At 51.8% G+C, this 115,343-nt stretch carries 112 protein-coding genes, 1 tRNA gene and 1 other annotated feature (2 of these 114 running past the window's edge); of the genes, 47 read left to right on the forward strand and 66 right to left on the reverse strand.

Features of this window, described 5'->3' with window-relative positions; genetic code table 11:
• From OGV93_RS08765 to rfaQ, 6 genes are all read right to left on the reverse strand, one after another.
• Nucleotides 1–933, reverse strand: partial view of a lipopolysaccharide N-acetylglucosaminyltransferase gene (locus tag OGV93_RS08765; RefSeq protein WP_210404996.1) — the 5' portion only. It extends 210 nt beyond the left edge of the window; only the first 933 of its 1,143 coding nucleotides appear in the window; the start codon lies at nt 931–933; its stop codon lies off the left edge, out of view.
• A gap of 11 nt (nt 934–944) precedes the next feature.
• Nucleotides 945–1,958: a glycosyltransferase family 8 protein gene (locus OGV93_RS08770; protein WP_101700439.1), complete on the reverse strand. Its 1,014-nt coding sequence runs from the start codon at nt 1,956–1,958 to the stop codon at nt 945–947.
• Between the two features lie 90 nt (nt 1,959–2,048).
• Nucleotides 2,049–3,059, reverse strand: coding sequence for a lipopolysaccharide 3-alpha-galactosyltransferase (gene waaO, locus OGV93_RS08775; protein ID WP_032932027.1), 1,011 nt, complete (start codon nt 3,057–3,059; stop codon nt 2,049–2,051).
• A gap of 74 nt (nt 3,060–3,133) precedes the next feature.
• The gene (gene rfaP / locus OGV93_RS08780) at nt 3,134–3,931 is read right to left on the reverse strand and encodes a lipopolysaccharide core heptose(I) kinase RfaP (protein ID WP_101700440.1); all 798 of its coding nucleotides are present in this window, start codon (nt 3,929–3,931) and stop codon (nt 3,134–3,136) included.
• Entirely contained in the window at nt 3,924–5,048 is a 1,125-nt protein-coding gene (locus tag OGV93_RS08785; protein WP_131380320.1) for a glycosyltransferase family 4 protein, read from the reverse strand. The genes rfaP and OGV93_RS08785 overlap by 8 nt, the downstream gene beginning before the upstream one ends.
• Nucleotides 5,045–6,115, reverse strand: a complete 1,071-nt coding sequence (rfaQ, locus tag OGV93_RS08790) for a lipopolysaccharide core heptosyltransferase RfaQ (protein WP_072034359.1) — start codon at nt 6,113–6,115, stop codon at nt 5,045–5,047. The genes OGV93_RS08785 and rfaQ overlap by 4 nt, the downstream gene beginning before the upstream one ends.
• Before the next feature lie 397 nt (nt 6,116–6,512).
• Between rfaQ and waaA the strand changes: the two genes are divergently transcribed.
• Entirely contained in the window at nt 6,513–7,790 is a 1,278-nt protein-coding gene (gene waaA / locus OGV93_RS08795) for a lipid IV(A) 3-deoxy-D-manno-octulosonic acid transferase (RefSeq protein WP_284201357.1), read from the forward strand.
• A gap of 8 nt (nt 7,791–7,798) precedes the next feature.
• Nucleotides 7,799–8,278, forward strand: a complete 480-nt coding sequence (gene coaD / locus OGV93_RS08800; RefSeq protein ID WP_016154984.1) for a pantetheine-phosphate adenylyltransferase — start codon at nt 7,799–7,801, stop codon at nt 8,276–8,278.
• A 47-nt stretch (nt 8,279–8,325) separates the two neighbouring features.
• Here coaD and mutM read toward each other — a convergent pair whose 3' ends face one another.
• The 4 genes from mutM to radC all read right to left on the reverse strand — a co-directional run bounded on the left by mutM (nt 8,326) and on the right by radC (nt 10,600).
• Nucleotides 8,326–9,135 carry a bifunctional DNA-formamidopyrimidine glycosylase/DNA-(apurinic or apyrimidinic site) lyase gene (gene mutM, locus OGV93_RS08805; RefSeq protein WP_019078041.1) on the reverse strand — a complete coding sequence of 270 codons (810 nt, stop codon included), beginning with the start codon at nt 9,133–9,135 and terminating at the stop codon, nt 8,326–8,328.
• A gap of 98 nt (nt 9,136–9,233) precedes the next feature.
• Nucleotides 9,234–9,401: a 50S ribosomal protein L33 gene (gene rpmG, locus OGV93_RS08810; RefSeq protein WP_003024094.1), complete on the reverse strand. Its 168-nt coding sequence runs from the start codon at nt 9,399–9,401 to the stop codon at nt 9,234–9,236.
• A 20-nt stretch (nt 9,402–9,421) separates the two neighbouring features.
• Nucleotides 9,422–9,658 (reverse strand): 50S ribosomal protein L28, encoded by a 237-nt coding sequence (gene rpmB / locus OGV93_RS08815; protein ID WP_003024071.1) that lies wholly within the window; start codon nt 9,656–9,658, stop codon nt 9,422–9,424.
• A 276-nt stretch (nt 9,659–9,934) separates the two neighbouring features.
• Nucleotides 9,935–10,600 (reverse strand): RadC family protein, encoded by a 666-nt coding sequence (radC, locus tag OGV93_RS08820; protein ID WP_016154986.1) that lies wholly within the window; start codon nt 10,598–10,600, stop codon nt 9,935–9,937.
• 172 nt (nt 10,601–10,772) lie between these two features.
• Between radC and coaBC the strand changes: the two genes are divergently transcribed.
• The 3 genes from coaBC (at nt 10,773) to slmA (ending at nt 13,143) form a co-directional block, all read left to right on the forward strand.
• Nucleotides 10,773–11,993 carry a bifunctional phosphopantothenoylcysteine decarboxylase/phosphopantothenate--cysteine ligase CoaBC gene (gene coaBC, locus OGV93_RS08825; protein WP_088583168.1) on the forward strand — a complete coding sequence of 407 codons (1,221 nt, stop codon included), beginning with the start codon at nt 10,773–10,775 and terminating at the stop codon, nt 11,991–11,993.
• Nucleotides 11,971–12,429 (forward strand): dUTP diphosphatase, encoded by a 459-nt coding sequence (dut, locus tag OGV93_RS08830; protein ID WP_165500047.1) that lies wholly within the window; start codon nt 11,971–11,973, stop codon nt 12,427–12,429. The genes coaBC and dut overlap by 23 nt, the downstream gene beginning before the upstream one ends.
• A 117-nt stretch (nt 12,430–12,546) precedes the next feature.
• Nucleotides 12,547–13,143 (forward strand): nucleoid occlusion factor SlmA, encoded by a 597-nt coding sequence (slmA, locus tag OGV93_RS08835; RefSeq protein ID WP_016154989.1) that lies wholly within the window; start codon nt 12,547–12,549, stop codon nt 13,141–13,143.
• A gap of 87 nt (nt 13,144–13,230) precedes the next feature.
• Here slmA and pyrE read toward each other — a convergent pair whose 3' ends face one another.
• Complete coding sequence (pyrE, locus tag OGV93_RS08840; RefSeq protein WP_016157763.1) at nt 13,231–13,872, reverse strand: orotate phosphoribosyltransferase; 642 nt, start codon at nt 13,870–13,872, stop codon at nt 13,231–13,233.
• A 65-nt stretch (nt 13,873–13,937) separates the two neighbouring features.
• Nucleotides 13,938–14,654: a ribonuclease PH gene (rph, locus tag OGV93_RS08845; RefSeq protein ID WP_016154991.1), complete on the reverse strand. Its 717-nt coding sequence runs from the start codon at nt 14,652–14,654 to the stop codon at nt 13,938–13,940.
• 125 nt (nt 14,655–14,779) lie between these two features.
• Here rph and OGV93_RS08850 point away from each other — a divergent pair, with 125 nt between their 5' ends.
• Together OGV93_RS08850 and OGV93_RS08855 are read left to right on the forward strand one after the other, a co-directional pair.
• Entirely contained in the window at nt 14,780–15,643 is an 864-nt protein-coding gene (locus tag OGV93_RS08850; protein WP_080859272.1) for a YicC/YloC family endoribonuclease, read from the forward strand.
• Between the two features lie 256 nt (nt 15,644–15,899).
• Nucleotides 15,900–16,517, forward strand: coding sequence for a trimeric intracellular cation channel family protein (locus OGV93_RS08855; protein ID WP_003024049.1), 618 nt, complete (start codon nt 15,900–15,902; stop codon nt 16,515–16,517).
• On the opposite strand, the gene ligB is transcribed toward OGV93_RS08855, so the two are convergent.
• Nucleotides 16,514–18,193, reverse strand: coding sequence for an NAD-dependent DNA ligase LigB (gene ligB, locus OGV93_RS08860; protein ID WP_131380322.1), 1,680 nt, complete (start codon nt 18,191–18,193; stop codon nt 16,514–16,516). The genes OGV93_RS08855 and ligB overlap by 4 nt on opposite strands.
• Before the next feature lie 261 nt (nt 18,194–18,454).
• On the opposite strand from ligB, the gene gmk reads away from it, so the two are divergent.
• Genes gmk through recG form a run of 5 tightly spaced genes read left to right on the forward strand, consistent with a single transcriptional unit; the run spans nt 18,455 to nt 24,328 of the window.
• Nucleotides 18,455–19,078 (forward strand): guanylate kinase, encoded by a 624-nt coding sequence (gene gmk, locus OGV93_RS08865; RefSeq protein WP_019078035.1) that lies wholly within the window; start codon nt 18,455–18,457, stop codon nt 19,076–19,078.
• Between the two features lie 54 nt (nt 19,079–19,132).
• The gene (rpoZ, locus tag OGV93_RS08870; RefSeq protein ID WP_000135058.1) at nt 19,133–19,408 is read left to right on the forward strand and encodes a DNA-directed RNA polymerase subunit omega; all 276 of its coding nucleotides are present in this window, start codon (nt 19,133–19,135) and stop codon (nt 19,406–19,408) included.
• An 18-nt stretch (nt 19,409–19,426) separates the two neighbouring features.
• Complete coding sequence (spoT, locus tag OGV93_RS08875) at nt 19,427–21,541, forward strand: bifunctional GTP diphosphokinase/guanosine-3',5'-bis pyrophosphate 3'-pyrophosphohydrolase (RefSeq protein WP_003024038.1); 2,115 nt, start codon at nt 19,427–19,429, stop codon at nt 21,539–21,541.
• A 10-nt stretch (nt 21,542–21,551) separates the two neighbouring features.
• The gene (gene trmH / locus OGV93_RS08880; RefSeq protein WP_047415767.1) at nt 21,552–22,241 is read left to right on the forward strand and encodes a tRNA (guanosine(18)-2'-O)-methyltransferase TrmH; all 690 of its coding nucleotides are present in this window, start codon (nt 21,552–21,554) and stop codon (nt 22,239–22,241) included.
• A gap of 5 nt (nt 22,242–22,246) precedes the next feature.
• Nucleotides 22,247–24,328 (forward strand): ATP-dependent DNA helicase RecG, encoded by a 2,082-nt coding sequence (gene recG, locus OGV93_RS08885; RefSeq protein WP_220221834.1) that lies wholly within the window; start codon nt 22,247–22,249, stop codon nt 24,326–24,328.
• 42 nt (nt 24,329–24,370) lie between these two features.
• On the opposite strand, the gene gltS is transcribed toward recG, so the two are convergent.
• Nucleotides 24,371–25,576 carry a sodium/glutamate symporter gene (gene gltS, locus OGV93_RS08890; protein WP_016155009.1) on the reverse strand — a complete coding sequence of 402 codons (1,206 nt, stop codon included), beginning with the start codon at nt 25,574–25,576 and terminating at the stop codon, nt 24,371–24,373.
• Nucleotides 25,577–25,801: 225 nt separating this feature from the next.
• Here gltS and xanP point away from each other — a divergent pair, with 225 nt between their 5' ends.
• Both xanP and OGV93_RS08900 read left to right on the forward strand, forming a co-directional pair.
• A complete protein-coding gene (gene xanP, locus OGV93_RS08895) occupies nt 25,802–27,193 on the forward strand; it encodes a xanthine/proton symporter XanP (protein ID WP_003024026.1) in 1,392 nt (463 codons plus the stop codon).
• A 121-nt stretch (nt 27,194–27,314) separates the two neighbouring features.
• On the forward strand, nt 27,315–29,024 hold the full coding sequence (locus OGV93_RS08900) for an AsmA family protein (RefSeq protein WP_016155010.1): 1,710 nt from the start codon (nt 27,315–27,317) through the stop codon (nt 29,022–29,024).
• A gap of 41 nt (nt 29,025–29,065) precedes the next feature.
• Here OGV93_RS08900 and OGV93_RS08905 read toward each other — a convergent pair whose 3' ends face one another.
• The 9 genes from OGV93_RS08905 to OGV93_RS08945 form a co-directional block, all read right to left on the reverse strand.
• A complete protein-coding gene (locus OGV93_RS08905; protein ID WP_016155011.1) occupies nt 29,066–29,749 on the reverse strand; it encodes a D-lyxose/D-mannose family sugar isomerase in 684 nt (227 codons plus the stop codon).
• Nucleotides 29,750–29,798: 49 nt separating this feature from the next.
• On the reverse strand, nt 29,799–30,659 hold the full coding sequence (locus OGV93_RS08910) for a ketose-bisphosphate aldolase (RefSeq protein ID WP_016155012.1): 861 nt from the start codon (nt 30,657–30,659) through the stop codon (nt 29,799–29,801).
• A gap of 80 nt (nt 30,660–30,739) precedes the next feature.
• Nucleotides 30,740–31,591 carry a class II fructose-bisphosphate aldolase gene (locus OGV93_RS08915; RefSeq protein WP_053388722.1) on the reverse strand — a complete coding sequence of 284 codons (852 nt, stop codon included), beginning with the start codon at nt 31,589–31,591 and terminating at the stop codon, nt 30,740–30,742.
• Nucleotides 31,592–31,602: 11 nt separating this feature from the next.
• Nucleotides 31,603–32,694 carry a PTS fructose transporter subunit IIC gene (locus tag OGV93_RS08920; RefSeq protein WP_016157774.1) on the reverse strand — a complete coding sequence of 364 codons (1,092 nt, stop codon included), beginning with the start codon at nt 32,692–32,694 and terminating at the stop codon, nt 31,603–31,605.
• Nucleotides 32,695–32,720: 26 nt separating this feature from the next.
• Nucleotides 32,721–33,041, reverse strand: a complete 321-nt coding sequence (locus OGV93_RS08925) for a PTS fructose transporter subunit IIB (RefSeq protein WP_016155014.1) — start codon at nt 33,039–33,041, stop codon at nt 32,721–32,723.
• A gap of 19 nt (nt 33,042–33,060) precedes the next feature.
• The gene (locus OGV93_RS08930) at nt 33,061–33,531 is read right to left on the reverse strand and encodes a PTS sugar transporter subunit IIA (protein WP_003842172.1); all 471 of its coding nucleotides are present in this window, start codon (nt 33,529–33,531) and stop codon (nt 33,061–33,063) included.
• Nucleotides 33,532–33,557: 26 nt separating this feature from the next.
• A complete protein-coding gene (locus tag OGV93_RS08935) occupies nt 33,558–35,111 on the reverse strand; it encodes a BglG family transcription antiterminator (RefSeq protein ID WP_101700449.1) in 1,554 nt (517 codons plus the stop codon).
• A gap of 446 nt (nt 35,112–35,557) precedes the next feature.
• A complete protein-coding gene (yicI, locus tag OGV93_RS08940) occupies nt 35,558–37,876 on the reverse strand; it encodes an alpha-xylosidase (RefSeq protein WP_155574565.1) in 2,319 nt (772 codons plus the stop codon).
• A 10-nt stretch (nt 37,877–37,886) separates the two neighbouring features.
• Nucleotides 37,887–39,269, reverse strand: coding sequence for a glycoside-pentoside-hexuronide family transporter (locus OGV93_RS08945; RefSeq protein WP_287109516.1), 1,383 nt, complete (start codon nt 39,267–39,269; stop codon nt 37,887–37,889).
• Nucleotides 39,270–39,559: 290 nt separating this feature from the next.
• Here OGV93_RS08945 and OGV93_RS08950 point away from each other — a divergent pair.
• The 3 genes from OGV93_RS08950 to OGV93_RS08960 all read left to right on the forward strand — a co-directional run bounded on the left by OGV93_RS08950 (nt 39,560) and on the right by OGV93_RS08960 (nt 41,590).
• A tRNA-Sec gene (locus OGV93_RS08950) sits at nt 39,560–39,654 on the forward strand.
• A gap of 68 nt (nt 39,655–39,722) precedes the next feature.
• The gene (locus tag OGV93_RS08955) at nt 39,723–40,901 is read left to right on the forward strand and encodes a pentapeptide repeat-containing protein (RefSeq protein WP_287109517.1); all 1,179 of its coding nucleotides are present in this window, start codon (nt 39,723–39,725) and stop codon (nt 40,899–40,901) included.
• Entirely contained in the window at nt 40,898–41,590 is a 693-nt protein-coding gene (locus OGV93_RS08960; protein WP_287109518.1) for a nucleotidyltransferase domain-containing protein, read from the forward strand. Before OGV93_RS08955 ends, OGV93_RS08960 begins: the two co-directional genes overlap by 4 nt.
• A 2-nt stretch (nt 41,591–41,592) precedes the next feature.
• Here the strand turns inward: OGV93_RS08960 and OGV93_RS08965 are convergent, their stop codons facing one another.
• The gene (locus tag OGV93_RS08965; protein ID WP_287109519.1) at nt 41,593–41,766 is read right to left on the reverse strand and encodes a YlcI/YnfO family protein; all 174 of its coding nucleotides are present in this window, start codon (nt 41,764–41,766) and stop codon (nt 41,593–41,595) included.
• Nucleotides 41,767–41,894: 128 nt separating this feature from the next.
• On the opposite strand from OGV93_RS08965, the gene OGV93_RS08970 reads away from it, so the two are divergent.
• On the forward strand, nt 41,895–42,185 hold the full coding sequence (locus tag OGV93_RS08970) for a SymE family type I addiction module toxin (protein WP_046276004.1): 291 nt from the start codon (nt 41,895–41,897) through the stop codon (nt 42,183–42,185).
• A gap of 136 nt (nt 42,186–42,321) precedes the next feature.
• Here OGV93_RS08970 and misL read toward each other — a convergent pair whose 3' ends face one another.
• Entirely contained in the window at nt 42,322–45,156 is a 2,835-nt protein-coding gene (misL, locus tag OGV93_RS08975) for an intestinal colonization autotransporter adhesin MisL (RefSeq protein ID WP_287109520.1), read from the reverse strand.
• A gap of 75 nt (nt 45,157–45,231) precedes the next feature.
• Nucleotides 45,232–45,849, reverse strand: a complete 618-nt coding sequence (locus OGV93_RS08980; RefSeq protein WP_287109521.1) for a helix-turn-helix transcriptional regulator — start codon at nt 45,847–45,849, stop codon at nt 45,232–45,234.
• Nucleotides 45,850–46,426: 577 nt separating this feature from the next.
• Between OGV93_RS08980 and OGV93_RS08985 the strand changes: the two genes are divergently transcribed.
• The 3 genes from OGV93_RS08985 to OGV93_RS08995 all read left to right on the forward strand — a co-directional run bounded on the left by OGV93_RS08985 (nt 46,427) and on the right by OGV93_RS08995 (nt 49,501).
• Nucleotides 46,427–47,200, forward strand: a complete 774-nt coding sequence (locus tag OGV93_RS08985; protein WP_103928764.1) for a winged helix-turn-helix domain-containing protein — start codon at nt 46,427–46,429, stop codon at nt 47,198–47,200.
• The gene (locus tag OGV93_RS08990; RefSeq protein ID WP_016155024.1) at nt 47,197–47,661 is read left to right on the forward strand and encodes a hypothetical protein; all 465 of its coding nucleotides are present in this window, start codon (nt 47,197–47,199) and stop codon (nt 47,659–47,661) included. The genes OGV93_RS08985 and OGV93_RS08990 overlap by 4 nt, the downstream gene beginning before the upstream one ends.
• A 343-nt stretch (nt 47,662–48,004) precedes the next feature.
• Entirely contained in the window at nt 48,005–49,501 is a 1,497-nt protein-coding gene (locus tag OGV93_RS08995) for a C69 family dipeptidase (RefSeq protein ID WP_047498724.1), read from the forward strand.
• A 36-nt stretch (nt 49,502–49,537) separates the two neighbouring features.
• Here OGV93_RS08995 and OGV93_RS09000 read toward each other — a convergent pair whose 3' ends face one another.
• On the reverse strand, nt 49,538–50,440 hold the full coding sequence (locus OGV93_RS09000) for a LysR family transcriptional regulator (protein WP_103928765.1): 903 nt from the start codon (nt 50,438–50,440) through the stop codon (nt 49,538–49,540).
• A 110-nt stretch (nt 50,441–50,550) separates the two neighbouring features.
• Here OGV93_RS09000 and OGV93_RS09005 point away from each other — a divergent pair, with 110 nt between their 5' ends.
• From OGV93_RS09005 to OGV93_RS09015, 3 genes are all read left to right on the forward strand, one after another.
• Nucleotides 50,551–51,558, forward strand: coding sequence for a zinc-binding alcohol dehydrogenase family protein (locus tag OGV93_RS09005; RefSeq protein WP_016155033.1), 1,008 nt, complete (start codon nt 50,551–50,553; stop codon nt 51,556–51,558).
• Nucleotide 51,559: 1 nt separating this feature from the next.
• Entirely contained in the window at nt 51,560–51,865 is a 306-nt protein-coding gene (locus OGV93_RS09010) for a putative quinol monooxygenase (protein ID WP_103928766.1), read from the forward strand.
• Between the two features lie 118 nt (nt 51,866–51,983).
• Entirely contained in the window at nt 51,984–52,886 is a 903-nt protein-coding gene (locus OGV93_RS09015) for a carboxylate/amino acid/amine transporter (protein ID WP_016157794.1), read from the forward strand.
• 28 nt (nt 52,887–52,914) lie between these two features.
• On the opposite strand, the gene nlpA is transcribed toward OGV93_RS09015, so the two are convergent.
• Both nlpA and OGV93_RS09025 read right to left on the reverse strand, forming a co-directional pair.
• Nucleotides 52,915–53,733: a lipoprotein NlpA gene (gene nlpA, locus OGV93_RS09020; RefSeq protein WP_016157795.1), complete on the reverse strand. Its 819-nt coding sequence runs from the start codon at nt 53,731–53,733 to the stop codon at nt 52,915–52,917.
• A 171-nt stretch (nt 53,734–53,904) separates the two neighbouring features.
• Entirely contained in the window at nt 53,905–54,321 is a 417-nt protein-coding gene (locus OGV93_RS09025) for a GNAT family N-acetyltransferase (protein WP_016155037.1), read from the reverse strand.
• A 130-nt stretch (nt 54,322–54,451) separates the two neighbouring features.
• Here OGV93_RS09025 and OGV93_RS09030 point away from each other — a divergent pair, with 130 nt between their 5' ends.
• The gene (locus OGV93_RS09030) at nt 54,452–54,745 is read left to right on the forward strand and encodes a YicS family protein (RefSeq protein WP_019078023.1); all 294 of its coding nucleotides are present in this window, start codon (nt 54,452–54,454) and stop codon (nt 54,743–54,745) included.
• Between the two features lie 92 nt (nt 54,746–54,837).
• Entirely contained in the window at nt 54,838–56,220 is a 1,383-nt protein-coding gene (gene gmuD / locus OGV93_RS09035) for a 6-phospho-beta-glucosidase GmuD (protein ID WP_287109522.1), read from the forward strand.
• A 55-nt stretch (nt 56,221–56,275) separates the two neighbouring features.
• Here the strand turns inward: gmuD and nepI are convergent, their stop codons facing one another.
• The 11 genes from nepI to rbsK all read right to left on the reverse strand — a co-directional run bounded on the left by nepI (nt 56,276) and on the right by rbsK (nt 67,379).
• Nucleotides 56,276–57,460 (reverse strand): purine ribonucleoside efflux pump NepI, encoded by a 1,185-nt coding sequence (gene nepI / locus OGV93_RS09040; protein ID WP_047358472.1) that lies wholly within the window; start codon nt 57,458–57,460, stop codon nt 56,276–56,278.
• A gap of 118 nt (nt 57,461–57,578) precedes the next feature.
• Complete coding sequence (locus OGV93_RS09045) at nt 57,579–57,878, reverse strand: helix-turn-helix domain-containing protein (RefSeq protein WP_016157799.1); 300 nt, start codon at nt 57,876–57,878, stop codon at nt 57,579–57,581.
• 8 nt (nt 57,879–57,886) lie between these two features.
• Nucleotides 57,887–58,228, reverse strand: a complete 342-nt coding sequence (locus OGV93_RS09050) for a type II toxin-antitoxin system RelE/ParE family toxin (protein WP_016157800.1) — start codon at nt 58,226–58,228, stop codon at nt 57,887–57,889.
• 100 nt (nt 58,229–58,328) lie between these two features.
• Entirely contained in the window at nt 58,329–58,781 is a 453-nt protein-coding gene (locus OGV93_RS09055) for a DUF1198 domain-containing protein (protein ID WP_181629548.1), read from the reverse strand.
• 148 nt (nt 58,782–58,929) lie between these two features.
• The gene (gene uhpT / locus OGV93_RS09060) at nt 58,930–60,321 is read right to left on the reverse strand and encodes a hexose-6-phosphate:phosphate antiporter UhpT (protein WP_287109523.1); all 1,392 of its coding nucleotides are present in this window, start codon (nt 60,319–60,321) and stop codon (nt 58,930–58,932) included.
• A gap of 142 nt (nt 60,322–60,463) precedes the next feature.
• The gene (locus OGV93_RS09065; RefSeq protein ID WP_046276191.1) at nt 60,464–61,792 is read right to left on the reverse strand and encodes an MFS transporter; all 1,329 of its coding nucleotides are present in this window, start codon (nt 61,790–61,792) and stop codon (nt 60,464–60,466) included.
• A gap of 9 nt (nt 61,793–61,801) precedes the next feature.
• Complete coding sequence (gene uhpB / locus OGV93_RS09070; RefSeq protein ID WP_016157802.1) at nt 61,802–63,304, reverse strand: signal transduction histidine-protein kinase/phosphatase UhpB; 1,503 nt, start codon at nt 63,302–63,304, stop codon at nt 61,802–61,804.
• A complete protein-coding gene (uhpA, locus tag OGV93_RS09075; protein ID WP_016155044.1) occupies nt 63,301–63,894 on the reverse strand; it encodes a response regulator transcription factor UhpA in 594 nt (197 codons plus the stop codon). Before uhpA ends, uhpB begins: the two co-directional genes overlap by 4 nt.
• 195 nt (nt 63,895–64,089) lie before the next feature.
• The gene (locus tag OGV93_RS09080) at nt 64,090–65,103 is read right to left on the reverse strand and encodes an aldose 1-epimerase family protein (RefSeq protein ID WP_210591279.1); all 1,014 of its coding nucleotides are present in this window, start codon (nt 65,101–65,103) and stop codon (nt 64,090–64,092) included.
• Nucleotides 65,104–65,114: 11 nt separating this feature from the next.
• The gene (gene fucP / locus OGV93_RS09085) at nt 65,115–66,431 is read right to left on the reverse strand and encodes an L-fucose:H+ symporter permease (RefSeq protein WP_003023919.1); all 1,317 of its coding nucleotides are present in this window, start codon (nt 66,429–66,431) and stop codon (nt 65,115–65,117) included.
• Nucleotides 66,432–66,458: 27 nt separating this feature from the next.
• Nucleotides 66,459–67,379: a ribokinase gene (rbsK, locus tag OGV93_RS09090; RefSeq protein WP_003827124.1), complete on the reverse strand. Its 921-nt coding sequence runs from the start codon at nt 67,377–67,379 to the stop codon at nt 66,459–66,461.
• A gap of 325 nt (nt 67,380–67,704) precedes the next feature.
• Between rbsK and OGV93_RS09095 the strand changes: the two genes are divergently transcribed.
• Entirely contained in the window at nt 67,705–68,490 is a 786-nt protein-coding gene (locus tag OGV93_RS09095; protein WP_047415709.1) for a DeoR family transcriptional regulator, read from the forward strand.
• 1 nt (nt 68,491) lies between these two features.
• Here OGV93_RS09095 and ilvN read toward each other — a convergent pair whose 3' ends face one another.
• The 3 genes from ilvN to ivbL form a co-directional block, all read right to left on the reverse strand.
• Complete coding sequence (gene ilvN / locus OGV93_RS09100; protein ID WP_003023914.1) at nt 68,492–68,782, reverse strand: acetolactate synthase small subunit; 291 nt, start codon at nt 68,780–68,782, stop codon at nt 68,492–68,494.
• A gap of 3 nt (nt 68,783–68,785) precedes the next feature.
• Nucleotides 68,786–70,474 carry an acetolactate synthase large subunit gene (gene ilvB, locus OGV93_RS09105; protein WP_016155049.1) on the reverse strand — a complete coding sequence of 563 codons (1,689 nt, stop codon included), beginning with the start codon at nt 70,472–70,474 and terminating at the stop codon, nt 68,786–68,788.
• A 107-nt stretch (nt 70,475–70,581) separates the two neighbouring features.
• A complete protein-coding gene (gene ivbL / locus OGV93_RS09110) occupies nt 70,582–70,680 on the reverse strand; it encodes an ilvB operon leader peptide IvbL (RefSeq protein WP_003827118.1) in 99 nt (32 codons plus the stop codon).
• A gap of 522 nt (nt 70,681–71,202) precedes the next feature.
• Here ivbL and tisB point away from each other — a divergent pair.
• From tisB to emrD, 3 genes are all read left to right on the forward strand, one after another.
• Nucleotides 71,203–71,292: a type I toxin-antitoxin system toxin TisB gene (gene tisB / locus OGV93_RS09115; RefSeq protein WP_003023909.1), complete on the forward strand. Its 90-nt coding sequence runs from the start codon at nt 71,203–71,205 to the stop codon at nt 71,290–71,292.
• 123 nt (nt 71,293–71,415) lie between these two features.
• The gene (locus OGV93_RS09120; RefSeq protein ID WP_049042671.1) at nt 71,416–72,249 is read left to right on the forward strand and encodes an EamA family transporter; all 834 of its coding nucleotides are present in this window, start codon (nt 71,416–71,418) and stop codon (nt 72,247–72,249) included.
• A gap of 193 nt (nt 72,250–72,442) precedes the next feature.
• Entirely contained in the window at nt 72,443–73,627 is a 1,185-nt protein-coding gene (gene emrD / locus OGV93_RS09125) for a multidrug efflux MFS transporter EmrD (RefSeq protein WP_047498775.1), read from the forward strand.
• Here the strand turns inward: emrD and OGV93_RS09130 are convergent.
• Both OGV93_RS09130 and dsdC read right to left on the reverse strand, forming a co-directional pair.
• On the reverse strand, nt 73,554–74,636 hold the full coding sequence (locus OGV93_RS09130; RefSeq protein ID WP_287109524.1) for a cellulase family glycosylhydrolase: 1,083 nt from the start codon (nt 74,634–74,636) through the stop codon (nt 73,554–73,556). The genes emrD and OGV93_RS09130 overlap by 74 nt on opposite strands.
• A 78-nt stretch (nt 74,637–74,714) precedes the next feature.
• On the reverse strand, nt 74,715–75,641 hold the full coding sequence (gene dsdC, locus OGV93_RS09135; protein ID WP_287109525.1) for a DNA-binding transcriptional regulator DsdC: 927 nt from the start codon (nt 75,639–75,641) through the stop codon (nt 74,715–74,717).
• 229 nt (nt 75,642–75,870) lie between these two features.
• Here dsdC and dsdX point away from each other — a divergent pair, with 229 nt between their 5' ends.
• Nucleotides 75,871–77,208: a D-serine transporter DsdX gene (dsdX, locus tag OGV93_RS09140; protein ID WP_016157809.1), complete on the forward strand. Its 1,338-nt coding sequence runs from the start codon at nt 75,871–75,873 to the stop codon at nt 77,206–77,208.
• Nucleotides 77,209–77,225: 17 nt separating this feature from the next.
• On the forward strand, nt 77,226–78,548 hold the full coding sequence (dsdA, locus tag OGV93_RS09145) for a D-serine ammonia-lyase (RefSeq protein ID WP_287109526.1): 1,323 nt from the start codon (nt 77,226–77,228) through the stop codon (nt 78,546–78,548).
• A 12-nt stretch (nt 78,549–78,560) separates the two neighbouring features.
• On the opposite strand, the gene OGV93_RS09150 is transcribed toward dsdA, so the two are convergent.
• The 5 genes from OGV93_RS09150 to OGV93_RS09170 form a co-directional block, all read right to left on the reverse strand.
• On the reverse strand, nt 78,561–79,673 hold the full coding sequence (locus tag OGV93_RS09150; protein WP_287109527.1) for an anaerobic sulfatase maturase: 1,113 nt from the start codon (nt 79,671–79,673) through the stop codon (nt 78,561–78,563).
• Nucleotides 79,670–80,032 (reverse strand): DUF202 domain-containing protein, encoded by a 363-nt coding sequence (locus OGV93_RS09155; RefSeq protein ID WP_019078012.1) that lies wholly within the window; start codon nt 80,030–80,032, stop codon nt 79,670–79,672. Before OGV93_RS09155 ends, OGV93_RS09150 begins: the two co-directional genes overlap by 4 nt.
• Nucleotides 80,022–80,369 carry a YidH family protein gene (locus OGV93_RS09160; protein ID WP_047415689.1) on the reverse strand — a complete coding sequence of 116 codons (348 nt, stop codon included), beginning with the start codon at nt 80,367–80,369 and terminating at the stop codon, nt 80,022–80,024. Before OGV93_RS09160 ends, OGV93_RS09155 begins: the two co-directional genes overlap by 11 nt.
• A gap of 98 nt (nt 80,370–80,467) precedes the next feature.
• Entirely contained in the window at nt 80,468–81,961 is a 1,494-nt protein-coding gene (locus OGV93_RS09165; protein WP_046276199.1) for a sulfatase-like hydrolase/transferase, read from the reverse strand.
• Nucleotides 81,958–83,673, reverse strand: a complete 1,716-nt coding sequence (locus OGV93_RS09170; protein ID WP_275262173.1) for a solute:sodium symporter family transporter — start codon at nt 83,671–83,673, stop codon at nt 81,958–81,960. The genes OGV93_RS09165 and OGV93_RS09170 overlap by 4 nt, the downstream gene beginning before the upstream one ends.
• A 167-nt stretch (nt 83,674–83,840) precedes the next feature.
• Here OGV93_RS09170 and OGV93_RS09175 point away from each other — a divergent pair, with 167 nt between their 5' ends.
• Nucleotides 83,841–84,734 carry an AraC family transcriptional regulator gene (locus OGV93_RS09175; RefSeq protein ID WP_200104098.1) on the forward strand — a complete coding sequence of 298 codons (894 nt, stop codon included), beginning with the start codon at nt 83,841–83,843 and terminating at the stop codon, nt 84,732–84,734.
• On the opposite strand, the gene OGV93_RS09180 is transcribed toward OGV93_RS09175, so the two are convergent.
• Both OGV93_RS09180 and OGV93_RS09185 read right to left on the reverse strand, forming a co-directional pair.
• Nucleotides 84,731–86,053 (reverse strand): 6-phospho-alpha-glucosidase, encoded by a 1,323-nt coding sequence (locus OGV93_RS09180; RefSeq protein ID WP_019078008.1) that lies wholly within the window; start codon nt 86,051–86,053, stop codon nt 84,731–84,733. The two genes, OGV93_RS09175 and OGV93_RS09180, sit on opposite strands and share 4 nt — an antisense overlap.
• On the reverse strand, nt 86,050–87,669 hold the full coding sequence (locus OGV93_RS09185; protein WP_094168868.1) for an alpha-glucoside-specific PTS transporter subunit IIBC: 1,620 nt from the start codon (nt 87,667–87,669) through the stop codon (nt 86,050–86,052). The genes OGV93_RS09180 and OGV93_RS09185 overlap by 4 nt, the downstream gene beginning before the upstream one ends.
• 223 nt (nt 87,670–87,892) lie before the next feature.
• Between OGV93_RS09185 and OGV93_RS09190 the strand changes: the two genes are divergently transcribed.
• Nucleotides 87,893–88,609, forward strand: a complete 717-nt coding sequence (locus OGV93_RS09190) for a GntR family transcriptional regulator (protein WP_046276201.1) — start codon at nt 87,893–87,895, stop codon at nt 88,607–88,609.
• Here OGV93_RS09190 and OGV93_RS09195 read toward each other — a convergent pair whose 3' ends face one another.
• The 3 genes from OGV93_RS09195 to ibpA form a co-directional block, all read right to left on the reverse strand.
• Entirely contained in the window at nt 88,610–90,271 is a 1,662-nt protein-coding gene (locus OGV93_RS09195) for a putative transporter (protein WP_103928773.1), read from the reverse strand.
• A gap of 281 nt (nt 90,272–90,552) precedes the next feature.
• Nucleotides 90,553–90,981 (reverse strand): small heat shock chaperone IbpB, encoded by a 429-nt coding sequence (ibpB, locus tag OGV93_RS09200; RefSeq protein WP_003827096.1) that lies wholly within the window; start codon nt 90,979–90,981, stop codon nt 90,553–90,555.
• A gap of 92 nt (nt 90,982–91,073) precedes the next feature.
• Nucleotides 91,074–91,487 carry a small heat shock chaperone IbpA gene (gene ibpA / locus OGV93_RS09205; protein ID WP_003023882.1) on the reverse strand — a complete coding sequence of 138 codons (414 nt, stop codon included), beginning with the start codon at nt 91,485–91,487 and terminating at the stop codon, nt 91,074–91,076.
• Nucleotides 91,481–91,553 (reverse strand) — a sequence feature (ROSE (Repression Of Heat Shock gene Expression) occurs in the 5'-region of heat shock genes and acts as an RNA thermometer to modulate expression.). Its footprint overlaps the gene before it by 7 nt.
• A gap of 236 nt (nt 91,554–91,789) precedes the next feature.
• Here ibpA and OGV93_RS09210 point away from each other — a divergent pair.
• The gene (locus OGV93_RS09210; RefSeq protein ID WP_016155062.1) at nt 91,790–92,125 is read left to right on the forward strand and encodes a YceK/YidQ family lipoprotein; all 336 of its coding nucleotides are present in this window, start codon (nt 91,790–91,792) and stop codon (nt 92,123–92,125) included.
• A gap of 1 nt (nt 92,126) precedes the next feature.
• Here the strand turns inward: OGV93_RS09210 and OGV93_RS09215 are convergent, their stop codons facing one another.
• Nucleotides 92,127–93,353 (reverse strand): YidR family protein, encoded by a 1,227-nt coding sequence (locus OGV93_RS09215; protein WP_287109528.1) that lies wholly within the window; start codon nt 93,351–93,353, stop codon nt 92,127–92,129.
• Nucleotides 93,354–93,452: 99 nt separating this feature from the next.
• Between OGV93_RS09215 and cbrA the strand changes: the two genes are divergently transcribed.
• Nucleotides 93,453–94,571: a colicin M resistance lipid reductase CbrA gene (cbrA, locus tag OGV93_RS09220; protein ID WP_279272582.1), complete on the forward strand. Its 1,119-nt coding sequence runs from the start codon at nt 93,453–93,455 to the stop codon at nt 94,569–94,571.
• 4 nt (nt 94,572–94,575) lie between these two features.
• On the opposite strand, the gene yidA is transcribed toward cbrA, so the two are convergent.
• The 5 genes from yidA to dnaA form a co-directional block, all read right to left on the reverse strand.
• Nucleotides 94,576–95,388: a sugar-phosphatase gene (gene yidA / locus OGV93_RS09225; RefSeq protein WP_016155065.1), complete on the reverse strand. Its 813-nt coding sequence runs from the start codon at nt 95,386–95,388 to the stop codon at nt 94,576–94,578.
• A gap of 130 nt (nt 95,389–95,518) precedes the next feature.
• Nucleotides 95,519–97,933: a DNA topoisomerase (ATP-hydrolyzing) subunit B gene (gene gyrB, locus OGV93_RS09230; RefSeq protein WP_016157816.1), complete on the reverse strand. Its 2,415-nt coding sequence runs from the start codon at nt 97,931–97,933 to the stop codon at nt 95,519–95,521.
• 28 nt (nt 97,934–97,961) lie between these two features.
• Nucleotides 97,962–99,035 (reverse strand): DNA replication/repair protein RecF, encoded by a 1,074-nt coding sequence (gene recF, locus OGV93_RS09235; protein WP_016155067.1) that lies wholly within the window; start codon nt 99,033–99,035, stop codon nt 97,962–97,964.
• Nucleotides 99,035–100,135, reverse strand: a complete 1,101-nt coding sequence (gene dnaN, locus OGV93_RS09240) for a DNA polymerase III subunit beta (protein ID WP_016155068.1) — start codon at nt 100,133–100,135, stop codon at nt 99,035–99,037. The genes recF and dnaN overlap by 1 nt, the downstream gene beginning before the upstream one ends.
• Before the next feature lie 4 nt (nt 100,136–100,139).
• Nucleotides 100,140–101,543, reverse strand: a complete 1,404-nt coding sequence (dnaA, locus tag OGV93_RS09245) for a chromosomal replication initiator protein DnaA (protein ID WP_016155069.1) — start codon at nt 101,541–101,543, stop codon at nt 100,140–100,142.
• A 297-nt stretch (nt 101,544–101,840) separates the two neighbouring features.
• Here dnaA and OGV93_RS23910 point away from each other — a divergent pair, with 297 nt between their 5' ends.
• The 10 genes from OGV93_RS23910 to OGV93_RS09290 all read left to right on the forward strand — a co-directional run bounded on the left by OGV93_RS23910 (nt 101,841) and on the right by OGV93_RS09290 (nt 109,838).
• A complete protein-coding gene (locus OGV93_RS23910) occupies nt 101,841–101,921 on the forward strand; it encodes a hypothetical protein (protein ID WP_420361643.1) in 81 nt (26 codons plus the stop codon).
• A gap of 228 nt (nt 101,922–102,149) precedes the next feature.
• Nucleotides 102,150–102,290 carry a 50S ribosomal protein L34 gene (gene rpmH, locus OGV93_RS09250; RefSeq protein WP_003023858.1) on the forward strand — a complete coding sequence of 47 codons (141 nt, stop codon included), beginning with the start codon at nt 102,150–102,152 and terminating at the stop codon, nt 102,288–102,290.
• Nucleotides 102,291–102,307: 17 nt separating this feature from the next.
• Entirely contained in the window at nt 102,308–102,667 is a 360-nt protein-coding gene (gene rnpA, locus OGV93_RS09255; protein WP_003844432.1) for a ribonuclease P protein component, read from the forward strand.
• Nucleotides 102,631–102,888, forward strand: a complete 258-nt coding sequence (yidD, locus tag OGV93_RS09260) for a membrane protein insertion efficiency factor YidD (RefSeq protein ID WP_003023846.1) — start codon at nt 102,631–102,633, stop codon at nt 102,886–102,888. Before rnpA ends, yidD begins: the two co-directional genes overlap by 37 nt.
• 2 nt (nt 102,889–102,890) lie before the next feature.
• Nucleotides 102,891–104,537, forward strand: a complete 1,647-nt coding sequence (gene yidC / locus OGV93_RS09265) for a membrane protein insertase YidC (RefSeq protein ID WP_003023844.1) — start codon at nt 102,891–102,893, stop codon at nt 104,535–104,537.
• A 136-nt stretch (nt 104,538–104,673) separates the two neighbouring features.
• Nucleotides 104,674–106,038 (forward strand): tRNA uridine-5-carboxymethylaminomethyl(34) synthesis GTPase MnmE, encoded by a 1,365-nt coding sequence (gene mnmE, locus OGV93_RS09270; RefSeq protein ID WP_287109529.1) that lies wholly within the window; start codon nt 104,674–104,676, stop codon nt 106,036–106,038.
• 180 nt (nt 106,039–106,218) lie between these two features.
• Nucleotides 106,219–107,400, forward strand: a complete 1,182-nt coding sequence (locus OGV93_RS09275) for an MFS transporter (RefSeq protein ID WP_019078000.1) — start codon at nt 106,219–106,221, stop codon at nt 107,398–107,400.
• Nucleotides 107,369–108,328, forward strand: coding sequence for an HTH-type transcriptional regulator YidZ (gene yidZ / locus OGV93_RS09280; protein ID WP_016155073.1), 960 nt, complete (start codon nt 107,369–107,371; stop codon nt 108,326–108,328). The genes OGV93_RS09275 and yidZ overlap by 32 nt, the downstream gene beginning before the upstream one ends.
• Nucleotides 108,329–108,494: 166 nt before the next feature.
• Nucleotides 108,495–109,241, forward strand: a complete 747-nt coding sequence (locus OGV93_RS09285) for a 4'-phosphopantetheinyl transferase family protein (protein ID WP_016155074.1) — start codon at nt 108,495–108,497, stop codon at nt 109,239–109,241.
• A 30-nt stretch (nt 109,242–109,271) separates the two neighbouring features.
• Nucleotides 109,272–109,838: an NADPH-dependent FMN reductase gene (locus OGV93_RS09290; RefSeq protein ID WP_003827046.1), complete on the forward strand. Its 567-nt coding sequence runs from the start codon at nt 109,272–109,274 to the stop codon at nt 109,836–109,838.
• Nucleotides 109,839–109,953: 115 nt separating this feature from the next.
• Here OGV93_RS09290 and adeP read toward each other — a convergent pair whose 3' ends face one another.
• Nucleotides 109,954–111,291: an adenine permease AdeP gene (gene adeP, locus OGV93_RS09295; RefSeq protein ID WP_016155075.1), complete on the reverse strand. Its 1,338-nt coding sequence runs from the start codon at nt 111,289–111,291 to the stop codon at nt 109,954–109,956.
• Nucleotides 111,292–111,458: 167 nt separating this feature from the next.
• On the opposite strand from adeP, the gene yieH reads away from it, so the two are divergent.
• Nucleotides 111,459–112,124: a 6-phosphogluconate phosphatase gene (yieH, locus tag OGV93_RS09300; protein WP_287109530.1), complete on the forward strand. Its 666-nt coding sequence runs from the start codon at nt 111,459–111,461 to the stop codon at nt 112,122–112,124.
• Nucleotides 112,125–112,207: 83 nt separating this feature from the next.
• Here yieH and phoU read toward each other — a convergent pair whose 3' ends face one another.
• The 4 genes from phoU to pstC all read right to left on the reverse strand — a co-directional run.
• Nucleotides 112,208–112,933: a phosphate signaling complex protein PhoU gene (gene phoU / locus OGV93_RS09305; RefSeq protein WP_003023824.1), complete on the reverse strand. Its 726-nt coding sequence runs from the start codon at nt 112,931–112,933 to the stop codon at nt 112,208–112,210.
• Between the two features lie 14 nt (nt 112,934–112,947).
• Nucleotides 112,948–113,721 carry a phosphate ABC transporter ATP-binding protein PstB gene (pstB, locus tag OGV93_RS09310; protein WP_003023821.1) on the reverse strand — a complete coding sequence of 258 codons (774 nt, stop codon included), beginning with the start codon at nt 113,719–113,721 and terminating at the stop codon, nt 112,948–112,950.
• Nucleotides 113,722–113,827: 106 nt separating this feature from the next.
• Nucleotides 113,828–114,718: a phosphate ABC transporter permease PstA gene (gene pstA / locus OGV93_RS09315; protein ID WP_016155077.1), complete on the reverse strand. Its 891-nt coding sequence runs from the start codon at nt 114,716–114,718 to the stop codon at nt 113,828–113,830.
• Nucleotides 114,718–115,343: the 3' portion of a phosphate ABC transporter permease PstC gene (pstC, locus tag OGV93_RS09320; RefSeq protein WP_016155078.1), read on the reverse strand. Its footprint extends 334 nt past the window's final position; only the last 626 of its 960 coding nucleotides appear in the window; its start codon lies off the right edge, out of view — the gene reads right to left on this strand; the stop codon is at nt 114,718–114,720. Before pstC ends, pstA begins: the two co-directional genes overlap by 1 nt.

The following is a 115,343-nucleotide window of genomic DNA, read 5'->3' on the forward strand; positions in this document are numbered from 1 at the left end:
GCCGCCTCGAGTACTGACTAATACAGGTCTTCCAGCGCCCATAGCCTCAATAGCCACCATACAAAATGGCTCCTGAAATTGAGAAGGAATCACAACTATATCTGCCAGTGGATAGTAATAGTGCATTTTCTCGGGTGAGATACTACCTAACATAATACAATGTGGTTTGAGGCGCTCAGCTATTTCCCGAACTTCACGCTGATAATCACCTTTATCGTTCTTACTTACTTCCATGTGATCACCAACAACCACAAGCTTCAGATTTTTGTTCTCATGCAGCAACTTTTCAAAAGCCTGCAGAAGTAAGAGAACGCCTTTATCAGGGACTATACGTCCAGCAAAAAATACCACCTTGCTTTCAGGGGGAATACTTAATTTATTTTTTGATATTGATTCATATGACGATTGATAGATATCCAGGTCAATACCATTAGGCACAATAACAATATCAGCTTCAGGAAGATAAGATTGATAATAGTTCTTCAAAAACAAACTTGGTACGATCATCTTAACTTTTTTATCAAGCAACTTAGGTTCAAACGCATTATGCATATGAATCACAACTTTAGCCTGAGGAGCTTGCGAACGAATTTGTCGATATAGCTTCATACTGTTATGGACAACAATCACACTTTGATCGGTTATCTCAAACTTTTCGGCAACTTTCAGTATGCGCTTTGAATAAGGTAACGGATCCAGCCGAGTCCACTTTTGGAAAATACGCTTATATACCGAGCTAAATCCAATACGATGAATACTACATCTTTCGTTTACGTAAGAATAATCAGAATATCCTTCATTCTTTATACAGACAATACAATTAGGGAATTTGGTTCTTTGGGCAACCTGATACATCCAGGTCTCAACTGCTGCGGCACCACGTGGTGGAATAGAATAAATAGGTGTTACAGTAAATATGATTTTATCAATCATAAAGATCACCATTACATTGTTTTATATTTAATTGCTGCGATCAGGCCTGGAATTATTTTATTTTGATAAAGAAGGTGTTTATATTCTTCTCTATATTCGTGCTTTTGTTTTGCAACTTGATAAGGCTGATTCTTCCATGGTGACTTCTCATATACTGTGCGGAAAAATTGTGCTGAGGAATAGTTAGCCCACTCGTGCCATGGTTTTGTTACACCAGTATAATGAATAAATACTGTCTCTTCATTAATCACTGATTTATAGTGATTTTTATTTTTAATCTCAAACTCAGACTTCAATGAATAAATTGAGTTATATTTCCTCGGTAGTAATACCGCATGATGCAAAAACATGATATTTAAAATATCCTGGTCAGGATATTTTACTCTGGAAACTATACTTTCATCTGACAATAGTTCGAAGAATTTCTTCGTTAAATTAGAGTTAAGCCATTGCTGCAAGTTTATATACATGACACCCGAGTTAAAGTAGTTGCCTTTAAACTCAGGATTATGTAGACGCTCTGCACTTTTATCCTGCATTGAATCAACATCTACTACAACCGCACCATATTCCCCATCAAATTTCAGTGCGGCAAGATCCTCTAAAGAGCCTTTACACGTAATATCAGCATCAAGATATAGCAGTCGATCTAATCTTTCAGAAAAATAATCAAATGAAAGCAAGCGATAGTATATTGACACTGGCCATATATTTGTTTTAGGTAGTGACACCAACGGTTCAGAATCAATATGATATAGCTTAATAACTGTTTTATACTGTTCTGCTAATTGTGTCAAAAGTACAATATATTCTTGATCTAAATAATCCGCAATAATATGAAAAGTAAAATTAATATTACTCTCTTTATTATTTTCAAGGATTGAGGCAATAGAAATTGCCGCACCAGTTTGGTAATTTTTATCGATTCCCCATGAGATATTAAAAGTGTCACGATCATCACATGGTGTAACACGTCTGTCTAACTCAATAATATCTTTGAAGTTAGTTAATCTTTTGAAGTCCAAGTTAATTACCTTTAATTATTTCAGCTATATTTTCCAGCGGCTAAGATATGCATTGCTGTTGATTATTTTAACAATGTACTTAGCCAGCAGTTAACCTTTCAACTTGGTCAGATAATAATTAAAGTAGTTACACAGTCCCTGAACGTATAACCCTTGTTTAAATTTATGCTTTGCACAATATCTGAATTGATTGCTATTGGTCGGTTTGAGAAGCGCTACTGAATGCCAGGGCGAGGCCTCTTTCGCAACTAAAAAACTCTTCGATACCGGATAGTTGGACCACTCATGCCAGGGTTTTGTCGGTCCCACATAATGAATGAAGACAGTTTCATTATTCACAGGATTGACTACTTTATCTTTCAGTTCATAATTAATGCTAAAGCGTGTATTGTATTTACCATTGATAAAAGTTACTTTTCCGGCTAACAACACATTAAGGACATCTTGATCAAGATGAGTTATTCTTTCCACCCATTCTGGAACTCGCAACATTTCGATGGCTCGGGAAGAGATATTATTACTGTGCCATGCATTGATGTTGATAAGTAAGAATCCAGCATTAAAGTATCCGGTGATTAATTCTGGAGTGGCCAGCGTTACAGAACGATTATGCCACCATTCGGAATCTCTTTCCGTTACAACGACAGCGATCTCATCTGCGGAAAACTTATAATCGACCAGTTCTCGTACACTACCCTGGCAAGCAATATCAGCATCCAGGTATAATAATTTATCTATTTTATTATAGAAATAATCTGCAATAACAAAACGGAAGTATGTTGCATAAGTCCAGTTTTTTGTACTAGGTAAGTCTTTTAATTTATTGCAATCAATTAGGTAAACTTTGATACAGGATTGATATTGTTTAGCAAGATCGGCGAATCTGGCTTTATCACTCTCATCGAAATAATCAGTAAATATATGAAATGTGAAATCGATTTTTTTATTCGACAATAATACAGAGGCTATTGATACACCGCAGCCAAATAAAAAATTCCTGTCAATACCATAACCGATATTAAAACAGTCTGCAGAAGCATTTTCCCGAAAATCGTACTCAAAAACAGAAAGGATAACTTCTTTATCGCTAAATTGAGACATTTGACTCTTACCAATTTTTGAGAAATAGACCATGTTCTCACATGATGCATTTCAAATAGTTCAGGATAAATTAATCACAGAGATTTACGGATTGTTCTTTCGCGTATTTTATTAGCTTTAACCTGAGCTTCCTTGAACAAATCAGCCTCCTGACTTAGGATGCTTTTCAACGGCAACTCGCAATAGATGCGTAGAAATCTATAAATATCACGCTGGGTTAATCCAATGTTCATGGACGAAAAATAGAGACCGATTAAGTCCTTATCGCGCCAGCGTTGGGGAACAGTCGACCGAATCTGAGCACGGTGCAAATCAATCACTGAAATCTTGAGATCGTCCTCATGCCCTGAAAAAGGCAGATGTAATAAAAAGTGGCAAATATAGCAATCGCGATGATTGATACCACCAGCATGCATCTTACGCACCATGGTGGCAACACGATCAATAATTATACGCTTCACTTTCACATCGGGAGAATTTGTGGCCCAATCAGCACAGTAATCTTCTAAGCTGATAGTTGGTGTAAGATCCTCAGTAATAATAAACGAGGTTTTAGTCAGTGGATTCACCCCTTTCTCACCAAATCCCACACCTGTCATTGTATCCACACCTAACTGACTCAGGCGATGAATGGCATTCCATTCTCTATCAGCACCTAATACTGGCATGCGTAATGAAAGTAGGTTTTTAACAATCTCTTTCAGAGAAGTGCCTCTGTGCCATTTTAAAAAATAGCTTTTACCCGTTAGTTCAAATCGTAGAGTACGGCGAGTCTCCAGTTCTCTGAATACTTCACCTTGTAAATTTTTAACTTCTTCAAATGCATCTTTCCCGCGCCATAGTGTGGCTAACGGTTCTTTTAATTCAACCATCTAAACCACCCGTAATCATATCCGCAGCTTTCTCCGGTAGGCTGTATAAATCTTGCGTATCCGCATAGTGTCGTGCATTTGCCCTCCATTCCAAACACAATGAAGGCTCTACTAGCGCTTTACGTAAGGCTTCATTCAGCGTTTCTTGCCGGAATGGTTCTGTAATTGCCATACCACAATTAGCATCAACAATATAATGCGCGTAACCGCATACGGCTGTGGTCAACACCGGCAGCCCGGCAGTGATTGCTTCTAGTAAAACAATACCTGCCGCCTCCTGATAAGCTGGATGCATCAATATATCAGCCGCTGCCATTAATTCTGCAACATCATTACGGCCAGAGTAGAAATGGACATTACTGCGTACGCCAAGTTTTTCCGCCAGCGCCTCAAATTTTCTCGGTCTGTCTTGTCCAACAACATACAGTAGCGTATTAGTTCGAAGCGTTTCTGGTAACGAGGCCAGTGCACGTATTGAACGATCCACACCTTTACGAGTGAAATCAGAGCCTACCTGCAATAATAGATTTTGATGCTCTGTTATACCGTTTTTCTGGCGATAAATTTCACGGCTATTCGGAATCTGCTGGCTATACTTCCTGTCCGGATAAATCCCTGGAGGAAGAATATGAAATCGTTGAGCTTCTGTCTGATAGTGTTTCTGAAAGTCAGCAATCTGCTTATCAGTTAGCATTAATAGCTGCGTCGGTTTACCCTGCTCAAACGTCGCGCGTTCAAACGCTGCATAGTGCCGATATCGTGAAGTTAACCGATAGAGGAAACCTTTTTCTTGTGCCACTTTCTCGGCATAGCAAACGTCAGCAGCATAGTAGAGATCCAGCCCTGGCATTTTATTAAAACCAACAACCCGATCGACAGGGTGCTGAAGTAAATGTGCCTGGACCCAGGAATAATACTCCGCATTGCGACCATGGTTTGTCCGGGACTTGACCGGTACAAGAACCAATTCAAAAACGTCAGGACACTCACCTTCCCAGGACTGCGTATAGACACGAACATGGTGACCACGTGCCGCTACAGTTTGCGCAATGCGCATAAAATCACGCTGTAACCCACCGAATGGGAAGTATTTAAACAAACAGAAAGCAACAATCATACGGGACTCCCCGCTTGTGGCGGCACAAGTCTACCCGGTAATAATTTATCGATAGCAGCAATAACATCGTCAGCGGGTATCACCGAAAGATACATTTCATTGCGATCGCGCTGTTCGCGTGGAGGCATTGGACGGTAATCACCAGCCCAAAATTGAATCATCTGCTTTGACCATGGTCGCCAAAAATTATGATCCGTTGCGCCAAACAGGCATATCAATGGTGTATCAACCGCAGCAGCAATGTGTCCCGGAGCAGAGTCCACCCCAATAAACAACTGCGCATGATCGATGACCGCTCCTAGCTCGGGGAAGCTCATCTTTCCCGCCAGCGCAGTAACGGGCCTTTCTTTGCAACCTTGTGCAATTTCATTCACGCAAGCCAGATCGTCTTCGCCTGGGCCTGAGGTCATAACTACCTCCAAACCACGCTGGTGTAAGGCGTCAATTACCTGTGAAAACTTTTCGTTATTCCAGCACTTGAAGCGTTGGCGTGCCGTTGGTTGAATTACAACGTATTCATCACCAACTCCAGCCCGATTTAATTCTGTGCGCATACGTTCCCAGCTATCCGGAGGATAGCTCATTGTTGTATGCGTAACAGTCGATTTAAGTTTCAACGGGGCCAGCACAGACAGATTGCTTTCCACCACATTTTCACCGCTAAGCGGAGCCAGACATGTAAAACTATTTTTCCAAAAAGAAGATTGCCGATGTGCATAATCTTGAGAGATTTTGATTGGCGCGTTCAGTAACCGCATCAGTATCGCAACCATCCACTGATCGGTAAGGTTTACAACTAAATCATACCCATTCGCGCGCAACGTTCCGATCAGGTGCAGAAAATTAGTAATTTTATCAGTTACTTTTGTCTTTTTATTTTTAATACCATAAAGGGCATTAATTTCTGGGTTTTCCGACAAAATTGGGATGGTATCCTGATAGAGAAGCACGTCGATTTTCGCATCAGGATAGTTCTGCTTTAGCGTACTAATGACCGGAGTTGTTAACAACATATCTCCGTGAAAACGCATTTTTATGACCAGAATTCTATTAATTGGCTTATCCACAAGCGGCTCTTTTATCGTGTGTGTCCGGTAAAGTTAAGCAGAAAAAAGCACGCTACCGCCCCAGGCTCAACAGCTACCTGATTACTGATATCGCACTGATTTTTTACGCGCTAGTGTATCACTTCTTTCGCCATGTTCCGACTCGAATAATTCTTGCACAGCCAATGATTTTAAAACATATAAATCAATGAATTAAGATGTTCAGACCTTTTGATTTTTAGCCCTCTATCTCGACTAAACCGGAAAATATCAACAGAAAACGTAAAGATGCAAAAGATGCTGGTACCCTGGACATCCCCCGCGAGGGACGCTATTTAATTTAAAAATAGGAAAAGTATTGGTAAAGCCACAGCTAAATACATAGAATCCCCAGCACATTCATAAGTCAGCTACCATTATGCTCGAATTGCTTTACACCGCCCTTTTCTACCTTATTCAGCCTTTGATCTGGGTACGGCTTTGGGTGCGCGGACGTAAGGCTCCGGCCTACCGTAAACGCTGGGGTGAACGTTACGGCTTTTACCGCCGTCCGCTAAAACCAGGCGGCATCATGCTTCATTCGGTTTCCGTGGGCGAAACGCTGGCAGCTATCCCATTAGTCCGCGCTCTGCGACATCGTTACCCCGACTTGCCGATCACGGTCACCACCATGACACCAACCGGTTCCGAGCGCGTACAATCCGCTTTTGGCCCTGACGTTCAGCATATTTATCTGCCGTACGACTTACCGGATGCCCTAAACCGTTTCCTGAATAAAGTTGACCCCAAGCTGGTGTTAATTATGGAAACCGAGCTGTGGCCGAATCTGATCGCGGCACTGCATAAGCGCCATATTCCGCTGGTCATTGCCAATGCACGTCTTTCCGCTCGCTCAGCTGCTGGCTACGCTAAATTAGGTAAGTTTGTTGGCAGGCTACTGCGCCGAATTACGTTGATTGCCGCCCAGAACGAAGAAGATGGCGCTCGTTTTATCACGCTTGGTGCCAGAAGCAATCAGGTCACCGTTACCGGCAGCCTGAAGTTTGATATTTCCGTCACGCCTCAACTGGCCGCAAAAGCGATTACATTGCGCCGTCAATGGGCACCTCACCGCCCGGTATGGATTGCAACCAGCACGCACGACGGCGAAGAAAGCATTATCATTGCCGCCCATCAGGCGTTATTAAACCAGTTCCCTAATCTTTTACTGATTCTGGTACCCAGACATCCTGAACGGTTCCCGGATGCCATTAACCTCGTACGCCAGGCTGGGCTAAGCTATACGACACGTTCTTCGGGCGAAGTTCCGTCATCAGGAAACCAGGTCGTAATCGGCGACACCATGGGCGAGTTGATGTTGCTTTACGGCATTGCTGACCTTGCTTTTGTTGGCGGTTCGCTGGTTGAACGCGGTGGACACAACCCACTGGAAGCCGCGGCGCACGCCATTCCAGTACTGATGGGGCCACATACTTTTAATTTTAAAGATATTTGCGCCCGCCTCGAACAGGCAAGCGGATTGATCACCGTCACCGACGCAACTACGCTGGTGAAAGAGGTCTCTTCTTTACTGACCGATGCCGATTATCGTAATTTTTATGGCCGTCACGCAGTTGAAGTTCTGTATCAAAATCAGGGCGCGCTTCAGCGTCTGCTGCAGCTGCTGGAACCTTATCTGCCACCCAAAACGCATTGAGGCAAGTCATGCAAAAACGGGCGATTTATCCAGGAACCTTTGATCCCATTACTAACGGCCACCTCGATATCGTGACACGAGCGACAAGCATGTTCGATCACGTAATCCTGGCGATTGCCGCAAGTCCCAGTAAAAAACCGATGTTTACTCTGGAAGAGCGCGTTGAGCTGGCACAACAGGCAACGGCGCATCTCGGTAATGTGGAGGTTCTGGGATTCAGCGATCTGATGGCAAACTTTGCCCGCGATAATCAGGCTAACATTCTGATCCGTGGCCTGCGTGCGGTAGCCGATTTTGAGTATGAAATGCAGCTGGCCCATATGAACCGTCATCTGATGCCACAACTGGAAAGCGTCTTTCTGATGCCGTCTAAAGAGTGGTCGTTTATCTCATCGTCACTGGTGAAAGAAGTTGCCCGCCACCAGGGTGACGTAGCGCACTTTCTGCCGGAAAACGTTCATCAGGCATTATTGAGTAAACTGAAGTAATGCGTCTGGCCGGATGAGGCATACGCTACGTCCGGCCGATAATGGTGTTATTTCTGACAGCGACGGCAATAAAACGTTGTGCGCTGAGCGTGTTTTGTCGCAATGATTGGCGCGCCGCATACGCGACAGGGTTCACCTTCTCTCCCATAGACCTGCAACTCCTGGGCAAAATAACCCGGCTTACCGTCACTTTGCAGAAAGTCCTTCAGCGTGGTCCCGCCCTGCTCGATAGAACGCAGCAAAACCGCCTTGATAACGCGCACCAGCAGTTCGCACTCATCCTGCGACAAAGATGACGCCAGACGGTCAGGATGGATACCAGCCGCAAACAGCGACTCGCTGGCATAGATGTTTCCCACCCCCACGACCAGCTTGTTATCCATCAGCCAGGGTTTAATCGCAGTTTTCTTCTTCGCACATTTCTGCTGCAGATAACCAGCATTGAAATCGTCGCTCAGCGGCTCAGGGCCAAGATGGGCGAGGACATTATGCCCATCCAGCTCTTTAGTCCACAGCCAGGCGCCAAAACGACGCGGATCGGTATAGCGCAGGACTTTGCCGTTACTCATCACTAAGTCGACGTGGTCATGTTTTTCTGCCGGAAGCTCTTCAGAAAGGATACGCAAACTACCCGACATCCCCAGGTGAATGATTACCCAGCCATCTGATAGCTCCAGCAGCAGGTATTTCGCGCGCCGCTGTACGCTCAGGACAGGTTTATCACTCAGACGATAGATTTCCTCTGATACTGGCCAACGCAAACGACCGTTACGCACAGTCGCGTGCATAATCGTTGCCCCCACCAGATGCGGCTCAATACCGCGGCGGCTGGTTTCGACTTCAGGTAATTCAGGCATAGTATCTCCGGCTGTGTATCAGGTCTCATTAATATGGGGACGGCCAGAAAACAAAAAACCCCGCCGAGGCAGGGTTTTTCTTTACATCAAAGCGGAAATTATTTGATTTTCGCTTCTTTGTATAAAACGTGCTGACGAACAACTGGATCGAACTTTTTCAGCTCCAGTTTTTCCGGCTTAGTACGTTTGTTCTTCGTGGTGGTATAGAAGTGACCAGTACCAGCAGAAGAAACCAGCTTGATTTTCTCACGAATACCTTTAGCCATGATTTATTTCCTCTTAGTACTTAGTACTTTTCGCCACGGGCACGCAGTTCAGACAGAACTGTTTCGATGCCTTTCTTATCAATAACACGCATACCTTTAGCAGATACACGCAGGGTGACAAAACGCTTCTCGCTCTCAACCCAAAAACGGTGAGAGTGCAGGTTAGGCAGGAAACGGCGTTTAGTCGCGTTCAGTGCGTGGGAACGGTTGTTACCGGTCACCGGACGCTTGCCAGTAACTTGGCAGACTCGGGACATGTCTATTCTCCAAAAATCAAATTAGCTCGAGCTTCGTATGGGGTATTGGCGCCTCGTCAGGCTTCTCAGCCCGGTTATCGCAGTTCAATACACTAAATCTTTCATCGTTGCCTCGTCATTGGACGCAACAAGAATGATTTTGCGTATTTGCGAACTCTCGATTGCCAGGCCCAAATGCCAAACCCGAGATTCTCAAAGGTGGCGTAGTATACGCTGAGTCAGCGATGTGCTCAAGTCCCGAACAGACAAAGATCCCGATGGATCGCGTAAAGTGCGTTAAATCCAACCGCGTTCCGCAAAAGAAACGTACTCTCCGCGCCCAATGACCAGATGATCAAGCACCCGGATATCCATGAACTGACAGCATTTCACAACACGCTCGGTGATGAGTTTATCTGCTTTGCTCGGCTCTGCACACCCCGAAGGGTGATTATGTGCAAGGATCACCGCAGAAGCATTCATTTTTATCGCTTCGCGGACAATTTCTCGCGGATGCACTTCAACGTGGCTTAGCGTTCCGGAAAAAAGTTTACGGTGTTTAATCACGCGATGTTGAGAATCCATAAAGATCACATAGAAGATCTCGCGTTCCTCTTGCGAAAGCTGGCTTTGCAGAAATTCACGCGCCATTTCCGGGCTAAGTATCGCACGTTCCTCTATCACCTGTACGTTGTAGTAGCGCCTTGCCAGCTCCACTATTCCCTTCAACTGTGCGTACTTCGCGATACCGATGCCCTGAACATAGCTGAAATCCATGTAATCAGCAGACAACAGGCCATACAACGAATCAAAATGCTGAAGCATCTCTTTCGCCAGCGTAAGCACATCTTTACCCAGTATTCCGGTGCGTAGAAAAAGAGCCAGTAGCTCTACGTCGGTCAGCGAACTGGCCCCCTGCGCCAACAGCTTTTCCCTAGGCATTATACGTCCTGTATTTTCCATGCTTTTCCCCTCCTTTCGCGTCCGCATAGTGGCATAACGCCAGCGGCGAATCGACGCTCTGTTTTCACTTCTTCGTAGAGCCTCGCAAACTGGAGCGCGGGCAAAAGCACGACACATTGCGGATTGTGATAAAATATCCGCCTTCTGGTGAAACCCAACAGGAAAGATCATGATGAGCCTGGCCGGTAAAAAAATCGTACTTGGCGTCAGTGGCGGGATTGCTGCGTACAAAACCCCTGAGCTGGTGCGTCGTTTACGGGAACGCGGCGCAGACGTCCGCGTGGCGATGACCGAAGCAGCAAAAGCGTTTATTACTCCTCTGAGCTTACAGGCGGTTTCGGGCTATCCCGTTTCCGACAGCCTGCTTGACCCCGCAGCCGAAGCCGCGATGGGCCATATTGAACTGGGGAAATGGGCCGATTTGGTTATACTGGCCCCAGCGACGGCAGACCTGATTGCCCGCGTTGCCGCAGGTATGGCCAACGATCTGGTGTCTACGATCTGTCTGGCAACGCCAGCGCCTGTTGCCGTGCTGCCGGCTATGAACCAGCAGATGTACCGCGCCGCCGCTACCCAACACAATTTGGGCATTCTTGCCTCGCGCGGTTTGCTCATTTGGGGCCCTGACAGCGGTAGTCAGGCATGTGGTGATGTCGGTCCTGGACGTATGCTGGATCCGTTAACAATTGTAGATATGGCGGCAGAACATTTTTCACCTGTCAAAGATCTGCAACATCTCAACATCATGATTACAGCAGGCCCGACGCGTGAACCGCTTGATCCCGTGCGTTATATTTCCAACCACAGCTCCGGGAAAATGGGATTTGCTATCGCGGCCGCTGCCGCAAAACGCGGGGCAAACGTCACGCTGGTATCAGGTCCGGTTTCGTTACCTACACCGCCTTTTGTCCAGCGCATTGATGTGATGACCGCGCTGGAAATGGAAGCCGCCGTGCAATCTGCGGTGCAACAACAGCATATTTTTATCGGCTGCGCCGCAGTCGCTGATTATCGCGCTGAAACTGTCGCCAGTGAAAAAATCAAAAAACAGGCAACGCAGGGTGATGAATTAACAGTAAAAATGGTCAAAAACCCGGACATCATCGCTGGTGTTGCCGCACTGGATGCTAATCGTCCTTTTGTCGTTGGGTTTGCCGCCGAAACAAATAATGTGGAAGAATATGCCCGGCAAAAACGCATCCGCAAAAACCTTGATGTGATCTGTGCGAACGACGTTTCGCTGTCCACTCAAGGATTTAACAGCGACAGCAACGCATTACACCTTTTTTGGCAGGATGGAGATAAAGTCTTACCGCTTGAGCGCAAAGAACTCCTGGGCCAATTATTACTCGACGAGATCGTGACCCGTTATGATGAAAAAAATCGACGTTAAGATTCTGGACCCGCGCGTAGGGCAACAATTTCCGCTCCCGACGTACGCCACTTCTGGTTCTGCCGGACTTGACCTGCGTGCCTGTCTTGATGACGCCGTAGAACTGGCGCCTGGCGCAACAACGCTGGTGCCAACCGGGTTAGCTATCCACATTGCCGATCCTTCTCTTGCGGCAGTGATGCTCCCGCGCTCCGGGCTGGGCCATAAGCACGGGATCGTACTGGGCAATCTGGTCGGTTTGATTGATTCCGACTACCAGGGCCAGCTGATGGTTTCAATCTGGAACCGTAGTCAGGACAACTTTACTATTGAACCGGGCGAACGTATCGCGCAGATGGTATTTGTACCGGTCGTCCAGGCTGAATTTAATTTGGTGGAAGAGTTTGAAGCCACCGATCGTGGCGAAGGTGGCTTCGGCCATTCCGGGCGCAAGTAACCCGCAGAAAAGTATCTCACAGCGTAATAACGCAATAACACACCGCAAACACCCAGTTTGCGGTCGCTGTGTGGATGCCTGCCTGGCAAGAGCTTATTTTCAGGGGTATTTTGTAACATGGTAGAAAAGCAAACTGCGAAAAGGAATCGTCGCGAAGAAATACTTCAGTCTCTGGCACTGATGCTTGAGTCCAGCGATGGTAGCCAACGCATCACGACAGCTAAACTGGCGGCCTCTGTGGGCGTTTCCGAAGCGGCCTTGTATCGCCATTTTCCCAGCAAGACCCGCATGTTCGATAGCCTGATTGAGTTTATCGAAGATAGTCTGATTACCCGTATCAATCTGATTTTGAAAGATGAAAAAGACACTAACGCGCGATTGCGTCTGATCGTACTGCTGATTTTAGGGTTCGGTGAACGTAATCCTGGCCTGACGCGAATTCTGACCGGACACGCATTGATGTTCGAGCAAGACCGTCTGCAAGGCCGTATTAACCAGCTTTTTGAGCGAATTGAGGCGCAGTTACGCCAGGTTCTGCGAGAAAAAAGAATGCGTGAAGGTGAAGGCTACACCGTGGATGAAACGCTGCTGGCCAGCCAGTTACTGGCTTTCTGCGAAGGTATGCTGTCCCGGTTTGTACGTAGCGAATTTAAATACCGCCCAACGGATGATTTCGACATCCGCTGGCCGTTGGTTGCCGCTCAATTGCAGTAACACCGTTGTTGGATGGCGACCTCGCCTATTTTGCCTACGAACCCCGCGGTGCGTAGGCTGGATAAGCGCAGCGCCATCCGGCAGTTCTTATACGCCGTACGCTTCGCGATACGCCCGTACTGCGGCCAGGTGTTCTGCCATTTCTGGTTTTTCTTCCAGATACGCAATTAGATCTTTCAGGGTAATGATAGAAATCACCTTGCAGCCATAATCGCGTTCCACTTCCTGAATAGCTGAAATCTCGCCGCGACCGCGTTCCTGACGATCGAGAGAAATCAGTACCCCCGCCAGCGTGGCGCCGTTAGCCTGAATAATTTCCATCGACTCACGAATAGCCGTACCTGCGGTGATAACATCATCCACCAGCATTACACGTCCCTCAAGTGCGCTACCTACCAGATTACCGCCTTCACCGTGGGTCTTCGCCTCTTTACGGTTAAAGCAGTACGGCAAATCTTTATCGTGGTGTTCCGCCAGCGCAACAGCCGTGGTGGTCGCAATCGGGATACCTTTGTAGGCCGGACCAAACAGCAAATCGAACTCAATACCGGAATCCATCAACGCTTCGGCATAAAAACGGCCTAACAGTGCCAGGCAGCGCCCGGTATTAAACAGCCCGGCGTTGAAGAAATAGGGGCTTTTACGCCCGGATTTCAGCGTAAACTCGCCAAACTTTAGTACCTGCTTGCTAAGCGCAAACTCAATAAACTGGCGCTGATACGGTTTCATGGATTCGCTCCTCATCTCACTTTATTACAGACAAAAAAAAGGCGACTCATCAGTCGCCTTTAAAATCAATTTTCTAACGCCGCCTTCTGCGTCGTTACAATGGATTCGATTCCCCCTCGGGCTAACGCCAGTAGGGTGAGAAGTTCTTCATGGCTGAACGGCTCGCCTTCTGCCGTGCCCTGCACCTCTATAATGCGGCCGTCTTCAGTCATCACCACGTTCATGTCGGTTTCTGCGGCAGAGTCTTCAACATATTCGAGGTCACATAGCGCTTCACCGTTCACAATGCCCACGGAAACCGCGGCGACCATCCCTTTCATCGGGTTAGTTTTCAGTTTACCGCTCGCAACCAGCTTGTTCAGCGCATCAGCCAACGCCACGCATGCGCCGGTAATTGATGCAGTGCGCGTACCGCCATCTGCCTGAATAACATCGCAGTCCAGCGTAATAGTGAATTCACCGAGCGTCTTCAGATCAACCGCGGCGCGCAGCGCACGAGCGATCAGACGCTGGATTTCCATGGTACGACCGCCCTGCTTACCTTTCGCCGCTTCACGGGCGTTACGGGTGTGCGTGGCACGTGGCAGCATGCCATATTCTGCGGTGATCCAGCCCTGGCCCTGACCTTTCAGAAAACGCGGTACGCCTTCATCAATAGAGGCGGTACACAGCACTTTGGTATCACCAAATTCGACCAGCACGGAGCCTTCAGCGTGTTTTGTATAATTACGGGTCAGGGTGACGGGACGCACCTGGTTGGCACTACGACCTGCTGGACGCATGATAAAATCTCCGGCTTGAAACGAATGTGGCTGCGCATTATACGGACTTCCGACTGTTATTCCTATCCTGACAAGACGTGGATGGCTATAATCCTCCCATCTCATCTTTAAAAACAGGAACGTCTATGATCCGCAGCATGACCGCCTACGCCCGGCGTGAAATCAAGGGTGAATGGGGTAGCGCTACCTGGGAAATGCGCTCGGTAAACCAGCGTTATCTGGAAACTTATTTTCGCCTGCCGGAACAGTTCCGTAGTCTTGAACCCGTTGTTCGCGAACGCATACGCACGCGTCTGACGCGCGGTAAAGTCGAGTGTACGCTGCGTTTTGAGCCTGATGCCAGCGCCCAGGGCGAGCTGATTCTAAATGAAAAGCTCGCTAAACAGCTCGTTAGCGCTGCTAACTGGGTCAAAATGCAGAGTGATGAAGGTGAAATTAACCCAGTTGATATCCTGCGCTGGCCAGGCGTAATGGCTGCCCAGGAGCAAGATCTGGACGCCATTGCCGCCGAAATCCTCGCCGCGCTTGACGGTACGCTGGATGACTTCATCATCGCGCGAGAAACCGAAGGTCAGGCGCTGAAAGCGCTGATCGAGCAGCGTCTGGAAGGCGTCAGCACTGAAGTCGCTAAAGTGCGTGCACATATGCCGGAAATTCTGCAATGGCAGCGTGAGCGTCTGGTAGCCAAACTGGAAGACGCCCAGGTGCAACTGGAGAATAACCGCCTTGAGCAAGAACTGGTGCTGATGGCGCAGCGCATAGATGTAGCAGAAGAGTTAGATCGTCTGGAAGCCCACGTCAAAGAAACCTACAACATTCTGAAGAAAAAAGAGGCTGTTGGCCGTCGTCTGGACTTCATGATGCAGGAATTCAACCGTGAGTCGAACACTCTTGCATCCAAGTCTATCAATGCCGAGGTGACTAATTCCGCAATTGAACTGAAGGTATTGATCGAGCAAATGCGCGAGCAAATTCAGAATATCGAGTAAACTCCATTCCACGTAGCCCCCCCATAAACGGCGGGGCTACGTGTTTTTCCCAACACTTCGGTTGTGACCCATCCAGTTCGAATTATATTTTCTCATCATTTATTGTCACCATTCATAAAGTAAAGCGCATGCCATAACGCATTTACAGCAAAATCACATTAGCTGTAGTTATTAAAATCGCTTCACCTTAGAAAATCTCAATCGTGACAATGCGCACAAATCGTTAACCTTAGCCCCAGCAAATCAGGGGGAATACATGCTGTTACACGTTTTATATTTAATTGGTATTACTGCCGAAGCCATGACCGGTGCGCTTGCGGCTGGGCGTCGCCGTATGGATACATTTGGCGTCATTATCATTGCCACCGCGACGGCCATTGGCGGCGGCTCGGTACGCGACATCCTTCTCGGCCACTATCCGCTCGGCTGGGTAAAGCACCCTGAATACGTTATTATCGTGGCGACCGCTGCGGTACTCACCACCATTATTGCCCCCGTCATGCCCTATCTGCGTAAAATATTCCTCGTCCTGGATGCGCTGGGCCTGGTGGTCTTTTCTATTATTGGCGCCCAGGTGGCGCTGGATATGGGTCATGGACCGATTATTGCCGTGGTCGCTGCGGTCACTACCGGCGTCTTTGGTGGTGTATTACGTGACATGTTCTGCAAACGCATCCCGTTAGTATTCCAGAAAGAACTGTATGCCGGCGTTTCGTTTGCCGCTGCTGTGCTGTATATCGTGCTGCAACATTATGTCTCCAGCCACGATGTGGTGGTGATCTCTACCCTGCTCTTTGGCTTTACCGCCCGACTGCTGGCGCTGCGCCTGAAGTTGGGGCTGCCGGTATTTTACTATCGCCATGAAGGCCATTAAGGCATAAAGCCCGTGATCCGCTGAGCAGCTAACCAGTTGCTCAGCGCTGTGATCTCTTTATCCTCCAGCCACTGAATAACCTGTCGTGCCCGTCGCTCCCCCATGAAAGGAAGTTGCCGCCAGCTTTGTTCACTGCGTTCCCGTAACTGCTGCCACGATCCATCCCGACTGGCATTCAACGTTGCCTGTGTTAACGGTATTCCCATGGCAATCACCCAGCGCGTAAATGGAAGATGGCGTGACAGATTGAACTGATGCCACAGCTTCCCCCCTTTGTTCACGCCAAATGTGGACTGTAGCTGCTCCTGCGTTAATCCAAGCCAGGAAAAGATATGTTCAAAGCGATACGTCTGATGTAACTCCCGCCATCCCGCTTCGCCCATACCCTCCAGCCCTAGCACATCTTTGGCCCCCAGCCAGACGAGTCTGGCAACAAACTGTTCCTGACACTCCGCTGTGGCATAAAAACAAGTTAGTGAATTGAAGCGCCCCTCAGGTGGTGCTGGCTTATTACGCTGGATGCTGCGCCAGACCACCTCATCTATACGGGGAATCCCCTGTCCGGCCAGACTTATCAGAATCTGATCGCCAGGCGCAATATCCCATTCATTCCAGCGCCGTACTGAGCCAATATTGACGCGCTGCACCCGCTTATCATCCAGCATGACGGGGACCAGCAATGCAACCACCGCAATTTTTCCGCTTTTGCCAACGGAAAACTGAATACCTGTCACCTCAGATACCCTGGCCACGGGAGGATATTTCCACGCTGCCAGCCAGTCTCCCTGTCCGGGTAGCCAGTATTGCGCCCGCGGTTCTTTTCCCGTTCGCACCACCACACCATCCGTCACAAAAGGTAACGCTGAAGTCCACCACCTGGCGCGCGCCTGCTCGACGTCATCCACACTCTTCACGGCCTGAGTATATCGTTGCGTGAAACTGAACCCGGCAGCAGTGAGTTGCTCAAGTCTTTCCGACATGGCAACTGGACCATCAGGCCAGGCCCAGATAAAAATAGCCAGCGAGCGTAACATTTCCGGGTTGCTCTGGCGCATCATCATTCCAGCAACCTTTGAGCGGGCGTTCATTCCCCCTCTCTGCTGCTGAATATGCCCTTGTTGCTGCAAAAATATCTCCCCCTGCAACGTACTGTTAGAAAGCAGCCCGCTGGTAGTACGTGGAACGGAAGGGATCTGAAGAACCTTTTGCGTCCAGTCTTCGCCTTTCAGACCGTTACCACGGCTAATCGCCCGTATCAGATTGCCATTGCGATAAACCAGCGTGACCGCCACGCCATCCACCTTCGGCTGCACCCAGAGATCGCTAAGAGCATGCATCCATTGTTGTAGCGCTTGCTTATCGGCAAGTTTTCGAACTCCCGTGTGGGGAACGGTGTGCGAGACGGTTCCACTTATTGGGGGCGCAGATAGATCTGATGGGGCTTCATCGCCAAAACAGCGCTGCCACTGGATGAGCTGCGCATTGAGCTGGTCATAAACGGCGTCGTCTACGACACTTTCCCCTTGTTTCCAGTAACTGTCATTCCACTGTGTTATCTGCTGCTGTAGTCGTGAAATTTCCTCTTGTGCCCTGGCAGGCGACCAGACGGGGCATACCGCCCATGAGGGTAGATACCACATTAGCAAAACCAGCCCTATGCATTTCCATAATCCCATGCTATCTCCGCTGAACAGTACGTTTCCCGGCAGATATAACGCGAATTGAAATGGAAACAGAGCGGCAAAAACTCATCCTGCGCGCAACGTTCCTGACATTTGCACGAATTGCTGCAAATCGCGGATAAAACAGGAAACTGGTACGCAAAACGCAATAAACATGCGCAAAAAGTGTGACAAGGGCTACGTCACATAGCGGCTACGTGTATAATAAGCCCGTATGTAGGCTCTCTTTCGACAATCACATACATTAAGATACTCATGGCTCAAGGCACGCTTTATATTGTTTCTGCCCCCAGTGGCGCGGGTAAATCCAGCCTGATTCAGGCTTTATTAAAGACCCAACCGTTGTATGACACCCAGGTTTCTGTTTCGCACACCACGCGCGCACCGCGCCCGGGGGAAGTGCACGGTGAACACTATTTTTTTGTGAACCATGACGAATTCAGAACCATGATTGGCAGAGACGCGTTCCTGGAACACGCTGAGGTTTTCGGTAATTACTACGGCACCTCGCGTGAGACCATTGAGCAAGTATTAGCATCCGGCGTAGACGTCTTTTTAGATATCGACTGGCAAGGTGCGCAGCAGATTCGTCAAAAAATGCCGCATGCGCGCAGTATTTTTATTTTGCCGCCATCTAAGATTGAGCTGGATCGCCGTCTTCGTGGCCGCGGTCAGGATAGCGAAGACGTGATCGCAAAACGTATGGCGCAAGCTGTTGCAGAAATGAGCCATTACGCCGAATATGATTATCTTATTGTGAATGATGATTTCGATACCGCCCTGGGCGATTTGAAAACTATCATTCGCGCCGAACGTCTGCGCATGAGCCGCCAAAAGCAGCGTCATGACGCTTTAATCAGCAAACTGTTGGCAGACTGAACCCACATTCAGTATCATGCCCAGTCATTTCTTCACCTGTGGAGCATTTTAAGTATGGCACGCGTAACTGTTCAGGACGCTGTAGAGAAAATTGGTAACCGTTTTGACCTGGTACTGGTCGCCGCGCGTCGCGCTCGTCAGATGCAGGTAGGCGGAAAGGATCCGCTCGTACCGGAAGAAAACGATAAAACTACCGTTATCGCGCTGCGCGAAATCGAAGAAGGTCTGATCAACAACCAGATCCTCGACGTGCGTGAGCGCCAGGAACAGCAAGAGCAGGAAGCCGCTGAATTACAAGCCGTTACCGCTATTGCTGAAGGTCGTCGTTAATCACAAAGCGGGTCGCCCTTGTATCTGTTTGAAAGCCTGAATCAACTGATTCAAAACTACCTGCCGGAAGACCAGATTAAGCGTCTTCGGCAGGCGTATCTCGTTGCACGTGACGCTCACGAGGGCCAGACACGTTCAAGCGGTGAACCCTATATCACGCACCCGGTAGCGGTAGCCTGCATTCTGGCCGAGATGAAACTCGACTATGAAACGCTGATGGCTGCGCTGCTGCATGACGTGATTGAAGATACCCCAGCCACCTACCAGGACATGGAACAGCTTTTTGGTAAAAGCGTTGCTGAACTGGTAGAAGGGGTGTCGAAACTTGATAAGCTTAAGTTTCGCGATAAGAAAGAGGCGCAAGCCGAAAACTTTCGCAAGATGATTATGGCGATGGTGCAGGATATCCGCGTCATTCTCATCAAACTCGCTGACCGTACCCACAACATGCGCACGCTGGGCTCATTACGCCCGGACAAGCGTCGCCGCATCGCCCGTGAAACCCTCGAAATCTATAGTCCGCTGGCACACCGTTTAGGTATTCATCACATTAAAACCGAGCTGGAAGAGCTGGGTTTTGAAGCGCTGTACCCGAACCGCTATCGCGTGATTAAAGAAGTGGTTAAAGCCGCTCGTGGCAACCGCAAAGAGATGATCCAAAAAATCCTCTCGGAAATCGAAGGGCGTTTACAGGAGGCAGGCATTCCGTGTCGCGTAAGTGGCCGCGAGAAGCACCTGTACTCTATTTACTGCAAAATGGTGCTCAAAGAGCAGCGTTTTCACTCCATCATGGATATCTACGCTTTTCGCGTTATCGTTCATGATTCCGATACCTGTTATCGCGTACTCGGCCAGATGCACAGCCTGTACAAACCTCGTCCTGGTCGCGTGAAAGACTATATCGCCATTCCGAAAGCTAACGGATATCAGTCTTTGCACACCTCAATGATCGGCCCTCACGGCGTCCCGGTTGAAGTACAGATTCGTACCGAAGACATGGACCAGATGGCAGAAATGGGTGTAGCAGCGCACTGGGCTTACAAAGAGCACGGCGGCGAAAGCAGCACCACCGCACAAATCCGCGCTCAACGCTGGATGCAGAGCCTGCTGGAACTGCAGCAGAGCGCCGGTAGCTCGTTTGAATTTATTGAAAGCGTCAAATCTGATCTCTTCCCGGATGAGATTTATGTTTTCACACCGGAAGGGCGCATTGTCGAACTGCCTGCCGGTGCAACGCCTGTCGACTTCGCCTACGCCGTGCATACCGATATCGGTCACGCCTGCGTCGGCGCACGCGTCGACAGACAACCTTACCCGCTTTCGCAGCCGCTCTTTAGCGGACAGACCGTTGAGATTATTACCGCTCCGGGCGCCCGTCCGAATGCAGCGTGGCTCAACTTCGTCGTCAGTTCGAAAGCGCGCGCAAAAATTCGCCAACTGCTGAAAAACCTCAAGCGCGATGATTCCGTCAGTCTGGGTCGTCGACTGCTCAACCATGCCTTAGGCGGTAGCCGTAAACTGGCTGAGATCCCGCCAGAGAGCATCCAGCGTGAGCTTGAACGCATGAAGCTCGCCACCCTTGACGATCTGCTCGCGGAAATCGGTCTGGGTAACGCCATGAGCGTGGTGGTAGCGAAAAACCTCCAGCAGGGCGAAGCAACGGCAAACGTGCCAGCACAATCTGGCCACGGTCATCTGCCGATCAAAGGCGCAGATGGCGTGCTGATCACCTTCGCGAAATGCTGTCGTCCGATTCCTGGCGATCCAATCATTGCCCACGTCAGCCCGGGTAAAGGTCTGGTGATTCACCATGAATCCTGCCGTAACATTCGTGGCTATCAAAAAGAGCCAGAGAAGTTTATGGCGGTGGAATGGGATAAAGAGACAGAGCAGGAGTTCATCACCGAGATTAAGGTGGATATGTTTAACCACCAGGGTGCTCTGGCGAACCTGACGGCGGCAATCAACACGACTACCTCCAACATTCAAAGTCTGAATACGGAAGAGAAAGATGGCCGCGTCTATAGCGCCTTTATTCGCCTGACCGCTCGCGATCGCGTGCACCTGGCGAATATCATGCGCAAAATCCGCGTCATGCCGGACGTGATAAAAGTCACCCGTAACCGTAACTAGAACACGTTTTATGAATACTCAACGTTATGCACGTATTTGCGAGATGCTCGCACGTCGTCAGCCCGATCTGACCGTCTGCATGGAGCAGGTCCACAAACCTCATAACGTTTCTGCAATCATTCGTACTGCAGACGCGGTCGGCGTGCATGAAGTCCACGCCGTCTGGCCTGGTAGCCGTATGCGCACCATGGCCTCTTCTGCCGCAGGCAGCAACAGTTGGGTACAGGTGAAGACTCACCGCACTATTGGCGATGCGGTCACACATTTAAAAAGCCAGGGCATGCAGGTTCTGGCAACACATCTGTCAGATAAAGCCGTGGATTTTCGCGAGATTGATTACACGCGCCCCACCTGCATCCTGATGGGCCAGGAGAAAACCGGCATCACTCAGGAAGCGTTGGATCTGGCGGATCAGGACATCATCATTCCCATGACTGGCATGGTGCAATCGCTGAACGTTTCGGTCGCCTCCGCGCTGATTCTGTACGAAGCACAGCGCCAGCGGCAAAACGCCGGCATGTACCAACGAGAAAACAGCATGCTTGCGCAAGATGAGCAGCAGCGTTTGCTGTTTGAAGGCGGTTATCCGGTGCTGGCGAATGTCGCTAAGCGCAAAGGTCTTCCCTACCCCCACGTAAACACGCAGGGCGAAATTGAAGCCGATGCAACGTGGTGGGCCACTATGCAATCTGCGAGATAAACGCGATGAAAGGCCGTTTACTGGATGCCCTCCCACTCAATTCTCTGACCGGCGTTGGCGCAGCGCAAAGCAGTAAACTGGCGAAAATTGGCCTGCACACCGTGCAGGACCTTCTGCTCCACCTCCCTCTGCGTTACGAAGACCGCACGCACCTGTACCCGATTGGCGAACTGCTGCCGGGCGTTTACGCCACCGTAGAAGGCGAAGTGCTGAACTGCAATATCACCTTCGGCGGACGCCGGATGATGACCTGTCAGATCAGTGATGGCTCCGGCATTCTCACCATGCGCTTTTTCAACTTCAGCGCCGCAATGAAAAATAGTCTCGCCACCGGTCGCCGGGTGCTGGCCTATGGCGAAGCCAAACGCGGAAAATACGGCGCAGAGATGATCCACCCGGAGTATCGCGTGCAGGGCGATCTCAGCACGCCGGAATTACAGGAAACGCTCACGCCGGTGTATCCAACCACCGAAGGCGTGAAGCAGGCCACGCTGCGCAAACTGACCGATCAAGCGCTGGACCTGCTCGATACCTGCGCCATTGCCGAACTGCTGCCGCCAGAGCTGTTGCAGGGCATGATGAGCCTGCCGGAAGCTCTGCGCACATTGCACCGTCCACCGCCGTCACTGCAGTTGAGCGATCTGGAAACCGGTCAGCATCCAGCACAGCGACGTCTGATTCTGGAAGAACTGCTGGCGCATAACCTCAGCATGCTGGCACTACGCGCCGGGGCGCAACGTTTCCACGCCCAGCCGCTGATCGCAAACAACGCGCTGAAAGATAAGCTGCTGGCGGCTCTACCGTTTAAACCCACCGGCGCCCAGGCCCGCGTTACCGCTGAGATCGAACGCGATATGGCACTGGATGTCCCTATGATGCGTCTGGTGCAGGGCGATGTCGGCTCCGGCAAAACGCTGGTTGCGGCGCTGGCCGCCCTACGTGCCATCGCACATGGTAAGCAAGTTGCGCTGATGGCCCCCACCGAACTACTGGCTGAACAGCACGCCAATAACTTCCGCAACTGGTTCGCGCCACTGGGCATTCAAGTTGGCTGGCTGGCAGGTAAACAGAAAGGCAAAGCGCGCCTGGCACAGCAGGAAGCTATCGCCAGCGGTGAGGTGCAGATGATTGTCGGCACGCACGCAATTTTCCAGGAACAGGTGCAGTTCAACGGACTAGCACTGGTTATCATCGACGAACAGCACCGTTTTGGCGTACATCAGCGCCTGGCGCTGTGGGAGAAAGGTCAGCAGCAGGGTTTCCATCCACACCAGCTAATCATGACCGCCACCCCAATCCCGCGCACGCTGGCGATGACCGCCTATGCCGATCTCGACACATCGCTCATTGACGAACTCCCTCCGGGGCGTACGCCGGTCACCACGGTGGCGATTCCGGATACCCGCCGCAGCGATATTATTGACCGCGTGCGCAACGCTTGTACCCATGAAGGGCGTCAGGCGTACTGGGTCTGTACGCTGATTGAGGAGTCTGATTTGTTAGAAGCTCAGGCCGCTGAAGCCACGTGGGAAGAGCTTAAACTGGTGCTGCCAGAGCTGAATATTGGCCTGGTACACGGCCGTATGAAGCCCGCAGAGAAGCAGTCGGTAATGGCGGCCTTTAAGCAGGGCGAATTGCAGTTGCTGGTTGCCACCACGGTGATTGAAGTGGGCGTAGACGTACCTAACGCCAGCCTGATGATTATTGAAAACCCGGAGCGCTTGGGCCTGGCGCAGTTGCACCAGCTACGTGGTCGCGTAGGTCGTGGCGCGGTGGCCTCCCACTGCGTCCTGCTCTACAAATCGCCGCTGTCAAAAACCGCGCAAAAACGTCTGCAGGTTCTGCGCGACAGCAACGACGGATTCGTGATCGCGCAAAAAGATTTAGAGATCCGCGGGCCCGGCGAGCTGTTGGGTACGCGCCAGACCGGAACGGCAGAATTCAAAGTCGCAGATTTATTGCGCGATCAGGCGATTATCCCGGAAGTTCAGCGCATTGCCCGTCATATTCACGAACGTTACCCGCAACAGGCTGTGGCGCTGATTGAACGCTGGATGCCGGAAACCGAGCGCTACTCCAACGCATAGTCGATTCATAGCGGCGGCGGATGTGACTCCGCCGCACAGACATTATTGCGCAAAAATCGGCAGCAGCAGATACAGCTTAATCACCAGCGCATTGACGATATCGATAAAGAACGCCCCCACCATCGGCACCACCAGAAACGCCATATGGGATGGTCCAAAACGTTCTGTAATTGCCTGCATGTTGGCAATCGCCGTGGGTGTCGCACCGAGGCCAAAACCGCAGTGTCCGGCTGCCAGCACGGCGGCATCGTAGTTCTTACCCATCATGCGCCAGGTAACGAATATCGCGTACAGCGCCATGAAAATGGTCTGCACAACCAGGATTGCCAGCATCGGCAGGGCCAGAGAAGCCAACTCCCACAGCTTCAGACTCATTAGCGCCATCGCCAGGAACAGCGACAGGCTAACGTTACCCAACACCGAAACCGCGCGCTCGAACACCCGATAAAAACCCATTAACGCCAGGCCGTTACTGAGGATCACCCCAACAAACAGCACGCAGACGAAAGTCGGCAGTTCCAGCACCGTTCCGACCAGCATTTGTGCAACGATTTTACCCACCGTCAGACAGATAGCGATCAGCGCAATGGTTTCAATCAGCACCAGCGAAGTGATTATGCGTCCGACATCCGGCTTTTCAAATGCGGTAGGCACAGCCTGATCGTCCGGCATGCCGTCTGGCGTGGTAGAGTGTTTGACCAGATAGCGGGCCACCGGGCCGCCAATCAATCCACCCAGCACCAGGCCAAACGTTGCGCAAGCCATCGCCACTTCCGTCGCATTAGCGAAACCATAGCGCTCAATAAACAGTTTGCTCCATGCTGCCCCGGTTCCATGCCCGCCAGAGAGGGTTATCGAACCGGCGATCAGACCCATCAGCGGATCCAGACCCAGCAGGGTCGCCATACCAATACCAATGGCGTTTTGCATCAGCAGCAGGCCAACAACCACAATCAGAAAGATACCCACCACGCGGCCACCCGCGCGCAGGCTGGCAATATTGGCGTTCAGGCCGATAGTGGCGAAGAATGCCAGCATCAGCGGATCGCGCAGGGTCATATCGAAGTTCACTTCCCAACCCATGCTTTTTTTCAGCACCAGCAGCGCAATCGCCACCAGCAATCCGCCAGCTACAGGTTCAGGAATGGTGTATTTTTTCAGGAAGGAAACAGACTGGACGAGCTTACGTCCCAGCAGCAACACAAGGGTTGCCGCAACCAGCGTTGATAACGTATCGAGATAAAACATTTACAACTCCATTAGTGCGTTTAGCACAATCACGCACGATGCATTCCAGACCGATTTTTAGCTCTTATTGAGTTTTCGGTGTGGATTTTAAGCAGAAAATCATGAAAAGTTATATAAAAATGTTTGTTTATCCGTTTTAAATATTAAGAACACCTGGTAGCAAACGTTTGCATTTCCGCCATGGTCAGATAAAATCACCGCTTTTCCACCATGGGATTGCCTCTGATGTCCGTTAACGCCGTAGAGTCAACAAATGCGCAACCGGTTGCGCAGACTCACAACAGTGAACTGATTTACCGTCTTGAAGATCGCCCCCCGCTAGCCCAGACCCTGTTTGCCGCCTGTCAGCACCTGCTGGCCATGTTCGTCGCGGTAATCACCCCAGCGCTGTTAATTTGCCAGGCGCTCGGTTTACCGGCTCAGGATACTCAACACATAATCAGTATGTCGCTGTTCGCTTCCGGCGTGGCTTCTATCATTCAGATCAAAGCCTGGGGGCCGGTCGGCTCAGGGCTATTATCCATTCAGGGCACCAGCTTTAACTTTGTTGCGCCACTGATTATGGGCGGTACAGCGCTAAAAACCGGTGGTGCAGATGTCCCAACCATGATGGCGGCGCTGTTCGGTACACTGATGCTGGCAAGCTGCACTGAGATGGTTATCTCACGCGTACTGCATCTGGCGCGTCGTATCATTACCCCGCTGGTCTCAGGCGTGGTGGTGATGATTATCGGCCTGTCGCTGATTCAGGTGGGGCTGACGTCGATTGGCGGCGGCTATGCGGCAATGAGCGACAACACCTTTGGCGCACCAAAGAATTTACTGCTGGCAGGCGTCGTGCTGGCGCTGATTATCCTGCTTAACCGCCAGCGCAACCCGTACCTGCGCGTTGCGTCACTGGTGATTGCGATGGCGGCAGGTTACCTGTTGGCGTGGTTTATGGATATGCTGCCGCAAAATACCGCGCCGGTAAGTCAGGACCTGCTGATGGTGCCAACGCCGTTGTATTATGGCCTGGGTATCGACTGGAGCTTACTGCTGCCGCTGATGCTGGTGTTTATGATTACCTCGCTGGAAACCATCGGTGATATTACGGCCACCTCCGATGTCTCCGAGCAGCCCGTTTCTGGTCCGCTGTACATGAAACGCCTGAAAGGCGGCGTACTGGCGAACGGTCTGAACTCGTTTGTTTCAGCCGTATTCAACACCTTCCCGAACTCCTGTTTTGGACAAAACAACGGGGTTATTCAGTTAACAGGTGTTGCCAGCCGCTACGTTGGTTTTGTGGTTGCGCTGATGCTGATCGCGTTGGGCCTGTTCCCGGCGGTCAGCGGTTTTGTACAGCATATTCCTGAGCCGGTACTCGGCGGTGCTACGCTGGTGATGTTCGGTACTATCGCGGCATCCGGCGTGCGTATCGTATCCCGCGAACCGCTGAACCGCCGCGCAATTCTGATTATCGCGCTGTCGCTGGCCGTCGGCCTCGGCGTTTCCCAGCAGCCGCTGATCCTGCAGTTCGCTCCGGACTGGGTGAAAAACCTGCTCTCTTCCGGCATTGCCGCAGGCGGTATTACCGCTATCGTTCTGAATCTGGTGTTCCCACCAGAGAAGCAATAAGCAAAATGCGGCGTTGATTCTGAATCAACGCCGCTGTAACGCTCTTTCACCATTCCCGCCTTGAGCATTGCGCCTAAATCGTGCATAACTTGACTATGTGCACTTCGCGGGATGGAAGACCATGAAATTTATTGGAAAGCTGCTTCTTTACGTGCTGATCGCCCTTGCAGTGGCGATCCTCGGCTTATATTTTCTACTGCAAACCCGCTGGGGGGCAGAGCACGTCAGCGCCTGGGTTTCGCAGAACAGCAGCTACCATCTGGCATTTGATGCCATCGATCACCGGTTTTCTTCTCCTTCCCATATTCTGCTGGAAAACGTCACCTTTGGCCGGGATGGTCAGCCCGCAACACTGGTCGCCAAAACGGTCGATATTGGACTGAGCAGCCGCCAAATCACCGACCCGCTGCACGTAGACACCATCCTTTTGCAAAACGGCACGCTGAATCTTTCCCAGCAAACTGCGCCGCTGCCGTTCCAGGCCGATCGCCTGCAATTGCAAGATATGGCGCTTAACAGTCCCGGTAGCGAGTGGACCCTGAGCGCGCAGCGCGTTAACGGCGGAGTCATTCCCTGGAGTCCTGAGGCGGGTAAAATTCTCGGGAGTAAAGCGCAAATTCAGCTCAGCGCCAGTTCGTTGACGCTGAACGACGTCCCCACGACCAACGTATTGATTGAAGGCAGTATTGACCATGACCGTGTGACGCTGAGCAATATTGGCGCAGACGTGGCGCGTGGCGCATTAACCGGCGTGGCACAACGCAATGCCGACGGTAGTTGGGTAGTGGAGAATCTGCGCCTGAACGATATTCGGCTGCAAAGCGATAAATCGCTGGCCGAGTTTTTTGCTCCGTTAAGCACTATTCCTTCCCTGCAAATTGGTCGTCTGGAAGTAACAGATGCCCGTCTGCAAGGCCCTGACTGGGCGGTGACGGATCTCGATCTGAGCTTGCGCAACATGACCTTCAGCAAGGACGACTGGCAAACTCAGGAAGGAAAACTGTCGATGAACGCCAGCGAGTTTATCTACGGCTCTCTGCACTTTTTCGATCCGATTATGAACGCCGAGTTCTCGCCGCAGGGCATAGCGCTGCGTCAGTTCACCACCCGCTGGGAAGGGGGAATGGTCAGAACATCCGGAAACTGGCAGCGCAACAACAAAGCGCTGGTCCTCGATGATGCCGCCATTGCCGGTCTGGAGTACACGCTGCCGGAAAACTGGAAACAGCTGTGGATGAAACCTCTACCAGCCTGGCTAGCCAGCCTGACGCTGAAGAAATTCAGCGCCAGCCGTAATCTGGTGATTGATATCGACCCGAGCTTCCCATGGCAGCTCACCGCGCTGGACGGCTACGGTGCTAACCTCGGGCTGGTGCAGAACAATCAGTGGGGGATCTGGAGCGGGAGCGCTAACCTCAACGCCGCTGCCGGCACCTTTAACCGCACCGACGTGCGTCGTCCTTCGCTGGCGCTGACGGCGAACAGCAGCACCATCAATATCAGCGAACTAAGCGCCTATACGGAAAAAGGGTTGCTGGAGGCCACTGCCAGTATTTCACAGTTGCCTCAGCGTCAAACTCAGGTCAGCCTGAACGGGCGCGGCGTGCCAATGACGATTCTGCAGCAGTGGGGATGGCCCGCACTGCCGCTTTCCGGCGACGGTAACATCCAGCTTACCGCCAGCGGCAATATTCAAGCCGATGCGCCACTCAAGCCAACGGTCAGCGGCCAGTTGCATGCGGTGAACGTGGAGAAACAGCAGGTAACGCAAACCATGCAGGCGGGCGTGGTATCCGGTAGTGAAGTTACCGCCCCACCCGCTGCGCAGTAAAATCTGACGGCCCGGCGGCGCTTTGCCTGCCGGGTCGCCGATTATCGCTGTAAGCGCGCATATTCACTGCACAACAGCCACTTCACCGGCTCGTCCTCTTCTATCGCCGGGAAGCGACCGCCTGGCTCAAGGAAGTGATTATCATGCAGGTCGTCATTGACCATCGAGATCTCCCAGCCCAGCACGAACGCTTTCTCCGCCCAAAAGCGATGATACAACCGCGGCGGCAGGCATACCCCCTGCCCCGGTTTCAATACCAGCGTCTCGCCAGCGTCAACGGAACGCCGCTGACCATCGACGCTAACCTCAACAATGCGCCGGGCATCATACCCGTCATCGGGCGTAGCCCACGCCAACTGCATACATAAATCACCGCCGCCGCGGTTAACGATATCTTCCATTTTATGGCGATGAAAATGCCATGGCGTCTGCTGATCCTGCTGAATCTGCAGCATCTTTTCGGCGTACGGTTTGGGGTAGCTGGCTGACCCTAACTGACCATTGCGCAACGTCAGTAACGTCAGCCCCGTTTGCGCAAAATCTCCGCGCCCAAAGTCGGTTATATCCCAGCCCAGTTGGAGATCGAGCACTTCACGCCACAGAGTGTGATCCTGTTGCCGCCAGGCGTCAGCCGTAAAATACGCAAAGTCAGGCAGGCAAACCCGAAAAGTCTCGGCGATGGCATGCGCTTTATCGACGGCATAATTAATGTGTGAACGCTTCATTCCACTTTTCCTTGTTGCGAAAAAGGCGGGTCACCCCGCCAGTATGCGGTTAGTAAAGTGACGCTTTGCCGGTTGAGCCGAACAGTTTCATTTTGTGACGGATCACATCCCGCGCGGCGCTAATGGCTTCCGGGTAAATAACGTTCGGGTCCCACCAGGTTTCTTTCGCCAGGATTTCGCGGACTTTCTGGAAGTAAGCGTATTTCATATCGCTGGAAATGTTGATTTTGCCAACGCCCAGCGTAACGGATTCGGCAATTTCCGCATCCGGGTTCGCGGAACCTCCGTGCAGCACCAGCGGAATGTCTACTCGCCCGGCAATCTCGCGCAGGATGTGCATTTGCAGCTCTGGCTGCATCCCTTTCGGGTAGATGCCGTGTGCGGTTCCAATCGCCACCGCCAGCGTGTCCGCGCCGGTACGGGCGATAAAATCCTGTGCCTGATCAGGATCGGTATAAGTGACCTTCGATACGCCACCTTCCACTGACGTCCCGGTTTGACCAATCGTACCCAGTTCCCCTTCCACCGAAACGCCTACCGCATGCGCCAGCTTGACCACTTCGCGGGTCAGCGCCACGTTCTCTTCATACGGCAACAGCGAGCCATCAATCATCACCGAGGTAAACCCACACTGAATCGCCCGCAGGACATGCTCGACCGAAGCGCCGTGGTCCAGATGCAGAGTAAAGGGAACCGGGCTGCGCAGAGTGATATCACGGACGTAGCTAAAAAACGCATCGCCTACAAAATCATGTTCGCTGGGGTGAATGGAGATAATCGCCGGGGTATTGGTTGCTTCCGCTTCTTCCACTACTGCACGTACAAAGCAGCTGTCCGCCACGTTGAATGCGCCGATGGCGAAACCGTGCTGACGGGTAGGTTGCAGTAATTCTTTCATCGAAACTAACATGTTAATTCTCCAGTTTCAGGGTGTAGAAAGCCCTGCCAGTGCGTCGTCGCAGAGGCATAGAAGGCGTTACAGAAAATGAATCAGGCTTTGTCGATAGCGCCGCTGGCCTGCAGGTACGGAATAATGGCTTCCTCGCAGGCCTGCTCCATCAGGGCCAGGGCATCAACGAGTTCACCGGATGTGTCACGACACAGGGTATGCAGTAGTGCAGCCTTTCCGGCTTCGAAAACCGCCGCGCCAACGTTTATCTTGGCGACGCCAAACGTCGGGCAGCGCTGTAGCTGGTCAAACGGCGTCCCGCTGCCGCCATGCAGCGCCAGCGGCACCGTTGATAAACGGGCAATTTCCTCCAGTCGCTGGAAATCAATGGCGGGTATGACACCGGGCGCGTACATGCCATGTGCCGTGCCGACCGAGACCGCCAGTAAATCGATACCGGTCTGTTGGATAAAGGGCTCCACATCGGCGGCCTGGGTCATCAAATCAGCGTTAGCTGCGTGATCATAGCGCGGGGCGTCGGCCAGATGCCCCAGCTCACCTTCCACGCACAGAGAAACGCTGGTCGCGAGCTCAACCACCGCCCGGGTCTGGCGAATGTTCTCCTCCAGCGCAAAGGCGGAGGCGTCGATCATTAACCCGCTGAATCCGGCGCGAAAAGCCTGGCGAATGCGCACTGGGTCCTTTCCATGATCCAGCGCCAGCGCGACCGGTACCGACGCTTCCTCTGCCAGCGTTTTGACGACCGCCACCGCTATCGGTGCAGGAAAATGGCCCAGATGCCCCTGATACAGATTCAGAATGATGGGCGCACGGTGTTTCTCAGCCGCCCGCACCGCCGCACGGGCGCTTTCCAGGTTCATACAGTTGATGGCCAGCAGCGCGTACTGCTCGCGCCAGGCTTTCGTCACCATGCTTTTCATATCGGCAAACATACAGCCTCCGGTTATTCCAGGGTGAAGGTGATCTCTTCGTCTTTCAGCTTTTGATCGCTAAGTTCATCAAACTCTTCGTCACGTTCGGTCACCGGTTTCTTCCACAACGACAGCATGACGCCGCAAATCACCGTGCCGATCCCCAGCGCCAGGCAAAACAGTAGCGGATGCGTAAAGAGCGGGACCACGAACATGCCGCCGTGCGGTACCGGGCTTTCGACGCCCCACACCATAATCAGACCGCCCGCTATCGCCGAGGCCACCACGCAGGACCCCACCACGCGCAGCAGGTCGCGCGCCGCAATGGGAATGACCCCTTCGGTAATCATGCAGATCCCCATCGGGAATGCCGCTTTCAGCGCCTCGCGCTCCGCACGGGTGTACTTGTGACGCGTCAGCAAAAAGGAGAGCGTAATGCCGAACGGAGGGATTATCGAACCGACAAACTTCACCGCTTCCGGACCGTACACGCCGCTGACTAACATGCCGTCAGCAAATAGCGACATGGTTTTATTCACCGGTCCGCCAAAGTCGAATGTCGCCATTGCGCCAAGGATGGCCCCCATTAAAAAGCGTGACCCGCCCTGCATGGACTCCAGCAGATGAATCAACGCGTCCTGCAGCCAGGCTATCGGTTTGCCAATGAGCGTCATCATCAACAGGCCACCAATGACGGTACTCAGTACCGGCAACACCATGATGGGCATCAACCCCTGCATCGACTGCGGCAAACGGATATAGCGCTTGAGCAGCAGGACGGTATAACCGACCAGAAAACCGCCCAGCATCCCGCCGATAAAACCGGTATGAATTTCACCGCAGACAAAGCCGACAATCAGACCCGGCGCGAATCCGGGGCGGTCAGCAATGGAGTACGCAATCGCCGCACTAATCAGCGGTACGATTAACCCCATCCCCCAACCGCCAATCTGGTTGAGCATCCAGGGGATGGTTCCTGTTTTTTCACCCACGTTAGTGCCGCCAAGTATTTGCCCGAGAGCAATACAGATCCCGGCGGCAACAATTAACGGGATCATCCACGAAATCCCCGTTAATAAATGTCTTTTTATTTCCTGAGATAGCGGAATTTTATTTTCACTCATGTGAAATCCCTCCAGAATGGGGATCGCTACTGGTTATTATTAACTAATGATTTTTCGACCTTTTCAAGAAACTGAATGGGCGATTTTATGACGATTTCAGTTTTTACTCGCACAATACGTTTATTTAAAAATCGTTCCTCCCCTTTTATTTTTACATCCACAGCGAGAATCACGACATCAGCAGCAGAAATGTCCTCTGTCAGCAGTTCGTTTTCCGTGCCGATAGTCCCCTGGGTTTCTACTCTTATATTATGACCAAGCGCTTTAGCACCTTTAATTAACTTCTCACGGGCAATATAGGTGTGCGCAATACCCGCCGTACAGGCGGCAACACAAACAATATTCATAACATGCTCCACGTTTTATTTAGCAGACATTGGATTCAGCATATTGGCTAAAAAGCTCAATAATTTTCTGTGGACTGCTTTCGACTAACAGTTGTTCAATAATGTCGTCATCCGCCAACGCGCCGGCAACCTGCGAAAGCAGACGAATATGGGTGGTGTTTTGATCTTCAAGGCGTACGGCAAACAGAATGATGCAGCGCACGTTGCTGCCGTCCAGGGTTTCCCAGGGAATATCCTGGCGGGTACGCCCAATCGCCAGCGTGGTATTGACCACCGCCGAGGATTTCCCGTGCGGAATCGCAATATGATTTTCGAATCCGGTCGAGCCTTCTGATTCACGCTGCCAGACATCCTGAATAAACGTTTCCCGACAGCTAATTGCCCCATCTTTTTGCAGAATATCCGTCAGTTCCTCAATAACCTCCGTTTTGTTTGTGGCCTTCATGTCCAAAATAACGCGATTTGTATTGAGTATTTTCGTGATGTCCATAAATCATACCTCATGGAGTTCAGACATTAATTTTCAACGACCAGCGACGTCGCCCGATGTAATTTTTCCGTAATAACCGTTTCTGTTACCCGCTTAATATCCGCATCATTGAAGAAGGCGGTGACATACACGACCGGTATGGCAACGGCAGGTAAATTGATCGTCGATACCACCAGTTCAATATCGTCCGTCAGGACGGAGGGCAAGCTGCCTGCCGACACCACGCCGACGATGGTCCAGTCCGGAAAGGCGCGCAGAATGCGGCTTTTGAGTAAGTGAGAGGTGCCGATACCGGTTGAGCAGACCAGCAGCACACGTTTACGCGCTATCTGACGCTCCATCGCGGCCTGAAAATGCACGGTTAAATATCCCACCTCATCATCCGACACGGCCCGCTCGCCCCAGCCGCTAAACACCCGATTCACCGCGCACTGAGTCAGACGCCAGACGTCCTGCAACTCGCCTTTAATGTCCTCCAGCAGCGGATTACGAATGCGGATCTGGTAGTTCAGGCGGTTAATCAGCGGCTTAATATGGATCAGCAATCCGTCATACAGCGCAGTGTCCTGGCTAAGATCGCAGTCAACCATTTCGGCGAAGGTGGCAATCAGCCGATGGGTAATCAAGCGTGCTTCGTCGCTGGAGTGCATATGGCCAATTACGCTCACATCGTTATGCTCTTCAATCACCATACCGGAGGAGATAATATATTGATAAATAAACCAGACTTCGTCTTCCGGCAGCGGATGGGCAATGCGTTTTTCGATATGCTGAATCATGCGACTGGCAATGGAAAAGATGTTCTCATCACATGACGTGATGCTTTCTTCTTTTCTCGGTAGCGCATTGCCCCGCGTAATGCGGTACATCATGATCAGAATATGAGTAAAGATATTGACGTAATAAGGCTCGCCCAGCGACCAGCACAGATCGTTCTCCATTTCCTGCAACAGCGTCTGGACAAATAAAACGTCTTCTTCGCCAAAGTAATGCACTAACGCTTTATAACTGCCCGGATCAAGTCGTGAATAAATCACGCTTCCAGGTTCATTATGGTTAATCACACCGTTAATCAGCGACGCCATCGCCTGGCGCACCCCGCTCTCGCTGCCTTCAATGTGTGTGCCGCTCTGGCTGCGAATCAGCGACAGGCCCAGCGGGGTAATCCACGATTCAATCACTTTCAGATCGTTAACAATCGATGCACTACTAATAAAATAACGTTCGGATAATTTATTGATCGATGTTTCATGCGGCGTTTCACTTAATAATTGCGAGGCTATCTTAACCCGCCGTGAATTATTCATCATGCCGTCAGCATCATCACCCTCCGACCCTAATAACTGATCCAGATATAAAAGGTCAGTAATGTTATCGGCACTTAATATCACGCCCGCACCGGCACGTTTATCGATGGATATTTTCCATTCCGATAACCATTGTTCCAGTAACCGCAGATCGCGCTGGACGGTTTTCTCTGAAACAGATAAATATTCGGCAATTTTTAGCAGCGTAACATATTCCTTCCGGGACAGAAGAAACTTTAATAATCTGTTTTGTCGCGAGGTAATCATTTGCATTATTTACCCTTATTACATACCAGATTAAATATCTATACCCGTCATACTTCAAGCTGCATGTGCGTTGGCTTTCCTCGCTCACCCCTGTCACGTACTTATGTACGCTCAGGGGATTCGCTGCATCGCCGCCTTCCTGCAACTCGAATTATTTAGGTAATAAAGAAGCATTTATGCTCCACGTGTAATCCGTGATGATAAATATAAGAGGACTACGATGCGCCAACAATACTAAATCGTGTCCTGTATTCCGGACAGAAATAAGACAAAAAGAGGAAATAGTAAGATATTTACGGCGCAGATCACATTTTTCGCGGGAATTAGAGTGATAGCGCTCGCAAATATGGGGAGGTAAAAATTTAAGTCGGGATGTTTTTGATTTTAAGATCTGGAACGCTGCTCGCGGTGTGGGCCGGATAAGACGCATCCGGCACCACGTCGACACATGCTTACAAGGTAATCGTCAGCTCACTGCCCTGTGGAGTAATAACTACACCCAGCTCGCTGCCCATATGCGACCCGCATTTAATGCCGCCAATTTTCTGAATATTTCGCAGGCACAACGTCCAGTTACGTGCCTCACCATTCCCTTTCACAGTGATGGTATTACCTACACGCGTCGCCTTCAGCGTGAAGATAACCGAGCCGTCAGCAGCCGGAACTTCACAGAGCGCTTCCCGCCCCTCCTGCAGATGGAACAGCTGGAACGCTGTCCCTTCGTGCCAGGCGTAGTCCGGCTTCTGGTTATTGCTACCCAACGCCAGCAGGGTATTGTCACGCACATAAACCGGCAGACTCAGGAAGTCATGCTGCTGCTTATGCCAGCGGCTGCCGGCCACCTCATCATTACGCCACAGATGCGTCCAGCGTCCTTCCGGCAGGTAGAACTGCACATCGCCCGCCTCGCTAAACACCGGCGCGACCATCACGCTATCGCCCAGCATGTACTGGCGGTCGAGATAATCACACGCCGGATCGTCCGGGAACTCCAGCATCATCGCGCGCATCATCGGGGTGCCCTGCGCATTAGCGCGCGCTGCTTCACGATACAAGTACGGCATCATGCGGCATTTCTGTTCGGTGAAGTAGCGCACCACATCGCAGGATTCGTCATCGTACGCCCATGGCACACGGTAGGATTTACTGCCATGCAGGCGGCTGTGGCTGGAGAGCAGCCCAAACGCACACCAGCGCTTGTAGACGTGCGCCGGAGCAGTATTCTCAAAGCCGCCGATATCGTGGCTCCAGAAGCCAAAGCCGGACAGGCCAATAGACAAGCCACCGCGCAGGCTTTCCGCCATCGATTCATAGTTGGCGTAGCAGTCGCCGCCCCAGTGCACCGGAAACTTCTGCGCGCCCACCGAAGCCGAACGAGCAAACAGGACAGCCTCTTCTTCACCGACGGTTTCTTTCAGCACGTTCCACACCAGTTCGTTGTAGATGTACGCATAATGGTTGTGCATCTTCTGCGGATCGGCACCGTCAAACCACTGAACATCTGTGGGGATGCGTTCGCCAAAGTCAGTTTTGAAGCAGTCTACGCCGATATCCACCAGACCTTTCAGCTTGTTGGCATACCACTCGCAGGCTTGTGGATTAGTGAAGTCATAAATCGCCAGGCCCGGCTGCCATTTATCCCATTGCCACAGGGAACCGTCCGGGCGCTTGAGCAGATACCCTTTCGCTTTCAGTTCATTGAACAGCGGGGATTTCTGACCGATGTAGGGGTTTATCCATACGCACACCTTCAGCCCTTTCTCTTTCAGGCGGCGGATCATACCTTCCGGGTCCGGGAAGGTCACCGGGTCCCACTCAAAGTCGCACCACTGGAAGGCCTTCATCCAGAAACAGTCGAAGTGAAAGACGTGCAGCGGCAGATTGCGCTCGGCCATACCGTCGATAAAGCTGTTCACCGTCGCTTCGTCGTAATTGGTGGTGAACGATGTGGTCAGCCACAGACCGAACGACCAGGCTGGCGGCAACGCCGGACGGCCGGTAAAGCGGGTATAGCGATCCAGCACCGCCTTCGGCGTTGGGCCGTCGATGACGAAATATTCCAGATACTCGCTTTCAACGCTGAACTGCACTTTCGACACTTTCTCAGAGCCGATTTCAAACGACACGCACTGCGGATGGTTCACCAGCACGCCGTAGCCGCGGTTGGTGAGATAAAACGGGATGTTCTTGTAAGACTGCTCGGTACTGGTACCGCCATCGCGGTTCCAGGTTTCCACCGTCTGACCGTTACGTACCAACGCGGTAAAACGCTCGCCCAGCCCGTACACCGTTTCCCCCACGCCCAAATCCAGACGCTCAAACATATAGTTACGCCCGCTGTGGGTATCCTGCACGTAACCGCTATTCTTTAGCTGACTGCCGGTAATACGTTCACCATTACGCAGGAAATCCAGCGACCAGAACTCACCTTTGGTCACCCGAACGCTCAGATTGCCGCTCTTCAGTTCGGCAAATTCAGCGGTGTTTCGCATCTCAACATTGACGTCCTGCAACACGTTCAGCGGGTAATGCGGGCCGGTATCCAGCGCGCCCTGGAAGTGCTCCATACGTACGCCCACCACGCCTTCCTGCGGCGAGAAAAAGCGTAAGGTGAAGAGTGGGGTATCCAGTTGCCAGGTACGTTCACGCACGTCGCGCGGCGCAACGTAGACAATCATCTCATTACCCTGCTGTTCAACGTCGAACACCTGAATTGGGTGTATTAAATTCAGGCCAGGTTGGGTCAGCCAGTTACCATCGCTAATTTTCATCGTCAGTTCCTTAGTTCTGTAATTCTTTCGTCGTGAAATCCTGCTGGTTGCGGCGCGCGCCCTGAGCCAACTGACTCATAATTTCCGTCAGATACGGCGTTTTCAGGGTATAGAAGCGTTTGGCAATCACGGCACTCAGCAGGTAACAAATCGCCGGGACAATGGTGAACAGGGCGATGATGATGCTAATGGTGGCGATGTTCTGGGTTTTCGCTGCGGCGTCGTAGCCACCGCCCGCCAGCATCCAGCCGATCAGCGCCCCACCGAGCGCCAGACCCAGCTTGAGCACGAACAACGTGCCCGCAAAGCTGATCCCCGTCAGGCGTTTACCGTTGCACCATTCGCCGTAATCAACGGTATCGGACATCATTACCCACTGGATTGGCGTAACGAGCTGGTGCAGTACACCAATGACAAAAATAAAGATAAACATGGTGATGCTGGCGTGCATCGGCACAAAGAACATCGCCAGGCTCGCTACCGCCAGCGCAGCGTTGGTCCACCAGAAGACGCTGACTTTGCATTTCCAGTCGGTCAGCGGTTTTGCCAGCGCAGAGCCGATCAGGTTGCCGACGCAATAGGCGGTGAGAAAGGCGACAAACACCTCCGGCTTACCCAAAATCCAGGTGACGTAATACATCATCGCCCCGCCACGAACGCAGACGGCCAGAATATTGAGGATGGTCAGCAGGCCGACGATGCGCCATTGGTCGTTTTGCCAGATGTCGCGCAGGTCTTCACGCATAGAGGTGGTGCTCGGCGGCGCTTCCACGCGTTCTTTGGTAGTGAAGAAGCAGAACGCCAGCATCAGGAACGCCACCACGGAGAGCACCGCAATCCCACCTTGAAAGCCGAACGCTTTATCCTCGCCACCAATCAGATTCACCAACGGCATCATCAGCACGGTGGAGAGCATGCCGCCCGCCGTCGCCAGCACAAAGCGCCATGATTGCAGGGAGATACGCTGCGTTGGGTCATTAGTGATCACGCCGCCCAGCGCGCAGTAGGGAATATTGACCACGGTATAAAGCAGGGTCAGCAGCGTGTAGGTGATTGCGGCATAAATCATTTTGCCGTTCAGGCTGAGATCCGGCGTGCTGTAGGCCAGCACGCAAACCAGACCAAACGGCAGTGCGCCGAACAGCACCCATGGGCGGAATTTCCCCCAGCGCGAACGGGTACGGTCGGCCAGCAGCCCCATGCAAGGGTCTGAGATGGCATCCAGCGCGCGGGCCAGTAAGAACATGGTGCCGACAAATCCGGCTGGGATACCAAAAATATCGGTATAGAAGAACATCATATATAACATGACATTATCGAAGATAATGTGGCTAGCCGCATCGCCCATTCCGTAGCCAATCTTCTCTTTAACAGACAGAATTTCACTTTTCATTACGCATCCTTGTTAGCACTTTCACACGCCCTGATACCGGTTACAGTTCTTGTAAACCATCCCTGTGAGCGCGGGTATTCCGATATCTCGTTATCAAATTACGATTCTTGTTTTCTGTGATCAGCGTAGCGTCTAAAAATGTGTCTAAGTGTAAGTAATGGATTTTGCGGGGATTTATTTGAAACTGGTCATGGTATAGAGAAACGGAAGTTAAAAAAGTGAGTGAGGGGGTGTGGAAACGTTTGGAAGTAGCTATAATGCGCCCCGCCTCCATGTAGCAATCGAGGCGCGGAAGATCGTCATCTCCGGTGAGGTGGCTGGACTTCAAATCCAGTTGGGGACGCCAGCGTTCCCGGGCAGGTTCGACTCCTGTGATCTTCCGCCAAAATTTAAAAGTGATTGTTGTTTATATTTTAGATAGTATTTACTCATCTTATTCATATAAAACCGAAAATGACTACATCACATGTAATGCAAGCCGTAGACAATAAACCTCAGAATCCTCCTTATGTTGACGATCACAGACATAAGTGCTTTTGGGAATCCACTTTTGATAAAAGTATCGATCTTTCACTTTTTTTACCTCTTTTGATCAGCGAAGTAAATAAAAAAAGAAATAACAGCGATCATTTGAAGAACTATGTTATTGATTTTGATATTCCTAAACAGAATGACCCAGATAAACCCAATACCACTCGTATTAAAATTGAGAACGCAACTTTTGAAACTTGTGATTTTAAAGGAAATAATAAAGGGCAAAAAATAACTTTTAGAAAATGCATTTTTAAGAAAGTTTACTTTGGATATTCTGTGTTACATGATGTAACATTCGAAGACTGTGATTTTAGAGAAAGTTCATTTTCGTTAGCAAAGTTTAATGAATGCACTTTCAATGAAGGATGTAAATTTAAGAAAATTTCTTTTTCAGGAGGGAAAACCAGTTTTAACAATAGTATTCTACGCTCAGGGAGCTTATTATTTAATTCTTATGAATACGCAACCAATAAATATTGCGAAGAACATGGACTTCATAAAGAAGATCAGGTTTATAGGATGAGTCTTTCACAAGTAAAATTAGCGAGAAACATTCTCAACTCTGTTTCTATCATTGGTGATGATGATATTTATTATGATGCTACAAAAACCCTGTTCAAATTAAGACTGAAGGAGAGAGAATCTAAAATTAAGCTATCCGCCAGTAAATATTTAACTGATGCAAAAAAATCAAAAAGCTGCAAAAGTTTTTTATTTTATTGTTATAAAAAAAGTAGATCATTTTTTTTCCCATTAGAAAAAGGAATGTTAAATTCATTTGGAATGATCAATGGCTGGGGTAGTAACTTACTAAGATGTATGTTTTTCGGTGGTTTCATTTTTTTAATTTTTTCAATAACTTACTTCATACAAGTTTATAGCTCACTTAATGGAACTGGTTTATTGGTTGATACTATCTATAAAAGCATGATAAAAAGCTTAGATATTACCTTCCTTGCAGGTTATACAAAATATTCTGTTGCCAGCGATTCATCAGGGAACCAGTTATTACTGTTATCAAATATGATTCTTGGTTTATTTTGGTATGGCGTTAGTCTTCCAACATTAATTAACAAAATTAGCGTGGCCAGAGTATGATATTTAACCAATATAATGAAAATCTCAAAAGCCTTATTCTTTTCGGGAGTCACTCTCGAGGCGACAATACAATTGACTCTGACATTGATTTACTAGGCATTGATGACAAACAAAAATTCACTGTACGAAATATTGGAAAAGTGAATTTTTCATTCTATTCCACAGACAAATCTTTAGAAATGTGCAGACAAGGAGATCTCTTCTTCTTACATATTGTTAGCGAAGGAAAGTGTTTATTTAACGACCATTTTTTTAATGAGTTAAGAAACAGTTTTAGATTTAAAGAAAGTTATCTCAGCGAAGCTGCAGTTGCATACTACTTAGCTCAAAAAATAATCAAAAATAGTTCTGATATTTCGAACTGGATAATAGCTAACAAAAGAATATCTTGGTGTGTACGCACAATTTTGATTGCTTTAAGTGCAGAACAAAGAAACCCCATATATTCGAAGACAGAGCTATCGACTAAGTTAATTGAGATTGGTTTTGAGAATAATAGTACAATGCTTTTAATTGATGCCAAAAAATTCAACACAAAAAACAATGAGATTTTAAGCTTTCTTTCCTACTTCCTCAATAAATATAAATTCCTTGAGAAGGAGTTAAATAAAAAGAATTTTTACTCAGATGGAATTGTTCATTCCACCTTAGATGCAATTTTGAACAGCACCCCCAGTCATTATGAATAAGTCTACTCAATCATTTTTTCTAAAGCTAGACGTGATTTACACGCCGCTTTTACCCACTTACTAAAATTCCCTTTCCCGGCAGCCTTCTCTATCTGCTCCAGAAGTTCATCCTCAAAGCGGATGTTCTTCATGGTACTTTTAGTTCGGTCAAAATTTGGCTTCTTTTTCACTTGCATGGTAGGTACCACCTAGGTTAATTTACACACATGTGGTACCTACCACACGGAATCTAAAATCAAGCAACGCCCAATAGTGCTGTCACACCAAAGGGCGTCTAACCTCACCAACTATCAAGGAGTTGATTATGGCTGATTCGCATTCTACCCCAGACACCGACCAATCCGGAACCGAGCGTTCGGTAATTGTGGGATACCGCCCTAATGTTTTCGACAAATCTACACCCAAAATTATTCTTTCCGGCAAGTGGCTACGCGAAGCGGGGTTTGATACCGGTCAACAGATTACCGTAAAAGTGATGAATGGCTGTATCGTCCTGATGGTCTATGGCGAGCAGGAACAACGGTTGCAGAATGAGCTGCAAGAAGCAAATCAGAAGTTAAAAAGAATTGAGAGCACGCTGGCGACTCTCCAGTAACGTATAACTGAACCTGTAAGCGTTAATTACAGGTTTACCAGGTGCCGGATGGCGCTAACGCTTATCCGGCCTCCCCCCACAAAAAATAAAGCCGCTGACCCATTAATCAGCGGCTTTTCCATTACCTGCAACTACGTCAGAAGTTATATTTCACGCCCAGCATACCGCGAGTATCGCTGTAGCCTTTGTCACCAACCTGCTGGGCCACGTTGCTCCACACGTTGAGGCGCGGAGTGATTTGACCTTCAACACCGACTTTCAGCTCGCCAATGTTCTTGGTGCCACGCATGTCGTTGCTCACATCATCCATCTTCACGCGAGTCGTCTGCGTGTTGTGGATCCAGTTGGCTTCAACAAACGGCTGGAACTCACGAGATTTATTGTCGTCGATGGCGTTGTGACCGTTGATAAAGGCTTTTACCCCCAGACGGGTCATCAGGTTGCCATCGGTGTTGTCCTTCACGCGGGTACCGTTCGCTTCACGGTGGCTGTCGGCCTGCACGTCCATCCACACCATCTGAGCTTTCGGTTGCAGCCAATAGCTGTTGCGCTCGTTTTCACCCAGTTTGAAGCTGTAACCGGCTTCAACAGAAGCGGTGATCCCGCTGGATTTATATTTCTCCGTCGCCTGCTCCTGGCCCATCACCTTGTTATCAAACCAGTTGTACAGCATCCAGGTGTCTACATAAGTGCCGGTCTTGTCAGCGTCATTAGCATACCAGGTGCCGTACAGTCCCACGCTGTAACCAGTGACCTGACCACGTGAATGGTAGCCGGTCAGACTGGACTGCGTGCGGTTCTGGCTGTTGGCATAACCAGCCATCGCGCCGAGGTGCCAGCGGTCGAGGCCGTTGCTGCTCCACTGCGCCAGGTCACCGCCTAACTGCAAGACATAGCTGTTGCTTTGGGTTTTCAACTGCCCGCTACCGTCTTTGAAGCGGGTATGTGCCCCGACGTTACGCATCCACAGACTGGTGACTTTTTTCTCGCCCGTCAGCATATCGACGTACTGCGTTTCCCCCAGACGATCGTGGAGTCGGGTTATGAACAGCGTGTTAGCAGCGTAGTTGTTCGCCAGATAACTGCCTGCTTCCGGGCGGTACTGCTGCTCAGTGACAGGGGGCGCAACAGGTTCTTCCGGCTCAGGGATAATCGGGTCGACAGGATCGACCGGGTCTGGGTCAACAGGACCAGGATCAATAGGGTCAACCGGGTCCGGGTCAACAGGACCAGGGTCAATAGGGTCAACCGGGTCCGGATCGACAGGGTCCGGCTCTTCCGGATCCGGCGGAGCAGGAATAAAGCTGGTCAGATACCAGTTGCTGCCCTTTTGCACCACGTTATAGTCGTACGCACCGGCAACAATACGGCCCGCTTTCTCAAAAGTACCGTCAGAATTACCGGCCACTTCGATGATCTCAATTCCCTCAACGGTTTGCGCCCCGGTTCCGCCAATATTGTTCACCGCCACAAACGCGTTACCCGCGGTGTTGCCGAGCACTTTCAGCTTGTCGGTTTCGGAGGCATCGTCATTCAGGACGGTATTGAAAACGAGTTTTCCGCCGTTGCCGGTAAAATCTTCATTGATAGTAAGCGTCTGCCACGGTTCGCCGTCAGCATGCCCAAAGTTCACCACTGACCCGCCGTTCAGCGTCAGGTCAGTGAGCGTTGAGCTGTTGGTCATGTTCCAGGTCGCATCGCTCATTTGCAGCGAGATAACCCCCGTCCCGGCAGTGGCGCTGGTGACGTATGACGCCCCACTCCACAACGAGTTGTCAGTCATATTGAGTTTGATGGTACTGTTTTGCTGCGGCTGGGTGTTGTTTGCGGCAGTAGCACCGGCGGCGTGAAGATCGCCGTCGATAAGGAAACGCCCGCCAGCAGAACCGTCGACGATGCCGCCCGTTTCTGTACTGATGGCATAGCTTTCATTGCTGTGATTGCCCGCCATAGCAATAGTAGCGCCGCCACCGAGATTTACCGTGCCGCGTGAAATCGCATACAGGCCGCGTGGGGCCTTGCTGAATGAGTAAACTTTATCGATGCTGTTAACACGAATCGTCGCATTATCACCCAGATTCACCGTCGCATTATAGGAATAGACCGCATGGGCGCTGGCTCCGCTCACCGAAATAGTGGCGTTATTGCCCAGTTCCGTTTTGGAAGATGAGGCGGCGTAGACCCCTATTGAGGAAGTGCCCGATGTCTCGATGGTGGCGTCATTGCCAAGGCGGATTGAGGACCCGCTCTGTCCGGAGCGGATTCCCTCTGAGCTGTTACCGGTAGTCACAATGTGGGCACGATCGCCGACAATAATCGTATTTTTGGCAAGCGTTGCGTCTCTAAACGCGTTGGCGGTGATGCCACGTCCCTGGTTACCGGTGGTTTGAATATACAGATCGTCGCCGACGTAGATGTTTGCTGAGCCTATCCCACCCTGACCGATGACGTTGTATCCGGCGTTAATACCATCACCATCCTGGCCGTCCACATAAATACTGGTGCGATCCCCGGTGATAATAAAGACTGGATTATCCGGCGTATTAGCCCCGTGCGTGCGGATACCGTCAACATCTTTACCATTATTAGCGGCATTCTTTGACTGTGTGCGAATCGTAAGGTCGTCACCGAAAATAACGCCCGGGCTACCCGTCGCGCTGTTCTGAATAACGGTAATGGTGTGTTCGAAGGCTTCTCCTCCTGGCCCATTCAGCGTTAATCCATGACCATAAACGGGAATGGTACCGGCACTCCACTGATAAACATAATTCGGCGTTTCGCTGTTTTTTTTGAAACTGTCATTCGTCTGTGCAGGAAATAAAGCCTGCAACTCCGGCGAAAGACTGCTCACCATTCCACTGGCAGGAAGACTATCAATATCAATCCAAGCCGCGTGGGTTGAAAATACCATTGACGTTAACGCGGTTGATACCGCTATCGCAATGCGTGAGTAATGCTTAGGTTTTCTCATAATAGCCTCCTGCTTTCGGGCGTAGGGCGTCCACCACATCGCAAAGATGTGAAAATAGTAAAAATCAAAAATGCGTTATAAAATATTCGACAGTATTTGATGAATGCTATGGCCTAATTTATCTTCAAGCCTGAGCTTGTAGACATATATTTTCTTAATATCTATATTATCTATTTTGGTAATTTGCTGAATACTTTTCCCTGACACAAACCGCTTCAGTAATATCATTTCTGTATAGTTGAGTGAGCGTCCGCGTTTACTGTTCGCAAGGTGGCCGGTAAATAATCGGCGAATTTTCTGATGCTGAACTTCATCATCATCATCGGAATATATAACCCCTTGTATTTTATTGCTTTTCGACAGCCAGTAGTTGGCTAACGGCGCGAGATTCCTGTCCGCTATCAACACAATATACATACCGCTGTAGGCCAGCCGGTCAACCCATTGCGGATCGGCGAACAGGCGCAGGTTTGGGAAGGAAAAGTCCACAAAAATAAACCCACGCGACAAATGATTTTGATTATTAAGGAGAAGTTTTTCAATAATTCCTTTTTGCAGAAAACTATTTCCCTCTGGCCAGATCGCAAAAGTGGCTCGGTGACAGTAGCTGGCGCGTACCACAGTATCCGGAAATAATTGACAGGATAATTCACAGCTTATGCAACGAACACTCTGTGATGGTGATCTCTTCATCAAAAATGACTCCTGTTATTTTTCCATAAATATTTCATTGGTAAATAAATGTGTCAATCCGACACGTGTGACATTCCTTGTCAGTTAATAACAGTGACACCTAAAAAATGTAATAAACTCCTGATATGTTATTATGTATAGGCTATAAGTAATGCGATTGCGCTAAGCTTTTTTCTGCTTTATCTCAGAATAACAGTCTGGGTATTAGGAATTTTATGCATAAATCCAAATCCCAGAATAAAAATTAAAAAAGCACTATTTGCTAAAAATTAACCAATGAAAGGGGCTCTTATTAATTACACAATCCTGATAACTCAATCCCCCTTGAAGTGCTGTTGATAAATATAATGAGAATTCAGATAAAACTGTAATGAATTCTCATTATTTAACATTAGTTAATACTCACCTAAGAATTTACACACGTAACACGTTGTATTTAAAGTATTTTTAATCCTTAAGTGAAATTCTTATCTTCGATCACGTACAAAGAGTGAGGCATATTCACGATTTGGATGTAAAATTTAAGGTATGTGTAGGCACACGCGGTGATACGTTATAGTTACTGAGGGCTGGGCAATTGTACCTTATCAATCAGTTGGTCGAATTTAATCCTGACAGCAAAAGTCTGGTCAATCGTCAGACCGGGCGCGCAATACAACTTCAGCTCCCAGCTTCGCTTTGCTTTCTCTATTTAATTACTCACGCAAGTGACATTGTTACGCAGAACACATTGATAAAAGTGGGTTGGGGTGAGAGAAATAATGTGACCACAACCAACACATTTTACCAGGCTATTCTGACGCTACGTAACGCGCTGGCGGATGTGGGTCTGCCACGTGATACGGTGAAAACTATTTCACGACGCGGACTCAGATTAAATGGAAATACGCAGGTAGAGGCGATAACGCATCTTCAGAGTGAAGTTTTCCAGTCACCGCTAATAGAGGAATACGCGCCCCCAAAGATAATTCCTCCCGCGGCACAACAAACGACGCGGGTCCCCTGGTGGAATATTATATTTAGCGCTGGCATCGTTATTGCCACTTTGATTATCTGGCTGGTGTGGTATCAGACACGTCCTGTTATGCCGTTTAGTAAATTCATTTCTGTTTCTATGCAGGTCCCATCTCGGCAAAACTGTAAAATTTATTACTCACTGAATGATCACGATCAGGAAAATTATTTCAATCTGATGCAACTGCACCCTTCTCTCTGTGAAAACAACAAGCATGTTTTCCTTTCTGGCTACCGTAAAGCGGAGAGGATCGTGGCATTTGTTTGTGATAAAGATGCACGGGTAGATGCGTACGCGTTTTGTACTACCCATTATTACTGGATGCGCGGGCAATGAAAAAAATACACCACCTTATTTTAATCGTAATCGGCGTGGCGACATTGCTCGGCTCAGGCGGATGGCTATGGCATTCACGCTATGCCGAAAAGCAGCTAAATTGCGTTGGAAATGTCGAATGGAATATTGGCAGCAACCGCTTTGCAGGTACGGTTTCATTTCGGATGTACAAAGATGCAGGGCTAGCGACCATTACCGGAAAACTGTACGGACGTAATACCTCAGACATTAGCAGGAACATCTATTTCAGTTATACCCGGCAGCACGAAGCCCGAGTGCTACAGGCAATGCAGGTGGTCAAAACCTTCGCTGATAGCGCCGATGAAGCTGATATTAACAACACATTACCCGGATTTTACCGTCAAAGCGGGCGAAACCTGAGCCTGGTTATGGAGGAGTATAAGGGCGCATGGATTTTTGCCAGCTCAAATGTCCCCTCACTGTATTGCCGCAAAAGGTAACGTCATATCCGGATACAAAAAGCACGCCCCCTTCAATAGAATTCATATTTGCCATCATCGACTTACGCGACATGGGTCACTGAATCCACTCATATCCCATTGCTATTCTTCATCCCGAATCAGGAAACATCCTGAATACCACGATATCCATTGCGCAATAATTAAGCGAAATGGGCGTTTTATTTTGCCCAGAAGACTTCAACCTACGGATGGATATTTGGAGAAGACGTGGACAGGGGCGTTTATCTCTCTCGCGAGCAATGTCTGAGCGTTCAGGCGTTATCGCATTTCAGGAAACGGTGTGTTTCCGGTGTATTTTTGGCGTACATATGAGGGATACGTAATGTTTACTTTTAAAAAGTGCCTGATTGCACTTTCTATAAATTTGGCCGTTGTTTCATCAGGTTTTGCTTGTACGACCCTATTGGTCGGTAATGAAGCATCAGCGGACGGTTCCATGCTGGTAGCCCGTAGCGCTGACAGCGATGCCCTGAAAGCGCAGCATTTTGTCATTCATCCGGCCAAGCAGAATCAGACCGGGATATACAGCACCAAAGCACATAATGGCGCGAATGACTTTACCTGGCCGCTACCCAAAAACTCTCTGCGTTATACCACCGTTCCAAACTGGAAAACCCAACTGCACGGCGCGACCGGATTTAACGAATTGGGCGTTGGCGTGAGCGGTACAGAATCTATTTTTGCCTCAGCAAAAGCGCTGGCTGCCGACCCCTACGTTGAAGATAAAGGGATCACCGAAGATGATATCCCGGATATTCTGTTGTCCCAGAGCAAAACCGCGCGTGAAGCCGTGGCGTTACTGGGTCATATCGTTGAGACCGTCGGCGCAGGGGAAGGTTTTGGCGTGGCCGTCGTCGACGATAACGAAATCTGGTACCTGGAAACCGGCAGCGGTCACCAGTGGATGGCGCAGCGCCTGCCGAATAACCAGTATTTTGCCACTGGTAATCAGGGCCGCTTACAGGATTACGACCCTAAAAACCCGGACATGATGGCGTCAAAAAACCTGATTCAATTTGCGACCGAAAAAGGTCTCTACGAACCGGCAAAAGATGGCAAATTCAACTTCTCCAAAGCCTATACCCGTGATGATGAGCGTGACCGCACGTATAACGATCCTCGCGTATGGACCATCCAGAAAGAGTTCAATCCTTCCGTAAATCAGGATATGGCCAAAGGGCGCGAATTCCCGGTTTTCATGACGCCAGAGAAGAAGATGACGCTGGATGATGTGAAGGCCGTGCTGCGTAACCATTACGAAGGCACCAGCCATGACCCGTACACCAACGGTCTGAACGGCAAAGAGCCATGGCGTCCGGTTAGCGTCTTCCGCACCTATGAAGCGCACGTGATGCAGGTCCGTCCGTGGTTGCCAAAAGAGATTGGTGAAACGACCTACATTGGTCTGGGTATGGCCGACCTCACCGCGTTTGTTCCGTACTACAGCGGCCTGAAAGCATATCCGGCAAACTATACGATGGGTACCGATAAAGCGGACGATCAGTCCATTTACTGGAAATACCGTAAGTTACAGACGCTGACGATGACCGATTATCCGAAGCTCGCGCCAATCGTCAAAAAAGCCTACAAAGCATGGGAAGATAAAGTGGCGAAGGAGCAAAAAGAGGTCGAAGCAAAATATCTGAAGATGGCGAAAACCGATAAACCTGCCGCAGATAAGATGCTGAATGACTTCAACCTGCGCATCATGGCCGATGCCGAGAAGCTGACGGAAGATCTGACTAATCAGCTGTTTACCATCCGCACTAAAGACATTCAGTCTGATATCTTCTTTGCAAACGCTGCGAAAAAAGACTGAGTAACGGCACGATGACATGCTGGCGCAAAGTACTTATTAGCTTTGCGTCAACGTGTCACACCGCGCCTTCACGGCGTCATGCAGCAGACGGACCGCCGTTGAAAGCTGCTTACGATGTGGGCAAATCATATTCAGCGGGGCTTTCTCGCCCAGGTAATCAGGCATCAGTAGCTGCAATCGTCCATCACGCACATCCTCGCTGACATCCAGCCACGACTTATACGCGATGCCTTCTCCGGCAATCGCCAGCCGTCGGATTACTTCAGCATCGTCGCTCATAATGGTGCCGTTAACCTGCACACTGCTAACCTCGCCGTTATGCGTAAACGTCCAGCGATCGTGCAGGCGTCCGCGTAAGACGAAGGTCATGGCGTTGAGCTGTGTTAAATCATCCGGAGTTTGCGGCGCGCCGTTTTGCACAACCCATTCCGGTGATGCCACCAGCACGCGTCGGTTGCCCGATGCGACAGGCAGCGCAATGTAAGATGCGTCTTCGGTGTTGCCATAGCGAAACGCAACATCGACGGGGTCTTTAAAGACATCCGTCACCTGGTCGGAGAAAAAAATCCGCAGGCGCAGCGCGGGATAGCGGCGTCGAAACGACTGAAAGACCGGCAGCAGTAGGTTCCGACCGAGATCGGAAGGTACGGCGATTTGCAGCGTGCCTGAAACTTCATCTTCCGGGGTCTGAATTTTTTGCAGTCCGGCATGCATCACGTCCAGCATCTGGCGGGCATAGGGTAGCCAGACCTCACCTTCCGGCGTCAGGCGCAGACTGCGCGTGGAGCGGGCGAACAAGCGGATAGCCAGCGTAGACTCCAGGCGCTTAATAGCAGAACTGACCTGAGCAGGCTGAACGCCGACTTCGCGTGCGGCATCGCTAAAACTATTTAGCGCCGCGGCGCGGACAAACAACGTGAGATCTTCAAGCCGGAACATTTTCACTCCCCGAGTATAAGTCCTGTCGCCGAAGGGCTATTTTTCCCGTTCTGCTACCGGTTTACCATCGAATTATTCAACAGATAGAAGGTTTATTAACCGGAGAGATTATGAAAGCCATCGCTATTACCCGCGCCGCAACCGACGGCAGTAACATTGAATTTTTACAAGAGATTGACCTGCCCATGCCCGTCGCCTCCGGGCACGATCTGCTGGTTGAAGTGAAGGCCATTTCCGTCAATCCCGTTGATACCAAGGTCCGCGAAGGTTTTAACGCTGATGTGCCCCGCGTGCTGGGTTGGGACGCCGTTGGCGTGGTGAAGTCCGTGGGTGAAGCAGTCACCCTGTTCGCTCCTGGCGATGAAGTCTGGTACGCCGGTGCGCTGGGTCGTGCTGGCAGTAACAGTGAATTTCAGCTGGTTGATGAACGTATTACCGCGCTGAAGCCGCAATCGCTGGACAACGCTTCTGCTGCGGCACTGCCGCTGACCGCCATCACCGCCTGGGAAATGCTGTTCGACCGTCTGGGCGTTGAGGAAAATGGCAATGAAAATGATGTGTTATTGATTGTTGGCGCTGCTGGCGGCGTCGGTTCTATCCTGACGCAACTGGCCAGTAAGCTGACCAAAATGACTGTCATCGGTACCGCTTCACGTCCACAGAGCCAGAAATGGGTACGTGAAGCAGGCGCTCATCATGTGATTGACCACAGCAAGCCGCTGATGGAAGAGCTGGCTCGGATAGGCATTAAAGAGGTGACACACGTTGCCAGCCTGAACAATACCGAGCAGCACTACCCGCAAATTATTGCCGCCCTGGCGCCGCAGGGCAAACTGGCGCTGATTGACGATCCGCAAACCCTCGATGCACGTCCACTGAAGGCCAAAAGCATTTCGCTGCACTGGGAATTTATGTTTACCCGTTCGATGTTTACCACCCACGACATCATTGCGCAGCATCAGCTATTAACCCGCGTGGCACAGTTGATCGATGACAACACCATTCGCACCACGCTGGGCGAGCATTTTGGCGCAATCAACGCGGCGAATCTGCAAAAAGCGCACGCGCAAATTGAAACCGGTCGTTCAGTGGGCAAGATTGTGCTGGAGGGGTTTTAACATGTCTGATTCAGAGGTGATTTCAATTATTGCGGTACTGAAAGCCAGATCGGGGAAAATCGACGCACTAAAACAGGCGCTGCAGGCTCTGCTGCTGCCCACGCGCCAGGAGCCGGGCAATATTGAGTATGCCCTGTTCCAGTTGCGCGACACACCGGATGTCTTCTACGTTCGTGAATCCTGGCGCGGTCAGGCCGGTCTGGACGAGCATATCGCCCTGCCCCATTTCCAGACGTTTATTCTACAAATGAACGAGCTGCTGGCCGAACCGCTACGACTGGATTATCTGACGCCGATTACGCCGTAAGATAACTGCAGAAGCCCCCTGCGGTGTGGGGGGCTGTGCCCGTCATGTCTCACTCGCTTCGCTATCTCTGCTATGATGCCTGCACACAAATAAAACAAAACAACATGCAGAGGGAAAGATGAGTTCCACCAGAAGAGGGATGATGAACGTCCTGATTGCCGCCGTATTATGGGGAAGTTCAGGCGTTTGCGCGCAGTACATCATGGAGCAAAGCCAGATGTCGTCGCAGTTTCTGACCATGACGCGCCTGATTTTCGCGGGGCTCATTCTGCTGATGCTCTCTTTCGTTCACGGCGACAACGTATTCTCCATTATCAAAAACCGCAAGGACGCCATCAGCCTGCTGATTTTTTCCGTGGTCGGGGCACTCACCGTACAGCTAACCTTCCTGCTGACCATCGAAAAATCCAACGCCGCCACCGCGACGGTGCTGCAATTTTTGTCACCGACCATTATCGTGGCGTGGTTCTCCGTGGTGCGCAAAGCGCGGCCGGGGATTTTAGTGCTGACGGCGATCTTCACCTCACTCATCGGTACCTTCTTACTGGTCACCCACGGTAATCCGACGTCGTTATCTATCTCAGCTGCCGCGCTGTTTTGGGGAATAGCCTCGGCGTTTGCCGCCGCGTTCTATACCACCTACCCCTCAACGCTCATCGCGCGCTACGGCACGTTGCCGGTCGTCGGCTGGAGTATGTTAATCGGTGGAATGATCCTACTGCCGTTCTATGCCGGGCAGGGAACTCATTTCGTGGTGAATGGCAGTTTAATTCTGGCGTTTTTCTATCTGGTGGTCATCGGTACTTCGCTCACGTTTAGCCTGTACCTGAAAGGCGCGCAGATGATTGGCGGACCGAAAGCGAGCATTTTAAGCTGCGCGGAACCGTTGAGCAGTGCGTTGCTGTCCCTGCTGCTGTTAGGCATCACCTTTACCCTGCCAGACTGGCTGGGTACGCTTTTGATCCTCTCATCGGTAGTGCTTATCTCAATGGACTCACGTCGCCGCGCCAGAGCGGTTTAACCCCAACCGGCGCGGCAACGGGTGATGATTACCAGCCCGGAACTGCGCCGCCGTTAAAGATAGTTTCTGCCGCCTTCGCCACTTCCGGTGACTGATAAGATTGCAGGAATTCTTTCACATTCTCGGCATCTTTATTGTCTTCTCGCGCCACGAGAATGTTCACGTACGGTGAATTTTTGTCTTCGATAAATACGCTGTCATGTACCGGAGAAAGCCCGGTTTGCTGGATGTAGGTGGTACTGATAATCGCCACATCCACTTTTTGATCGTCCAGCACGCGCGGTAGCTGCGCCCCTTCCAGTTCCATAATTTTCAGATGTCGCGGATTATCCGTAATATCCAGTGCCGTTGGCAGCAGGCCGGTATCCGCTTTCAGAGTGATTAACTTCTCTTTTTGTAGCAGCAACAGCGCCCGCCCAAGGTTGGTCGGATCGTTAGGTATCGCAATCGTCGCACCGTCTTTTAGTTCAGCAACGGTTTTGATTTTCTTCGAATAACCCGCCATCGGGAACACAAAGGTATTGCCCACCGCTACTAGCTTATAGCCGTGCGCTTTATTATCTTGTTCAAGGAACGGACGATGCTGGAAGACGTTGGCATCCAGCTCACCATGATTAGTGGCATCGTTGGGCAGCAGAGAACCGCTAAACCCCACCAATTCCACCTCCAGGCCATATTTTTCTTTAGCGACTTTCTTCGCGACTTCCGCCACATCCTGCTCTGCACCGTTAATCACGCCCACTTTAATATGCTTTGCATCATTGTTCTGCTGATCGCATCCTGCCAGCAATAATCCCGCCAGTAATAACGCCGCCCCAGCCCCGAAATAAGGTATTTTCAGTTTCACGTTTTATCCTTTTGCAATAACCGCCTGATGAGTAATGAAATGACTATAGCGGGAAGGCCGCTGCGGTTTAAAAAACGAAAAAGCATCAGCAAGAAGAAAAAAGCATAATGCGAAAAGGAAAATGAGTCGGAATGTGCCGTTAGGTCATCCCTTTTGCAGTCCTTCCGGTCATCAAAACGTTTTCGACAAATAATGGCGCGCGGAACCGGTTTCTGGAAAGTTATCGAGGGTCATTTGCAACTGATAGCCGTTTTTCTGATAAAACGGCAGCGCCTGGAAACTCATCGTGTCCACCAGCGCATGCAGGCATCCTCTCTCACGCGCCGTCTGTTCAGCGGCCTGCATCAACTTTGTGCCGTAACCGCCTTTACGCAGCGAGTCATGCATCCACAGGAAATCAATACACAGCCATTCGCCTTTGATTTTACCGATCAGCCCGCCCAGTATTTCATTGTGCTCATCGCGCCAGTACACCGCCAGGTCGCCAAAATTGGTGGTCCTCAGGAACTGGCGATTGTAGGCGCGCAATCCAACAAGCAGAGCATTTTGATCGTCTTCAGTAATGGTATCTGTAATCTGTATTTGCATCCTATCCTCCTGAAAAACTAAAACTTCTGGCTGATTTTCTTTTTAGAAATTAACACAGGCTGATGAGTGAGGCGCATGCCGTCTACACTTACTCTTGAGATGATGCGCATCGACAACAAGGATTATTATCATGAAACAAGCCGTTTTACCGCTTATTGCCATCCTTTTCATGCTGCCGGGTTTGGCGCAGGCCGATTCGGCTTATGGCTCTCTACAGTCCGTTCATGAAAAAAACACCGTATTGAAGGATTTACGCAAGATTTGTACCCCGCAGGGGTCGCCATCGGATGAGGTGTGGGAAAAAACGATTATGGCTGATACCCGTAATCAGCAACACATCCGCGAAGCCATTCTGGCAATACAAAGAAACAATCAGAACAACTACTGGGAAGCGCTGGGCAAAGTTGAGTGCCCGGATTTGTAACTATCGCATTGAAAAACGAGTGCTGTAACCGGTTTCTGTTTTGCAAAATCGCCTATTGTGTAGGGAAATGAAACACATCAAGGAGCAAGATAATGCGATACCGTTTTCCCGAAAACTTTTGGTGGGGCAGTGCCTGCTCGGCGCTGCAAACCGAAGGGGATAGTCTGAACGGCGGCAAAAGCCAGACGACATGGGACGTGTGGTTCGACCGCCAGCCTGGGCGTTTCCATCAGGGGGTTGGCCCGGCGAACACCTCGACCTTTTATCAGCACTGGAAACAGGACATCGCACTGCTCAAACAGCTGAAGCACAACAGCTTCCGCACTTCAATCAGTTGGTCACGACTGATCCCGGACGGTACTGGCGACGTCAACCCGCAGGCAGTTGATTTCTATAACAACGTCATCGATGAGCTGCTGGCGCAAGGCATTACGCCATTTATCACCCTGTTCCACTTCGATATGCCGATGGTGATGCAGGAGAAAGGTGGCTGGGAAAACCGTGATGTGGTTGAGGCGTTTGGTCGCTACGCACAAACCTGTTTTACCTTGTTCGGCAATCGGGTGAAGCACTGGTTCACCTTTAACGAACCGATTGTCCCGGTAGAAGGCGGCTATCTGTATGACTTCCATTACCCTAACGTGGTGGATTTCAAACGCGCGGCCACCGTGGCGTATCACACCGTACTGGCGCATTCCACGGCGGTACGCGCGTACCACGCCGGAAGTTATGACGGTGAAATCGGTGTGATCCTGAATTTAACGCCCTCTTATCCGCGCTCACAACACCCAGCGGATGTAAAAGCTGCGCACCATGCGGATCTGCTGTTTAACCGCAGCTTCCTTGACCCGGTGCTAAAAGGTGAATATCCGGCGGATCTGATAGATCTGCTAAAAGAGTACGATCAACTCCCAGCATGTCAGCCAGGCGACAGTCAGCTCATCGCCGATGGCAAAATCGACCTGCTCGGTATTAATTATTATCAGCCACGCCGCGTGAAATGTCGTGATACTGCCGTCAATCCTGACGCGCCGTTTATGCCGGAGTGGCTGTTTGATTATTACGAAATGCCGGGGCGTAAAATGAACCCTTACCGTGGCTGGGAAATTTACGAGCCAGGTATTTACGATATTATTACTAATCTGCGTGATAACTACGGCAACCCACGCTGTTTTATTTCTGAAAACGGCATGGGAGTCGAAAATGAGCAACGTTTTATTCAGCAGGACCAAATCAACGACAGCTACCGTATTGAATTTGTTTCCGCGCATCTTAAATGGCTACATAAAGGCATTAGCGAAGGGTGTAATTGTCTTGGCTACCATATGTGGACCTTTATTGATAACTGGTCCTGGCTCAACGGATATAAAAACCGCTACGGTTTTGTCCAGTTAGATTTAGATACGCAAAAACGTACGGTGAAGAAAAGCGGCGAATGGTTTGCCCATACCGCCGAAAACAAGGGTTTTGATTGATTCAGTCGTCAGATAGCGGTGTTGCCTGAAAGCTGCGCGCCATCAGGCAACAATCTCACTGTATTCTGACCTTCATCGTGACCAGAAGCGCCGTCAGCAGCATCAGGCTGCCGGAAAGCATCAGGGGCGAAAGCAGTCCGAGGTTATCGAGCGCATAGCCTCCCACCGCTGCCCCGCAGGTATTGGCAAGCTGGATCACGGCGACCTGGACGGATCCGGCTTTTTCTGCCTGATCGGCAAGCGATCGGGTGATCCACGTCGACCAGCCGACCGGAACCAACGCAAACGCCAGGCCCCAGATAATCGCAATACCTGCCGCCACAACTTTGTCGCTACCCCACAGGATCAGGACCAGCGCGCTAAGCGCCAGCAACAGCGGCGCACCGGCTAAGGCCAGTTTGACCGAGCGCTTCAGAACCACCGAGGAGAGCGACGTCCCGACAAAGCTGGCGATACCAAAACTCAGCAGCACCAACGTCAGGCCATCAACTTCAAAGCCTGCCAGATTCATATAGATCGGGCGAATATAGGTAAAGAAGGCGAACTGTCCGGCAAAGGACATAAAGATGGCAATCATCCCGGCCATCACCCCCGGGCGCTGCAGCAGGCTGAACATATTTTGTTTCTGATGCGAAGGTTCACCTGGCAACGACGGCAGCGCTCTCACCACCCAAATCGTGCACAGCACGCCCATTACCGCCGCCGCATTAAACACGTTGCGCCAGCCGATAATACCGCCCAAAAAACTCCCCAGCGGCGCGGCAATCACCAGCGCGACAGAGACCGCGCCAAAAATCACCGACAGCGCTTTCGGTACCGTACGGGCGGGAACCAGACGCATGGTCAGCGACGCCGACATCGCCCAGAATCCGCCAAGCGCCAGACCGAGGCAGGCGCGGCCAATGAGCAGCAGTGAAAAAGAGTTGGCAAAGGAAACCAGCAGGCAGGAGAGCGTCAGCAGCACCGAAAACACGATCACCACGTAGCGACGATCGGTCGCCTGGATAATTTGCGTCACAAACAGGCTGGCGAACATGGCAACAAATGCCGTCACAGTCACCGATTGTCCGGCAACACCTTCAGAAATCCCCAGATCCTGCGCCATCGGCGTTAACAGGCTAACGGGCAGAAACTCAACGGTTATCAGGCAGGCAACGCAGAACGCCACGGCGAATACCGCCGACCAGTTCGGTCGGGCATTTGCCTCAGCGCGGGATTTTTGTTCAACAGCTTCACTCATTTTGTTACCTGCGTGGGGTTATTGCAGAAAAGTTACGCAGTGTAACATTAAATTTGTGACGTATTTAACGTTTTGGCAACTACTTTCATCTAACACAAAATCCAGGCCACACGGATTTTTAAAGATGAAACGCGACTCTTTTACCTGTCGGTAACTTAACATCAATACTCAGTTCGCCACCTAACGCCGTGACATAACGCTTAAGCGTCGACAGACGAGGATCGTTATCCGCCTGTTCCATTTTTGCGATTGTTGGCTGCTTAACGCCCATTGCCGAGGCAAGTTCCGCCTGAGAGAGATTCAGTTCTTCCCGTAACATATTTAACGCAATCACCTGACGTAGCACTTCTACTTTTTCAGCAATGCGCTCCTGGCTTTCCGGGCTTTGTTTCGCCATCAATTCTTTAAGCGTCGCCATAATTTTCCTTACTTATTAAGGTGATTTCGGTACTCAGCGTCAGCAAGCCTGATCATCTCTTTATAGAATTTCTTCTCGTTTAACCCTGTTTTATCGCCAGCGCATAACACGATGCCATGGCGAGAAGGATCAAACACGAAGAACGCCCGAATCGGGTTGCCCTGATGCTGCACTCGCAACTCTTTCATATTTGAAAAAGCAGAAGCATTTACCGTATCAGCAAACGGCCTGCCTAACTGAGGACCATACTCGGATAAAATCATCATCGCTGCGAGCATATCTTCCTTGAGCGCCTCGGTCTGTACGTCAAACCATTTATCGAAAACATCCGTTGTTTCCACTTCCCACATCAACGATCCCTCATAGCTAATAAGCTATAGGTAAATTATAGCCCATTAGCTATTAAATCAATTTATATTTGCACAATTAATTCGCCAACAGGCATGACTGTCAGTGTAGCCAGTGCACGCCATCTTCGGGCTGGAAAAAGGCGTTATAGCGCATCTGAAACGCATTAAACTCCTGCATATCCGGCTCTATCTCGCGCAGAAAACCGAGCGCCAGACGCACCTGTGCGTCAGTAATCGGCGTGGCCAATCGGGCTTTTTGCAGCCAACGGTGCCATTGCAGCAGATTCGACTCACTGCCGTCGACAATAACGATTTGCCAGATCAACAACACCTGGGCAGCATTTTGCAGATGCGATTCATCTGGGCGGTGGAGGTACTGTAAAAAAGCCTCACCCTGTACTTTTCCCATCTGATCGATCATCGACTCTACCGGCACAACATCAATATTTAGTCGCTCGCTCAGACGGCGAATTGCCCGTCGAGATCCGGACGTCAACACCCGAAAACCCACTATAAAAACAACGACCAATGTGGCCAGCATTATCCAAATCATGCGCACATCCATTACCAGACAGGATGCCCATCATAACGGCAAATTCCTCTCTGTCGACGACTGAACGTATCAACACGATTCAGGATGGATCCGCGACATAAAAAAGCCCGCCATCCAGGCGGGCAAAAGTTACCAATGCACACTTAACTTAAGCGACTTTCAATTGTTGAATTTTTTTCTCGCGGCGAATTTTACGTTCTTCAAACACGGCCACGATGGCCATCAGGCAGATACAACCGATGGCGGCGGTATCCAGCGCGGCGAACGTGCCCGCCCAGCCGGTCAGACCAAAAATCGGCGTGCCGTCGGCAATCATCCCCAGACCCAGCTTGGCGAAGCTGTCACCAATCAGGTATGCGAAGGTGCCTTTAATCCCATCGGCTGCGCCGATCGCTTTTTTCGGTACGAATCCGACGGCTGCAACGCCGATTAACAGCTGAGGACCGAACACCAGGAAGCCCAGCGCAAACAGCGAAGCCAGATAGACATACTGGTTGCTGGCGTGCTGATAAACGCCCAGGGTCGCGATAATCAACGCCAGCGCCACGCAGGCTACCAGCGCACGACGACCGTTAGCCAGGTCAGAGAGCCAACCCCACAGTAACGTGCCGACCAACGCGCCCACTTCAAACAGGGTAAAGCCCTGAATCGCCACCTCTTTGGAGAGCTTCAGCTCCTGGAAAGCGTAGACAGTGGACCACTGGTCGATACCGATGCGCACCACGTACAGGAAAATGTTGGAGAAGCACAGCAGCCAGATCACTTTGTTTTTCAGCACGTATTCAACAAAGATCTGCCATTTGGTCATCTCATTTTCTTCAGTCTCTTTGTCCTCTTCGCTTATCTCCTCGCCGAACAGCTCTTCAGCTTTACCGAGGCCATAAGACTCCGGGGAGTCGCTGCCGTAGCGCAGGCCGATAAAACCGACAATCAGGGCGATAATCGACGGGAAGATAAACATACCAATGACGTGACCGTCGAACAGATAGTAGGCGCCAAACAGCGCCACGCCAGCCGCACCCGCACCACCGAGGTTATGGGAGATATTCCACATGCCGAGGTAAGAACCCCGCTTGCGACGCGGCGTCCATTTGGTGATGGTGGAATAGCTACACGAGCCACCGGTACTCTGGAAAAAACCGCTCAGCGCGTAGAAGGCGATCATCAGGAACAGGCTGGTTGAACCCGCCCCCATGCTGGCGCTGAAGCCGAGCATACAGATGGCGGAGAGGATCAGCATAAACGGCAGGAACTGCTTGGTATTTTTGCCGTCTGCGTAGTAGGAAACCAGCGTTTTACCCACGCCGTAGGTGATGGAGAAGCCCAGGCCAATCATTCCCAGCTGCGTCATGCTCAGCCCGTAGGTGGAGATCATGTCGTTCTGCGCGATGTTGAAGTTTTTGCGGATCAGATACATGGTCAGGTAGCCAATAAAGACCACCAGATAGGACTGCATGAACGGTTTGAACCACATTTTGCGCCGCACATCGAGCGGCAGATCCAGGGTCGGCTTGCGTACCTGGTTTAGAAAGGCCAGCATTTGACACTCCCGAGCTAATTTTTATACCTGCGAATGGCAGGCATTGTAAAAATCAGCCGGGAGACGCGCCTGAGACAGCGTCCAGGTGAAACCGGGAAAATTTCTTAGTTTTACCCTACTCGGGGCAAAAAGGTGAGGTGCATCACGCTTCGTTGAGTTCGCGTGGAGCCTGGGCGTTCAAAAACGGCAGCAGCAGCAGCGCGGAAATCCCCGCCGCAATGGCGATCACCACAAAGAATCCGGTCCAGTGCCAGACCTCCATCACCTTCGCCAGCGGCCAGCCGGAAAGCGATGCCCCCAGATAGGCAAACAACCCGACAAATCCGGTTGCCGCGCCCGCTGCCTCTTTGTGCGAGCACTCCGCCGCCGCCATGCCGATCAGCATTTGCGGGCCGAAGACGAAGAATCCGGTGGTGAAGAAGCACGCCGCCTGCATCACGTAACTGGCGAACGGCATCAGCCACAACGAGCCCACGGAGAGCAAAATTCCGGCAGCGAAAATCAGGTTCATTGGACCGCGGTTGCCGTTAAACAGTTTGTCCGAGCCCCAGCCTGCGACCAGCGCGCCGATAAATCCGCCCAATTCGAACATGGTCACGGCGGTATTGGCGGTCACCAGATCCACGCCGAGCGTCTCCGACATATACAGATTGCCCCAGTCGTTGATGGCGGCGCGGACGACGTACACCAGCACGTAACACAGCGACAGCAACCAGATATAGGGATTCAGCAATACATAGCGGGTGAGGATCTCTTTACGGCTCAGCCCTGCGCCTTCCTGCTGCTGGGCGATTTCCAGCTCATCATGGCGCCAGTCGCCAATCGGCGGCAGACCAATCGCCTGCGGCCTGTCGCGCAGCCGCCAGCAGAGAAAAATCCCCACTACAATCGCCAACAGCCCGGCGATCATCATCCCGGCACGCCAGCCGTAGTGCAGCGCCGTCGCCGCCATCACGATAGGGATCAGCGCCCCGCCAACATTGTGCGCAGTATTCCACAGCGCCCACCAGCCGCCGCGTTCGGTACGCGAATACCACGCAGTCAATAAACGCGCGCAGACCGGCGACCCCCAGCCCTGGAAAAAGGCGTTCAGCGCCCAGAGCACCGCAAAAGCCCAGAGCGAGGTGGAGAAGCCAAACAGAATGTTCACCACGCCGGTGGCGATAAGCCCAAACCCCATAAAATAACGGGCGTTGGAACGGTCACTGACGATACCGGAAACAAACTTCGACAGGCCGTAGGTGATGTAAAACAGCGTCGCCAGCAGACCAATGTCGCTGCGGGTCAGCACGCCGCTGGTGAGGATATCCGGTACGGCGGCGTTGAAGCTCTTGCGTGTGAAATAGAACAGCGCGTAGCCGAGCCAGATAGTGGTCAGAATATGCCGCCGCCAGTAGCGGTAGAGGGCATCCACTTCACGCTTATCGGTGATGAGCGGCGCGCTGACTGGGGATTTTAAAAACGAAAACATGACCGCTCCTTACACATAACGCTGGGGTAACGACACGCTGACCCGCGTGCCGTGCGTACAGGAAATCGAGAGCGATCCCCCGAGGGCGGTAATACGTTCACGCATCCCGGTGAGGCCAAATCCCTGCTGATTCGACCCCGGCGGCAGGCCGCTGCCATCGTCCTCAATCACCAGCATCAGCCGTTCATCCTGCTGCCAGCCCTGAAGCGTCACCGCGCTGGCGTTGGCGTGCTTAACGATGTTGTTCAGCCCTTCCTGACAGACGCGAAACAGCGTCACCCGCTGACTTTCGCTGAGTGCAGATTCGTCAATTCGCCAGTCAAGGTGGCTGACAATGCCACGGCTTTCCAGCTCCATTTCACGCATCAATGAGCGGATGGCTTGTTCCAGCGTGAGATCATCCAACTGGCGCGGACGCAGACGACCCAACAGACGACGCACCGAATCGTACACGCCAAGAGAAAGTTGTTCGATATGCGCCCCGCTGCGCTTCACCCCTGCGTTTTCCGGCGCCAGCCGCTGGACAATGCCCGCCTGGGTGCGAATGGCGGTGATGGTCTGACCGATATCATCGTGCAGTTCGCGCGCCACATCCCGGCGTACGCTCTCTTCGGTCTCCAGCAGGCGTTCCGCCAGACGATGGTTGCGCGCTAATTCATTTTGCAGCGACTGGTTAAGCTCGCGCAGACGCTGGATCCCCGCGCCGAGCAGCAGCCCGGTCAGGCTTTGCACCAGCAGGGAGAGCAACAGGTCAACGGGATGATCGTGCCAGGTCTGGCTGGCAATCAGCGCAATGGCGTTCATTAACGTGGCAATCAGCGCCCCCTGCCAGCCGTAGTGCCAGGCGAGCGCAATGATCGGCAGCGCGAGGCAAAACGGCGTGAAGCGCGACAGTTCGTCGGGCAGGCCAAGCTGCAACCACAGGCTGACGCTAAACAGCAGCAGATACCAGACCAGATGCCGCCCGCGCCAGTTCACTGGCTGAGACACCACCGCCGGACCCAGCGGCAACCAGGTGGTGCTGGTAAGATAGTGCCAGAAAACCAGACAGATCGGAGCCAGCGTTAATCCACCAGTGAGCGTCAGCAGTAGGGCATTCCACGCCTCTTCGCCTTGCCCAAGCCAGGGCAGCGATTGCAGCAACGCCGCCGCCGTCAGCGCCGCGCCCTGCAACAGCAGCGTGCGCCAGTCGCGCTGATGGCGGTAGCGCGAAATCAGCATCACCGGGAGTAACGTGAGGAAGCTCCCGATCATCAAAAGTGGCAAGTGAGCCAGCGCCACTTCCTGCGCCAGCCAGAAAAGAAGCAGCCATTCCGCACCCAGCAGCACCGGCCAGTAGCCGCGTGGACATTGCAGCATCAGCCCCAGACGCAGGCCAAACGGAAACAGCAGTACCGCCAGCTCCGGGCGCTCAACCAGGTGCAGGCTGATACTCCACAAGCAAAACCACGCGGCAGAGAAGATAAAGAAGCAGGCAACAACGGTGATTAACCGGGAACAGAGCGTGTTCATTGCCAGCCGTCAAACATCCGACGGGCCAGTTCGACATCGTTGCTAACGCCCAGTTTTTCCATCAGGTTAGCGCGATGCACGTGCACCGTTTTCGGCGACAGGCCCAGTTCGGCGGCAATCTCTTTTACCGCCATGCCTTGCGCCAGTTTCTCCGCCACCTGACGTTCGCGTTTGGTCAGCGGATCCTGACGACCAGCCGCCAGTTTGACGGCGATATCCGGCGTCAAATAGCAGCCGCCGGTCGCCACGGTATGCACCGCCGCGATCAGCTCATCAGGGCTACAGCGTTTAGAAAGGAAACCACGCGCGCCCGCGTTGAGCGCCTGCTCCACCAGCGCCGGGCTGTCGTGGACGGAGAGCATGATAATCGCCATCCCTTTTGGCAACTGGCTTAACAGTTCAAGACCGGAGATATCAGGCATCGAGATATCACAGATACATACCTGCACGCCACGTCCCGGTAATCCCGCCAGCGCCTCGCTGCCTGAGCCGAACTCAGCCACAACCTGCAAATCAGGTTCCAGCCCCAGCAACTGGGCAAAGCCGGAGCGGACGATAGTGTGGTCGTCGATAAGGGCAACGGTGATCATGGGTTCTGTCCTGGGGGATAAAAAACGTGCTTACCTTAACGATATACACTTTATCCTTCAAGCAGCCTCTGCGTTGGCTTGGTCTGCTCACCCCAGTCACTGACTTGAGTAAGCTTCTGAGGTGAGCAGACTTGCCGCCTTATGCAGCTTGAAGGATTTTGTGTTCCGACGCGCTGCTGTTTAAGCCTTGAGCGATCAGGCGATGCCAGTTGTGACGGTAAATGTGCGGGTGTGCTGAGGTTCTAGCTGAATCAACGTGCCTTTTCGCTGTGCCGCCAGGAAGCCTTCAGGGCGACAGGTCGCAGGTAGGGCGAAGGCTGCCACCTGCTGATCGCCGTTATAGAGGATCCAACGGGTGACATAATTCAGCTCCGCGCTGGAGAAACGCGTCACGAACGTGGTGCCATCAGGTGCGATCATGCGAAATTCAGGCTTATCCGTGTATCGGTCCAGTTGGTCAGCGAAGAAAACGATTTCCGGATCGTAAAAATCGGGCTCGTTGAGGCGCCCCAGCGAGGTCTCGCCCTGAATGATCCGCTGATTAAACGTCAGCCACTGCTCGGTAGGCTTAACATGCGCGGGTACCGACTCACGCAGCTTCATGGCTTCATCCGGGATATTCTGGCTGAAGGTCGCTTCCGGTACGTAGGCATAGTTCATATGGCACATATACTGTAAAGGCATTGCCACTGAGGCGAGGTTGGTGACCGCCATCTGAATATCAAACAGCGCACTCGCTTTGCGCATAATCACCGCAGGATGCGCCTGATAATGATGACCGAACCCCATCACATACTCGTAGCGTCCGCTCACGCGCAAATTCTCTCCCTCCAGCTCCAGCCAGGCCTCATCCATCGCGGCACAGGCCATTTCGCCATGCAACGGGTGAGAATCTTCCGGCGAAGGGCAGCCATTAGCCAATATACCCGAGTGGAAAGCAAAGCAGCCGTAAGTCGCTACCACTTCCGCAGCCGGTTTTGGCTGACTGAACATGTTGCGCATGGTCAGTTCATGCCCGTCAAACTGAGCATCCCAGATCATCTGCCCCATCCAGGGCAGAATAACCAGATGTCCACGACTGTTTTCTATCTTCAGCCCTTCCACACCGCTGGCGTAACGAAATGCGGTAACCGTGAAGTCGCTATTCTTCAGTAAGATTCGCGGATGCTCTGCAAAGAGTTCCCGCCACAGCGTGATACGTGTTGTCATGATCGCTCTCCTCAGGAAACAGTCGCTTCAGCCAGGTTATTGCGCACTTTGCTTTCACGCCAGAAGTAGATACCGACGTACACGAAGCACAACATGGAGACCAGGAACGAGAGTTGTAGCGAGTGGAACATATCGGCCACATAGCCCTGAATTGCCGGAACCACCGCTGCACCAACAATGGCCATGACAATAACCGCCCCCGCCATTTCAGTATGTTCGTTATCCACGGTATCCAGCGTACCGGCATAGATTGTCGCCCAGCAGGGTCCAAACAGGACGCTCACCAGTACGGCAACGTACACGGCGCTGAAGCTTGGCGCCAGCGCAACATAGACCAGAAACAGTGCGCCAATGATGGAGTAGAGGATCAGCACTTTTTCCGGATTGAAGCGTGTCATCAAGATGTTGGCGATAAACTTGCCGATAAAGAAGCAGGCAAAGCTATAGACCATGAAGGTTGAGGCGTCGCGCTCGTTGATATCACCCAATTCCAGCGCCAGACGGATGGTAAATGACCACACCGCGACCTGCATCCCCACGTACAGGAACTGCGCCACAATCCCACGGCGGAAACGGGCATTGCTGGCCAGATAACGCAGCGTATCCATCGCTGACGGACGTTTATGACTCGCCGTTTGCGCGACTTTACAGGTCGGGAAGCGGGTCAGCAGGAACAACACCATCACCACAACCAGCACCATAATCATGTACTTGTAAGGCTCAAGGGTATTTTCCAACATCAACACTTTAAAGTTGTGGATCTGCTCCGCGTTCATCCCAGCCATCTGTTTTTCCAGACTCTCGCCTTCAGAGAAGACCAGATATTTACCCAGCAGAATACCGGCGGCTGCACCAATGGGGTAAAAGGTCTGGCTGATGTTCAGGCGCAGGGTGGCATACGCTTTTGGGCCAATCATGGAGCTGTAGGTGTTGGCTGCAGTTTCCAGGAAGCTCAGGCCAATCGCAATCGCAAAAATTGCCGCGAGGAACATGGTGTAGGTGGCCATGTGCGATGCCGGGAAAAAGAGCGTACAGCCAACAATATAAAGGGTCAGTCCCATTAAGATGGCGATTTTATAACTGGTCTTTTTAATCACCAAAGATGCCGGAATCGCAATTAAAAAATAACCGCCATAAAAGGCACTCTGAACTAATGCCGAAGCAAAGTTGCTGAGTGAAAATACGCTTTTGAATTGCGTAATCAGAATATCATTTAATGCGGCTGCGCATCCCCATAAAGGGAATAAACAGGATAACAAAATAAACTGGAACAGAGGCGTCTTATTCAGATAGCCGTCGGGCATCTGAATGATGTTTTTATCGTTCATAGTGCTACCTTTTACAATGCAGGAGTATTATTCGTTTAAGGTAAGAAACTCATTAAATTGTTCGATGCTTGGATAAGATGATTGAGTGCCTTTCCCGGTAACGCTGAATGCAGCGAAGAGAGCGGCTTTTTTCATGGCGGCTTCGACATCACCGCTTTGAACGTAATAGTGGGCAAAACAACCGATGAAAGCGTCACCTGCACCACTGGTATCGACAGCGTTCACTTTAAACGCCGGGACATGGACTTCCTGGTCACGCGTCATCCACAGAGCGCCTTTCTCCCCCATGGTGACGATAATATTGTTCAGACCTTTATCGACCAAAGAACGTGCCGCGGCGCGAATATGGTCATAGGTATCCACCGGCATACCGGTTAATATTTCGAGCTCGGTTTCATTTGGCACGAAGAAATCGCATTTACAGGCATAAGACATATCTAATTCCCGTAATGCAGGGGCGGGATTTAATAACACTTCAATACCGTGTTTTTTACCGAATTCAATCGCGTGATAAACCGTTTCCAACTGTACTTCCAGCTGCAGGACAATAAGTTGACACTTTTTCAGATCTTCCGCCGCGCGATCGATATCTTCCGGGGAGAGAAACTTGTTGGCACCTTTAATAATCAGAATGCTGTTGCTGGAGTTTGCATTAACAAAGATCGGTGCAACGCCGCTGCTGGTGCAGGGTACCTTTTCGACATAGGTCGTATTAATCCCCCAGGATTCGAGATTACGAATGGTGTTATCCGCAAAAATATCATCACCGACTTTCGTCAGCATCAGCACTTTGGAGTTGAGCTTAGCAGCCGCAACGGCCTGATTTGCCCCTTTACCGCCACAACCAATTTTAAAGGCGGGTGCTTCCAGCGTTTCCCCTTCTTTGGGCATCTGGTTGATGTAGGTGATGAGATCCACCATGTTGGAGCCAATAACCGCGATATCCATTTTACTACCTCTCAGAAACAATCACACAACAATGATATTAAAATAACATTATCATGTTACTTCCGTATCATTTGTGACTAGGATCGCGATTGGAGGATCATTTTATTGTTTATTTATTATGCTAAATGTTGCATCTCTATCACACTCAAAATGATTAACTTGCTTACAATTGACTGAAAACTCGCTGCTTATAATCAATAAAACGTGTAAAAACACGCTTTTATTTCCCAATGGTCAGACGTATAGTAATGCAGCAATATCATGTTCCCAGAAACACATAAATGTTACTGAAGGAACATGAAAACATGATTCGTGGAGAGTGTGCATGGAAACCAAGCAAAAAGAACGTATTCGACGTCTGATGGAATTGTTGAAGAAGACCGACAGAATCCATCTGAAAGAGGCGGCGCGCATGCTGGAGGTTTCCGTGATGACCATCCGTCGGGATCTCAGCCAGGATGACGAACCATTGCCGCTTACGCTACTCGGTGGTTACATCGTGATGGTGAACAAGCCCGCCACCCTCGTTAACGCTCCGCTCCCCGTGCAAAAGCAGTATCATCGCGACGATTTACCGGTTGCCATTCTGGCCGCGGGACTGGTCAGTGAAAACGATCTGGTCTTTTTTGATAATGGTGCCGAAATGCCATTAGTCGTCAGCATGATCCCGGACGATATTACCTTTACCGGAATTTGCTACTCACACCGGGTATTCGTGGCGCTAAATGAAAAACCCAACGCCACGGCGATTCTTTGCGGGGGCACCTATCGGGCGAAAAGTGATGCCTTTTACGACACCAGCAATCCCTCTCCGCTGGATGCGCTCAACCCACGAAAAGTGTTTATCTCTGCCAGCGGAGTCCATGAGCATTTCGGCGTTAGCTGGTTCAATCCGGACGATCTGGCCACCAAACGCAAAGCGATGGAACGCGGATTGCGCAAAATTCTGCTGACGCGCCACGCCCTGTTTGATGAGGTTGCCCCCGCCAGCATTGGCCCGCTCTCCACTTTTGACGTACTGATAAGCGATCGCCCGTTGCCGGCAGATTACGCAACCCACTGCCGGAACGGTTCTGTCAAAGTCATCACTCCGGATTCAGACGGCGACTAACTCACTCAAAGAAAACCGTGATTTTGTTAAACATCGACGGGTCGGACTGGTTGCGGGCCACTTTCACCACATCTTCCAGCTTGTCGATCTGGCTTATCATCTGCTCAAGACGCTGATCGTCGTTGACCAGTAGCCAGATGCGGCTCTTGTCGCTGTCCTGAATCGGTAGACAGAGAATGCCTTCCACGTTGAACGCGCGGCGGGCAAACAGCCCGCAGACGTGGGTCATTACGCCCGGATGGTTGCGTACGGTGAGTTCCAGGATTACGTTGTCATGAGTCTGCTGTTGCATGGCTTATTCCCCCACCATTTCTGTGTTTGCCGCACCCGGCGGCACCATCGGGTACACTTTTTCTTCGGCATCGATGCGCACGTGGATCAGCGCAGGTCCAGGGCGATTAATAATCTCCTGCAACGCTGCCTGTGGATCCGCTTCGTTATTCAAATCGCAGGTTTCGAGGCCAAACCCGGCGGCTATCTGCATAAAGTTAATCATCCCCGGATATGTCGCCGCAAAAACGCCCTGCTTATAGAACAAACTCTGCTGCTGATACACCAGACCCAGCGCTTCGTTATTCATCAGGATGATTTTAATATCCAGCTGATTTTCGCTGGCCGTCGCCATTTCCTGAATATTCATCATCAGGCTACCGTCGCCGGAGAAGCACAGCACCTTTTTGTCCGGGTTGACCAGCGCTGCGCCAATTGCCGCCGGCAGGCCAAAGCCCATGGTTCCCAGACCGCCGGAGGTCAGCCACTGACGCGGACGGTTCAGCGGGTAAGCCTGTGCGGCCCACATCTGATGCTGGCCTACGTCGGTGGTGATAATGGCATTGTCATCCACGCAGGCCGCTACGGCGTTGATCAGCCCATAGTGGCTGAGCGGGTCGCTTTCCTGCGGAATGCTGCAGGGGAATTCGCGTTGTAAATCGGCCACCATTTGATGCCACGACTCTCGCGGCTGCGCGTCAATTAATGGGATCAGTTGCGCCAGAACCTCATCGACATCCGCCTGAATCGCCACGTGTGGCTGTTTGATTTTACCCAGCTCCGCGCGGTCGATATCCACATGGATGATTTTGGCGTTCGGACAGAACTGCTCGGTTTTACCAATCGCCCGGTCATCAAAACGCGCGCCCAGAACAATCAATAAGTCCGCTTCTTGCAGAATAAAGTTAGTGCTGCGCGCGCCGTGCATACCCAGCATGCCTAACGACAGCGGATGCGCTTTCGGCAACATACCGAGCGCCATTAAGGTCATGGTGGTGGGCAGCATGGCTTTTTCTGCCAGTTCACGAACCCGTTCAGGCGCGTTAATCACGCCGCCGCCGAGATACAGCACCGGACGCTGTGCGGCGTTAATCATGGCTGCGGCATCGCGAATGCTGTCCTGGCTGAACGCCGGTGCCGCCATTTTCTGCGCGGGCTCCGGCATCTCTTCAATTTCAAAAACTGCAGTTTGAATATCCTTAGGAATGTCTATCCACACCGGGCCCGGACGGCCGGACTGCGCAATGCGGAACGCATCGCTCATGACCTGCGGTAATTCACTGATATGGCGGACCAGATAGTTGTGCTTGGTGATGGGGATAGAGATGCCGTAGGTATCGACTTCCTGGAAGGCGTCGGTCCCGATCATTGAGGCCGGAACCTGCCCGGTGATACACACCAGCGGGATGGAATCCAGCCGCGCGTCGGCAATGGCGGTCACCAGGTTGGTCGCGCCCGGTCCGCTGCAGGCCATACAGACGGCGGGTTTACCATCGGTTCTCGCCATCCCCTGCGCGATAAACCCCGCGCCCTGCTCGTGGCGCGCCAGGATATGACGGATTTGCGTGCTTTGGCTCAAGGCGTCATACACGGGAAGAATCGATCCGCCAGGAATACCGGTGACCACCTGAATCCCCTGGCGTTCCATGAAATGAACGATGAATTCTGCGCCCGTAAAACGCGTACGCTTGGATGTTATGCCCGAACTTGCCATGCTCCAGTCCTTTTATTCTGGGCCTTTGCTTCGGGCAGGTCTCTTAAACGAAAAACCCCGCCCGGTTTGCGCCGGCGGGGTTTTGGAATCGTGTGTTGATCCGGACCCTACGGCGCATTGCCGACGACCACCACCACACGCACGACGACCGCTGCGCGAGATGGCGCAGTTTTTAGTAGGGTCGCAGTCAGCATGGAAGGGTTCATTAGGGACCTGTCTGTTTGTTGATTAACTGGATTTATACAAACACAGGTTTTTCAGCGTGACAATGGAAAATTTTTCATCTGCATAAAAATGCGTCAACGATCACATTTCGCTGTACAGAGTCGGAAAACAAAAAACCCCGCCGGAGCGAGGTTTTTTTCAGCGCTGTGCGGTTGGTAGCCGCCGAACACACTGTGTTATGTCAACGGAAAAAGTATACGTGTTCTGCGAAGAACACGCAATTTCGGCACGAATTTTGATGGTTTTGAGTATGGATCATGAATGACACAACGTCCATAAAATACTGTTAATTTATACAGTGTTTATCTATAATGTCTCGGTACGCAATGTGTTATGCGGGGGCCGCATCGTAAACCGGCGCATCAAAGTCCTGGCTGAAACGGGTGGTGCCGTCAGCGCCTTAACCCCCGTGTGAGCACACTGTGTTATGTCAACAAAGGTGCTGGCAACAGGCAGCGGCGAGGTACGTCAGCACCGTGCTCCTTGTACCAAAAGGAGAGCGTATGAGCCTCGTGGATATCGCTATTCTTATCCTCAAACTCATTGTTGCAGCACTGCAACTACTTGATGCCGTTCTGAAATACGTTAAGTAATTCGGATTCAAGTCGCACCTAAGGGGAGCGGGTAACACTCCGCTCCCCTTTCACCTTCTCCCTGGTGCTTGTCTCGCGCCAATATGTTACGTTTTTATGACATTCTCAGGGAAGAACGCCACCATGACGCTTTCTGTTTTCTGCATTTTGCTGTTCGCCGCACTGCTGCACGCCAGTTGGAATGCCATTGTTAAAGCTGGAAACGATAAACTGTACTCGGCGATTGGCGTCAGCGGCTCCGCGGCGATTATGGCACTGATCTGCTTACCCTTCGCGCCTCAGCCTTCCACCGCCAGCCTGCCGTTTTTGGCCATCTCAACCGCGTTGCAAGTGGTGTATACGGTCCTGGTCGCCAAAACCTATCAGGTTTCGGATATGAGTCAGACCTATCCTCTGATGCGTGGGACAGCACCGCTGCTGGTTGCGATTATCAGCGTCTTGTTCCTTGGCGATAGCCTGTCTGTGTTTGCCTGGGTGGGGATTGCTACGATCTGTCTGGCCATTCTCGGCATGGCATTTAACGGACGCAGCAGCTCACAACGCGGGATCGTACTGGCGCTCATTAACGCCTGCTTTATCGCTGGTTACACGCTGGTTGATGGCACCGGCGTACGCTTATCAGAAACCGCGCTCGGTTATACGCTGTGGACCTTCTTTCTGAACGGTTCCTGTCTGCTGGGCTGGGCGATGATCGCCCGGCGCCGGGAAGCGTCACGCTATCTGGTACAGCAGTGGAAGAAAGGTATTCTGGGCGGGATTGGTACGATGGGTTCTTACGGTCTGGCGCTGTGGGCCATGACCCAGGCTCCGTTGGCGGTGGTCGCAGCGCTGCGTGAAACCTCCATTCTGTTTGGCGCTCTGCTCGCCTGGCTGCTGCTGAAAGAAAAGGTTGCCGGAATACGCCTTGTCGCGGCCGCCGGTATTGCCGTAGGCGCTGTCTTACTTCGCTTGTCATGATCGCGCCGTAAAGCCGATGCAATCCGGCAACATTTGTTGCCGCTTTTTGTTTACATTTCCTGCCGTTCATCGCGTAAACATTCCAGCCCACTATCTGGCCTTCTTTTTCTGTTGTGGTAGATTCCACGCGCATTTACGGGAAAGTACAGCACCTTATTCTTCTTTTTTCTCTTTTTTAAAAGTAATCAGCGAAATGAAAAGGCATAGAAGCGTCAATTTGTTGTTGATGTTGGTATTACTGGTGGCGGTAGGTCAGATGGCGCAAACCATTTATATCCCCGCGATTGCTGATATGGCGCGTGAACTGAACGTTCGCGAAGGAGCGGTGCAAAGCGTAATGGCCGCCTACCTGCTGACCTACGGCCTGTCACAACTGTTTTACGGCCCACTTTCCGATCGCGTTGGCCGCCGTCCGGTGATCCTCACCGGAATGTCTATTTTTATGCTGGCCACGCTGGTCGCGATTACCACCCACAGCCTGACGGTACTGATTATCGCCAGTGCAATCCAGGGCATGGGCACAGGCGTCGGCGGTGTAATGGCACGAACCTTACCGCGCGATCTGTACGAAGGCACGCAGCTGCGCCACGCGAATAGTTTGTTAAACATGGGGATTCTGGTGAGTCCGCTGCTGGCCCCGCTGATTGGCGGCATGCTGGATACCCTGTGGAACTGGCGCGCCTGTTACATCTTCCTGCTGGTTCTGTGCGCGGGCGTCACGTTTAGCATGGCGCGCTGGATGCCGGAAACGCGTCCTGCGGGCGCACCGCGTCCACGCCTTATCGCCAGCTATAAAACGCTGTTTGGTAACAGTTCTTTCACCTGTTACGTGCTGATGCTGATCGGCGGCCTGGCGGGCGTTGCGGTCTTCGAGGCCTGCTCCGGGGTATTGTTGGGCGCAAGGCTCGGTTTAAGCAGCATGGTGGTCAGTATCCTGTTTATTCTGCCCATCCCGGCGGCATTTTTCGGCGCCTGGTTCGCCGGTCGCCCGAATAAGCGTTTCTCGACGCTGATGTGGCAGTCGGTTATCTGCTGTCTGGTAGCCGGTTTAATGATGTGGATCCCGGGCCTGTTTGACGTGATGAACGTCTGGACGCTGCTGGTTCCCGCCGCACTATTTTTCTTCGGTGCCGGGATGCTGTTTCCGCTGGCAACCAGTGGCGCAATGGAGCCTTTCCCATTCCTGGCAGGCACTGCCGGTGCGCTGGTTGGGGGATTACAGAATATTGGTTCCGGCGTGCTGGCGTGGTTCTCTGCAATGCTGCCGCAGACCGGGCAAGCCAGTCTGGGCCTGCTGATGACCCTTATGGGACTGTTGATTTTTGTTTGCTGGCTTCCGCTGGCGTCACGCGTGTCGCATCAGGGGCAGGCGGTTTAAGCGTATGATGGCCCGGCTTATCGCCGGGCTTTTCGCATTCAGGCGCGATCATCGTCGTCAGTAACGGCTCCAGCGCCGGACGCCAGGCGCCTTCCTCGCCATCATAAAACTGCGTATCCGCATTGATAGCATAGGGAATTTTCGCTTTTTTCAGTTCGCATGCCATAAAGCGGGCAAACGCCATTTGCGAGGCAGAAGGCGCGTTCCTGATGGTTTCTCCTGGAGACCAGCCTCCCACCCAACTGACATGACCCGTTTTCTGCTGCCAGTGAAGGGCGGTATTGATACGGGCGCGAATAGCGGCCTTTTCTGCCGCTGTACCTGAGGTCCACGGATATTTACCGTTATTTTTCAGCGGCCCCCACGGAAAAATATGCCATTGAGCCAGCACGGTATTCTGACTTTGCGGCGGCAGTTTCAGGTCAGGCAAATCTTCCGGCGCGGCGCGTAGTCGCGGCGCGATAAAAATCATCCGCTGCGGGTCGATGGCATGGACAGTACGAATGGTTTTGTCATACACCCGATTGAGCGATACCTGATTATGGTTGAGCTTATCAGAGGGTTCGTATATCAGGTCGAAACCCAGCAACGGCGAGCTTTGACCAAAGTAATGCGCCACCGCCACCCACCAGTTAACCACCTCTTTTTCGTTACCGGTACTGGGATCTTTTTTATATTCGTCAGCCTGATAGGCAATTATCGGGATCACGCCATACTGCTCGCAGGCTTCCACCAGCTTGCGCAGATGTATAAGCCGCGCCTCCGTAGGCTCTCCCGCCACGCGAATGCGCACGTGGGTTAACCCTTTCGCCCTGTAATCCCGCACCACCAGCGGATCGAATTCACGGATACCCCGATCGGTGCGCGCCCAGTCTACGTCCATCCCAACGCCAAGCTGCTGCGCATACTGCGCCGCGGTCAGCACAGGTTGCGCGGCACACACGGTGGCGCTGGCTAACAGTAAAAGGGAAACTATCGGCTTTAACACGGTCGTCCTTACGCAAATCATCAGGAGTGATATCACGTATTTAGCATGCTTTTTCACTTTGCGTGTAGCGAGAAAGCGTAAAAAATATTCGCGGCCCGCTTATTTAACCTGTTCCTGAAGCCAGCGAATAAACGCCTCGATTTTCGGCCACTGTCTGCCAGGAAGGGTAGTGATGTAGTAGTGCTGATGGCATTTCAGCGCCATATCGCCAAAAGGCGCAACCAGCTCTCCGCTGTCGAGGCGTTTTTGCACCAGCCGCTTTCGGCCCATCGCCACGCCGATATGATTCATCGCCGCAATCACCGCCAAATCAGAACGATCGAAACCAATTCCCGACGATGTCGGCAGATTCACCGAAAAATGCTGCGCCCAACTGTGCCATTCATCGGTCCCGGAGTCGTTACTCCACGCCTGTCTGTCATGCAGTAACGTACAGTACGGTAAATTCACCAGCGAACCGGTAAGGTCATGGCGGCGAGCGTAGTCCGGGCTGCATACCGGCAGGATCTCTTCATCCATCAGGAAGTGGTGCGTGAGCTGCGCAGAGGGCGCGTCGTCAAAATAGATGGCCAGATCGACCCCGGCACGCTGCAGATTGACGTTGTCGTTCCCGGTCAGCATGGTCAGCGAAATCGATGGATAGCGACGGGTAAAGTCGCCGAGCGCCGGAACCAGCCAGCACTGAGCGATAGAAGGCCGTGAGTAGACGGTGAGGGTCCCGGACAACTCCTGATTTTTAATATCAAGGATTTCCTGATTCAGCGTATCCAGCGATGATTTCAGCGCCCAGAACACCCGCTTGCCTTCGTGGGTGAGTTCCACTTTACGATGCGAACGAACAAACAGCTGAATACCCAGCTCATCTTCCAGCTGATTAATGCGATGGCTGACAGCGCTGGGGCTTAATGACAGCTCATCTGCCGCCAGCGCAAACGACTGGTGCCGGGCCGCCACTTCAAAGGTATACAGCTTTGACAACTGCCAGCCGTTGAGCAGCCGATTTCTGACCTCGCGTAAGGGATCCATGTTCACCTCCTGTCCTCCTGATTCATTCGCCGGAGTGTAAAAAAGTTCGCTGCAAAAATCAGCACAAAGATGAATCAAGGTGAACCATATCGCATAAACAAAGCGTAATTAGACGTAAATCACCTACTTGATGCAATCTGGTTCATGTGAAAGGGGATTTATATCGTTTGTCAGACCATGCCTTATTTTTGTCCAATAACCCTATATTAATCACAGGGCAAGGTGAGTTATGCACTCTCAAATCTGGGTTGTGAGCACGCTGCTGATAAGCATCGTGTTAATCGTTTTGACCATCGTGAAGTTCAAATTCCACCCGTTTCTGGCGCTGCTGTTAGCCAGCTTCTTCGTGGGTACGATGATGGGTATGGGGCCGCTGGATATGGTCAATGCCATTGAGAGTGGCATCGGCGGTACGTTGGGCTTCCTCGCCGCGGTTATCGGCCTTGGGACCATTCTTGGCAAAATGATGGAAGTATCCGGCGCGGCCGAACGCATCGGCCTGACGCTACAGCGCTGTCGCTGGCTTTCCGCTGACGTCATTATGGTACTGGTCGGGCTGATTTGCGGGATCACTCTGTTTGTTGAAGTCGGCGTAGTGCTGTTGATTCCTCTGGCCTTTTCAATTGCCAAAAAAACCAATACCTCGCTACTGAAGCTGGCGATTCCGTTATGTACAGCGCTGATGGCGGTACACTGCGTCGTGCCGCCGCATCCAGCCGCCCTGTTCGTGGCGAACAAGCTGGGCGCGGACATTGGCACCGTGATTGTCTACGGCTTACTGGTGGGCTTAATGGCCTCGCTGATCGGCGGTCCGCTGTATCTGAAATTCCTCGGTAACCGTCTGCCGTTTAAGCCGGTTCCGGCTGAGTTTTCCGACCTCAAGGTGCGCGACGAAAGTACGCTGCCATCGTTGGGCGCTACGCTATTTACCGTACTGCTGCCGATTGGCCTGATGCTGGTAAAAACCGTCGCTGAGCTGAACATGGCGAAAGGCAGCACGGTTTATACGCTGTTGGAGTTTATTGGTAACCCGATCACCGCGATGTTTATTGCCGTTTTCGTGGCCTATTACATTCTCGGCCTGCGTCAGCACATTGGCATGGGTGCGCTGCTGACCCACACCGAAAACGGTTTTGGCTCCATTGCTAACATTTTGCTGATTATCGGCGCAGGCGGCGCATTCAACGCTATCCTCAAGAGCAGCGGACTGGCGGATACCCTCGCGCTGATCCTCTCGAACATGCATATGCACCCGATTCTGCTGGCTTGGCTGGTGGCGTTAATCCTGCATGCTGCGGTGGGCTCTGCCACGGTGGCGATGATGGGTGCGACGGCAATCGTGGCCCCGATGCTGCCGCTCTACCCCAACGTTAGCCCGGAGATCATCGCCATTGCCATCGGTTCCGGCGCGATTGGCTGCACGATCGTCACCGATTCCCTCTTCTGGCTGGTGAAGCAGTACTGCGGCGCCACCCTAAATGAGACGTTCAAATATTATACGACCGCGACATTTATCGCGTCCGTTATTGCACTGGTTTGCACATTCCTGCTTTCCTTTATTATCTAAGCGCAAAGAGACTGACTATGGAAAACATTCAAACACTTATCGCCCAGCATCCTTTAGTGGAAGATCTGGTCGCTCTCAAGGAGACGACCTGGTTTAACCCTGGCACTACCTCTCTTGCGGAAGGTTTACCGTATGTTGGCCTGACAGAGCACGATGTTCAGGATGCCCACGCTCGTCTGACGCGCTTCGCGCCGTATCTGGCGCAGGCATTCCCGGAAACCGCAGCCACCGGCGGCATTATCGAATCTGAACTGGCCGCGATCCCAACGATGCAAAAGCGGCTGGAAAAAGAGTATGGGCAGCGCATCAACGGCGAAATTCTGCTGAAGAAAGACAGCCATCTACCGATTTCCGGCTCAATTAAAGCGCGTGGCGGTATTTATGAAGTGCTAACCCACGCGGAAAAACTGGCGCTGGAAGCCGGTCTGCTGACCACACAAGACGATTACAGCATTCTGCTTTCGCCTGAGTTTAAACAGTTCTTCAGTCAGTACAGCATCGCCGTAGGCTCCACTGGCAACCTTGGGATGTCGATCGGCATTATGAGCGCCCGTATCGGTTTTAAGGTGACGGTTCATATGTCTGCCGACGCTCGCGCATGGAAAAAAGCCAAACTGCGCAGCCACGGCGTGACGGTCGTGGAGTATGAAGAAGATTATGGCGTGGCGGTTGAGCAGGGCCGTAAGGCGGCACAATCCGATCCGAACTGTTTCTTTATCGATGATGAAAATTCCCGCACGTTGTTTTTAGGTTATGCGGTAGCCGGCGAGCGTCTGAAGGCGCAGTTCGCGCAGCAGGGGCGCGTGGTGGATGCCGACCATCCGCTGTTTGTTTACCTGCCGTGCGGCGTCGGCGGTGGGCCTGGCGGGGTGGCGTTTGGCCTGAAGCTGGCATTCGGCGATAACGTGCACTGCTTCTTCGCAGAACCTACCCATTCACCGTGCATGCTGCTGGGGATTTATACCGGGCTGCACGATACAATTTCTGTGCAGGACATTGGCATCGATAACCTGACAGCGGCAGATGGGCTGGCGGTGGGCCGCGCGTCCGGCTTTGTTGGCCGGGCAATGGAACGTCTGCTCGACGGTCTGTACACCCTGGACGATCAGACTATGTACGACATGCTGGGCTGGCTGGCGCAGGAAGAAGGCATTCGCCTTGAGCCGTCGGCGCTGGCCGGGATGGCCGGTCCGCAGCACGTTTGCGCTTCTGCTGACTATCAGCAAATGCACGGCTTCAGCGCGGAGCAGCTCAATAACGCCACCCACCTGGTGTGGGCGACCGGCGGCGGCATGGTGCCGGAAGCCGAAATGGCGCAGTATCTGACCAAAGGACGTTAAACGCCGCTGAACTTAACGCAGCATCGCCATCAGTTCCATCGGTGAGCGATGTTGCTTCAGAAGGTCACGCATCACGCGCATATGCGGCGCGGTATGATTGAAGAAAGCGCTGTATCCGCCGCAAATCGCACTCTTTCCACTGCTGTCGCGATGCTTTGGACAATCGCCATGGCAAAAGCGTAATAGCGAACACGCCTGGCATTCCGCGCTCAGCGTGGTTCTCTTGGACTGACCAAACGCCGCTGCCCTCGGGCTGGCGTTGAGCTCACTCAACGACGTGCGATGAATATTACCCAGGCGAAAATCAGGGTGAACATAGTGATCGCACTGATACAAATCGCCATTCGCTTCCAGAGCAAAAGCATGTCCGCAGGTGGAGCTTAGCGAACACATCTGCGCCGGGTGTCCGCACCATACGCCCAGAGTTGAATCAAATAACTGGACGAATACGCGGCCAATATCTTCTCTGACCCAGATATCAAAGACGGAATTCAGGAAGGTTCCCCACGCCTGAGGCGGGACGGATTCGGCGGTAAGCTCACCGTCTTCATCATATTCAACCAGCGGAATGAACTGCAAAAAAGGCGTGCCAAGCTGGCGTAGGTAGCGATACATCAACTCAGGTTGCTGGCTGTTCAGAGAATTAACCACTACCAGCAGATTGAACTCCACCTGATGCTTACGGAGCCTGGCAATGGAGTCCACCACCTTATGGTGAGTCGGTTTTCCGCTGCTGTTAACACGATAAGCATCGTGCAACTCGGCGGGGCCATCCAACGAAATCCCCACCAGCCAGCCGTTATCGTGCAAAAACTGACACCATTCGTCGTTGAGCAAAATCCCGTTGGTCTGGAACGCGTTATGGATTTTCTTCCCTTCCCCGTACTGTTTTTGCAACGTCACTACGCGGCGAAAAAAGTCGATGCCACAGAGGGTTGGCTCTCCGCCCTGCCAGGCGAACATCACGTCAGCCCCCTGCTGTGCGGTGATATGCTGACGAATAAACGTCTCTAAGGTGGCGTCATCCATTTCGGGTTGAGTGGGTTTATCGATGTAAAAACAGTAACGACAATCCAGGTTACAACGAGAGCTGGCTGGTTTGGCCATGACCTGACATCCTGTCATGCTAAATTCCCGATAAACGCAATAAGTTGGCGGACATGCGTTACAGCAAACAGTATTGCGAGGGATAACACCGCGAGGGAGATCATAAATTTGTCACGCACCGCGCGAGATTCAGAAAAATCGCTATGCGTAACATCCATCAGATTACGGCTGCGGGTATAGCGCCACAGAACGATCGCCACCATCGCCAGCACCACAATTGAAACCCAAAACAGGAAGCCCGCCTGATGCCAGTTGTGCTTCAGCGCCAACGCCATTAGCGCGCCATAACCCAGAAGCGTACGAAACCAGGCCAGCGATGTTCGCTCCGGTTGTAACCCCGGATCGGCGATACGTCGCGACTTACGGCTATCCGGCATACAGCACCAGTCCCATGACAATCACCGCGACAATAAACAAAATCAGACTGATGATTAACAGGCTATGGGTATAGGGCAAATCCTCTTTCAGGCGCATCGCCCTCTCATTACGCAGCCAGCGCAGGTAGCCATAAATCGCCAGGCTACCGGCAAACAGGCACAGCAACAGCGCCAAAAGCTCACGAATTACCGGCGTGGCAAAATCCGGTGCCAGTTGGTCGAGACCAACCCCCGCCGCCAGAAATCCCAGCGCGGTACGGATCCACGCCAGAAAGGTACGCTCATTTGCCAGTGAGAAGCGGTAATCCGGGGCTTCTCCAAGGCGGGAAATTTTCATTCAAACTCCTCTGGCTGTCATTGCCGGATGGCGGCTAATGCCTTATCCGGCCGACAGGTAAGTGCAAATATGAGTATCTGCGCCAATTGGCATTGTAGTCAGAACTTCTGCTTTTTCTCCTCCACTTTTACGCCCTGGGTTGGTAAACCGGTGTCGTAATCGCGTACCACGGGAGAATAGCCGTCTTGCGGGCGCGGGCGAAAAGCGCCCATCCAGCGCGGTACGGCGTCAGGACGCCAGGGACGCAAACTCCACTGATAGGTGCGGAATGGATCGCGGATTTTATCCATATAGTCCAGCAGCGCATCGTGCATCTGGCAGCGAACATCGGCTAATTGCGGCGAATCTATCTGGTTGTGTAGCTCATCGGGATCGTTTCGTCTGTCGTAAAGCTCATCACTGGTAAACAGGTTCAGCACCAGCTTCCAGTCATCCGTCACCCAGCAACGTACCGGTATAAATCCGCCAAAACTGTCATGTTCAATCTCATAACGATTGAACTCCACCATCACACCGCGTGGTTTTTCAACGGTAAGGATGTTTTCACCCGGCAGGATTTGTGGCTTCTCAATACCCGCCAGCGCCATCATCGTCGGCAGCAGATCGATATGGCTGACCGGCGTGTCTACCTGCATGGATTCTCCCTGAGGCGAGCGCATAATCAGCGGAATTCGCGTGATGTCGTCATACATCGCTGCCCCCTTACTGATGAGCTTATGCGCCCCCATCATCTCGCCATGATCGGAGGTGTAAATGACCCAGGTGTTGTCCCGCTGCATGGGCGTTAAGGTATTAATAACCCGGCCAATCTGGTCATCGACAAAGTCGTTGCAGGCAAAATAGAGCGGATGGTGATAGCGCCCATCATCACCTACCGGCGAAGGCATCGCTTCAGACCAAAGACGATGATGTTCAGGTTTGTTACTCAAAGAGTCGTGCGCCTTCATCCCCAGGTCATAATAAAAATCCTGATATTTCTGCAGATACTCCACGGGACAGGTAAACGGGTGATGCGGCTCGTCGTAGGAAACTACCATCAGGAAGGGTTCTTCATCACGTGCAGGGTGGCGGAGGAAATCAATCGCCCGGTTACTGATGCGGTGCGCCCAGGTAAAGGTTTCATTGATATTGTTAGCCAGCAAATCCTCCACGCTGTTCAGACCGTTACGCCACAAACCGATCTCTTTGTCCGTCAGTTCCGCGAGGTAATTTGCCCCGTCATACCAGTAGTCAGCATCCCATTCGGGCGGGCACTCGCCGGTACCAAAGTAATCGTGCCCGTCGAGATGCCACTTGCCGATGTAGCAGGTGTGATAGCCCGCATCCTTAAAATAGCGTCCCATGGTGGAGATATTTTTCCCCGGCGCGACGTTATTGGTCCACGGGCCGGACTGGTTGGCATAAATCCCGGTAAACAGCCCAGCGCGGGCCGGAGTGCACACCGGTGAGCAGGTATAAGCAGAATTGAAGCGAATACCTTCCGCCGCCAGGCTATCAATGTTATTGGTATTCAGCGACTTACCACTATAACAGCCGACCATATTGGTCGCCTGAGTATCAGTCATAATGAACAGGAAATTAGGGCGGGTCATGCTTTATCCTTAGCGTCAGAGACAGAAAGTGCAGTGGCCAAACGACGCGTCTGCCAGGTGCTGTAAATTAAATACATCATCACTGCCGCCGTAATTGAGTAGCAGAGAATCGTCAGCCATTGGGTGTTGTACCCTCCAAACTGCGCCAGTCCAGCATAGACGCCGAGCATCGCGGTCAGGATACCGACAGAGGCAAGTTTGGCGTTTTTCCACGGCTTCATGTCTACCGCAAAAGCATCATGGAATTTAAACGGCGTCGCACGCGGCTTGATAATGCCGATAACCAGCATCACCACCACGTTGATGCAGAAGGTACAGGCCAGTACGTAAAGGAAGTGAAAGTCGAACTTCACCAGATAATTAATGGTGATGTAGCTGACGATACCGAGTCCCATAGCGACTTTCGCTGCCAGCGCAGGAATGCGCGGGAAAAAGAATCCCATGATGATGATGGTCACCAACGGCACGTTATAAATACCGTTGAGCTGTTTCATCCAGCTGTAGAGTCCTTCCGGTGCATTAGCGATCCACGGTGCTACCAGCACGGAAATTACCGCGATAAAGAATCCGAACTTACGCCCAACCCGAACCAGCTGTTCCGGTTGGGCGTGTTGATTAATAATCCGCCGATATATTCCCATGCTAAATAAGGTACTGGCGCTGTTTAAAAATCCATTGAATGTACTGATTACCGCGCCGAATAAAACGGCACCGAAAAACCCCACCAAAGGGACAGGAAGCACGTTATTTACCAGTGTCGGATATGCCATATCCGCCTTTGGCAGATCCTGGTATAGATGAAAAGCAATTAAACCTGGTAATACCAGCACCAGTGGATCGAGCATTTTCAATACCGCTGTGAGCAATGCTCCTTTCTGCCCTTCGGCTAGGCTTTTGGAAGCCAGCGTACGTTGTACGATGCCCTGATTAGTACACCAGTAGAAGGTATTCACCAGAATCAAACCGGTAAAGGCTGCACCTATCGGCAGCGGATCGTTCGCTCCACCAATTGAGTTTAATTTCTCCGCATGTACGGTGGTCAGTTGCTCAACACCTTGTAAAAAACTGCCTTTTCCCATCGCAATCAGGCCGAACACGGGGACCATCAATCCACCAATCACCAGCCCTATACCATTGATAGAATCGGCCACCGCCATCGCACGTAAACCGCCGATCACCGCATAAATAATCCCGGCAAGGCCCAGCAAAATAACCAGTAACCAGATTGCTGCGCCCTGAGAAATATTCAGCGACTCACCGATGTGAAAAAGGCTATTCAGCGCCAGCGCCCCTGAATAAAGCACAATCGGCAGGAAGCAGACGCCAGTGGCAATAAGAAAGCAAAAGTCGATAATGATTCGCGTGGTTTTATCGTAACGCTCTTCCAGAAAATCTGGGATCGTAGCGATACCACGTTGCAGATAGCGAGGTAGAAAAATCAGCGCCAGAAAGATAAGCGTCACCGCAGAGGTGACTTCCCAACCCATAACCGACATTCCGCTTTTGTAAGCCTGACCAGACAGACCAACCAACTGTTCGGTTGAAAGGTTAGTTAACATCAATGACGCGGCAATCACCGGCGCTTTCAATGAACGCCCGGCAAGAAAATACCCTTGTTGCGATCCGGTATCCGTTTTACGGACCTTCCACCAGGTGATTAGCGCCACCAGCAGCGTAAAGCCCACAAAGCTCATAATTTGTAGCGTATTCATCTCATAGCCCTTATTTTTCATTATGTCCCGGCAGCTGTAGGGGGAATGCAAGGTAATGTGCGCCGGGTCAGGCAGTCAGATTTCTTAAAATAAAAACGTCATATCCCTGAACAGATTTTTTCTGTTAAGTTCAGGTTGTGGGCATAATTCTCCGGTGGGAAATTAAAATGAATGGAAAGATGCAAATTTCGCATGTAAAAAACGAAACTACGTACAATATTCCCCTGTTGATTCATGAAAGTGTGATCTCCAGCGGGATTTCATTGATCTCGCTGTGGCACACCTATGCCGACGAACATTATCGGGTTATTTGGCCACGTGATAAGAAAAAACCGCTGATTGCTAATTCATGGGTTGCAGTCTACACCGTCCAGGGCTGTGGAAAAATCCTTCTTAAAGGCGGTGAACAAATAACGCTTACCGGAAACTGTATAATCTTTTTAAAACCAACCGATATACAGTCTTATCACTGTGAAGGATTGGTATGGGAACAATACTGGATGGAATTCACACCAACCAGCGTAATGGATATTCCTCTACGACAACAAAGCATTATTTATAATGGTGATATTTATAATCAGGAGCTGACCGAAGTTTCGCGATTAATTACATCCCCAGACTCAATAAAAAATAATCTGGCAGTCGCCTTTCTCACAAAAATAATTTATCAATGGATTTGTCTTATTTACGCCGAAGGTAAAAAAGACCCACAGCGCATACAGATTGAAAAACTGATTGCCACTCTACATGCCAGTCTACAAAAACGGTGGAGCGTGGCGGATATGGCAGCCACTATCCCCTGTAGCGAAGCCTGGCTACGTCGTCTTTTTTTACGCTATACCGGAAAAACACCGAAAGAATACTATCTGGATGCGCGGCTGGAACTGGCGCTGTCGCTGCTAAAGCAGGAGGGAAATACGGTCGGGCAGGTCGCTGATATACTTAACTTCTTTGACTCGTTTCATTTCAGCAAAGCGTTTAAGCATAAATTTGGCTATGCGCCGTCGGCGGTATTGAAACATGCGGACCGGCACCCAGAGGATGCCGGTCAACTGGGTTAGCGCAGTTCCGGCCAGTACTCTTTGTTAGCGTCGATCAAATCATCCAGAATCGCTTTAGCTACAGACGCACTCGGCACGGTTTTCGACAGGGTGATAGCCTGCCACAAACGCTGGTAAGAGCGGTGCTCCCAGGCATCGACCACCAGCTTCTCAACCGCCACCTGCTGGCTCATCAACCCTTTCTGGAACTGCGGGATATCCCCCACCGTCAGCGGCTCCGGGCCGTTATGCCCCACCAGGCATGGGATCTCGACCATCGCTTCATCATCAAAGTTATGAATCGCACCATTATTTGGCACAATCAGCAGCATCCGCTCCTGAGTGTTAAAGGCGATGGCCGCCGCCAGATCGACAATGTAGGAAGCATGTTCGTCAATCTCCAGTTCACCGGCCGCAGAATGGCCCGCCTCAATAATGGCCCGGCAGGAACCGAACACCTGTTTTTCGCGGTGATCCATAACCTCGTTGGCACGGGTACGCTGCGGATTGGAGTGCTGGACCACGTAATCCGGGAACAGATAGTATTTCAGGTAGGTATTTGGCATGGTGTCCGGATCCAGCGCCTGCACATCCTTCGCCTTAGCGAAGGTATCGTTCCAGCTCGCCTCCGTATGCGGGTCGTTCGATGGCGGCACATAGCCATGCTTCGCCACGTATTCACGCAGCTTCGGCATCAAATCGTTACCCTGGAGATCTTCAATTGATGTCCACCAGCCAAAGTGGTTCAGCCCGTAGTAGCGCACGCGCATCTGTTTACGATCTTTAAGGCCGACGATCTGCGCCATCCGTCCTTCAATACCGATGGGCATATCGCAAATATTGAGGATTTTCGCATTTGGACGCAGTCTACGCGTGGCTTCAGCCACAATTGCCGCCGGGTTAGAGTAGTTAAGCATCCAGGCGTTTGGTGAATATTTTTCCATATAATCCACCAGTTCCAGCACACCGCCAATAGATCGCATTCCGTAGGCAATCCCGCCCGGCCCACAGGTTTCCTGGCCTAACACCCCGTGACGTAATGGGATTTTCTCGTCTTGTTCACGCATTGGGTATTTACCCACGCGGATATGTGCCATCACGAAATCAACATCGGTAAACGCAGTTTTGGGATCGGTGGTGTAACTAAACTCTATCTCCGGCGCCTGCTCTTTGAGGATGATTTTACACGCCTCGGCAATCACCTCCTGACGCGCGCCATCGTTGTCATAAAATTTCAGCGCACGAAGCGGGAAACGGTCCTGATTTGCCAGCAACATCAGCACGATGCCCGGCGTAAAGGTACTACCACCACCTGCGATAACCACTGAGAATTTTTTCATGATACTGCCTCCGTCATGGGGATCTGTTCGTTTGATAAACTAGATTTCATTAGCGTTTCGAGCTGGTCGCGTACCTGAGGGACGTGTAAACCAACAATGACCTGAATACCATTGCCGCGACGCACAACACCGTGTGCACCCAGCGCTTTGAAGACGTCATCACTTTGCGTTTTCGCCATGTCGTGAAGCGCAATCCGCAGGCGAGTGGCGCAGTTATTAATACTTTCGATATTGCCTGCGCCGCCTAACGCTTGCAGAAAACCGGCCGCCTGTCCCAGTTTGGTGTCTGGCGTAGCGGCGGTGGTTTGCCCACGCGCGGCTTTATAGTCAGCTTTGGTGTAGAGTTTGATTTCGCTGTCTTCCCGGCCCGGCGTTTTCAGGTTGAAGCGCAGGATCAGCGCGCGGAAGATGGCAAAATAGAGTGCGGTAAAGGCCAGGCCAATCGCTATCTGGGTGAACATCATTCCGGCATGGTTGTGGAACATTGGGATCCAGTTTTGCGGCAAGAACTGGTCAAGCAGGCCGCCACCCATATTGCCTACCACGCCGCAGAGATACATTACCGTCGCCATGGAGGCCGCCAGCACGGCGTGTACCGCAAACAGCAAGGGTGAGATAAACAGGAAGGTGAACTCCAGCGGTTCGGTAATACCAACCAACACAGCCGTTAGCGTAGCGGGGATCAATAATCCCGCCACCTTCACCCGGTTTTCCGGAGAGGCAGTGAAGTAAAGCGCCAGAGCAATACCTAATGAACCAAAGATTTTCGAATTGCCGTGCAGAGCAAAACCCCCTTCCGGGAACAGCGTTTTCAGCGACTCTGTGCTTTGGCTGAATTCCTGCAAGTGCTGCGCCCAGTAGACCTGGATGCCGCCTTCCACCGCCGCAGGGCCGAAGATAAATGGACCATAGACGAAGTGATGCAGCCCGGTCGGAATCAAAATACGCTCAAGGAAGGTATAAACCCATACCCCCAGCGCACCCGCAGAACGCAGAAAAGCTTGCAGAGATTCAATCCCCATCTGCACCTTTGGCCAACCCAGCAGCGTCAGCCAGGCACAGGGAATCATCACCAGGAAGGCAATGATCACCACAAACGATGTTCCCTGAAAAATACCGAGAAATACTGGCAAGGGTTTGTCGAAATAACGGTTATGCAAGGCAGTAACAATACCGGAAATGACAATGGCGCCGATGATGCTGGTATCTAGTGTTTTAATCCCGGCCATCATCGTTAAGCCGCTACCTGCCGTCGGGTCTGCGCTAAAATCCACGCCGAAGAAATCTCCCCAGGTCATGCCCATGGCATTGATGAAGTAATTCCACGTAAGAAAGCTGACCAGTACCGCCAGACAAGCGCGCCCCTGAGCCTGTTTCGCCAGACCGATCGGCAGACCAACGGCGAAAATCAGCGGCATATTGCGAAATACCGTCCAGCCACCTTCTTCGATGATATGAACGATTTGTGCGAACAAACTGTTGGGATCGGTAAGCGCTTCACCCACAAACAGCGGGTTGCGCAGCATAATAGCGATACCGACGACGATACCGGCAAAGGGAAACAGCAGCACCGGGGTGAACATCGCGCCGCCAAAGCGTTGTATTTGACTGAGCATTTTCACATCCTCATATAACAACCAGTAGGGGAGAGGCCTTTTTTGTAGTGATTGCTGGCCTGATACGAGAATAGAAAGTTGCGATCCTTCAGACATGGCATGCCGCTGCGATTCGTGATCGCTTTCATGGTTTTAATTTCGGCAATGAGGTCTACTTTTTACGTAAAAGTTAGACATCAAAAGGTTTATGGTGCAGTAATTAAAAGAAAAAAGAGGTCTGGTAGTGATCTACAAATCAATTGCGGAACGACTACGAATTCGCCTGAATTCTTCTGATTACAACATCGGTAGCCCGTTGCCTGGTGAAAAAAAGCTTGCCCAAGAGTTCGCGGTTTCACGAATGACGATCCGTAAAGCAATTGATATGTTGATTGGCTGGGGATTGGTCGTACGCCGTCATGGGAGTGGAACTTATGTGGCGCGCAAAGATGTCCATCATGAAACCACAAACCTGACCGGACTGGCGGAAGTACTGAAGCGACAAGGGAAAGAGGTCACCAGTGAAGTACTGGTATTTGAAGTGATGCCCGCACCACCAGCAATTGCCAGCCAACTGCGTATCCAGATTAATGAACGCATCTACTTCTCACGTCGCGTTCGCTATGTGGACGGCAAGCCGCTGATGCTTGAAGACAGCTACATGCCGGTAAAATTATTCCGTAATTTATCGCTGGCGCATCTGGAAGGGTCAAAATTCGATTACATCGAGAAAGAGTGCGGAATAACTATCAGCGGCAACTATGAAAGTCTGACTCCCGTTCTTGCCGATAAGCAGCTTTCCGCGCAGATGAACGTACCTGAACAGACGCCATTGCTGCGGATTACCTCACTGTCCTACAGCGATAGCGGGGAGTTTTTGAATTATTCGGTGATGTTCAGAAACGCCAGCGAGTACCAGGTGGACTACCACTTACGGCGCGTCCACCCAGACTCAGCCTGACTAACCCATTCCCCAAAAAATCACCGCCAGCAGTTGCGGCGTGATAATTCTCAGGAACATCACCAGCGGATAAACGGTCGCATACGAAAGCGCCGCTGCCCCGCTGGTGGCATGCAGGTTGTTAGCAAATGCCAGTGCAGGCGGATCGGTCATTGAGCCAGCCAGCATGCCGCACAGCGTCAGGTAGTTCATGTTGACGAAAATCCTCGCCAGCAGCCCCACGGTAATCAGCGGAATCGCGGTGATGAAAATACCGTAGCCCACCCAGCTCAGGCCATCCCCCTGCGTCAGGGTATGAACAAAATCACCGCCTGACTTCAGGCCAACCACTGCGAGAAACAGCACAATACCCAACTCTCGCAGCGCCAGGTTAGCGCTGGGGGGCATAAACCAATACAGCTTACCAATGCTGCCAATACGCCCCAGGATCAAGGCCATAATCAGCGGCCCACCGGCCAGCCCCAGTTTTAGCGCCACCGGGAACCCAGGAATGAACAGCGGGATTGAACCCAGCAGAACACCCAGCCCGATCCCAATAAATACCGGCAGCATCTGCACCTGCTGCAGTTTTTGCTGGGCGTTACCCACTACATTGGCAACAGCATCAATCGAGGAAGGTCGACCGACCAGATTGAGGATGTCGCCAAACTGCAGACTGGCGTCGCTGCTGGCTACCAGCTCAACCCCTGCACGGTTCAGACGGGAGATAACCACGTCGTAACGTTCTTTGAAATGCAGGTCGCGGATTCGTTTCCCCAGCACCTGTTCGTTGGTCACCACCACGCGCTCAACGCGTAAATCGGTGCCTCGCGTCGACAGCGATGTGTCCACCTCCTGCCCAATCACCACCTGCGCGTTGTGCAGATCTGCAGGCTGACCAACCAGGTGTAGCAGGTCGCCCATCTGGATAATCGTCCCCGGCGACGGCACCATCAATGTTTCTTCACGTTTCAAACGTGAGCAGATGATTTTGTCGCTGTTCAGGATTGGGACATCCTGAATCGCCATATTGTTGAGGTTCGGGTTTTCCACACGGATATTCATCGTCTGAATCAGCGCGTGTCCGTTGGTCAGCGTGGATTCATGCTGATGGGCTTCGGCATCGACGTTAACGCGAAAAATAAGGCGCATCAGCCACATAGTGAGCAAAATACCGCAGATACCAAAAGGATAAGCCATGGCATAGCTCATCCCCATCTGATCCACCACATCAACAGGAGTACCCAGATCGCGCAGAATCTGCTGCCCCGCGCCTAACGCCGGAGTATTGGTGACCGCACCGGAAAAAATGCCCAGCACCACGGGAAGGGGAATGGCAAAAATCTTATGCAGGATCGCGGTGACCAGGCCACCCATGATAACAATCAGCACGGCAAACAGATTCAGCCGTAGGCCCGAAACGCGCAGTGACGCAAAAAAGCCCGGCCCCACCTGAATACCGATGGTGTAGACGAAAAGAATCAGGCCAAATTCCTGAATAAAATGCAGCATGTCGCCGCTCAGGGTCATCCCTGCCTGATCGACAAAATGCCCGACAATAATACCGCCGAACAGCACGCCTCCGATGCCAAAACCAACACCACGTATTTTTATGTTGCCGATCCATAATCCGACAACTGCCACCATTGCCAGAACGCTGACCGTCAATGCTATATCACTCATTTTCCTGTTCCCTGTGAATAACATTTTATTTAACGAAGATTATGACTGAACCGTTCAGGCATGAATGCAGAGTGGCGCACATTATCATGCTACAGAGCGCCCAGGAGCGCTTAAGAAGGGCGTTCTTTACTGTTTTTCTTCACGTAGATTTGAAATTGCTGAATGCTTTTTTCTGGCAATGGCAGCGCTTCCGGCATCCTGCCCTCCCAGATCATAGTTTCATGTGGGCTGACGCACAAAAAAGCCCCGTCATTTCTGGCGGGGCAAAGGCATGGAGCTATTTAACTGTCTAATGCGGGACGTTCGCTGATGGCGATACGTTGTGGAGCGATGGTTTCAGGTTCATTCCGGGTCAAATCGATATGCAGCAAGCCGTTAGTGAAGCTTGCGCCGGAGACTTCCATATTTTCAGCCAGCGTAAAGCTCAGGCTGAACGGCTGAGTAACCAGCCCCTGATGCAACCATTTGGTCTCTTTTTCCGGCTGCTGCGGCGTACCTTTCACGGTCAGGCGTGTGCCTTCCAGTTGAATATCCAGATCTTCCTGGCGGAAACCGGCTAACGCAAGGGTAATGCGGTAGTGGTTATCATCGCTCTTTTCGATGTTATAAGGCGGGAAGCTCTGGCTTTCGCCCGTGTTTTGCAAGGCATTGGCCAGTTTGTCAAAACCGATCCATTGACGCAGCAGTGGGGATAAATCGTAGTTACGCATAATAATCTCCTTCTAAGAAGCGAGTAAGTACCTTTTGGCTCCCTGACGGCAAGCCGATTGCTTAGCAGGGCCGCCTGAAGCGGCCCACAGAATTAGTTGATTTCGATGCGGCGCGGCTTATTCGCCTCGGGAATCACGCGTTCGAGATCGATATACAGCAGACCATTCACCAGGTTCGCGCCGCGAACATGAATGTTCTCCGCTAACTGGAACTTACGTTCGAAGTTGCGCTCGGCAATCCCCTGATACAGGTAAGTACGTTCTTTTTGATCGTCCGCATGGGCACCTTTCACCACCAGCAGATTGTCCTGGGCAGTAATTTCCAGTTCGCTTTCAGCAAAACCAGCAACGGCAATCGCAATTCGGTAATGGTTTTCGTCTACCAGCTCAACGTTATACGGAGGGTAGCCGCCATTGCTCTGGCCCTGATTGTTTTCCAGCAGGTTAAACAGGCGATCAAAACCAATAGCAGAACGGTACAGCGGGGATAAATCAAAGTTACGCATAATCAATAGCTCCTGAAATCAGCGAGAATAATAGACCTTCCATCATGGACAGGTCAGGTAGCCAGGACACCCATCAGGCATGCCCTTCATTTGTCTACACTCTAAAAATGGGTCTTAATACAAACTTTTCAAGCGTATTCATCTGACTTTTTTTGCAGTTTGTTGTCTATTGCATACACTGGTGTGAGCAGTTGTTATCGTTAAATCGCGATAGCCGCCACAGTGTGACGAAATGGTGATGTTATTTTCGCAACGGATCGCTTTAACTCACCATGCAAACACAATAAATACAGATGAAAAAAATGATGATAAAAAAAATGTTGGTAACACTGACAATGTGCAGCGGGATGGCGTTTGTGAGCGGCTGTTCCAGCATTATGTCGCATACCGGAGGCAAAGAAGGGACGTATCCTGGCACGCGCGCCAGCGCCACAATGATTAGCGAAAGTGATACAAACTGGGGAACCAAGTCACTGGCGATTCTGGATATGCCGTTTACCGCAGTACTGGATACAGTATTACTTCCGTGGGATCTCTTTCGCAAAGATAACTCGGTGAGATCCCGTGTAGAAAAAAGCGAGGAGAGAACGCAGGCCGCGAACGCCGTTATCCCTCCGGCTGAAATGCCTGCTCCTTAAGTTAACGCCCAGTCTCTGTTACCCACAGCTGGCGGAAACCCTCGACGTCTTCCATCCACGCAACCTGTCGACCATCAGGAGAGAAGATGATCGCATCGCCCGATGGTGGGTTGCCGTGACGGTCCGTTAAAAAATCAACCTCTCCCGTCTGAGCATCACAACAAGCAATTTTGTTATCCAGTACAAACCCCAGCCATTTCCCCGACGGATGCCAGTTGAATGCTGACTGAATATCCGTGGCGCAGCGGGTAAGCTGACGCGGTTTCCCTCCTTGTGGGGAAATCAGCCACAGTTGCACAATGCCGACGTCATCACGCATTAAAAACGCAATCTCAGATGCCTTTGGATTACTGCGCACCCAATGGCGCGGCTGATTTAGCAGACCGGGAAAGGCGCGCGCATGAGTAAACGTCAGGCGGCGTTGATTAATACCGAATGGCGGCGCAGGCATTGTTGCCTCAGTGCCCTCCAGCGGAGCGTCGCCCGGCTGTTTCCAGCCGCTTTCATCCTGTGGTAAATCAACAATAAATAACTCCGGCACTTTCTCGCCCGTGACTGATAACGTATCACCGATAAACGCCAGTCTGTTTTCCCCTACCCAGCCCTCTTCATAGGCGCGGTTAATCTCATCGCTACCCGGTTTAGGCGTGGGTGTCGTCTGGGTTACCAGCACGCACCAATGGCTCCCGCTGTACTCACGGGGATGCTGCGCGGAGACCATCACCGGACCATAGGGCGCAGCCACACCGACATTGCGTAGATCCAGCGCCGGTGAGCGCTCATGCAACACATGGTCATTATAGGTGAAACTGACAAACTCGCCGCTCGGGCTAAATACATGCACATGGCTACCACCGCGCAGCGCACCCGGCGTATATGGGGCGGTAATATCCATCGCATCCAGATTCTCCACTTTTGCCTGCGTAGCTATCACCCCACGCCGATGATGGAAGTCGTAATGCCATGTTTCATCAGGATTTTCAGGCCCATGGATAAACACATATTTTTCCGACTTTGGATGAACGGTCACCACGCCAACGTGCGATCCCTGCATGGCCCGATAAATCACCTCCAGCTCGCCAGTATGAATATTGACGCGCTCAATTGTGTCGCCGGTAAAAGAGGCACCGGAAGGGCGCACATCAAAGACCAGCCACTGGCTGTCCGGTGTCCAGGTATTGATATTGGTAAGCTGATGATTACGCGGCGTAAAGGTGATTTGCTTCATGGAATGCCCTGATACAAGACGATTTCAGCAATCATACTTCACAAGCACTTCACTTTCAGGCTTTAGCGTATCGCCATCTTCATTTTTGCGGACAGAAAGATGGAACATTTTGACGTAGCCATTATCGGGTTAGGCCCGGCAGGCGCAGCGCTGGCGCGGCAGTTGAGTGGAAAAATGCGCGTGATCGCGTTGGATAAAAAACACCAGTGCGGCAACGAAGGTTTCACCAAACCCTGCGGCGGTCTGTTGGCCCCGGATGCCCAGCGTTCGTTTATCCGCGACGGGATAACCTTACCCGTTGATGTCATCGCTAACCCACAAATATTTAGCGTTAAAACGGTTGATGTTGCAGCCTCTTTGACGCGTAACTACCAGCGCAGCTACATTAATATCAACCGCCATGCTTTTGATTTATGGCTTAAATCTCTCATTCCTGGTGATGTACAGGTGTACCACGACAGCCTGTGTCGGAAAATCTGGCGCGAGGGCGATAAATGGCATGTTATCTTCCGCGCCGACGGTTGGGAGCAGCAGATCACCGCGCGTTATCTGGTGGGAGCCGACGGCGCGAACTCACTGGTACGCCGTCATCTCTATCCCCGGCACCAGATCCGTAAATATGTTGCTATTCAACAATGGTTTGCGGAAAAGCATCCCGTCCCGTTCTATTCCTGCATTTTTGATAACGACGCAACCGACTGTTATTCCTGGAGTATCAGCAAAGATGGCTATTTTATCTTTGGCGGTGCCTACCCGATGAAGGACGGTCAGGCGCGCTTTGACGCGCTGAAAGCGAAGATGGAAGCGTTCCAATTTCAGTTCGGCAAACCGGTGAAAAGTGAAAAATGTACGGTGCTGTTTCCTTCACGCTGGAAAGACTTCGTCTGTGGCAAGGACAACGCATTTTTGATTGGCGAAGCGGCCGGTTTTATCAGCGCCAGCTCACTGGAGGGGATTAGCTATGCGCTGGACAGCGCGGAGGTGCTCAAATCTGTATTGTTGCGGGATGCACCAGATATGAATCACGCTTACCGCAAAGCCACCCGCAAGTTACGTCTCAAACTGTTTGGCAAGATCCTGAAAAGTCGGGCCCTGACGTCGGCGTTTTCCCGTAAATGGATAATGCGCAGCGGCGTGGCGCATATTCCTCAAGGTGACCACTCAGTATCACAACTAATTGCTGAAACAGGGCAAATGCGCCAAGGCATTTGCCCATAACATTTTATTTCAGCGCAAACTTCTCAATGGCATACGCGACGCCATCTTCAAGGTTAGATTTCGTCACAAAGTTGGCGATTTCTTTGACTGATCCAATAGCGTTGTCCATGGCAACGCCCACGCCTGCGTATTCAATCATCGCGATGTCGTTTTCCTGATCGCCAATCGCCATCACCTCTTCGGCTTTAATACCCAACGCATCGGCCAGCGATTTCACGCCAGTCCCTTTATTGACGCGTTTATCGAGGATTTCGAGGAAATACGGCGCACTTTTCAGCACGGTGTACTTCTCTTTTACTTCCGCAGGTATGCGCGAGATAGCTTTATCGAGGATCTCCGGCTCGTCAATCATCATCACTTTCAGGAACTGGGTTGCGGGATCCATTTTCTCGGCTTCACAGAACACCAGCGGAATCGTCGCAACAAACGATTCATGTACCGTGTAGTAGCTGATATCACGGTTCGCGGTATACAGGGTGTTGCGATCGAGTGCGTGGAAATGCGAGCCAACGTCCCGGGAGAGCTGCTCCAGATAACGATAATCATCATAGCTCAGCGCGGTTTGCGCGACAGTACTGCCATCCCCTGCTTTCTGCACTAGCGCGCCATTGTAGGTAATGCAGTAGTCACCGGGTTCTTCCATATGCAATTCTTTCAGATAGCTGTGGACGCCGGCATACGGGCGCCCCGTGGTCAGCACCACATTTACGCCACGCGCGCGCGCTGCGGCAATCGCCGTTTTGACCGCGGGTGAAATGGTGTGATCGGGCAGCAGAAGTGTGCCATCCATGTCGATAGCAATAAGTTTGATAGCCATGAGTTCCCCGGATTAAATGAGTCCGTCCTCATGCTAACGCGATTCCGCTCAAAAAACAGCTACGAAAAGGGGGATAGAAAGGGGAATCGAGATTCCCCTTTTGCAGGACGGTTGTAGACCTGGGTGCAAGTTAGATATCGATGTTCGCCGCTTTCAGGGCGTTTTCTTCGATAAACGCGCGACGCGGTTCAACGGCATCGCCCATCAGCGTAGTGAAGAGCTGGTCGGCGGCAATCGCATCCTTCACGGTAACGCGCAGCATACGACGGCTTTCCGGATCCATGGTGGTTTCCCACAGCTGATCCGGGTTCATCTCGCCCAGACCTTTATAACGCTGGATAGCGAGGCCGCGACGTGACTCTTTCTGCAGCCATTCCAGCGCCTGCTCAAAGCTGGCAACCGGCTGGCGGCGCTCGCCACGTTCGATAAACGCATCGTCTTCGATCAGCCCGCGCAGCTTCTCACCGAGCGTACAAATACGACGGTATTCGCCACCGGTCACAAACTCGTGATCCAGAATATAGTCGGTATCCACACCGTGAGTACGGACGCGCACAATCGGCTCAAACAGGTTCTGCTCTGCGTTGTGGTGGATATCAAACTTCCACAGGCTGCCGTGCTGTTCTTTTTCGTTCAGCTCGGTAATCAACGAATTAACCCAGCGGGTAACGGTCTGCTCGTTCGCCAAATCAGCTTCCGGCAGCGTCGGTTGATAAACCAGTTCTTTCAGAAGCGCTTTCGGGAAACGACGTTCCATACGGCCAATCATTTTCTGCGTCGCGTTGTATTCAGAAACCAGTTTTTCTAACGACTCACCTGAAAGAGCAGGTGCGCTGGCATTAGTGTGTAGCGTTGCGCCATCCAGAGCGATAGAAATTTGGTACTGATCCATCGCTTCGTCATCTTTAATGTACTGTTCCTGCTTGCCTTTTTTCACTTTGTACAGCGGTGGCTGTGCAATGTAAACGTGGCCGCGTTCCACAATTTCCGGCATCTGACGATAGAAGAAGGTCAACAGCAGCGTACGAATATGCGAGCCGTCGACGTCCGCATCGGTCATGATGATGATGCTGTGATAACGCAGTTTGTCCGGGTTGTACTCGTCACGACCGATGCCACAGCCGAGCGCGGTGATCAGCGTTGCCACTTCCTGAGAAGAGAGCATTTTATCAAAGCGCGCTTTCTCGACGTTGAGGATTTTACCCTTCAGCGGCAGAATCGCCTGGTTTTTACGGTTACGGCCCTGCTTCGCAGAACCGCCCGCGGAGTCCCCTTCCACAAGGTACAGTTCGGACAGCGCCGGGTCGCGTTCCTGACAGTCCGCCAGCTTGCCCGGCAGGCCCGCTAAGTCCAGCGCGCCTTTACGACGGGTCATTTCACGCGCGCGACGTGCCGCTTCACGGGCACGTGCAGCATCAATAATTTTGCCAACGACAATTTTCGCGTCAGACGGGTTTTCCAGCAGGTATTCGCTCAGCAGTTCGTTCATCTGCTGTTCTACCGCCGATTTCACCTCAGAGGAGACCAGCTTGTCTTTGGTCTGTGAGGAGAACTTCGGATCCGGTACTTTCACGGAAACAACGGCAATCAAGCCTTCACGGGCATCATCACCGGTGGCGCTGACTTTGGCTTTTTTGCTGTAGCCTTCTTTGTCCATGTAGGCGTTCAGGGTACGGGTCATCGCCGCACGGAAGCCTGCAAGGTGAGTACCGCCGTCACGCTGCGGAATGTTGTTGGTGAAGCAGTAGATGTTTTCCTGGAAACCATCGTTCCACTGCAGCGCAACTTCAACGCCGATACCGTCTTTTTCGGTGGAGAAGTAGAAGATATTTGGGTGGATCGGCGTTTTGTTTTTGTTGAGGTATTCAACAAACGCCTTGATGCCGCCTTCGTAGTGGAAATGGTCTTCTTTACCATCGCGCTTGTCGCGCAGACGAATAGAGACGCCGGAGTTCAGGAACGACAGCTCGCGCAGACGCTTAGCCAGAATCTCGTATTCAAACTCAACGACGTTGGTAAAGGTTTCGTGGCTTGGCCAGAAACGTACCTGAGTACCCGTCGCTTCTGTTTCGCCGGTTACCGCCAGCGGCGCCTGCGGCACACCGTGCACGTAAGTTTGCTGATGCACTTTACCTTCGCGGCGAATCACCAGCTCCAGTTTCTGTGACAGGGCGTTTACTACGGACACACCTACGCCGTGCAGACCACCGGAAACTTTATAGGAGTTATCATCGAATTTACCGCCTGCGTGCAGAACGGTCATGATAACTTCCGCCGCCGAAACGCCCTCTTCCGGGTGAATACCGGTTGGGATACCACGGCCATCATCGGTAACGGACACGGAGTTGTCAGCGTGAATCGTTACAACGATATCTTTACAGTGACCCGCGAGCGCTTCGTCGATAGCGTTATCTACCACCTCGAATACCATGTGGTGCAGACCGGTGCCGTCATCCGTGTCGCCGATATACATACCCGGGCGCTTACGCACCGCATCCAGTCCTTTCAGGACTTTGATACTGGAGGAGTCATAAGAATTCGACATCAACGTTTCTCGCTCATTTAAACTTGGGTTAATCCGTTATTTTACCCTTTTCCACGGTGAACATCTTCGAATTTTTGTCCGACATGTCCAGAACGTGTTCAGCGCTGATTGCGCTGACAAAGACCTGAGATTGCGTCGCTTTTAAACGGCTGGCTAACAGCCCACGACGGGCATCATCAAGTTCAGAGGCAAAATCATCTATCAGGTAGAGACACCGCCGCCCACTTTCGCGGGTGAGGAACTCCCCTTGCGCCAGACGTAAGGCGCACATCAGCAGCTTTAGCTGCCCACGCGACAACGTGTCTTCCACCGGCGCACCGTCAGCGCGAATGCGAAAATCCGCTTTGTGCGGACCGTGCGCGGTGTAGGTCAACATGCGATCGCGTTCAAAACTGCGTTCCAGCACTTCGGCATAATCGGTCTCTTTCTCCCAGCCGCGCTGGAATGAGAAGGAGAGAGAAAATTCGGGTAGAAACTGCTGACAGGTATCCGCCATATCCTGCGCGATACCGGCGCTGTACTCCGCGCGCCAGGTGCTGATTTGTTCCGCCAGCGGGATCAGTTCTTTATCCCACGGACGCAGTTGCTCATAACGACTCACCTGGCGCAGGGCTGCGTTGCGCTGCTTGAGCAGTCGCTTCAGATTGCTCCAGGCGGTGAAAAATCCGGCTTCATTGTGAAAGCATCCCCAGTCAAGGAATGCTCTTCTGTATTTGGGGCCGCCATTGAGTAAAGTAAACCCCTCTGGCGTGATCAGCTGCATCGGCATCAGGTGCGCCAGTTCCGCGACCTTGTGCCCGTCAGTGCCGTCAATGCGCACTTTGCTGTCGCCCAGTTTGTCTTTCGTCAGGCCAATCGATGTCTCACGCTCTTCCCCCTGCAAACGCCCGTGTAAAACAAACGACTCCTGCTCGTGGCGAATTACGCGGCCAATCTGCAAACTGCGAAACGCCCGGCCGTGGCCGAGCGTATAGATGGCTTCCAGCACGCTGGTTTTGCCGCTGCCGTTCGCGCCAACCAGGAAGTTAAAGCCAGGGGATAAAGCGAGATCCGCGCTTTCGATATTGCGAAAGTCGCGGATCAACAGACGGGTGAGCGACATTACAGTCTCATTGGCATAACAACATAAGCCGCGCTCTGGCTGGCAGCATCTTCAATCTGTACGCTCGATACGGAATCGGTCAGCAGAATACGAACGTTCTCGCACTTCAGCGCGTTCAGTACGTCCAGTACGTAGCTAACGTTAAAACCGATTTCCAGTTCAGTACCAGGATAGGAGACATCCAGAATTTCTTCCGCTTCTTCCTGCTCCGGGTTGTTGGCGGTTATTTTCAGCTGGTTTTCACTGACATACAGACGCACGCCGCGGAATTTCTCGTTAGAGAGGATCGCCGCACGAGCAAATGCCTGTTTGAGGATATCGCAACCGGCTTCCAGATGTTTGTCCGGATTCTTCGGCAATACGCGGCGATAATCCGGGAAACGGCCATCAACCAGCTTGGAGGTAAAGATGAAGTCACCCACGTGCGCACGAATGTTGTTGCTGCCAATCTGCACGCGCAGCGGGTTGTCGCCGCCGTCGAGCATACGCATCAGTTCAATCACGCCTTTACGCGGAACGATCACCGAATGGCTGGGTAACTGCTGACCGACTGGCATTGAACAGACCGCCAGGCGGTGACCGTCGGTCGCCACGGTACGCAGCTCTTCTCCTTCGGTTTCAAACAGCATGCCGTTTAAGTAGTAACGCACGTCCTGATGCGCCATCGAAAACTGCGTGGCTTCAATCAGGCGCTTCATCGTGGCCTGCGGCAGCGTGAATTCGACTTCGCTCTGCCAGTCGTCCAGATTCGGGAAGTCGGCGGCAGGCAGCGTAGACAGCGAGAAACGGCTGCGGCCAGACCGCACCAGCATGCGATCGCCTTCCAGTTGAACGGCAATTTCCGCGCCTTCCGGCAACCCACGGCAAATATCGAAGAATTTACGCGCCGGAACGGTGGTCGCACCAGGTTCATGAGGCTGGATCAGCGCCACGCGCGCCACCATCTCCATTTCGAGATCGGTACCGGTCAGAGAAAGCGCACCGTCAGCAACCTGCAGCAGCAGATTTCCGAGAATAGGCAGTGTAGGACGTCCACCCAGCGGGCCGCTGACCTGCTGAAGCGGTTTTAATAAATGTTCACGTTCAACGGTAAATTTCATAGCGTCACGAAGATAATGTTCTGATTAAATTGGAGAAATCTTCTTTAATATCATGGCTTTCTTCACGCAACTGCTCAATCTTGCGACAGGCATGAAGCACGGTAGTATGGTCACGCCCACCAAACGCGTCGCCAATTTCCGGCAGACTGTGGTTAGTGAGCTCTTTTGCCAGCGCCATCGCCATCTGGCGCGGACGAGCTACCGAGCGAGATCGACGCTTAGAAAGCAGATCCGCAATTTTGATTTTGTAATACTCCGCCACCGTCTTCTGAATATTGTCGATGGTGACCAGCTTTTCCTGTAAAGCCAGCAGATCGCGCAACGCTTCGCGCACGAAATCGATGGTAATCGCCCGGCCGGTAAAATTAGCGTTGGCGATCACACGGTTCAGTGCGCCTTCCAGCTCACGTACGTTAGAGCGTAGACGCTTGGCAATAAAGAACGCCACTTCACCCGGCAGACGAATGTCGTTTTCGTCGGCTTTTTTCATCAGGATCGCGACGCGCGTTTCCAGCTCAGGCGGCTCGATCGCAACAGTCAGTCCCCAGCCGAAGCGGGATTTCAGACGATCTTCAACGCCGTTGATCTCTTTAGGATAGCGATCCGAAGTCAGGATGATCTGCTGATTGCCTTCCAGCAGGGCGTTAAAGGTGTGGAAAAACTCTTCCTGCGATCGTTCTTTATTCGCGAAGAATTGGATATCGTCAATCAGCAGCGCATCCACGGAACGGTAGTAGCGTTTAAACTCTTCGATCGCGTTGTTTTGCAGGGCCTTAACCATGTCCTGCACAAAACGTTCGGAGTGCATATACACCACTTTCGCGTTTGGCTTACGCGCCATAATACCGTTACCGACAGCGTGCAGCAGGTGGGTTTTACCCAGACCCGTACCGCCATAAAGAAATAACGGATTGTAGGCGCCACCAGGATTGTCCGCCACCTGACGTGCCGCCGCGCGCGCCAGTTGGTTAGATTTACCTTCAACGAAGTTATCAAACGTGTGTTTGACGTTGACGTTAGAACGATAGGTAGGTTCTGCCGGTGCCGGGACGTTATCCCAGCCTGAGCGCGCCGCCGGAGCGGCACGTTGCGGTTGCACTTGCTGAGCCACGTAAGCGGGCGCAACAACGTTGTTCACCGGCGTTTTCAGCGTTTGCGTGACGGGTTTAGTACCGACTTCAAAGCGCAGCTGCGGGGCATCCGCTCCACAGAAGTTATTGAGTAATCCATTAATATTATTAAGGTATTTATCCCTTACCCAATCAAGCACGAAACGGTTTGGCGCATACAAAGCCAGCGTGTTATCGCTCAGTTCCGCCTGCAATGGGCGTATCCACATACTGAACTCTGTGGCTGGTAACTCATCCTGCAATCGGGCAAGACACTGCTGCCAAAGCGAAAGTGACACGGCGGACTCCACTCGAACAAAAGTCGATAAATGACAAAGGCTGAAACATTCATGATTGTTGACGCACATCGACAAGACCCTATGCAAAGGGTGACGTGCGAATTGCTATCTGCAATTTTTACCCGATCAGGATCCATTGAAACGATCAGGACCGCGGATCATAGCGTAAACTGAGAAAGAGATCTTCTGTTTCTCACAGATTCTTCCCGATTTATCCACAGGATGATCCAGAATCGGCTAAGTGTAAACGATCCTGGAGAAGTGCTGCAGGTTTTAGCGCGCATATTGAAAAAATTAATGAGTAAAGATGCTTTACTGCTTAAACGATCTAATAAAGATCCCGAGCGATCCTTGCGCTTTATCCGCCAGCCCGTATAATTCTTACCCCCAGCGAGTAACGGTCGCCTTACGGCGTCAACGCTGCCTGTTTTATACGCGAAACCATGCGGAAAAAAGCGGGAAATAAGGAAAGAGAATTGACTCCGGAGTGTACAATTATTACAATCCGGCCTCTTTAATCACCCACACTGTGGCGTAAGTCGTTCGAAATTCGTTCGGGTATACGCAAAAGTCAGTGAATTTATTCAAGTTTAGGTAGAAATCGCCATGAAACGCACTTTTCAACCGTCTGTACTGAAGCGCAACCGTTCTCACGGCTTCCGTGCTCGTATGGCTAATAAAAATGGTCGTCAGGTTCTGGCACGTCGTCGTGCTAAAGGCCGTTCTCGTCTGACCGTTTCTAAGTAATAAAAGCTAGCCCCTGAGTGGTTAAGCTCGCATTTCCCAGGGAGTTACGTTTGTTAACTCCCACTCATTTCACATTCGTCTTCCAGCAGCCACAACGGGCTGGCACGCCGCAAATCACCATCCTCGGCCGCCTGAATTCGCTGGGGCATCCCCGTATCGGTCTTACCGTCGCCAAGAAAAACGTTAAACGCGCGCATGAACGCAATCGGATTAAACGTCTGACACGTGAAAGCTTTCGTTTACGTCAGCACGAACTTCCAGCAATGGATTTCGTGGTGGTGGCGAAAAAAGGGGTTGCTGACCTCGATAACCGTGCTCTCTCGGAAGCGTTGGAAAAATTATGGCGTCGCCATTGTCGCCTGGCTCGCGGGTCCTGATAGCCCTTATTCGGGTCTATCAACGCCTGATCAGTCCGCTGCTTGGGCCGCATTGCCGTTTCACTCCAACCTGCTCGAGCTACGGAATTGAGGCATTGCGCAGGTTTGGAGTGATAAAAGGCAGTTGGTTGACGGTGAAACGCGTATTAAAATGCCACCCTTTACACCCTGGTGGTGACGATCCCGTCCCGCCCGGACCATTTGATACCAGAGAACACTAACGATGGATTCGCAACGCAATCTTTTAGTCATCGCTTTGCTGTTCGTGTCTTTCATGATCTGGCAAGCCTGGGAGCAGGATAAAAATCCGCAACCTCAGGCCCAACAGACCACGCAGACAACGACCACCGCAGCGGGTAGCGCCGCAGACCAGGGCGTACCGGCCAGTGGCCAGGGGAAACTGATTACGGTTAAAACTGACGTGCTTGATCTGACCATCAACACCCGTGGTGGTGATGTGGAACAGGCTTCACTGCCAGCTTACCCGAAAGAACTCGGTTCTACCGAACCGTTCCAGTTACTGGAAACCACGCCACAGTTCATCTACCAGGCACAGAGTGGCCTGACAGGTCGTGACGGCCCGGATAACCCGGCTAACGGCCCGCGTCCGCTGTACAATGTCGAAAAAGACGCGTTTGTACTGGCTGACGGTCAGAACGAACTGCAGATCCCGATGACCTATACTGACGCAGCGGGTAACACATTCACTAAAACGTTTGTACTCAAGCGCGGTGAATATGCTGTCAACGTTAACTACAGCGTGCAGAACGCCGGCGAAAAACCGCTGGAAGTCTCCACCTTTGGTCAGTTGAAGCAATCCATCAATCTGCCATCTCATCGCGACACCGGTAGCAGCAACTTTGCGCTGCATACCTTCCGTGGCGCGGCGTACTCCACGCCGGATGAGAAGTATGAGAAATACAAATTCGACACCATTGCTGAAAACGAAAACCTGAACGTCAATGCTAAAGACGGCTGGGTCGCAATGCTGCAACAGTATTTCGCAACGGCATGGGTTCCGCGTAACGACGGCACCAACAACTTCTATACCGCTAATCTGGGTAACGGCATTGCCGCTATCGGCTATAAATCACAGCCGGTACTGGTTCAGCCTGGCCAGACTGGCGCGATGACCAGCACCCTGTGGGTCGGCCCGGAAATTCAGGATAAAATGGCGGCAGTTGCACCGCACCTGGATCTGACCGTGGATTACGGCTGGTTGTGGTTCATCTCTCAGCCGCTGTTCAAACTGCTGAAGTGGATCCATAGCTTCCTGGGTAACTGGGGCTTCTCCATCATCGTTATCACCTTTATCGTTCGTGGCATCATGTACCCGCTGACTAAAGCGCAGTACACCTCCATGGCGAAGATGCGTATGCTGCAGCCGAAGATTCAGGCTATGCGTGAGCGTCTGGGCGATGACAAACAGCGTCAGAGCCAGGAAATGATGGCCCTGTACAAAGCTGAGAAGGTTAACCCGCTGGGCGGCTGCTTCCCGCTGATCATCCAGATGCCAATCTTCCTGGCGTTGTACTACATGCTGATGGGCTCCATTGAACTGCGTCATGCGCCGTTCGCTCTGTGGATCCATGACCTGTCTGCACAGGACCCGTACTACATCCTGCCGATCCTGATGGGCGTGACGATGTTCTTCATTCAGAAGATGTCTCCGACCACCGTGACCGACCCGATGCAGCAGAAGATCATGACCTTTATGCCGGTCATCTTCACCGTGTTCTTCCTGTGGTTCCCATCAGGTCTGGTGCTGTACTATATCGTCAGCAACCTGGTAACCATTATTCAGCAGCAGCTGATTTACCGTGGTCTGGAGAAACGTGGCCTGCATAGCCGCGAGAAGAAAAACTCCTGATATTAGTCGCAGGTGCGTTGGCTGCATTTGCTTGCCGCCTTCCTGCAACTTGAATTATTTCGAGTATTCACGGTAAAGTTAATGCCAGAGAAGGCGGTCATTAGACCGCCTTTTTTACATTTACAAGAGAGCTATCATGAACCATAACGACACCATCGTCGCTCAGGCCACCCCACCGGGACGTGGTGGCGTGGGTATCCTGCGCATCTCCGGCCTGAAGGCGCGCGAGGTTGCAGAAACCGTACTGGGGAAACTACCAAAACCGCGCTATGCCGACTATCTGCCGTTTAAAGACGCGGATGGCAGCACGCTGGATCAGGGAATTGCCCTGTGGTTCCCAGGCCCGAACTCCTTTACCGGTGAAGATGTTTTAGAGCTTCAGGGCCACGGCGGTCCGGTGATTCTCGATCTGCTGCTCAAACGTATTCTGACCATTCCCGGGCTGCGCATTGCCAGACCGGGTGAATTCTCCGAGCGTGCGTTTCTCAATGATAAGCTTGATCTGGCCCAGGCAGAGGCAATTGCCGACCTGATCGATGCCAGCTCAGAGCAAGCCGCTCGCTCGGCGCTGAACTCGTTGCAGGGCGCATTTTCTGCACGGGTAAATCATCTTGTGGAAGCGCTCACTCACCTGCGCATCTACGTGGAAGCGGCGATCGACTTTCCGGATGAAGAAATCGACTTCCTGTCTGATGGTAAGATTGAAGCGCAGCTCAACAACGTTATCAGCGATCTCGATGCCGTTCGTGCCGAAGCGCGTCAGGGCAGCCTGCTGCGCGAAGGGATGAAGGTGGTCATTGCCGGTCGCCCAAATGCCGGGAAATCAAGCCTACTGAACGCGCTGTCAGGTCGTGAGGCGGCCATTGTGACCGACATTGCGGGTACGACTCGCGACGTACTGCGTGAGCATATTCATATCGACGGTATGCCGCTGCACATCATCGACACTGCCGGTCTGCGCGATGCCAGCGATGAAGTTGAACGCATTGGTATCGAACGCGCGTGGCAGGAAATTGAACAGGCCGACCGCGTTCTGTTTATGGTTGATGGCACCACCACCGACGCCGTGGACCCGGCTGACATCTGGCCAGACTTTATTGCCCGTCTGCCAGCCAAACTGCCGATTACCGTGGTGCGTAACAAAGCGGATATTACCGGTGAGACGCTGGGCCTAAGCGAAGTAAATGGCCACTCACTGGTTCGCCTATCCGCGCGTACCGGTGAAGGCGTTGACGTGCTGCGTAACCATCTCAAACAGAGCATGGGCTTTGAAACCAATATGGAAGGCGGCTTCCTGGCGCGCCGTCGTCACCTGCAGGCGCTGGCAGAAGCGGCGGAGCATCTCGAGCAGGGTAAAGCCCAACTGCTCGGAGCATGGGCCGGAGAATTGCTGGCAGAGGAACTACGTCTGGCGCAGCAGAACCTCAGTGAGATCACCGGGGAATTTACCTCCGACGATCTGCTGGGAAGGATTTTCTCCAGCTTCTGTATTGGCAAATAACGTTGTGTTGCCCGGTGGCGCGATGCCTACCGGGCCTACAGTACCCGTAGGTCGGATAAAGCAAAGCGGCTATCCGGCTACAAGTGATTTCCCATGTGGAAATCACTGTTGTCCAAATGGCAACTCGTGCAGTTGACTCTCTGCCCGTATGCTTAGCGCCACATTCCTCATGAGGTCGCTATGACACGCTTTCTAATCTGCAGTTTCGCCCTGGTGTTACTCTATCCCGCGGGTATTGATATGTATCTGGTGGGGCTGCCCCGTATTGCTGCCGATTTACAGGCCAGCGAGGCGCAACTGCATATCGCGTTTTCGGTTTATCTGGCGGGAATGGCGACGGCGATGCTGTTTGCCGGGAAAATTGCCGACCAGTCAGGACGCAAACCCGTCGCTATTGTCGGCGCCCTCATCTTTATTTTCGCCTCTGCGCTGTGTTCATTCGCCGAAAGCGGTACGCCGTTTCTCACAGGCCGCTTTATTCAGGGCGTAGGCGCAGGCTGCTGCTATGTGGTGGCTTTTGCCATCCTGCGCGATACGCTCGACGATCGCCGCCGGGCGAAGGTACTGTCGCTGTTGAACGGTATCACCTGTATCGTGCCGGTACTGGCACCGGTGATGGGGCATCTGATTATGCTCAAATATCCGTGGCAGAGCCTGTTCTACACGATGATCGGTATGGGGGTGGCCGTTTGCTTGCTGTCAGTGTTTATCCTGCGAGAATCGCGCCCAGCGACGCTCCCGGCATCTGCAGAGAAGAACCACCTATCTGAATCGCTGGTGAACCGTTTTTTCTTAAGCCGCCTGGCCATCACCACTCTCAGCGTGTCGGTGATCCTGACCTTCGTGAATACTTCGCCGGTGCTGTTGATGGAAGTAATGGGCTTTGACCGTGGTGAGTACGCCACCACGATGGCCATGACCGCAGGCATCAGTATGGCGGTCTCGTTCTCTACGCCATTCGCCCTGAGCGTGTTTAAACCTCGCGTTCTGATGCTGACCTCACAAGTGCTGTTTCTGTCTGCCGGTGTGGTGTTAACCCTTGCCAGTACGCACATGGTGACGCTGTTTGGGCTGACCTTAATCTGTGCCGGGTTCTCGGTCGGCTTCGGTGTCGCGATGAGCCAGGCGCTGGGACCTTTCTCGCTGCGTGCGGGCGTTGCCAGCTCGGCGTTAGGTATTGCGCAGGTTTGCGGTTCCTCGCTGTGGATATGGCTGGCGGCAGTGCTCGGTCTTGATGCGCTGAATATGCTGATCGGGATTCTGATTGGCTGTAGCATAGTGAGTATCATGCTGATTATCACAGTTGCACCTAACCGGTCCACGCCAACTCATGAAGAAATCCCTCAGCAGTCTCGATCTTAATTTATTGCTCTGCCTGCAGCTGTTGATGCAGGAACGCAGTGTTACCAAAACTGCCAAACGGATGAACGTCACGCCGTCGGCGGTCAGCAAGTCGCTGTCGAAACTGCGGGCCTGGTTTGACGATCCACTGTTTGTAAACACCCCGCTGGGGCTAACGCCAACACCGCTGATGGTCAGCATGGAACAGAACCTGGCAGAGTGGATGCAGATGAGCAACCAGTTGCTGGATAAGCCGCACCATGAAGCGCCGCGCGGGCTGAAGTTTGATCTGGTGGCCGAAACGCCGCTGGTGATGATCATGTTTAACGCGCTCTCCCGACAGATCTATCAGCGTTATCCCCAGGCGACGATCAAAATACGCAACTGGGACTATGATTCGCTGGATGCAATTATTCGCGGCGAAGTGGATATCGGCTTTACTGGCCGGGAAAGCCATCCGCGTTCGCGTGAACTGTTGAGTTTGCTGCCGTTGTCGATCGACCATGAAGTGCTGTTTTCCGATCTCCCCTGTGTCTGGCTACGTGAAGATCATCCGGCATTGCAGGAAGAGTGGAATCTGGACACATTTCTGCGCTATCCGCACATCAGCATTAGCTGGGAGCAAAGCGATACCTGGGCGCTGGATGAAGTCCTGCAAGAGATGGGGCGCGCGCGCAATATTGCGTTATGTCTGCCCGGTTTTGAGCAGTCGCTGTTTATGGCCGCCCAGCCGGATCACGCGCTAATAGCCACAGCTCCGGTTTATTGCCAGCGTTATAACCAACTCCACCAGCTTCCGCTCGTGGCGCGTCCTATGCCTTTTGATGCCGCGCAGCTGGAAAAAATGCGCGTACCGTTCACCCTTCTTTGGCACAAACGTAACAGTCATAATCCTAAGATCGTCTGGTTGAAAGACACCATCAAGGCGCTTTATCGCGATATGTCCTGACGTTGCACCGCCACTTTGTTGCTAAATCGACTATTCTGGCAACAGAAATGTAAATATCGCGTAATGTATTCTATTTCAGCTTACTTTTTGGGCAGCAAAGCCTGCCTGGATGCCGCGTAAATGTTACTCTGGTAATTATCACGGACCATTAATCACGGAGCGAAAAATGGCGACACATTTTGCCAGAGGGATTCTTACGGAGGGACACCTGGTTTCAGCTCGCCTCCCTTCTCCATGTCATATCGAAGCAAGAGATCTCCCCGCTCATCGCCGAACACGTTTCCTGGCTTCCCGAAGTTTACTCGCTGAACTGATGTTTATGCTTTACGGCACCAGTACGCTGCCCGAGATTGTTACTCAGGCCAAAGGTAAGCCCATTTTTCGCGATAAGAACCTGCCGGGATTTTCGATTTCTTATGCCGGGAATATCGTTGGCGTTGCGCTAACAACTGAAGGAACGTGCGGGCTGGATATGGAACTGCAGCGAGCTACCCGCAGCTTTCACCATCCGCATTCAACGGAAACATGGCGCTTCTCCAGCAACGAAAATCTGTGGATCAATAACCAAAACGACCCCAACGAAGCACGCGCGCAGCTCATTACGTTGCGCCAGAGCGTACTCAAACTCACCGGCGATGTAAGCAATGATGATCCGCACGAACTCCAGCTTTTACCCGGCGCAGGACGTCTGAAATGTGCCCATGTTGCGCAGGTTGAAGCCATTTGCGATGCGGAAGATGTTCTGGTGTGGTCGGTTGCGGTTACGCCAACCATTGAAAAACTCAAGGTTTGGGAGTTTGATGGTAAACAGGACTGGAAAAGTTTGCCTGATATCCAGACCCGCGCCAATGAGCCTACGGGTCGTCTGATCCGGTTCTCTCAATTATGCGCAGCGAAGAGCCATACGCTTTGATTTAACCTTTATGATGAAACAGGAGTCACCATGTCAGAAACATTGAATGTTGTTACGTTACTGGGAAGTCTACGCAAAGGTTCGTTTAATGGAATGGTTGCCCGTACGCTGCCCAAGATTGCTCCAGCAGGAATGGAAGTCAACGCGTTGCCATCAATTGGTGATATCCCACTTTACGATGCCGACCTCCAGCAGGAAGAAGGTTTTCCGGCAAGCGTAGAAGCGCTGGCAGAGCAAATCAGGAAGGCTGACGGTGTCGTCATCGTGACACCGGAATATAACTATTCCGTGCCTGGCGGACTGAAGAACGCCATCGACTGGCTGTCCCGCCTGCCGGATCAGCCATTATCGGGTAAGCCGGTGCTGATCCAGACCAGCTCCATGGGCGCCATTGGCGGCGCGCGCTGCCAGTATCATCTGCGTCAGATCCTGGTGTTCCTCGACGCCATGGTAATGAATAAACCGGAATTTATGGGCGGCGTGATTCAGAACAAAGTGGACCCGCAGACAGGTGAAGTGATCGACCAAAGTACGCTGGACCATCTAACCGGCCAACTGACCGCATTTGGCGACTACATCCAGCGTGTGAAAGCCTAAAAGAAAAAGCCCGCTGGCTGCAATGCCTGGCGGGCCGTATCCGGTTATCAAATTTGCCTGATGGCGCTGCGCTTATCAGGTCTACACGCCTCGCGCAGCTCCGTCTCAGCGGCAATTAATGCGCGTCGATAAACACAATCTTCAACACAAACAGCAGTGCGACAACGATGACGCATGGGCTGAGATCGCGGAAACGTCCGGTACCGATTTTCATCACACAGTAGGAAATAAAGCCCAGCGCGATACCTTCGGTAATCGAGAAGCTAAACGGCATCATCACGGCGGTAATAAACGCCGGAACGGCTTCAGTCAGGTCATCCCACTTAACGCGTGACAGGCTTGATGTCATCAGGACGCCAACGTAAATCAGCGCACCAGCGGCCGCATATCCCGGTACCATTCCCGCCAGCGGCGACAGGAAGATAACCAGCAGGAATAGCAGGCCGACAACTACCGCGGTCAGGCCAGTGCGTCCACCGACAGAAACCCCGGAAGAAGACTCGATATACGCGGTAACGGAAGAAGTACCGATAAACGCACCAGCAACCGATGACACGCTATCCACATACAGCGCCTGCTTCATACGCGGAAACTTACCCTTCGCATCCGCCAGACCTGCTTTATCCGTGACGCCAATTAGCGTACCGGAGGAGTCGAACAGGTTGACCAGCATGAACGAGAAAATTACGCCCGCAAGACCAATGTTAAACGAACCAGCCAGATCAACATGCCCGATAACGGACATTACGCTCGGCGGCGCGGAGACGATCCCGTTGTAATGGACATCGCCCAGCATCCAACCCAGCAGCGTGGTCACAATGATAGAGATCAGTACCGCCGCATGGATGTTACGTGAAGCCAGAATCGCGATGATAAAGAAGCCCAGAATACCGAGCAGTACGCTGTGGGACGTCAGGTTGCCAATAGACACCAGGGTGTCTTGGTTGGCGACGATAACACCAGCGTTTTTCAGCCCCATCATGCCGATGAACAGACCAATACCGCTGGTGATCCCCACGCGCAAACTAACCGGGATGTTGGCAATCATCCAGTAACGTACGCGGAAAATCGTCAGTAGCAGCAGACCTACCGCGCCCCAGAAGATTGCGCCCATACCGATCTGCCATGACAGGCCCATCGCGCCAACGACCACGAAGGCGAAGAACGCATTCAGACCCATAGCAGGCGCAAGTGCGACCGGCAGGTTGGCAAACAGGCCCATCAGGATGCTACCAAATGCAGCAATCAGGCAGGTGGTCACAAAGACGGCGCTGGTATCCATGCCAGCCACGCCAAGAATTTGCGGGTTAACAAAAACGATATACACCATCGTCAGGAAGGTGGTTAAACCAGCGATCACTTCGGTCCGTGCCGTCGTGCCATGTTCGCGCAGTTTGAACACGCGTTCCAGCATCCCCTGGCCAGAAGCCTGGGTTGTGTGTTGTTGACTCATTATCAATTTCCGAACAAGGAGGGAAAATTCGTCGCTATCCTATACCAAAATGCGACAATAGGGTTGGGTTATGAGCAACTTTTTTCATTGATTTTGCTTATACGGCAACGATTGCGTCGCCCAATAATGCATTACGAAAACGTTAAACTTGTTAAAACGGAAATGACATGTCCCAGATAGAAGCCGTATTTTTTGACTGTGACGGTACCCTTGTCGACAGTGAAGTGATTTGTTCTCGCGCGTATGTCAGCATGTTCCAGACGTTCGGCATTACGCTCGATCTTGAAGAAACTTTTAAACGCTTCAAGGGGGTAAAGCTGTACGAGATCATCGACATTATCAACGAAGAGCACGGTGTCGAACTGGCAAAAGCCGAATTAGAACCGGTTTACCGCGCAGAGGTCGCACGTCTGTTCGATACGGAACTGGAGGTGATTGCCGGTGCTAATGCGCTGCTGGACAGCATGACCGTCCCTATGTGCGTGGTATCTAACGGTCCGGTCAGCAAAATGCAGCACTCTCTGGGTAAGCTGGGCATGTTGCACCATTTCCCTGATTTGCTGTTCAGCGGCTACGATATTCAACGCTGGAAACCCGATCCGGCCCTGATGTTCCATGCGGCGAAAGCGATGGACGTTAACGTTGAGAACTGCATTCTGGTTGATGACTCCAGCGCAGGTGCCCAGGCGGGGATTGCTGCAGGGATGGAAGTGTTTTACTTCTGCGCCGATCCGCATAACAAACCAATCGATCATCCAAAAGTGACGACGTTTACCGATCTGGCGCAGTTGCCAGCGTTATGGAAGGCGCGGGGTTGGAATATTACGCGATAACTGAAAGGCCGGATGGCGCTAACGCTGATCCGGCCTGCATGTCTCGTAGAGCGGGTAAGCGTTAGCGCCACCCGCCACAAACATCACTCTTTCGGATCTTTGCCCGCCAGCAGCTTATCCAGCTCATCACCGCCCACGTGACGGAAGTCTTGTCCCTTCACGAAGTAGAAGATGTATTCGCAGATATTCTGGCAACGGTCACCGATACGCTCGATGGAGCGCGCGCAGAACAGCGCGGTCAGCACGCTTGGAATGGTACGCGGATCTTCCATCATGTAGGTCATCAGCTGACGCACGATACCTTCATACTCCTGGTCGACTTTCTTATCTTCGCGATAAATACGTACCGCTTCGTCAAGATCCATACGCGCAAACGCATCCAGCACGTCATGCAGCATTTGTACGGTGTGGCGACCCAGTGATTCCAGGCTTACCAGCAGCGGCTGATGCTGTTGAGAAAATTTCTCCAGCGCGGTGCGGCAAATTTTATCCGCAACGTCGCCAATACGTTCCAGCTCAGCGATCGTTTTGATAATCGCCATCACCAGACGCAAGTCACTGGCGGTCGGCTGACGCTTGGCAATGATACGCACGCAGGCCTCGTCGATCGCCACTTCCATCATATTGACGTTCTTATCGCCCTCAATGACGCGCTTCGCCAGCTCACTGTCCTGATTGTGCATGGCGGTAATCGCATCAGAAAGCTGCTGCTCGACCATGCCGCCCATGGTCATCACCTGGGTACGGATGCTTTCCAGCTCTGCATTGAACTGGCCGGAAATATGTTTATTAAGGTTAAGATTATCCACAACAAGCTCCTGAATCAGCCGTAACGACCGGTGATGTAGTCTTCAGTTTGTTTCTTCGCGGGCTTGGTGAACAGATCGTCCGTGTTACTGAACTCAATCAACTCGCCCAGGTACATAAATGCCGTGTGATCGGAACAACGCGCAGCCTGCTGCATGTTGTGGGTAACGATAACGACGGTGTAATCCTCTTTCAGCTCAGTGATCAGCTCTTCGATACGCCCGGTAGAAATAGGGTCGAGCGCTGAACACGGCTCATCAAGCAGAAGCACTTCCGGGCGAATGGCGATCCCACGCGCAATACACAGACGCTGCTGCTGGCCACCGGAGAGAGAGTACCCGCTCTGGTGTAATTTATCTTTGGTTTCGTTCCACAGCGCGGCCTTGGTCAATGCCCACTGCACACGCTCGTCCATATCCGCACGAGAGAGTTTCTCAAACAGACGCACGCCAAAAGCGATGTTGTCGTAGATGGACATCGGGAACGGCGTCGGCTTCTGGAATACCATGCCCACTTTGGCACGCAGCAGAGCGATATCCTGAGTGTTGGTGAGAATATTGTCGCCATCCAGCAGGATTTCGCCTTCCGCACGCTGTTCCGGGTACAGTTCAAACATTTTATTGAACGTACGCAGCAACGTCGATTTACCACAGCCTGACGGCCCGATAAACGCCGTTACCTGGTTTTTGGCAATATCCAGGTTGATGTTCTTCAGGGCATGGAACTTGCCATAGTAGAAGTTCAAATCACGAACCTGAATCTTACCCGGGGCAGTATCAACCATACTCATTTCAATCTTTTCCTCATCATGCCTGATGGCGCGCAGCTTTCAGGCCTACAAATGTCTTCAATCGTAGGCCGGATAAGGCGTTTACGCCGCCATCCGGCACTTCGTCTTAACCGTGTTTCTTCTTCGCGAAAATGACGCGCGCCAGAATGTTCAGCAGCAGTACGCACAGGGTAATAATCAGTACCCCGGCCCAGGCCAGTTGCTGCCACTCAGCAAACGGGCTCATCGCAAACTTAAAGATAGTGACCGGCAGGTTGGCGATAGGCTGCATCATGTCGGTGCTCCAGAACTGATTGGAGAGCGACGTAAACAGCAGCGGAGCCGTTTCACCTGCGATACGTGCAATAGCCAGTAAAACGCCTGTAATGATGCCTGAGACAGACGCCTTCAGGGTGATTGCAGAAATCATCTTCCATTTCGGCGTACCCAGCGCATAGGCGGCTTCACGCAGGCTATCCGGTACCAGCTTGAGCATGTTCTCCGTGGTACGAATAACAATGGGCACCTGCAGCAGCGCCAGCGCGATAACGCCCGCCCAGCCGGAGAAGTGCTCCATTTTTGCTACCACGATGGTGTAAACGAACAGACCGACCACGATTGATGGCGCAGAAAGCAGGATGTCGTTGATAAAGCGGATCACCTCAGCCAGCCAGGACTTACGTCCGTACTCTGCCAGGTAGATGCCCGCCATAATACCAAGCGGTGTACCAAACACGGTCGCCCACAGAATTAACAGTCCGCTACCGGCCAGGGCATTCGCCAGACCACCACCAGCCGTATTCGGCGGAGGTGTCATTTCGGTGAACAGCGCCAGTGACATACCGTCAATACCGCGGGTGATCGTGGACATCAGGATCCAGATAAGCCAGAACAGACCGAATGCCATGGTCGCCATAGAAAGCGTCAGCGCGATGCGGTTCTTCAGACGACGACGCGCCTGCATTTTACGGCGGGATTCCGCAAGCGCAGCGGTGTTTTGCATTTCAAGCGTAGCCATTAGCGTGCCCCCTCGTTCTTCGCAAGGCGCATGATCATGAACTTAGACGCCGCCAGCACGATGAAGGTAATCACAAACAGAATCAGGCCCAGTTCCATCAACGCGGCAACGTGCAGTCCTGATTCCGCTTCGGCAAATTCATTCGCCAGCGCAGACGTAATACTGTTGCCCGGCATGTACAGCGAGGCACTATCGAGCTGGTAGGTGTTACCGATGATAAACGTCACCGCCATGGTTTCACCCAGCGCGCGGCCCAGACCGAGCATCACGCCGCCGATCACGCCGTTTTTGGTGAACGGCAGGACGATGCGCCAGATAACTTCCCAGGTAGTACAACCGATGCCGTAGGCTGACTCTTTCATCAGCACCGGCGTTTGTTCGAACACATCGCGCATAACCGCCGCAATGTACGGGATGATCATGATGGCGAGGATCACGCCAGCGGCCAGAATACCGATACCAAACGCCGGACCCGCAAACAGCGCGCCAACAAACGGAATGTTGGAAAGGATGTTCCCGACCGGTTCCTGGAAGTAAGTCGCAAACAGCGGGGCAAAGATAAACAGGCCCCACATGCCGTACACGATACTCGGAATTGCCGCCAGCAATTCAATAGCGATACCCA

It is taken from the genome of Citrobacter sp. Cb031, from assembly GCF_030336725.1.
In the GTDB taxonomy this organism is placed as follows: Bacteria; Pseudomonadota; Gammaproteobacteria; order Enterobacterales; family Enterobacteriaceae; genus Citrobacter; species Citrobacter braakii.

Coding starts and splice junctions, on each gene's coding strand:
- waaO (WP_032932027.1), bottom strand. CDS start 3,059: ATGTCTCAATTTAGCGATAAAGAAGTTATCCTTTCTGTTTTTGAGTAC.
- rfaP (WP_101700440.1), bottom strand. CDS start 3,931: ATGGTTGAATTAAAAGAACCGTTAGCCACACTATGGCGCGGGAAAGAT.
- OGV93_RS08785 (WP_131380320.1), bottom strand. CDS start 5,048: ATGATTGTTGCTTTCTGTTTGTTTAAATACTTCCCATTCGGTGGGTTA.
- waaA (WP_284201357.1), top strand. CDS start 6,513: ATGCTCGAATTGCTTTACACCGCCCTTTTCTACCTTATTCAGCCTTTG.
- coaD (WP_016154984.1), top strand. CDS start 7,799: ATGCAAAAACGGGCGATTTATCCAGGAACCTTTGATCCCATTACTAAC.
- mutM (WP_019078041.1), bottom strand. CDS start 9,135: ATGCCTGAATTACCTGAAGTCGAAACCAGCCGCCGCGGTATTGAGCCG.
- rpmG (WP_003024094.1), bottom strand. CDS start 9,401: ATGGCTAAAGGTATTCGTGAGAAAATCAAGCTGGTTTCTTCTGCTGGT.
- rpmB (WP_003024071.1), bottom strand. CDS start 9,658: ATGTCCCGAGTCTGCCAAGTTACTGGCAAGCGTCCGGTGACCGGTAAC.
- radC (WP_016154986.1), bottom strand. CDS start 10,600: ATGGAAAATACAGGACGTATAATGCCTAGGGAAAAGCTGTTGGCGCAG.
- coaBC (WP_088583168.1), top strand. CDS start 10,773: ATGAGCCTGGCCGGTAAAAAAATCGTACTTGGCGTCAGTGGCGGGATT.
- dut (WP_165500047.1), top strand. CDS start 11,971: ATGATGAAAAAAATCGACGTTAAGATTCTGGACCCGCGCGTAGGGCAA.
- slmA (WP_016154989.1), top strand. CDS start 12,547: ATGGTAGAAAAGCAAACTGCGAAAAGGAATCGTCGCGAAGAAATACTT.
- pyrE (WP_016157763.1), bottom strand. CDS start 13,872: ATGAAACCGTATCAGCGCCAGTTTATTGAGTTTGCGCTTAGCAAGCAG.
- rph (WP_016154991.1), bottom strand. CDS start 14,654: ATGCGTCCAGCAGGTCGTAGTGCCAACCAGGTGCGTCCCGTCACCCTG.
- OGV93_RS08850 (WP_080859272.1), top strand. CDS start 14,780: ATGATCCGCAGCATGACCGCCTACGCCCGGCGTGAAATCAAGGGTGAA.
- OGV93_RS08855 (WP_003024049.1), top strand. CDS start 15,900: ATGCTGTTACACGTTTTATATTTAATTGGTATTACTGCCGAAGCCATG.
- ligB (WP_131380322.1), bottom strand. CDS start 18,193: ATGGGATTATGGAAATGCATAGGGCTGGTTTTGCTAATGTGGTATCTA.
- gmk (WP_019078035.1), top strand. CDS start 18,455: ATGGCTCAAGGCACGCTTTATATTGTTTCTGCCCCCAGTGGCGCGGGT.
- rpoZ (WP_000135058.1), top strand. CDS start 19,133: ATGGCACGCGTAACTGTTCAGGACGCTGTAGAGAAAATTGGTAACCGT.
- trmH (WP_047415767.1), top strand. CDS start 21,552: ATGAATACTCAACGTTATGCACGTATTTGCGAGATGCTCGCACGTCGT.
- recG (WP_220221834.1), top strand. CDS start 22,247: ATGAAAGGCCGTTTACTGGATGCCCTCCCACTCAATTCTCTGACCGGC.
- gltS (WP_016155009.1), bottom strand. CDS start 25,576: ATGTTTTATCTCGATACGTTATCAACGCTGGTTGCGGCAACCCTTGTG.
- xanP (WP_003024026.1), top strand. CDS start 25,802: ATGTCCGTTAACGCCGTAGAGTCAACAAATGCGCAACCGGTTGCGCAG.
- OGV93_RS08900 (WP_016155010.1), top strand. CDS start 27,315: ATGAAATTTATTGGAAAGCTGCTTCTTTACGTGCTGATCGCCCTTGCA.
- OGV93_RS08905 (WP_016155011.1), bottom strand. CDS start 29,749: ATGAAGCGTTCACACATTAATTATGCCGTCGATAAAGCGCATGCCATC.
- OGV93_RS08910 (WP_016155012.1), bottom strand. CDS start 30,659: ATGTTAGTTTCGATGAAAGAATTACTGCAACCTACCCGTCAGCACGGT.
- OGV93_RS08915 (WP_053388722.1), bottom strand. CDS start 31,591: ATGTTTGCCGATATGAAAAGCATGGTGACGAAAGCCTGGCGCGAGCAG.
- OGV93_RS08920 (WP_016157774.1), bottom strand. CDS start 32,694: ATGAGTGAAAATAAAATTCCGCTATCTCAGGAAATAAAAAGACATTTA.
- OGV93_RS08925 (WP_016155014.1), bottom strand. CDS start 33,041: ATGAATATTGTTTGTGTTGCCGCCTGTACGGCGGGTATTGCGCACACC.
- OGV93_RS08930 (WP_003842172.1), bottom strand. CDS start 33,531: ATGGACATCACGAAAATACTCAATACAAATCGCGTTATTTTGGACATG.
- OGV93_RS08935 (WP_101700449.1), bottom strand. CDS start 35,111: ATGCAAATGATTACCTCGCGACAAAACAGATTATTAAAGTTTCTTCTG.
- yicI (WP_155574565.1), bottom strand. CDS start 37,876: ATGAAAATTAGCGATGGTAACTGGCTGACCCAACCTGGCCTGAATTTA.
- OGV93_RS08945 (WP_287109516.1), bottom strand. CDS start 39,269: ATGAAAAGTGAAATTCTGTCTGTTAAAGAGAAGATTGGCTACGGAATG.
- OGV93_RS08955 (WP_287109517.1), top strand. CDS start 39,723: ATGACTACATCACATGTAATGCAAGCCGTAGACAATAAACCTCAGAAT.
- OGV93_RS08960 (WP_287109518.1), top strand. CDS start 40,898: ATGATATTTAACCAATATAATGAAAATCTCAAAAGCCTTATTCTTTTC.
- OGV93_RS08965 (WP_287109519.1), bottom strand. CDS start 41,766: ATGCAAGTGAAAAAGAAGCCAAATTTTGACCGAACTAAAAGTACCATG.
- OGV93_RS08970 (WP_046276004.1), top strand. CDS start 41,895: ATGGCTGATTCGCATTCTACCCCAGACACCGACCAATCCGGAACCGAG.
- misL (WP_287109520.1), bottom strand. CDS start 45,156: ATGAGAAAACCTAAGCATTACTCACGCATTGCGATAGCGGTATCAACC.
- OGV93_RS08980 (WP_287109521.1), bottom strand. CDS start 45,849: ATGAAGAGATCACCATCACAGAGTGTTCGTTGCATAAGCTGTGAATTA.
- OGV93_RS08990 (WP_016155024.1), top strand. CDS start 47,197: ATGAAAAAAATACACCACCTTATTTTAATCGTAATCGGCGTGGCGACA.
- OGV93_RS08995 (WP_047498724.1), top strand. CDS start 48,005: ATGTTTACTTTTAAAAAGTGCCTGATTGCACTTTCTATAAATTTGGCC.
- OGV93_RS09000 (WP_103928765.1), bottom strand. CDS start 50,440: ATGTTCCGGCTTGAAGATCTCACGTTGTTTGTCCGCGCCGCGGCGCTA.
- OGV93_RS09005 (WP_016155033.1), top strand. CDS start 50,551: ATGAAAGCCATCGCTATTACCCGCGCCGCAACCGACGGCAGTAACATT.
- OGV93_RS09010 (WP_103928766.1), top strand. CDS start 51,560: ATGTCTGATTCAGAGGTGATTTCAATTATTGCGGTACTGAAAGCCAGA.
- OGV93_RS09015 (WP_016157794.1), top strand. CDS start 51,984: ATGAGTTCCACCAGAAGAGGGATGATGAACGTCCTGATTGCCGCCGTA.
- OGV93_RS09025 (WP_016155037.1), bottom strand. CDS start 54,321: ATGCAAATACAGATTACAGATACCATTACTGAAGACGATCAAAATGCT.
- OGV93_RS09030 (WP_019078023.1), top strand. CDS start 54,452: ATGAAACAAGCCGTTTTACCGCTTATTGCCATCCTTTTCATGCTGCCG.
- gmuD (WP_287109522.1), top strand. CDS start 54,838: ATGCGATACCGTTTTCCCGAAAACTTTTGGTGGGGCAGTGCCTGCTCG.
- nepI (WP_047358472.1), bottom strand. CDS start 57,460: ATGAGTGAAGCTGTTGAACAAAAATCCCGCGCTGAGGCAAATGCCCGA.
- OGV93_RS09045 (WP_016157799.1), bottom strand. CDS start 57,878: ATGGCGACGCTTAAAGAATTGATGGCGAAACAAAGCCCGGAAAGCCAG.
- OGV93_RS09050 (WP_016157800.1), bottom strand. CDS start 58,228: ATGTGGGAAGTGGAAACAACGGATGTTTTCGATAAATGGTTTGACGTA.
- OGV93_RS09055 (WP_181629548.1), bottom strand. CDS start 58,781: ATGATTTGGATAATGCTGGCCACATTGGTCGTTGTTTTTATAGTGGGT.
- uhpT (WP_287109523.1), bottom strand. CDS start 60,321: ATGCTGGCCTTTCTAAACCAGGTACGCAAGCCGACCCTGGATCTGCCG.
- OGV93_RS09065 (WP_046276191.1), bottom strand. CDS start 61,792: ATGTTTTCGTTTTTAAAATCCCCAGTCAGCGCGCCGCTCATCACCGAT.
- uhpB (WP_016157802.1), bottom strand. CDS start 63,304: ATGAACACGCTCTGTTCCCGGTTAATCACCGTTGTTGCCTGCTTCTTT.
- uhpA (WP_016155044.1), bottom strand. CDS start 63,894: ATGATCACCGTTGCCCTTATCGACGACCACACTATCGTCCGCTCCGGC.
- OGV93_RS09080 (WP_210591279.1), bottom strand. CDS start 65,103: ATGACAACACGTATCACGCTGTGGCGGGAACTCTTTGCAGAGCATCCG.
- fucP (WP_003023919.1), bottom strand. CDS start 66,431: ATGAACGATAAAAACATCATTCAGATGCCCGACGGCTATCTGAATAAG.
- rbsK (WP_003827124.1), bottom strand. CDS start 67,379: ATGGATATCGCGGTTATTGGCTCCAACATGGTGGATCTCATCACCTAC.
- OGV93_RS09095 (WP_047415709.1), top strand. CDS start 67,705: ATGGAAACCAAGCAAAAAGAACGTATTCGACGTCTGATGGAATTGTTG.
- ilvN (WP_003023914.1), bottom strand. CDS start 68,782: ATGCAACAGCAGACTCATGACAACGTAATCCTGGAACTCACCGTACGC.
- ilvB (WP_016155049.1), bottom strand. CDS start 70,474: ATGGCAAGTTCGGGCATAACATCCAAGCGTACGCGTTTTACGGGCGCA.
- ivbL (WP_003827118.1), bottom strand. CDS start 70,680: ATGAACCCTTCCATGCTGACTGCGACCCTACTAAAAACTGCGCCATCT.
- tisB (WP_003023909.1), top strand. CDS start 71,203: ATGAGCCTCGTGGATATCGCTATTCTTATCCTCAAACTCATTGTTGCA.
- OGV93_RS09120 (WP_049042671.1), top strand. CDS start 71,416: ATGACGCTTTCTGTTTTCTGCATTTTGCTGTTCGCCGCACTGCTGCAC.
- emrD (WP_047498775.1), top strand. CDS start 72,443: ATGAAAAGGCATAGAAGCGTCAATTTGTTGTTGATGTTGGTATTACTG.
- OGV93_RS09130 (WP_287109524.1), bottom strand. CDS start 74,636: ATGATTTGCGTAAGGACGACCGTGTTAAAGCCGATAGTTTCCCTTTTA.
- dsdC (WP_287109525.1), bottom strand. CDS start 75,641: ATGGATCCCTTACGCGAGGTCAGAAATCGGCTGCTCAACGGCTGGCAG.
- dsdX (WP_016157809.1), top strand. CDS start 75,871: ATGCACTCTCAAATCTGGGTTGTGAGCACGCTGCTGATAAGCATCGTG.
- dsdA (WP_287109526.1), top strand. CDS start 77,226: ATGGAAAACATTCAAACACTTATCGCCCAGCATCCTTTAGTGGAAGAT.
- OGV93_RS09150 (WP_287109527.1), bottom strand. CDS start 79,673: ATGACAGGATGTCAGGTCATGGCCAAACCAGCCAGCTCTCGTTGTAAC.
- OGV93_RS09155 (WP_019078012.1), bottom strand. CDS start 80,032: ATGCCGGATAGCCGTAAGTCGCGACGTATCGCCGATCCGGGGTTACAA.
- OGV93_RS09160 (WP_047415689.1), bottom strand. CDS start 80,369: ATGAAAATTTCCCGCCTTGGAGAAGCCCCGGATTACCGCTTCTCACTG.
- OGV93_RS09165 (WP_046276199.1), bottom strand. CDS start 81,961: ATGACCCGCCCTAATTTCCTGTTCATTATGACTGATACTCAGGCGACC.
- OGV93_RS09170 (WP_275262173.1), bottom strand. CDS start 83,673: ATGAATACGCTACAAATTATGAGCTTTGTGGGCTTTACGCTGCTGGTG.
- OGV93_RS09175 (WP_200104098.1), top strand. CDS start 83,841: ATGAATGGAAAGATGCAAATTTCGCATGTAAAAAACGAAACTACGTAC.
- OGV93_RS09180 (WP_019078008.1), bottom strand. CDS start 86,053: ATGAAAAAATTCTCAGTGGTTATCGCAGGTGGTGGTAGTACCTTTACG.
- OGV93_RS09185 (WP_094168868.1), bottom strand. CDS start 87,669: ATGCTCAGTCAAATACAACGCTTTGGCGGCGCGATGTTCACCCCGGTG.
- OGV93_RS09195 (WP_103928773.1), bottom strand. CDS start 90,271: ATGAGTGATATAGCATTGACGGTCAGCGTTCTGGCAATGGTGGCAGTT.
- ibpB (WP_003827096.1), bottom strand. CDS start 90,981: ATGCGTAACTACGATTTATCCCCACTGCTGCGTCAATGGATCGGTTTT.
- ibpA (WP_003023882.1), bottom strand. CDS start 91,487: ATGCGTAACTTTGATTTATCCCCGCTGTACCGTTCTGCTATTGGTTTT.
- OGV93_RS09210 (WP_016155062.1), top strand. CDS start 91,790: ATGATGATAAAAAAAATGTTGGTAACACTGACAATGTGCAGCGGGATG.
- OGV93_RS09215 (WP_287109528.1), bottom strand. CDS start 93,353: ATGAAGCAAATCACCTTTACGCCGCGTAATCATCAGCTTACCAATATC.
- cbrA (WP_279272582.1), top strand. CDS start 93,453: ATGGAACATTTTGACGTAGCCATTATCGGGTTAGGCCCGGCAGGCGCA.
- yidA (WP_016155065.1), bottom strand. CDS start 95,388: ATGGCTATCAAACTTATTGCTATCGACATGGATGGCACACTTCTGCTG.
- gyrB (WP_016157816.1), bottom strand. CDS start 97,933: ATGTCGAATTCTTATGACTCCTCCAGTATCAAAGTCCTGAAAGGACTG.
- recF (WP_016155067.1), bottom strand. CDS start 99,035: ATGTCGCTCACCCGTCTGTTGATCCGCGACTTTCGCAATATCGAAAGC.
- dnaN (WP_016155068.1), bottom strand. CDS start 100,135: ATGAAATTTACCGTTGAACGTGAACATTTATTAAAACCGCTTCAGCAG.
- OGV93_RS23910 (WP_420361643.1), top strand. CDS start 101,841: ATGAGTAAAGATGCTTTACTGCTTAAACGATCTAATAAAGATCCCGAG.
- rpmH (WP_003023858.1), top strand. CDS start 102,150: ATGAAACGCACTTTTCAACCGTCTGTACTGAAGCGCAACCGTTCTCAC.
- yidD (WP_003023846.1), top strand. CDS start 102,631: ATGGCGTCGCCATTGTCGCCTGGCTCGCGGGTCCTGATAGCCCTTATT.
- yidC (WP_003023844.1), top strand. CDS start 102,891: ATGGATTCGCAACGCAATCTTTTAGTCATCGCTTTGCTGTTCGTGTCT.
- mnmE (WP_287109529.1), top strand. CDS start 104,674: ATGAACCATAACGACACCATCGTCGCTCAGGCCACCCCACCGGGACGT.
- OGV93_RS09275 (WP_019078000.1), top strand. CDS start 106,219: ATGACACGCTTTCTAATCTGCAGTTTCGCCCTGGTGTTACTCTATCCC.
- yidZ (WP_016155073.1), top strand. CDS start 107,369: ATGAAGAAATCCCTCAGCAGTCTCGATCTTAATTTATTGCTCTGCCTG.
- OGV93_RS09285 (WP_016155074.1), top strand. CDS start 108,495: ATGGCGACACATTTTGCCAGAGGGATTCTTACGGAGGGACACCTGGTT.
- OGV93_RS09290 (WP_003827046.1), top strand. CDS start 109,272: ATGTCAGAAACATTGAATGTTGTTACGTTACTGGGAAGTCTACGCAAA.
- adeP (WP_016155075.1), bottom strand. CDS start 111,291: ATGAGTCAACAACACACAACCCAGGCTTCTGGCCAGGGGATGCTGGAA.
- yieH (WP_287109530.1), top strand. CDS start 111,459: ATGTCCCAGATAGAAGCCGTATTTTTTGACTGTGACGGTACCCTTGTC.
- pstB (WP_003023821.1), bottom strand. CDS start 113,721: ATGAGTATGGTTGATACTGCCCCGGGTAAGATTCAGGTTCGTGATTTG.
- pstA (WP_016155077.1), bottom strand. CDS start 114,718: ATGGCTACGCTTGAAATGCAAAACACCGCTGCGCTTGCGGAATCCCGC.